Annotated in this window: 106 protein-coding genes and 3 pseudogenes (2 of these 109 running past the window's edge); 53 read left to right on the forward strand and 56 right to left on the reverse strand. The window is 63.2% G+C overall.

Annotated elements, in window-relative coordinates; translation table 11 throughout:
* Positions 1–489: the 3' portion of a phosphoribulokinase gene (locus J2887_RS02095; RefSeq protein WP_227173806.1), read on the forward strand. It extends 378 nt beyond the left edge of the window; the window shows 489 of its 867 coding nt (coding positions 379–867); the start codon falls outside the window, past its left edge; the stop codon is at positions 487–489.
* A gap of 2 nt (positions 490–491) precedes the next feature.
* A complete protein-coding gene (locus tag J2887_RS02100) occupies positions 492–1,499 on the forward strand; it encodes a GNAT family N-acetyltransferase (RefSeq protein WP_227173807.1) in 1,008 nt (335 codons plus the stop codon).
* 19 nt (positions 1,500–1,518) lie between these two features.
* Here the strand turns inward: J2887_RS02100 and glsB are convergent, their stop codons facing one another.
* Entirely contained in the window at positions 1,519–2,460 is a 942-nt protein-coding gene (gene glsB, locus J2887_RS02105; RefSeq protein ID WP_227173808.1) for a glutaminase B, read from the reverse strand.
* Between the two features lie 243 nt (positions 2,461–2,703).
* Here glsB and J2887_RS02110 point away from each other — a divergent pair, with 243 nt between their 5' ends.
* On the forward strand, positions 2,704–3,201 hold the full coding sequence (locus J2887_RS02110; RefSeq protein ID WP_227176030.1) for a sigma-70 family RNA polymerase sigma factor: 498 nt from the start codon (positions 2,704–2,706) through the stop codon (positions 3,199–3,201).
* Positions 3,202–3,314: 113 nt separating this feature from the next.
* Positions 3,315–5,720 carry a TonB-dependent siderophore receptor gene (locus J2887_RS02115; protein ID WP_227173809.1) on the forward strand — a complete coding sequence of 802 codons (2,406 nt, stop codon included), beginning with the start codon at positions 3,315–3,317 and terminating at the stop codon, positions 5,718–5,720.
* Between the two features lie 60 nt (positions 5,721–5,780).
* Here the strand turns inward: J2887_RS02115 and J2887_RS02120 are convergent, their stop codons facing one another.
* Positions 5,781–5,942, reverse strand: coding sequence for a hypothetical protein (locus J2887_RS02120; RefSeq protein ID WP_227173810.1), 162 nt, complete (start codon positions 5,940–5,942; stop codon positions 5,781–5,783).
* 304 nt (positions 5,943–6,246) lie between these two features.
* Positions 6,247–6,603, reverse strand: a pseudogene (locus tag J2887_RS02125) (IS4 family transposase); the annotation flags it as partial.
* A gap of 126 nt (positions 6,604–6,729) precedes the next feature.
* Here J2887_RS02125 and J2887_RS02130 point away from each other — a divergent pair.
* Together J2887_RS02130 and J2887_RS02135 are read left to right on the forward strand one after the other, a co-directional pair.
* A pseudogene (locus J2887_RS02130) lies at positions 6,730–6,885 on the forward strand (IS630 family transposase); the annotation flags it as partial.
* Between the two features lie 125 nt (positions 6,886–7,010).
* Complete coding sequence (locus J2887_RS02135) at positions 7,011–7,889, forward strand: hypothetical protein (protein WP_227173811.1); 879 nt, start codon at positions 7,011–7,013, stop codon at positions 7,887–7,889.
* A 227-nt stretch (positions 7,890–8,116) separates the two neighbouring features.
* Here J2887_RS02135 and J2887_RS02140 read toward each other — a convergent pair.
* The 5 genes and pseudogenes from J2887_RS02140 to J2887_RS02160 form a co-directional block, all read right to left on the reverse strand.
* Positions 8,117–8,311, reverse strand: a pseudogene (locus J2887_RS02140) (hypothetical protein); the annotation flags it as partial.
* Between the two features lie 138 nt (positions 8,312–8,449).
* On the reverse strand, positions 8,450–9,295 hold the full coding sequence (locus tag J2887_RS02145) for a pirin family protein (RefSeq protein ID WP_227173812.1): 846 nt from the start codon (positions 9,293–9,295) through the stop codon (positions 8,450–8,452).
* A gap of 33 nt (positions 9,296–9,328) precedes the next feature.
* Positions 9,329–9,931: an FMN-dependent NADH-azoreductase gene (locus J2887_RS02150; RefSeq protein WP_227173813.1), complete on the reverse strand. Its 603-nt coding sequence runs from the start codon at positions 9,929–9,931 to the stop codon at positions 9,329–9,331.
* A gap of 146 nt (positions 9,932–10,077) precedes the next feature.
* Complete coding sequence (speD, locus tag J2887_RS02155) at positions 10,078–10,869, reverse strand: adenosylmethionine decarboxylase (protein WP_228752834.1); 792 nt, start codon at positions 10,867–10,869, stop codon at positions 10,078–10,080.
* 244 nt (positions 10,870–11,113) lie between these two features.
* The gene (locus J2887_RS02160; RefSeq protein ID WP_227173815.1) at positions 11,114–11,536 is read right to left on the reverse strand and encodes an OsmC family protein; all 423 of its coding nucleotides are present in this window, start codon (positions 11,534–11,536) and stop codon (positions 11,114–11,116) included.
* Positions 11,537–12,003: 467 nt separating this feature from the next.
* Between J2887_RS02160 and crp the strand changes: the two genes are divergently transcribed.
* Together crp and J2887_RS02170 are read left to right on the forward strand one after the other, a co-directional pair.
* The gene (crp, locus tag J2887_RS02165) at positions 12,004–12,645 is read left to right on the forward strand and encodes a cAMP-activated global transcriptional regulator CRP (protein WP_091811031.1); all 642 of its coding nucleotides are present in this window, start codon (positions 12,004–12,006) and stop codon (positions 12,643–12,645) included.
* A 158-nt stretch (positions 12,646–12,803) separates the two neighbouring features.
* Positions 12,804–13,310: a DUF2780 domain-containing protein gene (locus tag J2887_RS02170; protein WP_227173816.1), complete on the forward strand. Its 507-nt coding sequence runs from the start codon at positions 12,804–12,806 to the stop codon at positions 13,308–13,310.
* A 29-nt stretch (positions 13,311–13,339) separates the two neighbouring features.
* Here J2887_RS02170 and J2887_RS02175 read toward each other — a convergent pair whose 3' ends face one another.
* The 13 genes from J2887_RS02175 to J2887_RS02235 all read right to left on the reverse strand — a co-directional run bounded on the left by J2887_RS02175 (position 13,340) and on the right by J2887_RS02235 (position 25,471).
* Positions 13,340–13,957: a DUF938 domain-containing protein gene (locus J2887_RS02175; protein WP_227173817.1), complete on the reverse strand. Its 618-nt coding sequence runs from the start codon at positions 13,955–13,957 to the stop codon at positions 13,340–13,342.
* 70 nt (positions 13,958–14,027) lie between these two features.
* Complete coding sequence (locus J2887_RS02180; protein WP_227173818.1) at positions 14,028–14,930, reverse strand: alpha/beta fold hydrolase; 903 nt, start codon at positions 14,928–14,930, stop codon at positions 14,028–14,030.
* Between the two features lie 102 nt (positions 14,931–15,032).
* Positions 15,033–16,106 (reverse strand): molybdenum ABC transporter ATP-binding protein, encoded by a 1,074-nt coding sequence (modC, locus tag J2887_RS02185; protein WP_227173819.1) that lies wholly within the window; start codon positions 16,104–16,106, stop codon positions 15,033–15,035.
* Positions 16,103–16,783: a molybdate ABC transporter permease subunit gene (gene modB, locus J2887_RS02190; RefSeq protein WP_227173820.1), complete on the reverse strand. Its 681-nt coding sequence runs from the start codon at positions 16,781–16,783 to the stop codon at positions 16,103–16,105. Before modB ends, modC begins: the two co-directional genes overlap by 4 nt.
* 6 nt (positions 16,784–16,789) lie before the next feature.
* Positions 16,790–17,566, reverse strand: coding sequence for a molybdate ABC transporter substrate-binding protein (gene modA, locus J2887_RS02195; protein WP_227173821.1), 777 nt, complete (start codon positions 17,564–17,566; stop codon positions 16,790–16,792).
* Between the two features lie 100 nt (positions 17,567–17,666).
* Complete coding sequence (locus tag J2887_RS02200) at positions 17,667–18,068, reverse strand: winged helix-turn-helix domain-containing protein (RefSeq protein WP_227173822.1); 402 nt, start codon at positions 18,066–18,068, stop codon at positions 17,667–17,669.
* 130 nt (positions 18,069–18,198) lie between these two features.
* A complete protein-coding gene (locus tag J2887_RS02205) occupies positions 18,199–19,149 on the reverse strand; it encodes an alpha/beta hydrolase (RefSeq protein ID WP_227173823.1) in 951 nt (316 codons plus the stop codon).
* Positions 19,150–19,289: 140 nt separating this feature from the next.
* The gene (locus J2887_RS02210; protein ID WP_324197242.1) at positions 19,290–20,216 is read right to left on the reverse strand and encodes an iron-siderophore ABC transporter substrate-binding protein; all 927 of its coding nucleotides are present in this window, start codon (positions 20,214–20,216) and stop codon (positions 19,290–19,292) included.
* Between the two features lie 2 nt (positions 20,217–20,218).
* On the reverse strand, positions 20,219–21,025 hold the full coding sequence (locus J2887_RS02215) for an ABC transporter ATP-binding protein (RefSeq protein WP_227173824.1): 807 nt from the start codon (positions 21,023–21,025) through the stop codon (positions 20,219–20,221).
* Positions 21,025–22,092, reverse strand: a complete 1,068-nt coding sequence (locus tag J2887_RS02220) for a FecCD family ABC transporter permease (protein WP_227173825.1) — start codon at positions 22,090–22,092, stop codon at positions 21,025–21,027. Before J2887_RS02220 ends, J2887_RS02215 begins: the two co-directional genes overlap by 1 nt.
* A gap of 8 nt (positions 22,093–22,100) precedes the next feature.
* Positions 22,101–23,117 carry a FecCD family ABC transporter permease gene (locus tag J2887_RS02225; RefSeq protein WP_227173826.1) on the reverse strand — a complete coding sequence of 339 codons (1,017 nt, stop codon included), beginning with the start codon at positions 23,115–23,117 and terminating at the stop codon, positions 22,101–22,103.
* A 3-nt stretch (positions 23,118–23,120) separates the two neighbouring features.
* Positions 23,121–24,353, reverse strand: coding sequence for an MFS transporter (locus tag J2887_RS02230; protein WP_227173827.1), 1,233 nt, complete (start codon positions 24,351–24,353; stop codon positions 23,121–23,123).
* 56 nt (positions 24,354–24,409) lie between these two features.
* Positions 24,410–25,471 carry a helix-turn-helix transcriptional regulator gene (locus tag J2887_RS02235; RefSeq protein WP_227173828.1) on the reverse strand — a complete coding sequence of 354 codons (1,062 nt, stop codon included), beginning with the start codon at positions 25,469–25,471 and terminating at the stop codon, positions 24,410–24,412.
* A 162-nt stretch (positions 25,472–25,633) separates the two neighbouring features.
* Here J2887_RS02235 and J2887_RS02240 point away from each other — a divergent pair, with 162 nt between their 5' ends.
* Entirely contained in the window at positions 25,634–27,667 is a 2,034-nt protein-coding gene (locus tag J2887_RS02240; protein ID WP_227173829.1) for a TonB-dependent siderophore receptor, read from the forward strand.
* A 58-nt stretch (positions 27,668–27,725) separates the two neighbouring features.
* On the opposite strand, the gene J2887_RS02245 is transcribed toward J2887_RS02240, so the two are convergent.
* Complete coding sequence (locus J2887_RS02245; protein ID WP_227173830.1) at positions 27,726–28,661, reverse strand: sterol desaturase family protein; 936 nt, start codon at positions 28,659–28,661, stop codon at positions 27,726–27,728.
* A gap of 152 nt (positions 28,662–28,813) precedes the next feature.
* On the opposite strand from J2887_RS02245, the gene J2887_RS02250 reads away from it, so the two are divergent.
* Together J2887_RS02250 and J2887_RS02255 are read left to right on the forward strand one after the other, a co-directional pair.
* Entirely contained in the window at positions 28,814–29,776 is a 963-nt protein-coding gene (locus J2887_RS02250; RefSeq protein ID WP_227173831.1) for a helix-turn-helix transcriptional regulator, read from the forward strand.
* 63 nt (positions 29,777–29,839) lie between these two features.
* Complete coding sequence (locus tag J2887_RS02255) at positions 29,840–30,346, forward strand: YbaY family lipoprotein (protein WP_227173832.1); 507 nt, start codon at positions 29,840–29,842, stop codon at positions 30,344–30,346.
* On the opposite strand, the gene J2887_RS02260 is transcribed toward J2887_RS02255, so the two are convergent.
* Positions 30,343–31,077 carry a glutathione S-transferase family protein gene (locus J2887_RS02260; RefSeq protein WP_227173833.1) on the reverse strand — a complete coding sequence of 245 codons (735 nt, stop codon included), beginning with the start codon at positions 31,075–31,077 and terminating at the stop codon, positions 30,343–30,345. The two genes, J2887_RS02255 and J2887_RS02260, sit on opposite strands and share 4 nt — an antisense overlap.
* A 376-nt stretch (positions 31,078–31,453) precedes the next feature.
* Here J2887_RS02260 and J2887_RS02265 point away from each other — a divergent pair, with 376 nt between their 5' ends.
* The 6 genes from J2887_RS02265 (at position 31,454) to J2887_RS02290 (ending at position 36,199) form a co-directional block, all read left to right on the forward strand.
* Positions 31,454–32,431, forward strand: a complete 978-nt coding sequence (locus J2887_RS02265) for an META domain-containing protein (RefSeq protein WP_227173834.1) — start codon at positions 31,454–31,456, stop codon at positions 32,429–32,431.
* Between the two features lie 110 nt (positions 32,432–32,541).
* On the forward strand, positions 32,542–33,642 hold the full coding sequence (locus J2887_RS02270) for a M14 family zinc carboxypeptidase (RefSeq protein ID WP_227173835.1): 1,101 nt from the start codon (positions 32,542–32,544) through the stop codon (positions 33,640–33,642).
* A gap of 1 nt (position 33,643) precedes the next feature.
* A complete protein-coding gene (locus tag J2887_RS02275; RefSeq protein ID WP_227173836.1) occupies positions 33,644–34,378 on the forward strand; it encodes an alpha/beta fold hydrolase in 735 nt (244 codons plus the stop codon).
* Between the two features lie 139 nt (positions 34,379–34,517).
* Positions 34,518–35,132, forward strand: a complete 615-nt coding sequence (locus J2887_RS02280; RefSeq protein ID WP_227173837.1) for a glutathione S-transferase family protein — start codon at positions 34,518–34,520, stop codon at positions 35,130–35,132.
* Between the two features lie 10 nt (positions 35,133–35,142).
* Positions 35,143–35,808, forward strand: coding sequence for a glutathione S-transferase family protein (locus tag J2887_RS02285; protein ID WP_227173838.1), 666 nt, complete (start codon positions 35,143–35,145; stop codon positions 35,806–35,808).
* Between the two features lie 106 nt (positions 35,809–35,914).
* Positions 35,915–36,199: a DUF2218 domain-containing protein gene (locus J2887_RS02290; protein WP_227173839.1), complete on the forward strand. Its 285-nt coding sequence runs from the start codon at positions 35,915–35,917 to the stop codon at positions 36,197–36,199.
* 11 nt (positions 36,200–36,210) lie between these two features.
* On the opposite strand, the gene J2887_RS02295 is transcribed toward J2887_RS02290, so the two are convergent.
* The 4 genes from J2887_RS02295 to J2887_RS02310 all read right to left on the reverse strand — a co-directional run bounded on the left by J2887_RS02295 (position 36,211) and on the right by J2887_RS02310 (position 40,480).
* The gene (locus tag J2887_RS02295) at positions 36,211–37,590 is read right to left on the reverse strand and encodes an MATE family efflux transporter (protein ID WP_227173840.1); all 1,380 of its coding nucleotides are present in this window, start codon (positions 37,588–37,590) and stop codon (positions 36,211–36,213) included.
* A gap of 390 nt (positions 37,591–37,980) precedes the next feature.
* On the reverse strand, positions 37,981–38,793 hold the full coding sequence (trpC, locus tag J2887_RS02300) for an indole-3-glycerol phosphate synthase TrpC (protein WP_227173841.1): 813 nt from the start codon (positions 38,791–38,793) through the stop codon (positions 37,981–37,983).
* Positions 38,790–39,833 carry an anthranilate phosphoribosyltransferase gene (gene trpD, locus J2887_RS02305; protein ID WP_227173842.1) on the reverse strand — a complete coding sequence of 348 codons (1,044 nt, stop codon included), beginning with the start codon at positions 39,831–39,833 and terminating at the stop codon, positions 38,790–38,792. Before trpD ends, trpC begins: the two co-directional genes overlap by 4 nt.
* 68 nt (positions 39,834–39,901) lie before the next feature.
* On the reverse strand, positions 39,902–40,480 hold the full coding sequence (locus J2887_RS02310) for an anthranilate synthase component II (RefSeq protein ID WP_227173843.1): 579 nt from the start codon (positions 40,478–40,480) through the stop codon (positions 39,902–39,904).
* A 229-nt stretch (positions 40,481–40,709) separates the two neighbouring features.
* On the opposite strand from J2887_RS02310, the gene J2887_RS02315 reads away from it, so the two are divergent.
* From J2887_RS02315 to J2887_RS02355, 9 genes are all read left to right on the forward strand, one after another.
* On the forward strand, positions 40,710–41,711 hold the full coding sequence (locus J2887_RS02315) for an ABC transporter substrate-binding protein (protein WP_227173844.1): 1,002 nt from the start codon (positions 40,710–40,712) through the stop codon (positions 41,709–41,711).
* A 4-nt stretch (positions 41,712–41,715) separates the two neighbouring features.
* Positions 41,716–42,726, forward strand: a complete 1,011-nt coding sequence (locus tag J2887_RS02320; protein WP_227173845.1) for a FecCD family ABC transporter permease — start codon at positions 41,716–41,718, stop codon at positions 42,724–42,726.
* Positions 42,726–43,775: a FecCD family ABC transporter permease gene (locus tag J2887_RS02325; RefSeq protein ID WP_227173846.1), complete on the forward strand. Its 1,050-nt coding sequence runs from the start codon at positions 42,726–42,728 to the stop codon at positions 43,773–43,775. Before J2887_RS02320 ends, J2887_RS02325 begins: the two co-directional genes overlap by 1 nt.
* Positions 43,775–44,614, forward strand: a complete 840-nt coding sequence (locus tag J2887_RS02330; RefSeq protein ID WP_227173847.1) for an ABC transporter ATP-binding protein — start codon at positions 43,775–43,777, stop codon at positions 44,612–44,614. The genes J2887_RS02325 and J2887_RS02330 overlap by 1 nt, the downstream gene beginning before the upstream one ends.
* Before the next feature lie 73 nt (positions 44,615–44,687).
* Positions 44,688–46,892 (forward strand): TonB-dependent receptor, encoded by a 2,205-nt coding sequence (locus J2887_RS02335; RefSeq protein WP_227173848.1) that lies wholly within the window; start codon positions 44,688–44,690, stop codon positions 46,890–46,892.
* 37 nt (positions 46,893–46,929) lie between these two features.
* On the forward strand, positions 46,930–47,877 hold the full coding sequence (locus tag J2887_RS02340) for a helix-turn-helix transcriptional regulator (RefSeq protein WP_227173849.1): 948 nt from the start codon (positions 46,930–46,932) through the stop codon (positions 47,875–47,877).
* Between the two features lie 52 nt (positions 47,878–47,929).
* On the forward strand, positions 47,930–48,802 hold the full coding sequence (locus tag J2887_RS02345) for a helix-turn-helix transcriptional regulator (protein WP_227173850.1): 873 nt from the start codon (positions 47,930–47,932) through the stop codon (positions 48,800–48,802).
* 98 nt (positions 48,803–48,900) lie between these two features.
* Positions 48,901–50,562 (forward strand): ABC transporter ATP-binding protein, encoded by a 1,662-nt coding sequence (locus J2887_RS02350; protein ID WP_227173851.1) that lies wholly within the window; start codon positions 48,901–48,903, stop codon positions 50,560–50,562.
* A complete protein-coding gene (locus J2887_RS02355; RefSeq protein WP_227173852.1) occupies positions 50,555–52,237 on the forward strand; it encodes an ABC transporter ATP-binding protein in 1,683 nt (560 codons plus the stop codon). The genes J2887_RS02350 and J2887_RS02355 overlap by 8 nt, the downstream gene beginning before the upstream one ends.
* 17 nt (positions 52,238–52,254) lie before the next feature.
* On the opposite strand, the gene trpE is transcribed toward J2887_RS02355, so the two are convergent.
* The 3 genes from trpE to rpe all read right to left on the reverse strand — a co-directional run bounded on the left by trpE (position 52,255) and on the right by rpe (position 55,404).
* Complete coding sequence (gene trpE, locus J2887_RS02360; protein ID WP_227173853.1) at positions 52,255–53,742, reverse strand: anthranilate synthase component I; 1,488 nt, start codon at positions 53,740–53,742, stop codon at positions 52,255–52,257.
* A 282-nt stretch (positions 53,743–54,024) separates the two neighbouring features.
* The gene (locus J2887_RS02365; RefSeq protein WP_227173854.1) at positions 54,025–54,714 is read right to left on the reverse strand and encodes a phosphoglycolate phosphatase; all 690 of its coding nucleotides are present in this window, start codon (positions 54,712–54,714) and stop codon (positions 54,025–54,027) included.
* Between the two features lie 18 nt (positions 54,715–54,732).
* Positions 54,733–55,404, reverse strand: a complete 672-nt coding sequence (rpe, locus tag J2887_RS02370) for a ribulose-phosphate 3-epimerase (protein WP_227173855.1) — start codon at positions 55,402–55,404, stop codon at positions 54,733–54,735.
* A 255-nt stretch (positions 55,405–55,659) separates the two neighbouring features.
* Here rpe and J2887_RS02375 point away from each other — a divergent pair, with 255 nt between their 5' ends.
* Positions 55,660–56,625, forward strand: coding sequence for a DUF3530 family protein (locus J2887_RS02375; RefSeq protein ID WP_227176031.1), 966 nt, complete (start codon positions 55,660–55,662; stop codon positions 56,623–56,625).
* Between the two features lie 12 nt (positions 56,626–56,637).
* On the opposite strand, the gene J2887_RS02380 is transcribed toward J2887_RS02375, so the two are convergent.
* Genes J2887_RS02380 through J2887_RS02390 form a run of 3 tightly spaced genes read right to left on the reverse strand, consistent with a single transcriptional unit; the run spans position 56,638 to position 59,122 of the window.
* On the reverse strand, positions 56,638–57,405 hold the full coding sequence (locus J2887_RS02380) for a molecular chaperone DjlA (protein WP_227173856.1): 768 nt from the start codon (positions 57,403–57,405) through the stop codon (positions 56,638–56,640).
* The gene (murU, locus tag J2887_RS02385; protein WP_227173857.1) at positions 57,402–58,097 is read right to left on the reverse strand and encodes an N-acetylmuramate alpha-1-phosphate uridylyltransferase MurU; all 696 of its coding nucleotides are present in this window, start codon (positions 58,095–58,097) and stop codon (positions 57,402–57,404) included. Before murU ends, J2887_RS02380 begins: the two co-directional genes overlap by 4 nt.
* Complete coding sequence (locus J2887_RS02390; protein WP_227173858.1) at positions 58,094–59,122, reverse strand: aminoglycoside phosphotransferase family protein; 1,029 nt, start codon at positions 59,120–59,122, stop codon at positions 58,094–58,096. Before J2887_RS02390 ends, murU begins: the two co-directional genes overlap by 4 nt.
* Before the next feature lie 267 nt (positions 59,123–59,389).
* Between J2887_RS02390 and J2887_RS02395 the strand changes: the two genes are divergently transcribed.
* From J2887_RS02395 to slmA, 9 genes are all read left to right on the forward strand, one after another.
* Complete coding sequence (locus tag J2887_RS02395) at positions 59,390–61,720, forward strand: LPS-assembly protein LptD (RefSeq protein ID WP_416381881.1); 2,331 nt, start codon at positions 59,390–59,392, stop codon at positions 61,718–61,720.
* 48 nt (positions 61,721–61,768) lie between these two features.
* A complete protein-coding gene (locus tag J2887_RS02400; protein ID WP_227173859.1) occupies positions 61,769–63,088 on the forward strand; it encodes a peptidylprolyl isomerase in 1,320 nt (439 codons plus the stop codon).
* Entirely contained in the window at positions 63,088–64,119 is a 1,032-nt protein-coding gene (gene pdxA / locus J2887_RS02405) for a 4-hydroxythreonine-4-phosphate dehydrogenase PdxA (RefSeq protein WP_227173860.1), read from the forward strand. The genes J2887_RS02400 and pdxA overlap by 1 nt, the downstream gene beginning before the upstream one ends.
* On the forward strand, positions 64,116–64,928 hold the full coding sequence (rsmA, locus tag J2887_RS02410; protein ID WP_227173861.1) for a 16S rRNA (adenine(1518)-N(6)/adenine(1519)-N(6))-dimethyltransferase RsmA: 813 nt from the start codon (positions 64,116–64,118) through the stop codon (positions 64,926–64,928). The genes pdxA and rsmA overlap by 4 nt, the downstream gene beginning before the upstream one ends.
* The gene (locus J2887_RS02415) at positions 64,921–65,721 is read left to right on the forward strand and encodes a symmetrical bis(5'-nucleosyl)-tetraphosphatase (RefSeq protein ID WP_227173862.1); all 801 of its coding nucleotides are present in this window, start codon (positions 64,921–64,923) and stop codon (positions 65,719–65,721) included. The genes rsmA and J2887_RS02415 overlap by 8 nt, the downstream gene beginning before the upstream one ends.
* Before the next feature lie 10 nt (positions 65,722–65,731).
* Positions 65,732–66,118 (forward strand): DUF423 domain-containing protein, encoded by a 387-nt coding sequence (locus tag J2887_RS02420; RefSeq protein ID WP_416381907.1) that lies wholly within the window; start codon positions 65,732–65,734, stop codon positions 66,116–66,118.
* A 7-nt stretch (positions 66,119–66,125) separates the two neighbouring features.
* Positions 66,126–66,326 (forward strand): sulfur carrier protein ThiS, encoded by a 201-nt coding sequence (gene thiS, locus J2887_RS02425; RefSeq protein WP_227173863.1) that lies wholly within the window; start codon positions 66,126–66,128, stop codon positions 66,324–66,326.
* Between the two features lie 75 nt (positions 66,327–66,401).
* A complete protein-coding gene (locus tag J2887_RS02430; RefSeq protein WP_227173864.1) occupies positions 66,402–67,211 on the forward strand; it encodes a thiazole synthase in 810 nt (269 codons plus the stop codon).
* Between the two features lie 51 nt (positions 67,212–67,262).
* Positions 67,263–67,853, forward strand: a complete 591-nt coding sequence (gene slmA / locus J2887_RS02435; RefSeq protein WP_227173865.1) for a nucleoid occlusion factor SlmA — start codon at positions 67,263–67,265, stop codon at positions 67,851–67,853.
* 48 nt (positions 67,854–67,901) lie between these two features.
* On the opposite strand, the gene J2887_RS02440 is transcribed toward slmA, so the two are convergent.
* From J2887_RS02440 to J2887_RS02450, 3 genes are all read right to left on the reverse strand, one after another.
* Positions 67,902–68,708: an inositol monophosphatase family protein gene (locus tag J2887_RS02440; RefSeq protein ID WP_227173866.1), complete on the reverse strand. Its 807-nt coding sequence runs from the start codon at positions 68,706–68,708 to the stop codon at positions 67,902–67,904.
* A gap of 104 nt (positions 68,709–68,812) precedes the next feature.
* Positions 68,813–69,181, reverse strand: a complete 369-nt coding sequence (locus J2887_RS02445; protein WP_227173867.1) for a hypothetical protein — start codon at positions 69,179–69,181, stop codon at positions 68,813–68,815.
* Between the two features lie 84 nt (positions 69,182–69,265).
* Complete coding sequence (locus tag J2887_RS02450) at positions 69,266–70,564, reverse strand: pyridoxal phosphate-dependent aminotransferase (protein ID WP_227173868.1); 1,299 nt, start codon at positions 70,562–70,564, stop codon at positions 69,266–69,268.
* Positions 70,565–70,824: 260 nt separating this feature from the next.
* On the opposite strand from J2887_RS02450, the gene J2887_RS02455 reads away from it, so the two are divergent.
* A complete protein-coding gene (locus J2887_RS02455; RefSeq protein WP_227173869.1) occupies positions 70,825–71,091 on the forward strand; it encodes a hypothetical protein in 267 nt (88 codons plus the stop codon).
* 24 nt (positions 71,092–71,115) lie between these two features.
* On the opposite strand, the gene J2887_RS02460 is transcribed toward J2887_RS02455, so the two are convergent.
* The 5 genes from J2887_RS02460 to J2887_RS02480 form a co-directional block, all read right to left on the reverse strand.
* Positions 71,116–71,871, reverse strand: a complete 756-nt coding sequence (locus J2887_RS02460; protein ID WP_227173870.1) for a substrate-binding periplasmic protein — start codon at positions 71,869–71,871, stop codon at positions 71,116–71,118.
* A 37-nt stretch (positions 71,872–71,908) separates the two neighbouring features.
* The gene (locus tag J2887_RS02465; RefSeq protein WP_227173871.1) at positions 71,909–73,684 is read right to left on the reverse strand and encodes a GGDEF domain-containing protein; all 1,776 of its coding nucleotides are present in this window, start codon (positions 73,682–73,684) and stop codon (positions 71,909–71,911) included.
* An 18-nt stretch (positions 73,685–73,702) separates the two neighbouring features.
* Positions 73,703–75,022 carry a substrate-binding domain-containing protein gene (locus tag J2887_RS02470; RefSeq protein WP_227173872.1) on the reverse strand — a complete coding sequence of 440 codons (1,320 nt, stop codon included), beginning with the start codon at positions 75,020–75,022 and terminating at the stop codon, positions 73,703–73,705.
* A gap of 163 nt (positions 75,023–75,185) precedes the next feature.
* Positions 75,186–75,509 (reverse strand): DUF3301 domain-containing protein, encoded by a 324-nt coding sequence (locus J2887_RS02475; protein WP_227173873.1) that lies wholly within the window; start codon positions 75,507–75,509, stop codon positions 75,186–75,188.
* A gap of 53 nt (positions 75,510–75,562) precedes the next feature.
* The gene (locus tag J2887_RS02480; RefSeq protein ID WP_227173874.1) at positions 75,563–77,206 is read right to left on the reverse strand and encodes a methyl-accepting chemotaxis protein; all 1,644 of its coding nucleotides are present in this window, start codon (positions 77,204–77,206) and stop codon (positions 75,563–75,565) included.
* Positions 77,207–77,488: 282 nt separating this feature from the next.
* Here J2887_RS02480 and J2887_RS02485 point away from each other — a divergent pair, with 282 nt between their 5' ends.
* On the forward strand, positions 77,489–79,159 hold the full coding sequence (locus tag J2887_RS02485) for a putative bifunctional diguanylate cyclase/phosphodiesterase (protein WP_227173875.1): 1,671 nt from the start codon (positions 77,489–77,491) through the stop codon (positions 79,157–79,159).
* A 117-nt stretch (positions 79,160–79,276) separates the two neighbouring features.
* Complete coding sequence (locus tag J2887_RS02490) at positions 79,277–80,236, forward strand: AraC family transcriptional regulator (RefSeq protein WP_227173876.1); 960 nt, start codon at positions 79,277–79,279, stop codon at positions 80,234–80,236.
* 81 nt (positions 80,237–80,317) lie between these two features.
* Here the strand turns inward: J2887_RS02490 and J2887_RS02495 are convergent, their stop codons facing one another.
* Positions 80,318–83,395, reverse strand: a complete 3,078-nt coding sequence (locus J2887_RS02495; protein ID WP_227173877.1) for an efflux RND transporter permease subunit — start codon at positions 83,393–83,395, stop codon at positions 80,318–80,320.
* Positions 83,395–84,516, reverse strand: coding sequence for an efflux RND transporter periplasmic adaptor subunit (locus J2887_RS02500; protein ID WP_227173878.1), 1,122 nt, complete (start codon positions 84,514–84,516; stop codon positions 83,395–83,397). The genes J2887_RS02495 and J2887_RS02500 overlap by 1 nt, the downstream gene beginning before the upstream one ends.
* A gap of 318 nt (positions 84,517–84,834) precedes the next feature.
* Between J2887_RS02500 and J2887_RS02505 the strand changes: the two genes are divergently transcribed.
* Positions 84,835–85,317: a molecular chaperone DnaJ gene (locus tag J2887_RS02505; protein ID WP_227173879.1), complete on the forward strand. Its 483-nt coding sequence runs from the start codon at positions 84,835–84,837 to the stop codon at positions 85,315–85,317.
* Between the two features lie 3 nt (positions 85,318–85,320).
* Here J2887_RS02505 and J2887_RS02510 read toward each other — a convergent pair whose 3' ends face one another.
* The gene (locus J2887_RS02510) at positions 85,321–86,088 is read right to left on the reverse strand and encodes a secretin (RefSeq protein WP_227173880.1); all 768 of its coding nucleotides are present in this window, start codon (positions 86,086–86,088) and stop codon (positions 85,321–85,323) included.
* Positions 86,089–86,433: 345 nt separating this feature from the next.
* On the opposite strand from J2887_RS02510, the gene J2887_RS02515 reads away from it, so the two are divergent.
* Positions 86,434–87,513: a 3-deoxy-7-phosphoheptulonate synthase gene (locus J2887_RS02515; protein WP_228752835.1), complete on the forward strand. Its 1,080-nt coding sequence runs from the start codon at positions 86,434–86,436 to the stop codon at positions 87,511–87,513.
* Between the two features lie 141 nt (positions 87,514–87,654).
* Here J2887_RS02515 and J2887_RS02520 read toward each other — a convergent pair whose 3' ends face one another.
* A complete protein-coding gene (locus J2887_RS02520; protein ID WP_227173881.1) occupies positions 87,655–88,314 on the reverse strand; it encodes a LysE family transporter in 660 nt (219 codons plus the stop codon).
* Positions 88,315–88,463: 149 nt separating this feature from the next.
* Here J2887_RS02520 and J2887_RS02525 point away from each other — a divergent pair, with 149 nt between their 5' ends.
* The 3 genes from J2887_RS02525 (at position 88,464) to ccoG (ending at position 92,845) form a co-directional block, all read left to right on the forward strand.
* A complete protein-coding gene (locus J2887_RS02525; RefSeq protein ID WP_227173882.1) occupies positions 88,464–89,906 on the forward strand; it encodes a dihydrolipoyl dehydrogenase in 1,443 nt (480 codons plus the stop codon).
* Positions 89,907–89,935: 29 nt separating this feature from the next.
* On the forward strand, positions 89,936–91,345 hold the full coding sequence (locus J2887_RS02530; protein WP_227173883.1) for a PLP-dependent aminotransferase family protein: 1,410 nt from the start codon (positions 89,936–89,938) through the stop codon (positions 91,343–91,345).
* Positions 91,346–91,450: 105 nt separating this feature from the next.
* Positions 91,451–92,845 carry a cytochrome c oxidase accessory protein CcoG gene (gene ccoG, locus J2887_RS02535; RefSeq protein ID WP_227173884.1) on the forward strand — a complete coding sequence of 465 codons (1,395 nt, stop codon included), beginning with the start codon at positions 91,451–91,453 and terminating at the stop codon, positions 92,843–92,845.
* A 99-nt stretch (positions 92,846–92,944) separates the two neighbouring features.
* On the opposite strand, the gene J2887_RS02540 is transcribed toward ccoG, so the two are convergent.
* Entirely contained in the window at positions 92,945–93,217 is a 273-nt protein-coding gene (locus J2887_RS02540) for a DUF2061 domain-containing protein (RefSeq protein WP_227173885.1), read from the reverse strand.
* 456 nt (positions 93,218–93,673) lie between these two features.
* Between J2887_RS02540 and J2887_RS02545 the strand changes: the two genes are divergently transcribed.
* From J2887_RS02545 to J2887_RS02555, 3 genes are all read left to right on the forward strand, one after another.
* Complete coding sequence (locus tag J2887_RS02545) at positions 93,674–94,147, forward strand: Dps family protein (protein ID WP_227173886.1); 474 nt, start codon at positions 93,674–93,676, stop codon at positions 94,145–94,147.
* A 190-nt stretch (positions 94,148–94,337) separates the two neighbouring features.
* Positions 94,338–96,038: a choice-of-anchor I family protein gene (locus tag J2887_RS02550; protein WP_227173887.1), complete on the forward strand. Its 1,701-nt coding sequence runs from the start codon at positions 94,338–94,340 to the stop codon at positions 96,036–96,038.
* Between the two features lie 266 nt (positions 96,039–96,304).
* A complete protein-coding gene (locus tag J2887_RS02555) occupies positions 96,305–97,297 on the forward strand; it encodes a porin (protein WP_227173888.1) in 993 nt (330 codons plus the stop codon).
* A gap of 79 nt (positions 97,298–97,376) precedes the next feature.
* Here J2887_RS02555 and J2887_RS02560 read toward each other — a convergent pair whose 3' ends face one another.
* From J2887_RS02560 to J2887_RS02585, 6 genes are all read right to left on the reverse strand, one after another.
* Complete coding sequence (locus J2887_RS02560; RefSeq protein ID WP_227173889.1) at positions 97,377–98,510, reverse strand: NAD(P)/FAD-dependent oxidoreductase; 1,134 nt, start codon at positions 98,508–98,510, stop codon at positions 97,377–97,379.
* Positions 98,492–99,829 (reverse strand): SAM-dependent methyltransferase, encoded by a 1,338-nt coding sequence (locus J2887_RS02565; RefSeq protein WP_227173890.1) that lies wholly within the window; start codon positions 99,827–99,829, stop codon positions 98,492–98,494. Before J2887_RS02565 ends, J2887_RS02560 begins: the two co-directional genes overlap by 19 nt.
* A 288-nt stretch (positions 99,830–100,117) precedes the next feature.
* The gene (locus tag J2887_RS02570) at positions 100,118–101,419 is read right to left on the reverse strand and encodes a TRAP transporter large permease (protein WP_227173891.1); all 1,302 of its coding nucleotides are present in this window, start codon (positions 101,417–101,419) and stop codon (positions 100,118–100,120) included.
* Positions 101,416–101,961 (reverse strand): TRAP transporter small permease subunit, encoded by a 546-nt coding sequence (locus J2887_RS02575; protein WP_227173892.1) that lies wholly within the window; start codon positions 101,959–101,961, stop codon positions 101,416–101,418. The genes J2887_RS02570 and J2887_RS02575 overlap by 4 nt, the downstream gene beginning before the upstream one ends.
* A gap of 103 nt (positions 101,962–102,064) precedes the next feature.
* A complete protein-coding gene (locus J2887_RS02580) occupies positions 102,065–103,141 on the reverse strand; it encodes a TRAP transporter substrate-binding protein (protein ID WP_227173893.1) in 1,077 nt (358 codons plus the stop codon).
* Between the two features lie 821 nt (positions 103,142–103,962).
* Entirely contained in the window at positions 103,963–104,445 is a 483-nt protein-coding gene (locus tag J2887_RS02585; RefSeq protein WP_227173894.1) for a hypothetical protein, read from the reverse strand.
* A gap of 81 nt (positions 104,446–104,526) precedes the next feature.
* On the opposite strand from J2887_RS02585, the gene J2887_RS02590 reads away from it, so the two are divergent.
* Positions 104,527–105,615 (forward strand): IS630 family transposase, encoded by a 1,089-nt coding sequence (locus J2887_RS02590; RefSeq protein WP_227172476.1) that lies wholly within the window; start codon positions 104,527–104,529, stop codon positions 105,613–105,615.
* A gap of 623 nt (positions 105,616–106,238) precedes the next feature.
* On the opposite strand, the gene J2887_RS02595 is transcribed toward J2887_RS02590, so the two are convergent.
* Positions 106,239–107,447 (reverse strand): PAS domain S-box protein, encoded by a 1,209-nt coding sequence (locus tag J2887_RS02595; RefSeq protein ID WP_227173895.1) that lies wholly within the window; start codon positions 107,445–107,447, stop codon positions 106,239–106,241.
* A 341-nt stretch (positions 107,448–107,788) separates the two neighbouring features.
* Positions 107,789–107,983, reverse strand: a complete 195-nt coding sequence (locus tag J2887_RS02600; RefSeq protein WP_227173896.1) for a hypothetical protein — start codon at positions 107,981–107,983, stop codon at positions 107,789–107,791.
* Positions 107,984–108,187: 204 nt separating this feature from the next.
* Here J2887_RS02600 and J2887_RS02605 point away from each other — a divergent pair, with 204 nt between their 5' ends.
* The gene (locus tag J2887_RS02605) at positions 108,188–109,135 is read left to right on the forward strand and encodes a LysR family transcriptional regulator (RefSeq protein WP_227173897.1); all 948 of its coding nucleotides are present in this window, start codon (positions 108,188–108,190) and stop codon (positions 109,133–109,135) included.
* A gap of 8 nt (positions 109,136–109,143) precedes the next feature.
* On the opposite strand, the gene J2887_RS02610 is transcribed toward J2887_RS02605, so the two are convergent.
* On the reverse strand, positions 109,144–109,791 hold the full coding sequence (locus tag J2887_RS02610; protein WP_227173898.1) for a TetR family transcriptional regulator: 648 nt from the start codon (positions 109,789–109,791) through the stop codon (positions 109,144–109,146).
* Between the two features lie 7 nt (positions 109,792–109,798).
* Positions 109,799–110,560, reverse strand: coding sequence for an SDR family NAD(P)-dependent oxidoreductase (locus tag J2887_RS02615; RefSeq protein WP_227173899.1), 762 nt, complete (start codon positions 110,558–110,560; stop codon positions 109,799–109,801).
* Positions 110,561–110,733: 173 nt separating this feature from the next.
* On the opposite strand from J2887_RS02615, the gene J2887_RS02620 reads away from it, so the two are divergent.
* The 4 genes from J2887_RS02620 to J2887_RS02635 all read left to right on the forward strand — a co-directional run.
* Positions 110,734–111,396 (forward strand): SDR family oxidoreductase, encoded by a 663-nt coding sequence (locus J2887_RS02620; RefSeq protein WP_227173900.1) that lies wholly within the window; start codon positions 110,734–110,736, stop codon positions 111,394–111,396.
* Positions 111,397–111,584: 188 nt separating this feature from the next.
* Positions 111,585–111,953 (forward strand): VOC family protein, encoded by a 369-nt coding sequence (locus J2887_RS02625; RefSeq protein ID WP_227173901.1) that lies wholly within the window; start codon positions 111,585–111,587, stop codon positions 111,951–111,953.
* Positions 111,954–111,998: 45 nt separating this feature from the next.
* Positions 111,999–113,246 (forward strand): RNA polymerase sigma factor, encoded by a 1,248-nt coding sequence (locus J2887_RS02630; protein WP_227173902.1) that lies wholly within the window; start codon positions 111,999–112,001, stop codon positions 113,244–113,246.
* Between the two features lie 28 nt (positions 113,247–113,274).
* Positions 113,275–113,423, forward strand: the 5' portion of a protein-coding gene (locus tag J2887_RS02635) for a YciI family protein (protein ID WP_227173903.1). It continues 262 nt past the right edge of the window; only the first 149 of its 411 coding nucleotides appear in the window; its start codon is at positions 113,275–113,277; its stop codon lies off the right edge, out of view.

The following is a 113,423-nucleotide window of genomic DNA, read 5'->3' on the forward strand; positions in this document are numbered from 1 at the left end:
TTCTACGAGGGACTGCACGGTGGTGTGGTCAGTGACAGCTTCAACACCGCCCAGTATGTTGATCTGCTGATTGGTGTCGTGCCCATCGTCAATCTGGAGTGGATACAGAAGATCCATCGCGATACCTTCAAGCGGGGCTACAGCCAGGACGCGGTGGTGACAACCATCATCAACCGCATGGATGACTACGTTCACGACATCGTGCCGCAGTTTTCTCATACCCATATCAACTTCCAGCGTATCCCGCTGGTGGACACCTCCAATCCCTTTGTGGCCCGGGAGGTGCCCACCGACGATGAGAGCATGATCGTCATCCACTTCCGCGACCCGCTGGATGTGGACTTTCCCTACCTCCTGCAGATGATCGCCGGCAGCAGCGTTTCCCGCCACGACACCCTGGTTATTCCCGGCACCAAGCTGTCCCTGGCCATGGACCTGATCATGCGGCCCATGGTCCAGAAGCTGATGCAGCAGAAGCCGTTTGCCTGAGCATGTTCACGCCGCTTTCACCAGCTGACCGTATTGTCTTTACCGGCGGCCCTGGCTCCGGCAAGACCACCACCCTTGAATACCTCAAACAGCAGGGCTTTGACGGTGCTCCGGAAGTGGGGCGGGCGGTGATTCGACAGCAGCTTGAACAACAGGGGCAGGCCCTGCCGTGGCTGGATCGTGCAGCCTTTCTTGAGGAAATGATCCGGGCGGAAGTGGCTCGCTATGGCGCTTATCTGGCGTGTGCTGATCCGGTGTTTTTTGACCGGGGACTGATCGACTGCCTGGGCTATGCCCGACTCGAAGGGCTGGCGCTTCCTCCCGGTCTTGAAGACCGCTGTCGGTCTCTGCGGTACCACTTGCAGGTGTTCCTGTTTCCACCCTGGCAGGAGATCTTCGTCAACGACGCAGAGCGAAAGCAGAGTTTCGCTGAAGCGGAGCGAACCTGTGAACACATGCTTGCCAACTACCAACAGTACGGCTATCAGGTGATTGAGGTTCCGACCGGCTCCGTTGCCGAGCGGGCATCGTTCATTCTTTCACGGCTTGGTCTTGCTGGATCTGCGGCTATCCCCCCGGGCGGTGCCATCGCGTTTCGCCCGGCCCGGGACAAGGCGTTTGCAGAGGGTCTTAGTCGCGACAATATGGCGAGCTATTACTCTCAAGCCGGGATGAGCTGGGACCCTGAGCAGTTTGAGCGGGACTGGCGGCAACTGGACAACCTTGAGATCACCGCGGCTGGACAGGTTATCGGTGTTATCCAGCTGGGCTGGGACGATCTGGCATGCTACGTCCGGAACCTGCAGGTATGTCCCGGTTGGCAGGGGAAGGGCATTGGAACCCAGACAATCGAACATGTCGTAACCCGGGCCCACAAGGCTGGAATAAAGCGCCTGCGGTTGCGAGTGTTTCCAGGTAATCCGGCTGTGGTGCTGTACCAGCGGCTGGGGTTTCAGACATTGAAAACGGCAGACGGCACCCATTACATGGAGAAGCGGCTGTCAGCCTAGGGAGTTAATCTAGGGTTCCCTAGAAAATCGACCAACCGATCCTCTCACTCAGCATCTCCAGCGCCGCCATACCGGCGAGGGAGTTGCCTGCCTCGTTCAGCTCCGGCGACCACACACAGACGGAAAACTGGCCAGGAACGATGGCCACGATGCCGCCGCCGACACCACTCTTGCCCGGCAGGCCGACCCGATAGGCGAAGTTGCCGGCTTCATCGTACAGCCCGCTGGTGGCCATCAGCGCGTTGATCTTCTTGGTGTCCCCTCGGGCCAGGATCCGGGTGTCGCTGTGGCGACAGAAACCACCGTTGGCGAGGAAGCTGAAAGCCCGGGCCAGGTCGATGCAGGACATTCTCAGTGAGCAGTTGTTGAAGTAATAGCGCAGCACGTCCTCCACGTTGTTGTGGAAGTTGCCAAACGACTGCATCAGGTAGGCCATGGCGGCGTTGCGGGCACGGGTCTCGTACTCCGAATCGGCCACGGCCTGGTCGTAATGCAGTTCGGAGTTGCCGGACAGGCGGCGGACGAACGAGCGCATGGCCTGCTGAGGGGCGGCGATGTGGGCGTAGTTGATGTCGCTGATGACCAGGGCGCCGGCGTTGATGAACGGATTGCGGGGAATGCCGGCCTCATACTCCAGCTGCACCAGGGAGTTGAAGGGTTGCCCGGATGGTTCCTGTCCCACCCGTTGCCAGATGTCTTCCCCGCAGTGCTGCATCGCCAGAATCAGATTGAAGACCTTGGAGATGCTCTGGATCGAGAACGCCTGGTCGGCATCGCCGGCGGTATAGAGATCCCCGTTGTTGCTGTAGATGGCGATACCAAACTGGTCCGGGTTCACACGGCCGAGGGCCGGGATGTAGTTGGCGACCCGGCCCTGCCCAATGAGTGGGCGGACGTGGTGGCAGATGTCGTCGAGCAGGTCTTTCACGGTGTAGTCCGGAGCACGAAAATGGGCGCGCATTATCGGATCTGGAGGATTGCACGTCCATTCGCCGAGAGTCGGGGGGCACGCCAATACCCGGTTTGATCTGCTGGGGAACGACCAGGAATCGCCGTGGAGGTTGTGAAACGCAGGGCGGCGTGTGTGGCTCTGAGCGGATTGCGATCAACGCCGGTTGTTCATAGTCGGGTTAAGTTCAGGTAATATTGCCGCGCATGATAATCATTTGCTTTTGAGTGACCGGAGGGAGCGCTGGTGACGACGATGCTGAACTGGGAGGCGGAGATCGCGGTGCTGTATCAGGAGCATCATGGCTGGTTGCGCAACTGGCTGACTCAGCGACTCTGCTGCCCGGAGACCGCGGCCGAGCTGGCCCAGGACACCTTTATCCGTGTGCTGAGGCAGCGTCCGTGCGAGGAGCTGCGACAGCCCCGGGCCTACCTGGGCCGCATCGCCCGTAACCTGATGGTGGATCTGATCCGTCGACGCCGTCACGAGCAGGCGTATGTGGATTCCCTGACGTTGCAGCCGCCAGTGTTTGAGCGCTCGCCGGAGACCCGGGAGAGTCTCATCGAAACCCTGGTGGCGATCGACAGTCGGTTGGGTGAACTTGGTGCCCGCACCCGGGAGATCTTCCGGTTATCCCGGCTCGAGGGCATGAATTACGTCGCCATCAGCGGTCAGCTCGGGGTGTCGGTCAATACCGTCCGCAAGCACGTCACCCACACGGTCGACGGCTTCCTGCCGTTGCTGGAGGCGTAGTCGCGAGATGGTCGAGAAATAACGCATCGGGCGTTGTTGTTTTTGATTCTCATTCGTCTTTGTTGGTAGCGGCGTTGCGTACACGCTGCCGAACCATCAAAAAGGAATGAGTAATGCTGATACGAAAAACCAAGTGTTCCATGATGTTGTGGGGTCTTGCCACGATCCTGCCTGCCGCCACCCTGTCACCGGTGGCGGTGGCCCAGGGGCCGTCGACATCGGCGTCCCAGCGCGTGGAGCAAACCGTCCGGTTCGCCATCGCCCCGGGGCCTCTGGATGCAGCGCTGAAGCAGTTCCGTGCCCAGGCCGGGGTGGCGGTGTCGTTGCCGGCGAACGCTGCGGAGGTGCATAGCCAGGGGCTGAACGGCGGTTATACCGCAGCGGCAGGGCTGGCCCGATTGCTGGCGGGGACCGGGTTGCAGGCGTTGGCCTCGGCAAACGGAGGCTACTCGGTAGTCCCGGCCGCAAACCATGCCCTGGCGCCGGTGGAGGTGTCGGCAACGGCTCTGGCGATGGCTACGGAACACACCCGCTCCTATACCCTGATCGGAGAGACCGACACCGCAACCGGGCTGGGGCTGACCCTGCGGGAAACGCCGCAGTCGGTGACGGTCATCACCCGCCAGCAGATGGACGATCAGAATGTCCGCACCATCAACGATGCGCTGGAGCAGACGGTGGGCATTTCACGGTCCCAGCATGGGGATGCGGAAACCGGTTACATCACCTACTACTCCCGTGGCTTTGGCATCAACAACTACCAGTTCGATGGCATCAATACCTCGGCCCTGGGCGGGTTCCGGGGGCGCGGTGGTGCGTCGGGTCGCGATATGGCGGTCTATGACCAGATGACGGTGGTGCGAGGAGCGACGGGGCTGCTCAGTGGTGCCGGAGATCCCAGTGCCACCATCAACCTGGTTCGCAAGCGGCCGACCCGGGAGTTCCAGGGACACGCGAGCGTGAAGGCCGGCCGTTGGGACCGCTATCGTGGCGAGGTGGACGTGTCCGGTCCCCTGGCCGGGGACGGCAGTGTGCGTGCGCGAGTGGTCGCCGCCCACACCGACAACCAATCCTGGATGGAGCGGGCCAGCAGTGAGAAAAGCACGCTCTACGGGGTGATAGAGGCGGACCTGTCAGCGGAGACGGTGGTGCGCGGTGGTATCGAACACTTCCGGATGCGCAATCGCCAGACCAGCATGCACGGCTTCCCCTATGCGGACACTGACGGCAACCGAACCCATCTGAGTGGGTTTGATAACCCGTACACCAGATCCTCCTATCTCGACATGGACCACAGCACGTTCTTCGCCAACCTGGATCACCGCTTTCACAATGGCTGGGAAGCCAGGTTGGCGGCGACCCATACCCGCATCGACGGCGATCAACTCTATGGCGTGGCCGCCCACGATATCCAGGCAGAGGACAATTCCTCTGGGGTGACGTTCGGCAAGAGCATCGACAAACCGACCCAGAACACGCTGGACGGCAGCCTGTCGGGCTACTACACCCTGTTTGGCCGGGAGCATGAGTTGGCTGCCGGCTTCAACTGGGCCCGGCTGGAGAAGGATGATCCGGGCTTCCGGCGCCACGTTGTGCCGGTGGACAACATTTACGAGTTCGATGGCAGTACGCCGCACCTGCCGTTTGAGTCCTCTGGCCGCAGCACCTCCAACATTCGCCAGTCCGGGGGCTACGTTACCACCCGGCTGCGCCCGGTGGATGAACTGGCAATCATCCTCGGCGGTCGGGTCAGCAAGTACCGCAATGTGGAAAGTGGTCTGGACGAAAGCGGTCAGTTCACGCCCTACCTGGGCCTGGTCTACGAGTTTGTCCCCAACTGGTCTGCCTACGCGAGCTACACCACCATCTTCAATCCCCAGAGCAATGAGGATGAGGACGGCACCACGCTGGACCCGGAGCAGGGCAAGAACTACGAAGTCGGAGTGAAAACCGAGCTGATGAACGGGCGTCTGAATGCGACGGCTGCGGTATTCCACACCCTCAAGGACAACCTGGCGGTTGCCGATGGCGACAAGCTGACGCCGGACGGTGGTCAGGCCTATGTTGCGGCCAGTGATACCAAGACCAATGGCTGGGAGCTGGAACTGAGCGGCGAGCTGACGCCAGGGTGGCAACTGGCCGGGGGCTTTACCCACGTCATCACCCGGGACGGGGATGACAACCGCCTCAACACCTCCGTGGTGCCGGAGAACCAGTTCAAGCTGTCCACCAGCTACGACTTCAGCCAAACCCTGCAGGGCCTGACTCTGGGTGGTGGTGTGATCTGGCAGAGCAAGGTCTGGGAGAACGGCTCCTACTACAGCGATGCACAAAAGGCCCTATACCGCGAGGACAGTCGTGCGGTGGTGGACCTGATGGCGCGTTATCAGATGCACCCGCAGCTGAGCCTGGCACTGAACCTGGAGAACGCGCTCGACAAGCGCTACCGCACCCAGGTGAGCCAGCACAACATCGGTGCGCCTCGCAACCTGACGGCCACGGTGCGCTACTCGTTCTGACTGGAGATCCCTGGCAGGCGGTCCGTTGACCGCCTGAATGCCGGAACGTGAAAGGGGACGTCATCCGTCCCCTTTGTTCTGCTGCCAACGACGGTATTTCTTCACATACCCATTGATCATCGCCGGATACAGCACAAGGCAGACGGTGGCGAGTACCATCGGCAGGAACCACATCTGATGAAAGCTGTTGATCGTCGCATTCCCAGAGAAATCGCACTTCATCAACCGTACCCCGCACCCGCCTCCCGGACTCCGTGACGGCCACCGGCACGCGCCGATAGCGAGGGCTCGAGCCCGACAACCGGATGGATTCACAATCGGTGATGACGGCCTCTGCTGTCCCTTCGTAGCTCAACGACGCCAGCGTGTCCCGTGACACGTAGTACTGACTAAAGAGTACAGACCAAGGGCCGGCCCCAGAAACAATGCCAGGACCAGTAAGCCCCCAATCAGACCACCAATGATTTTCATCGATTGGCTCCCAGGTGGTATCTATTGATCAGGCTCGAGCCGGATCAGGGTATTCGTCCGGGGTGATCAACAGGCTGTGCCGGCTTTGGCCGTCGCAAAGGTCGTAGAGCATCGACAGCCGGGCTACGGGTAGCCCGCTGTGAAGGCCGAAATGGTGCACCAGGTCCGGTTCCAGCGGTAGGTGAATGTTGGAGCCATCAACGCCAAGCAGGCGCAGTCCGCACCAGGTATGGCGCAGGCCCAGCTGGTCCAGTTCGGTCTGAAGTGCGCTGTTGGGTTGGTTAAGCAGGAAGAGGATCAGGTTGCGGAAGGTCAGACAGCGTTTTCGGGTGAAATCGGTGGCTTTGTGTCGATGGGCCGCGATGAAGTTGGGGCACTCAAGCGGGGTGGTTATTTTATGTGCACTTTTCAGTCAGGATCTGGCTGGAAGAGTCAACCGAGGGGATGGGCTTGGGGCTCAAAATACTGTCTCCCGTGTTTTTTGATTGCCATAAATATATGATATTTATCGTGAAATTTCTTTGATTGATGGCGTTGACCTAAAGGGGCCATGCACTGGAGCATCAGCCTCATGGTCAAGCATGCTGGCGTGACGAGCTGGCAAGTACGCCAGATCTGGAGGACGGCTGATTTGAAGCCGCGCCGGCTCAGAACGTTCAAAATTAGTAACGGTCCAATCTTTGCTGAGCTGAAATAGTGTGACGTTGTAGGCACTTATATGAATCCGCCGGATACCCTGTGGGAAGTTATGGACATTGAGGCATCGATCTCATATTATCGCAAATCTAAATGATCTTCGTTATCAATACGGATTGCGCTATGAAATGGATTAATTTTTTGTTTGCAATAGCTTTCACTTTTAGTTTTGTCTATAAAGCTCATGCGGCTGACCAAAAAGAGTTCGTCTCCTGTAATGGGTGCTCCTACAGTGATATGAAAAGACTCGCTCAATCGCGATCCCGTCCAGCTAATCAGATACCTCTTAATGAAGTTTACACGACGTCTATTACAGTTGCTGATTTTGACAATGGTTCGATTTTTAATTGGGAAGTTAGTTGGGAGTTGATCAGAAAGCCTCCGAGCTTTATGGAGGAAGAGTTGATTATTAGGGAGGTTAAAGAGGTCAGTACGGTGCGAGCGGTTGAGCATAATTTCTATCGGGTGTACGAAGCTAAAGAGGCTATGAAGTCCTCCCGTGTTGAGGTGCCACCATCTGTTGCAGGGAGTGCTTACGATTTGGTTGGGGCGAGCTATTTGCAATTCAATGTTTCCAAGTATATGTATGAAAACTTCTCTTTGATTCAAGAGGTTGGGGTGGGTGCTGGCGCGATAATTCGTATTTTCTTCAATGATAGAATCAATCTGGGAGAACTCTTTGCTACCGCAAGCTTCAGTGATGGTTCTACGGCAACTTTCAGGCTTGTTGGATTTGATGACATTGATCGACCTCAATTTGAGTTTCGCCGTGGTCGGGATGTAGATGGTAACTATATATCAGCGCACTCCTCTGGTTACGTAAGTGGTGCCTACAGCTTCAAAAGAGGGGGTGTTGATGCTCTAAATCGTTTTATCGATGCTGCAATGCGTGTCGGGATTCGGATTGGAGCTCCAAGTGGATCGGTTTCTCTTGGCCCTTTGATGCTATGTAGTGTTGACGATGATCATGGGGACTATTTGTTTAACTATAACTGCGAGTAATTAGAAGGTTTGAATATAAGATTGGTGATCTTGGAGAGCCTGTTTCTGGCCAGTATTTTACTACAAGGGTAATCGATTTGTAGTGCTCTACTAATCCTAGACAGTATTCAGGCAGTCTGAAGCGACGTTTCACCTTTCTAACGCTGCTCAGTGATGTCAAGAAATCAAAGTCGACCGTCCAGACAGTAGTCATCGCCGGCTGCCACTGCGGTCTACAGTGCGGGATCTTGCCGGGCATGAAGCGACAGTGTGGTGGCTACCTGCTCGCGCATCCGGTTCAGGTCCCAGCCTGACCGGGTTTGCCGATCCAAGAGACTGCGAAGGCCATGCAGGACTTGGTAAGCGTAATGGCTCAGCAGCAGGCTCACCTCGTTGCGGGCCATCACGTCCTGAGCGGCGGAGGCGCCGCTCGAACGCTGACTCGTCATTGTCCAGCATGCCATCAAACCATGTGCGGTATTATCCGTAAGTGCTGGACAACGGCCGACTCCGGGGGAGTACAGACACACCCCGTAACCTGTTGGACACGGGGCGCTGTTGGGGGAGCCTGCAGTGGCCAGTCAGGCAGTAAGCTGGCCATTGCGGTAATCCTGTAACGCCTGCTCGATCTCCTCACGGCTGTTCATCACGAACGGGCCGTACTGCACGATGGGCTCGCCGATGGGTTTGCCGGCGATCAGCAGCACTCTGGCTCCGTCGCTGCTGGCGCTGACCGTCAACTGGTCGCCCTCTGTCAGAAGGCTGGCGGCGCTGGTCTGCAGGGCCTCTCCGGCCACCGAAGCCTGGCCCTGGTAAAGGTACACCATGGCATTCAGTGCCAGTTCAACCGGCAGGGTGAGGTTGCCGTTGGGTTCCAGTGTCAGATCCAGGTACAGCGGGCAGGTGCTGCCGCCGACCACCGCGCCCTGATGGCGCTCGCCTGCCAGGGTCAGGCTGCCGGCAATCAGTTTGACGGTGCCGCCGGGCAGCTGCACTGACGGAATCTCGTTCGCCTGAATGTCGCGGTAGCCCGCTGGTTTCATTTTCTCGGCGGCGGGCAGATTGAGCCAGAGCTGGAACCCCCGCATCAGGCCTTCTTCCTGCTGCGGCATCTCCGAGTGGATGATGCCGCGACCGGCGGTCATCCACTGCACGCCACCGGTCTGAAGGTTGCCGCGGTTGCCCAGGTGGTCCTCATGCAGCATGTGGCCCTGGAGCATGTAGGTGACCGTCTCGAAGCCCCGGTGCGGATGCGCCGGAAAGCCAGCGATGTAGTCCGCTGCCTGCTCCGAGCCGAACTCGTCCAGCATCAGGAACGGGTCCATGCGCACCGCCTGACTCTGGCCCAGGGAACGCTTGATGCGTACCCCGGCGCCGTCGGAGGTCGCCAGAGCGGCAATCTGCTGTTTGATGGTGCGTGCGGTCATGATCGGCCTCCCAAGTGTCCCGTCTGATGACCCTCAGGCTGTGAGGGCGTCGATTTCGGTGCCTGCCTGGTCCAGGGCGCTGGTCTTCTGGTCGTCGCCCATGTTCAGGCCCTCGGCGTAGACGAACTCCACGCTGGTCAGGCCCAGAAAGCCCAGGAACGAGCGCAGGAACGGGGTCTGGCTGTCGTTGGCGGTACCGGCGTAGATGCCGCCGCGGGCCGCGAGTACATATACCGGGCGGTCTGCCAGTAGACCCACCGGACCATTCTCGGTGTAACGGAAGGTGATGCCGGCGCGGGCAATGTGGTCAAAGTAGGCCTTCAGCACCGACGGCACACCAAAGTTGTACATCGGCACCCCGAGAATCACCGCGTCGGCCTGCTTCAACTCCTCAATCAGCGCGTCAGAAAATGCCAGGACGTCCGCCTGATCGGCGGTTGGCTCATCTTGGGCAGCCAGGAAGGCGCCAAAACGCTCGGCATCCAGGTGCGGGACCGGATTCTTCGCCAGGTCGCGAATGGTGACGGTGGCGTCGGGATGCTGGCGGGTCAGTTTGTCCAGGGTCTGATTGACCAGTTGGGAGGACTGTCCGTTTTGACCAAAAATACTGGCGGTGATCACAAGGATGTTCTTCATGGCGTTCTGTTCCCCATATCAGTTGGTTCAGAGTATGGGAGTATTAAACGGAGAAACGGCCAGGGAAGAAAACGGAGAGATTTGGAAGGAACGATCAAAAAAACTGATGGACGGTGGCCGCGATGCGACACCACCGTCCTGCGCAGTTATTCCACGTTGCGGGAGTAGAAAATCTCGAGCATTTCCCGCTTCAGGCGCTCTTCGATAGAGCGGGCTTCTGCCGGGTCCAGGTCACTGGCGTTGACGCCGAACACGTAGTTATCCAGATCGAACTCCTTGAGCATCATCTTGGTGTGGAACAGGTTCTCCTGATACACGTTGACGTCAATCATCTGGTAGGCGTTCTGGGTGTCCTCGCTCAGGTAGTTCTGGATCGAGTTGATGTCGTGGTCGATGTAATGCTTGGTGCCATCAACATCGCGGGTAAAGCCCCGAACCCGGTAATCCACCGTTACCACATCCGAATCGAAGCTGTGGATCAGGTAGTTGAGCACTTTCAGTGGCGAGATCAGTCCGCAAGTGGAGACGTCGATGTCGGCGCGGAAGGTGCTGATGCCCTCGTGGGGGTGGCTTTCCGGATAGGTGTGCACGGTGACGTGGCTCTTGTCCAGGTGAGCAACAATGGCATCCGGCAGCGGTCCGGGGGACTCCTCGTTGTAGCTCTCGTCACCGGTGATTTCGTGCTCGGCGATCAGCATGGTGACGGACGCGCCGTGGGGCTCGTAATCCTGGCGGGCGACGTTGAGGATAGTGGCGCCGATGATCTTGACCACATCCGACAGGATCTGGGTCAGCCGCTCGGCGTTGTACATCTCGTCGATGTACTCGATGTAGGCCTGACGTTGCTCTTCGGTCTGCGCGTAACAGATGTCGTAGATGTTGAAACTTAAGGATTTGGTCAGGTTGTTGAAACCGTGCAGCTGGAGTTTGGTTTCCACGTTCAGCCTCCCCAACGTTTGGAGATGAATGATTAGGACGCGCATTTGCACGTCGCCTAGGCCGCCACCGATCACTGACCCGGTTGATCACCTTTTGCGCAGACCGGCGGTGAAGGGTGCGTATTATGCACACCGGGTCAGGCGTTGGATAGAGTCTGGGGCAACATTTTAGCAGCCCCATGACGGGCTGCCGGAGGCTGGCCGGAAAAGCCCTGGCAGCAGGGCCTTTCAGGCACCGGGAAGGTCAGTCGGCGGGCTGGATTTCGTAGCTGTGGCTGATCTCGACACCGGCCTGTTCCAGCATGATCGACGCCGAGCAGTATTTCTCGGCGGACAGGCTGACCGCCCGCTTCACCAGGTTCTCCTTGAGACCCCGCCCGGTGACCACAAAGTGCAGGTGAATGCGGGTGAATACCGACGGCACCGCGTCGGCCCGCTCCGCCTCCAGTTCGGCGCGGCAGTCGGTGACGTCCTGGCGGCTTTTCTGCAGGATGCTCATGACGTCAAAAGAGGAACAGCCGCCCAGGCCCATCAGCAGGATTTCCATCGGTCTTGGTCCGAGGTTCTCGCCGCCGTGGTCCGGTGGTCCGTCCATCTGCACGCTGTGGCCACTGCCACTGGTGGCCTTGAAGCTGGCGTTGCCGGTCCAGTCGATGGTTGCTTTCATCCGCGGATCTCCAGTTGCTGGGGGTAAGCCGGCCGCAGGCAGGACCGGGCTAAAGAGCTGGGATGCTAGCACATCCCCGTGAGGCCAGGCACGGGCAGGGTGGGTGTCAAAACCATGCCCTTTAATGACGCGGTGTCATGAAACTGACGATCGTCGGTTGCCGATCCATGACCATCTTGTTATAAGTTTCCCGCCAAGGCGCCAAAAAGAGTGCCGGGACAGCCGCGGCGCTGAGCGCCCCGTCAGGGGCGGGCGAATGCGGCTCGGGGGAGAACAGTCAACGGCGACAGATCGCCGTCCTACACGTGACGTGTGGCCCTTCCCGTGGCAGCAATGACACATAACCGTTCGGCAGGATCACCGGGTCGCCCAGGGCGTCAGGTGCTCTGCCTTTAAACCCGCACGGAAAGCAGGGTATTAACAACAACGCCGGGACCCGCCAGTATTAAGGAGGCATGACTCACGCTATGGCCACTATCGTCAAGCCGGTTGAGCAGAAGACCAAACACCTGGACTACTTCCTTTCACAGTGCCATCGCAGGCGCTATCCAGCAAAAAGCACCATCATCTATGCCGGTGACAAGAGCGATTCGCTGTTCTACATCGTCAAGGGATCGGTCACCGTCATCATCGAGGATGACGACGGTCGCGAGATGATCATGGCCTACCTCAACGCGGGAGATTTCTTCGGCGAAATGGGGTTGTTCGATAACATGGACTCCCGCAGCGCCTGGGTCAAAGCCAAGAGCGAGTGCGAAGTGGCGGAGATCAGCTACACCAAGTTCCGTGAAATCGCCCAGCAGGACCCGCGGGTGCTCTACTTCATTGGTGAGCAGATGGCGACCCGCCTGCGTCAGACCACCCGCAAGGTGGGTGACCTGGCGTTTCTGGATGTCACCGGCCGGGTGGCGCGGACCCTGCTCGACCTGTGCAAGGAGCCGGATGCCATGACCCACCCGGATGGCATGCAGATCAAGATCACCCGTCAGGAGATCGGCCGCATTGTCGGATGTTCCCGGGAGATGGTGGGCCGGGTTCTGAAAACTCTGGAAGACCAGGGGCTGGTGCAGGTGAAAGGCAAGACCATGGTGGTGTACGGCACCCGCTAGCGGGTTGGCCGTTCGCCGCAGCAGGCGCTGATTGCGGATTGTTAACCCGTCGGCGCTTGCGATTCTGGCGCTTTGTCCCCATATAGTGGGTATCCCAATTCTTGCGCAAAGGGCGCCGCTGCCAGGCTGTCCTCGCTGACCCACCACAGGGAGCCCCAATGAGTTCTATCCTCAAACGATTTCTGCTCGTATCGAGTTTCTATCTGCTGGCACCCACCGCCGGCGCTCTGGACCTGGAAGAAGCCATGTCCAGCGGCGCCCAGGCGCTGTCTACCGCTGCCGAAGTCAGCGGTGAGGCCCAAAGCCTGATTGGCCAGCTCCAGGACCAGCTGGGTGTGACCGAAACCCAGGCCGTCGGCGGCACCGGTGCGTTATTGCGAATGGCCCAGAACCAGCTTGGTGAAAGCACCATGAACGGCGTAACCAGCGAAGTGTCCGGGCTTTCCGGGTTGCTGGGCAAGGGCGGCGATGGCAGTCTGACCGGTGCGCTGCTGTCCAACATCTCCTCCCTCGATGGTGTTCAGCAGGCCTTTGGCGCCATGGGGCTGGACGCGGGCATGGTGCAGCAGTTTGTGCCCATCGTGCTGGGCTTTCTTGGCAACCAGGGCGTAGGCTCGGAGTTGCTGGGCCAGCTGGGCAGTTTGTGGACGCCCAGCGCCGGCTGAATGTTCCGTCTTCCTCGCGGGGCCGCCGGTCAGCGGTCCCCGGATACTCCATCCCGCCGCCAGAGTAGCAGCCGGTTGTTGGCAGGCATGGCGGCATCCTCTTCCAGAACCAACCCCACCCGATGCCCCAGGGCGACCAGGTCGTCCAGATCCCGAATCCCCATGCTGGCCTGGCGCGCTCTCAGGTGCTCATCGAACTGCCGGTTACTGTCGCTGGTATAGCGACCCTGGTAATTGAAGGGACCATAAAGGCAAAACACCCCGGCTTGCGGCAGCAGCTCCGCAACTCCCGCAAACATCGCTTCCACTTCCGGCCAGGCCATGATGTGGGCGGTGTTGGCGGAGTACACCGCGGCGATCGGTCGGGGAATCGCCCAGGGCCGGCGGCCTACGTCCAGCGCCACCGGCTCGGCAAGGTTGTCCAGCCCGGCCTCCTGCAGCCAGGGCCGGCACAAACCGGCGTTGTCCGGATGATCACTGGGTTGCCAGATCAGGTCGGGCAGGGCGGCGGCGAAGTGGACGGCGTGTTGACCGGTACCGGTGCCAATCTCCAGCACCCGGCCCCGCTCGGGCAGCCACTGTGTCAGTTGCGCGAGAATCGGCGACTTGTTGTTCTCACAGGCCTGGGAAAAGGGTTTGTCGGACATGTCCGGAGTCTCTCAGCGATGACGGATGGGGCCCCGAACGGCACCGGCCTGGCTGGCGGCGTCTGCTGCGTCAGCCGCGGAAGGCCCGGTCCAGTTCCAGAACAAAGCGCAGGGGCTGGTCCAGTATAGGGACATGACCACTGTTCTCAAACATCACCAGACGGGCGTTGGGCATCCGTTGCTGCATCTGCGCCTGGCCCTGCCAGGGGTACATGGCTGAGCGACGGCCGGTGATGATGGTGGTGGGCACCTGCAACGACGGCAGCAGTGGCAGGAAGTTGTAGTCCCGCTCGGTGTAGGCCCGCAGGTGCTGGTACAGGGTATACCAGTTATCCACCGGCACCAGACGGTGGGCGGCGGCGGGCCTTTGGGCCAGTTGCCGGGCTCCCCACTGCATCCAGGGCCGGCTCATGGCTTTGGCCAGGAAAGCGCCCAGATGGTTGTAGAAACGGGCCTTTTCGGCGTCGGGAAAGGTGTCGAAGCGCTGGTTCGGGTCCGCCCCGGCAAGAAATTCCAGCGTGGGTTGCCAGCTTGCCATCAGCTCCGGGCCGTCGGCGCCGAACAGTCCCCAGGGCCAATCGGGTCCGTGGGAGACCCGGGGCGCCTGGTCGATGTGCAGGTAGTGGCTGAGACGCTCATCGCCGTACAACTCCATGTATCGCAACACCGTGGTGGCGCCCAGGGAGATGCCGCCAACCCTCAGTGCCTTGCCCTGACCGAAATGCGCCAGCACCGCCTGCAGATCATGAGCGTGGCTGCTGGCCACGCAATCCTCGCTGCAGCTCAGCCGCGACGACCGGCCAAAGCCCCGCAGATCCGGCATCACGAAGCGGTAGCGGTGGGCCAGGGGCAACACCAGTGGCAGCCAGTGACGGCTGTCCATGCCGAATCCATGCAACAACACCACCGTTGGCCCCCGGCCCAGTTCGCGAACGTAGAGGGAGTGATGGTCACGGGTGAGGATGCGGGTCATGGTGGCTCCGTCGTTGATAGGGTAGGTCAGCGGGCGGGCATGGTAGCCCGTGGGCCAGTTCACCGGTTACGGAGAAAGAGGCCAATCGCCTCAGACAAGACACTAGTCGACGATGGCGACGGACTTGACCTGTGCCCAGAGCTGCTGGCCCGGAGTCAGGTTGAGCTGGTCGGCGGCGCGGCGGGTCAGGCGGGCCAGCAGCGGAGTGTCCCCCAGGGTCAGTTGTACCAGCGCCATGGCCGGATGGTGATCGCTGTCCACCGACACCACGGTGGCCGGCAGCAGGTTCTGGATACTCTGATCATGATGGGGTTGGCGCGCCAGGCTGACGTCCCGCGCCAGCACCCGCAGCCGCAGCGGGCTACCCAGGGGTCGGGTAGGCGTCGGCAGCCACAGCGCGCCACCGTTGAAATCGGCCCGGCTCAGATGCCAGTCGGCGTCCTCCGTGGTGAGTGTGGCGTCAATCACCACGCCCACCTCCTGGGCGGAGGTAACCGGCAGGTCCAGCCGGGGCAGCAGCTCGGTCAGGCTGCCCTGGGCACGTACCCGGCCGTCAGCCATGACCACCAGGTGGTCCGCCAGCCGCGCCATCTCCTCGGGGGAATGGGTCACGTACAGTACCGGAATGGCCAGCTCCCGGTGCAATCGTTCCAGGTAGGGCAGGATGTCCTGCTTGCTGGCCTGGTCGAGGGCCGACAGTGGTTCGTCCATCAGCAGCAGCTGCGGGCTGGTGAGCAGGGCGCGGGCAATGGCGACACGCTGGCGCTGGCCGCCGGAGAGCTGGTGGGGAAAGCGCTCGCGCAGTGTCTCCAGTCCCAGCCAGGCCTCCACCTGGGACGGGTGGATCTGTCGCAGACGACGGGGGGTGCGGCGGTAGCCGTACTGCAGGTTGCCGGTCACCGACAGGTGAGGAAACAGACTGGCTTCCTGGAACACGTAAGCCAGGGGGCGTTGGTGCACCGGCCGCTGGACTCGGTCATCAAGCCAGGTCTCGCCGGCCACGGTAATGTGACCGCTGGCGGACTCCAATCCGGCGAGGCAGCGCAACAGGGTGGTCTTGCCACACCCCGAGGGCCCGAACAGCACGGTCACTCCCTGGCCCGGCAGATCCAGATCCACCTCCAGGGTGAAGTCCGGCCGCTGATGGTGCAGTCGTGCCTGCAGACGCGGGCTCATGGCTTAAGGCCATGGCCGCCCAGACGGCCGTTGATCAGGTAAAGGCTGAGCAGCACCAGGAACGCGAACGCCACCATGCCGCCCGCCAGCCAGTGTGCCCGGGCGTATTCCAGGGTCTCGACATGGTCGTAGATGGCCACCGACAGCACCTTGGTTTCACCGGGAATGTTGCCGCCGATCATCAGCACCACGCCGAACTCGCCGATGGTGTGGGCGAACGTCAGCACCGTAGCGGTCAGCAGTCCGGGCCGTGCCAGCGGCAACACGACGGTAAAGAAACGGTCCAGAGGTGAGGCCCGCAGCGTGCTGGCGGCTTCCAGCATGCGCTCGCTGAGGCCGCTGAAGGCGGCCTGTAGCGGCTGGACGGCGAAAGGCAGGGAGTAGATCACCGACGCCACCACCAGACCTTCAAAGGTGAACGGCAGGGTGCCCAGGCCAAGGCTCTGGGTCAGTTGTCCCACCGGGCCGGAAGGGGCCATCAGGATCAGCAGATAGAATCCCAGCACCGTCGGTGGCAGTACCAGTGGCATCGCCACCACGGCGGCCAGGGGTTGGCACAGCCAGTGACGGCTGCGGGCCAGCCACCAGGCCAGCGGTGTGGCCACGATCAGCAGAATGGCGGTGGTGACGGTCGCCAGCTTCAGGGTCAACCAGATGGCCTGCCATTCTGCGCTCATGGGATGTTAGCCGTCAGCGTCATTGGGGGAGTCGGTGGCGTAGCCGTAGCGGCGGATCACCGCCTGGGCCGGCTCGCCGCGGAGGAACTGCATCCAGGCCCGGGCCACCGGGTTGTGCTGTGCCCGGGTGAGCAGCACTGCCTGCTGTTCAATAGGCTGGTAGAGCGTTTCCGGCACCGGCCATACCGAGCCCACCGGATCAGGCCAGGCAGAGACCTGGGACAGCGCCACAAAGCCGGCGCCGGCGTTACCGGTGGCGACAAACTGGAACGCCTGGGCGATGGAGTCGCCGCGCACCAGTCGCGGCTGCCAGGTGGTCCATAACGTCAGCGACTCCAGGGTCTGTCGGGCCGCCAGGCCATAGGGTGCCGTGCGGGGGTTGGCGATGGCCAGCGGCGTGGTTGGCGCCTGGTTGAGATAGATCTCGCCGTCTTCAAAGGCGTCCGGGTGAGGGCTCCACAGCACCAGCTTGCCGCGGGCGTAGGTAAACCGTGAGCCAGTGACGGCGAGGCCGTTCTGTTCCGCCAGTGCAGGACGTTGGCGATCGGCCGCCAGGAACACATCGAACGGAGCGCCGTGTTCGATCTGGGCGTACAGCTTGCCGGTGGAGCCGTAGCTCAGCCGGGCCCGGTGGCCGGTGGTGTCGGTGAACAGCGCCGCCAGTTCACGACCGGCATCGGTGAAGTTGGCGGCCACCGCCACCAGAATCTCATCTGCACGGACCAGCTGGCTGAGGCAAAGTGTACAAACGGCCAGGACAACACGGGAAATACCAAGACGCATAGCGATCATCCCTGGGTGGCTGGGTACCGGCATTATATACGCCGGTATATAACGATGGCTGGATCATAGCCGCTGGCGGAGGCGGGATCAATGAGGAATGTCAGTTGTCGGCGCCAGTTTCCGGCGGCGTGTGCTGGCGCTCTGGCCCGTCGCTGGCATCAGTGTCCCGGCACAGCTGCTGCAGCTGGTCCAGTTCGGGGCATTGTCGGAGCCGGGCCTCGTACTGGCGGTAGAGTGTCAGCACCTGGTGCCCGGTATCGGAAAGGCTGGCACCGCCACCTCGGCGTCCCCCGGTGGCGGTGACCACCAGCGGCTGGCGAAAGCTCTGGTTCATGGTGTCCACCAGCAGCCAGGCGCGGCGGTAGCTCATCCCCATCTGGCGGGCGGCTGCGGAGATCGAGTGGGTGTCGTCAATCAGGGCCAGTAGCTGGGCCTTGCCTGGCCCCATGGCCACGGTATCGGCAAGCTTGAGGCGAAGTCGGGGCGTCAGGGGCAATGGCATCGGCGGCGATGGCGTCCGGTTTCAGGCTGGATGATTTGCCATGATAACAAAGCAAATGCCTGGACGTCCCCCGCTTGGCCCGTGTCCCGTCTGGCGCAGTTGCAGGCCAGGCGGGACCATTCCGGCGGGATCAGCCGTTGACCACGGCCAGGGTCGGACGCGCGGCGCCGTCAATGATCGGCAGGCTGCTGATCAGGTGCTGCCAAACCTCGCTGGCGTTGGTTTCGTTGATCAGCTCGTGGCGGGCGCCGTGGTACAGCCGGAACGTCGCCGGAACGCCGGCGGCGTGGAGGTCGTCACAGTGCTGGCTGACGCCATGGCCCATTTCACCGACCGGGTCTTCGCTGCCGGCAATCAGGTGAACCGGCAGGTCTTTGCGCCACTGACGGGGGTCGATGGTGAGCATGCCGCCGATAAAGTCGCTCCACAGCTGATTGCTGCATTCGAATCCGCACAGCGGATCGGCCAGGTAGCGATCGACCTGCTCCGGGTCGCGGCTGAGCCAGTCGTGACTGGTGCGGTTGGGCTGAAACTCGCGGTTGAAGGCGCCGAAGGTGCGGTCGCTGATCAGCGAGCTGCGGTGACGCGGCCCCTTGAGACGACGGATGGCGGCGATCATCACCCGCGAGGCGCACAGCTCCTTGCGGTTGATGCGGTTGGTGGCGCACAGCACCAGGTTGTCGAGCTCCTCGCCATACTGCTGGGCGCAGGCCTGGGCAATGAACGAGCCCATGCTGTGACCGAACAGCGTCAGGGGCAGGTCCGGGGCCTGGTTGCGGGCGTAGCGGATCACCTGGTGCAGGTCTGACACCACCTTGTTCCAGCCATCTTCATCGCCAAAATGCCCCAGCTCCTCGGGAGCGCAGTGGGGGCCGTGGCCACGGTGATCGGCGGCCACCACCTGTACGCCCTGGGCGCACAGCCACTGGGCCAGCGGCGCGTAGCGCTCGGCGTATTCGGCCATGCCGTGGGCAATGACCAGGGTGGCGCGGGGGTGGTCGGGACGCCAGCTGGTGACCGGGATGCGGCGGCTGTCACTGGCGATCAGGAAGGTCTGTTGGCAATTCATGGCGTGCCCCATCGGCAAGTCCTACTGCGAATGTGCCTGGGACGCCGGCGGGCCGGTCCATCAGACACCGAATGTCTCAGTCTAGCCGGGAACGCCCGGCCAGTCTGAGACATCGGTTCGGTTTTGGCCGCCAGGAGGTGACGGGTTCTTGTTCAGTCGCTTTGGCCGGTGATCAGCGACTCGATGTCACGAATCACCTGCAGGGCTGCCAGCGGTCCGCCGGTGGATGTCCACAGGGAGCCGTCCACTGCGGTGTAATGGCCGCTCTTGACCGCCTCCAGCTGGGCAAACGCCGGGGTCGCCAGGGCTTCGTTCATGGCATCGACGGCATCGCCAGTGTTGCTGAGGGTGCCGATCACCAGCCAGTCGGCGTCCAGCAGGTTGAGGGATTCCAGGCTCAGGGTCAGGGAGTGGGTGTAGCCTTCGTCCTGCTGATGATCGGGACGTACCAGGCCCAGTTCACGGGCGATCTTGCTGGCGAAGGAATCGCGGAACATATAGGCCGGCCCCTTGGGATTCCAGCGCACCACGCTGATGGTGTCGCCCTGGTGGTCGGCGAGCCTGGTCCGCACCTGCTGGATGCGGTCGTCGTACTGCGCCAGGAACTCGGCGGCCTCATCTTCCCGCTGCAGCACCTCACCGACCTTGGTCAGGGTCTGCTTCCAGGGCGTGCCCCATTGGCTGGTGACCACCGTGGGGGCGATGGAGCGCAGCAGTTCCAGCATTTCCGGACGGTCCTGGCTGGTGAGAATCAGGTCCGGCTGCAGTTCCAGTACCTTTTCCAGATTGGGGTTGCCAAGGTCACCGACGATGTTGAGGTCGTCGGCCTTATCCAGCAGGTAGCGGGGCGGCGTTGACTGGCCGCGGCCATTGATGGCACCAACCGGCTGGACGCCCAGGGTCAGGGCGATGTCCAGGTCAATCTCGCTGAGGGTGAGGATACGCTGGGGCTGGGCGGGAATGGTCACGGTGTCGCCAAAGGCGTCGACCACCTCGCGGCTGTCGGCGTGGGCGCCGGAAACGGAAAACATCAGGGCCAGCAGGGCCAGGAGCGCAGGACGTAACAGGGATGGAACCATGGTCATGACTTCCTTGCAGTGGGTGAATCAAAGGCCTGACGCCGGGGCACGATGATTGGTGCACCGTCGCCGGGGGCCTGGAGTATGTCAACGTCGGTCTGGTACAGGCGGTCGATCAGCGGCTTGGTGATCACCTCCCGGGGTGGCCCGGCCGCGGCGATGGAGCCGTCCGCCAGGGCCAGCAGGCGGTCACAGTAGCGTGCCGCCATGGCGAGGTCGTGGAGAACGATCAGCACGGTCTTGCCGCTGGCGGTCATCCGGTGGATCGCCTCCATCACCTCGGTCTGATGGCCAATGTCGAGGGCGCTGGTGGGTTCGTCCAGCAGCACCAGATCGGTGTTCTGGGCCAGGATCATGGCCAGCCAGACCCGCTGGGCCTGACCGCCGGAGAGATCCGACACCGGCCGGTGCAGCAAGTCCTCAAGCTGCATGGCCTCGCAGGCGGCGGCCACCTGCTGGCGGTCCTCCTCGCTCCATTGGCTGAGCCAGCCCTGGTGGGGGTGACGGCCATACTGCACCAGTTGTTCCACGCGGATGCCGGCGGGTATCAGCGGCCGTTGCGGCAGGAACGCCAGCTCCCGCGCCAGCTCCCGGGTACCGTAATCGGTCAGTGGTCGCTGTTTGAGCTCGATGCGACCGTGACGCAGCGGTTCCTGGTGGGCCAGCAGCTTCAGCAGGGTGGACTTGCCGCTGCCATTGGGGCCGACAATGCCCACCAGCTCGCCTTCGGGCACCGTCAGGCTGATGTTCGTCAACACCGGCCGCTGGTGGTAGGAAAACTCAATATCGTGGCCGCTCAGCAGTGTCATCAGTCAACCCTCCGTCGGTCCTGGATCAGTAAGAACAAAAGCAGAATGCCCCCGAGGAAGCGGGTCATGATGCCGGTGGGCACCTCCGTCGGCGCGGCCAGTACCCGCACCAGGGTATCGCTGAGCACCAGCAGCAGGGCGCCAGCCAGGGCGGCAATCCACACCGGCACCGGGCCGTTGCGCACCAGCTTGGAGGCCAGGATCGGCGCTGCCATGGCGATGAAAATCACCGGCCCGCCGATGGCCGTGCCCAGCGCCGCCACCAGGATCGCCAGGGTCAGGATCAGCAGTTGCAGCCGGTTGACGTTGACCCCGAGACCCTGGGCGGTGGCGGTGCCGAAGGGCAGCACGGACAGCGGCCGCACCAGCCACGCCAGCAGTGGGCACAGCGCCAGCAGACACAGCGCCACCGGCGCCAGCACGCTGTAGCCCTGGCCGGCAAAGTGTCCCATGGTCCACAGGTACAGGCTGTTGAGATGCACCGGCGACTGGGTCGACATCAGAAAATCCCCCAGCGCCTGGAACAGCTCCGTCAGCGCGATTCCGATGACCACGAACAGGTAGCCCTGCTCGCCGGGGTTGCGGCACAGGGTGTACAGCGCCGCGACCGCCAGCGAGGCCCCCAGGGGCGAGGCCCACCAGGGCCAGCTGCCGGCGGTGAGGTAGAGGGAAAACAGTACGATGGCAAGGGTGGCGCCCTCGTTGACGCCGACCATGTCCGGGGTGGCCAGACGGTTGCGGACCAGGGTCTGGATCAGGCACCCGGACAGTCCCAGTGCGGCGCCAGCGACAATCACCGCCAGCAGTCGTGGCAGACGGATCTTGAACACCATCACCTCCTGCAGCCGGTTGCCCTGGCCCAGCAGGGTGTGCCAGGCGTCGGCGATGGTGAGTTGGGCCGAGCCGATCGACAGCGCCACCAGGGAGGCCAACACCAGCAGCACCGTCATCGCCAGGGTGACCAGCCAGGCGCGCCGGTGCAGCAGCACGGACCAGCGTCCGACACGGAGGTGCCAGCAGTCGGAGGGGCCCTGGTAGGGCAGGGCGTTGGGAGCAGAGTTGGACATAGCGGACCTCATTTCACCGACAGCAATGAGCGGAAGCCGCCCCGCAGCACCACCGCAATCAGCGCCGGGGCGCCCACCAGCGCCAGCAGGGTGCCCACCGGCAGTTCAAAGGGCTGGACCAGCCAGCGGGCGAGGATGTCGGCGGCCAGCAGGAACAGCGCCCCCATCAGCGCCGAGAACACCACCTGACGGATCAGCGCCACCGGTTCCACCATGCGACCGCAGTACGCAGCGAGAAACCCGACGAACCCCACCGGGCCGGCAATGGCGATGGCGCAGGCAGTGAACAGGGTGGAGCCGATCAGCACGCCGAACCGTACCCGGCTGGTGGAGACCCCGAGGGCGCGGGCCTGCTGGTCGCCCATCTGCATCAGCGTCAGCCGCTGACACAGCGCCAGGGCCAGCACCGTGGATACCAGCGCCAGCGGCAGCACGGTCTGCACCGCCACCAGGTCGGCGCCGGCCAGCGAGCCCAGGTTCCAGAACCGGAACTGATCCAGGGCCACCCGGTTGGAGATCAGCAGGAAGCTGTACATGCCCCCGAACACCGCGTTCATGGCCACCCCCACCAGCACCAGCTTGAGCGGACTGGAGGGACCGAGCATCAGCCCCAGCCCCAGCACCACCACGTTGCCCAGCAGGGCGCCGGCACCGGACCACACCAGATAACCGCTGGTGGACTCGATGCCGAAGTAGGTCAGCCCCAGTACCAGCCCGAACACCGCGCCGGAGTTGATTCCCAGCAACCCCGGTTCCGCCAGCGGGTTGCGGGTGGCGCTCTGCAACAGCGTGGCGGCAACGGCGAGGCAGGCCCCCACCACCAGCGCCGCCAGGGTGCGGGGCAGGCGCAGGGTTTCCAGAATCATCGCCAGTTTGGGGTCGGCGGTCAGGGTCGGGTCACCAAGGTAGAACCCGGCGACCTCGGGGGCGCCGTAGACTCCGGCACCGGTGGCCATGGACAGGGCAAACAGCAGCGCCACGGCGACAAGGCCAACAGTAAGGAACCAGCGTTGGGTCACAGGCATCGGTCAGTCTCCGGTCGGGGCGGTGGCGAGGGCCGCCGGTGTGCTGGTGGTGGCGCGCAGCTGGCGCAGGATATAAAGCAGCCCGACCATGGCGAACAGCATGCCGGCGGCCGCCAGCCAGGCCAGGGTATCGAAGCCCACCAGCGCGCCGCTGGCGGTGGAATCCAGGTAGCCGGCGCCGGCCATGCCGGCCAGACCGGACGCCACGCTGACCACCGTGCTCTGCAGCGCCATGTAGGCGGCGCGCTGATCGGCGGCGGGGATCAGCGACACGATGGCCTGGGTCGCGCTGAAGCGGGCCGAGCTCATGGCCATGAACAGGGTGAACACCAGCAACAGCGGCGCGGCGGCGTTGAGGGCGAAGCCGGCGATGGTGACCGTCATCAGCACCAGGTTGCTGCCCACCACGGCGACCACCGGCAGGCCGCGATCGATCAGCGAGCCGCTCAGGCGCATGGCGGCGATGCTGGCCAGGCCGCCGGCAAAGTAGAGTTCGGGAATGTCGGCGCGGGGAAAGCCCAGATTGAACTGGAAGTAACTGGCGAACTGCGGCACCAGGGCGGCATGCCCCGCCATCTGCACCGCCGCCACCAGCAGGGCCACCTGGCACAGGGGATTGCCCAGCAGCGTGGTCAGGGACTGGCGCGGCTTGTCGCTGGCCGGGCCCAGGGTCGGGAACAGCCAGGCGGTGCCCAGCGCCAGCATCAGCCCCAGGCCACCGGTGATCAGGAACGGGCTGCGCCAGCTCCAGTGCTGGGACACCGTCAGGGCAAACGGCACCACGATGATGGCGGCCAGGGAGAAGCCCATCGCCACATAGGCCAGTCGGCGCCCCCGTTCCGCCGGTGGGATCAGATCCAGCATGGCGGCCATCAGTACCGCGCTGAGGGGGCCGGACAGGGCGCCGGCCAGCACAAACAGCACCGTCAGGTCGGTACCGTCACGGGCCAGGCTGCAGGCCGACAGACACAGGAAGCGCAGGCTCACCAGCGCCACCAGGGCGTGCTTGCGGTTGCAGCGGTCAAGCCAGGGCGCGGCCAGCAGGCTGACGGCGGCGGCCGCCAGGGTGGCCGCACCGCTGAGATAGCCGATGTGTTCCGGGCGCATCCCCAGGGGGCCGACAAAGTCCGCGCCCAGGGGCATCGCCATCATCAGGCTGCCGATTGACAGCATGTTGATCAACAACGCCAGGTTGAGGGCAACCAGGGGTGTTTTGGTGGGCGTGGCGTTCGGCATGGGGACCCGAGGGCTGATGACTACAAGCGCGGCATCTTAGCCAAAGGGTCGGGGCTTTACAATGAACGAGAATTGTTGTCATTCATGTTGCCGGGGGTGACGCCGAAGCGCCGTTTGAACGCAGTAATGAAGTTGGAAGGGTGGTTGTAGCCCGCCATGTAGGCGGCTTCGCTGATGCTGAGGCGGTCCATGCGCAGGCCATCCCGGACCTTGTCCAGGCGTCGGTTGCGGATGTAGTCAAATACCGTAATACCGGTTTCCTGTTTGAATCGCCGCTGCAGGGTGCTGACGCTCATGGCGGAGGCCCGGGCGATCTCCTCCAGCCGCAGCTCCCGGTGCAGGTGGGCCTCGATAAAGGCGAGGGCGGCGGCCAGGGGTTCCCCGCGACGGCTCGGGGGCTGGGCGGTAGCGGTGTCGGTGCCGTCCGGCGCCCGCAGCACGTCCTCGATAAAGTGCCCCATCACCTGCAACGCCAGGCTTTCGGCCTGCAGGTTGCGGTGCAGGGCGTCGCCTTCCTCCCGCAGCGCAAGGATCTGCTCACACAGTGTCAGCACCCGCCGTGAGGGTTGCCAGTAGTGACGGGCCAGATGCTGGCCCAGCAGGCGGTTGGTCAGGCGCTGGCGCATGTCGCTGTCGCCCTTGCCGCGAAGGAACCAGTCCGGCCCGGCCTGGATGTGGACCTTGCCCAGGGGCTGCTCACTGCGGCGGATCTCCCGGCGGAAGGTGGTCAGCCGGCGCAGGTTGACCGCCAGCGCCTGCTGGCCGAGCTGGCGGCCGCCACGGGGTGCGCGCAGCACGAACTCCTCGCTGTCGTAGCCGAAATGGACTTCGCCGCAGAGCAGCACGGTGAGGGTCAGGCAGGGCTGGATGGTTGCCACCACGTGGGCATCGGCCTGCTCCTCGCTGTAGCCCGCCTGGATGCCCAGGCCCGAGGGCGTGGTCTCGGACAGGAAGCGGCCGGTGGCCAGTACCCGGCCATAGGGGAGGTTGCGGGCCACGATTTTCTGGCGCTGGTCCCGCTCCACCATTTCCGCCAGCACCACCCGTTTGGAGAGTATCTCGCTGGCCCGGTCGGTGGTGGTGTCAGGGGCCTGGGATGGTCGTTCGGTAAGGGGCATGGTGGGCTCGATCCAAGTTGATGTTTGCGCATAATGCGAAGGCGATTGAGCAGAATGATACCGTCTTCCTATCCGGCTTTGCAGTCCGTAATATTAATGAGAATTCATATCATTAACCTCATCATGATCAGCGGACGATCAGCTCTGGCAGGATTTTCTACTATGGCACTCAGTCCCATGCGCTCTTTCCGCGCGCTTCCTTTCCGTGGTTCCCCCCTCAGTCTGTCCATCGCCGCCGTCCTCGCGTCCAGCCCGGTCGTGGCCCAGATAGGGGGCGAAGCCACCGAGCTCCAGCCGTTGCAGGTCTGGGGTGCCAAGGTCACCAGTTCCTCCGAGTACCTGGGGGATCAGCACATTGCCCTGAAACAGGCCGATCACATGTCCGACCTGCTGCGGGACATTCCCGGCGTGGACGTCGGCGGCACCCACTCGGTGACCCAGCGCATCAACATCCGTGGTCTCAACGAAACCGACCTGGACATCCGCCTGGACGGCGCCTCCCAGTACGCCAGCATGTTCCACCACATCGGCAACCTGACCCTGAACCCGGACATCATCCAGGCGGTGGACGTGCAGGTGGGCAACAACTCGGTCACCAACAGTGGCCTGGGTGGCTCCGTGCACTTCGAGACCAAGAACGCCCAGGACATGCTGCGCCCGGGTGAACAGTACGGCGCCCGTCTGTACGCCGGCCATGGCACCAACGCCTACACCCAGGGTTCGGCCACCGTATACGGCCAGCTCACCGACACCGTGGACGCGCTGCTGTATGGCTACCTGATCGATCGTGACAATTTCGACGATGGTGACGGCAACGAGACCATCGGTTCTGACGGCGAAATCGGCAATATGCTGATGAAGCTGGGCTGGGAGCCCGCCGTGGGCCATCGCCTGCAACTGAGCTACGACCGTTACCAGGATGAAGGTGACTACAGCCCGCGTCCGGACATGGGCGGCTCCGCCAACGACGGCCTGTCCGGCGACCTGGTACTGCCCACCGAGTACAACCGCGACACCCTGGCGCTGAACTACGCCTACGACCTGGGGGCGGCGCTGAATCTGGAAGTTGGGGTTTACCGCAACCAGATCGAACTGAACCGGGACGAATCCCAGATCGATATCCGCTGGCCCAGCAACCGGCTGTCTGACAACACCGCCGAGAACACCAACACCGGTACCAACGTGCTGGCGGTGTCCCGGGTTGGCACCGGCCCGGTGGCCCACCAGATCACCTACGGCCTGGACTACAACCGCCAGGAGAGCCGTGCCCGCTACGGCAGCGACCCCTGGATTGAAGAAGACGGCACCACCACCGCGCTGTACCTGGAAGACCGGCTGCAACTGACCGACGCCTTCTCGGTGACGCCGGGTGTGCGCTACGACCACTTCGACCGCGACGCGGTGACCGGCGACAAGAGCTTCAGCGACGTCAGCTGGGCCCTGGCCACCGATTTTGCCGTCAACGACAACCTGACCCTGTTTGCCAGCGCCCGTGAGCTGTTCAAGGCGCCGCAGCTGTTCGAAACCTTCATCCGTTACCAGGAAGTGGCGTTCCTGGCGGACGACATCAAGGAAGAGTCCGGTCTCAACTCCCAGGTTGGTGCCCGCTATCAGTTCAACAGCGGCCTGCACAGCTTTGCCTCCAACCTCACCCTGTTCCAGACCGACATCGACGATTCTATCCGCTCGGTGTACAACGGTGATGCCGCCCGTTACGACATCATCAACGACGGTGACGAGCGTATCGAAGGGGTGGAACTCAGCGCCCTGTACGGCTACGACGCCTTCAGTGCCAAGCTGAGCTACGCCTACTCCGAGGCCAACAACCGCACCAACGACACTCCGGCACTGGATGTCAACGGCCGCAGTGCCGACCAGGGCGACACCATCACCCTGAACCTGGACTACACCCTGTACGACCTGGGCGTGGACATGGGCTGGCAGTCCCAGTGGGTGCTGGAAGAAGACAACGTGCTGGATGGCGCGCCGGTCAAGGAAGGCTACAACGTTCACTCGGTTTACGCCCAGTGGACCCCGGCCCAGGTCGATGGTCTGGTGCTGACCCTGGGGGTGGATAACCTGCTCGACGAGCAGTACACCTCCCACGCCTCCCGCTCCGGTATTGCCCGCGGCTTCACCCTCGACGACTTCGAGCCGGGCCGCAACGTCAAGGTCTCCGCGGCGTACCAGTTCTGAGCGGTTGTTAAACGTCTTCCGTTAGCGTCCCTGAGCCCCGCCAATCGGCGGGGCTTTTTTATCCCTGACGATCGCTCTCCCGCTGCCACTCCGGCGGCCGCCACAGGTGTTGCAGGCGTTGGCGCCAGCGGCCGGGGCGGGCCATGGCGCGGAACAGGTCGACGTACTCGTGGGTCCACAGGGTCAGCAGGCGCTGGTTCGGCACGGGGGTGGTGATGCCGTACTCCGGTGGCCGCTGCGGGTCCTCGACGGTGAAGGTGCCGAACAGCCGGTCCCAGAGAATCAGTACGCCGCCGTAGTTGCGGTCGATGTAGCCGGGATTGCGGCCATGGTGAACGCGGTGGTGGCTGGGGGTGTTGAACAGCCACTCGATGGCCGCCGGCAACTGCCGTACCAGGGTGGTGTGGATAAAGAACTGGTACACCAGCGACAGCGCATAGACCACACCGATCCATACCGGGTTGAACCCCAGCAGTGCCAGCGGCAGGTAGAAGGCCCAGTTGCCGTTGAAAATGTTGGTGGCGTTCTGGCGCATAGCGGTGGAAAAGTTCATCCGCTCGGAGGAGTGGTGCACCACATGGGCGGCCCAGAACCAGCGCATGCGGTGGCTGCAACGATGCATCCAGTAAAAGCAGAAATCCACGGCGATGAACGTCAGCAGCGCCACCGGCCAGGTCAGTGGCAGGTCCCATAAGCGGTAGTGGTAACACAGCGCGAAGACCGGAAACGCGATGATGCCGGCAAACAGCAGCTCGGTGAGCTGGTAGCCTGCCCCCAGGGCGAAGTTGCGGATGGCCTCGGGCAGGTTCATCAACTGCGGATCGTGGCGGATGCGGCGATACTCCCACAGCGTCAGCAGCAGGAACACCGGTGTGGCGACGACGAAGATCAGCTGGCGTTCATCCAGTGCCAGCCAGGGTGCGAGGGTCTGCCACAGCGGCAGCAGGCCGCTGTCGGCCAGCACGCCCTGGAACAGGTCGGTCAGCGATGTCACGGTTCGACTCCGGTCTTGTTGTTGATATTGGAGTTTCAGTCTGACCCGCTATCGGGTTTCTGGATTGACGATTGACGCCACCAAATTGATAATTTACGCCAATAACGGCAAGCGAGGTGGCAATGAGGGTAACCGGAGCCTGGACAGGACTGTTGACCGACTGGCTGGCCCGTCGCGGGTTGCACAGCGCCGCCCTGGCGGCGGAACTGGCGCGTTGGGCGATGGCGGAGACAGTGCCGATTCCGGTGTGGCGTGACCTGCTGGCCCAGGCGCTGGCGCTGGTGCCGCAGGAACCGGCGGCCGAGTTAGAGATTGGTGCCGGTGTGGAACCGGCCCATGTTGGGGTGCTGGGGTATCTGGTGCTGGCCTCGGAGACCCTGGGTGACGCCCTGCGGGCCTACCAGCGGTACGAAACCCTGTTCTACGGCGAGCGCCTGGCGGACGTGGCGATGCTGGACGGCGAGGTGGAGATCCGCTGGCCCCGGCCCGAGCAACCCCTGGGTCGCCAGGGCGACGGTGTCGGCATTGCCGCGCTGGTGACCTTCCTGCGTCGCCAGATCGATCAGCCGCCACCGCTGAGCCGGGTCAGTTTCCGGGGCTCGGTGGCGCAGGCCACCGATCAGGCCTACCAGGCGTTTTTTGGCTGTCCGGTGCAATGGCAGGACAGTCACGTACGGGTGCGTTTCCCGCTGTCGTACCTGACCATGGCCATGCCGGGGCGGGACCCGGCGCTGCGGCAGTTGCTGGATCGCCAGGCCCAGGCCCTGTTGCGGGCGCTGCCGGCGTCCACTGCGCTGGAGCGGCAGTTGCAGCAGGTGTTGCTGCGGCTGCTGGCCGAAGGTGATCCCACCCTGGCGCGGGCTGCCCGGGTACTGCACATGTCACCCCGAACCCTGCAGCGGCGTTTGCGGGGGCATGGCCTGAGCTGGCAGCAGTGGCTGGACCGTAGCCGCGAGCAGCTGGCCCGTCAGTACCTGGCGGACCCGGTGCTGAGCCTGGCGGAAGTGGCGTTGCTGCTGGGATTTTCTGAGCAGAGTGCGTTCACCCGGGCATTCCGGCGCTGGACCGGGACCCTGCCGGGGCAGTACCGTCGTCAACATGTGGCGTTGCCATGACTCGACAGAGCCCGGCCGTCCACCCTCCAAAGCCTTTCCCATGCGTCTTCCAAGGAGACTGAGATGACTTCGCATTCGCTTTATTCACGCACCGGTGGGTCCCGCAAGTTCGGGCCTTCCCTGCGCCGCCTGCCGGTCCTGATGCTGGCGCTGCTGGCCGTGGCCTGCACGCCGATGGCGACCACCGAGACAACCTCCGGGACAACGCCAGAGCCCCAGGCGGCCTCCGACAGCTACCGGGTGACCGGGGCGATCAGCTACCGTGAACGCATGGCGCTGCCGGCGGACAGTGTGGTGACGGTGTCTCTGGAGGATGTGTCGCTGGCGGATGCGCCGTCCACACGGTTGGCGGACTTCAGCTTCACCAGCGAGGGGCGGCAGGTACCGTTCGACTTCGAGCTGGTGGTGCCCCGCAGTGACCTCAAGGCCCGCCATCGTTACGCGGTGCAGGCCCGCATCACCGACCCGGCGGGGCGACTGCTGTGGATCACCGACACCATGAACAGCGTCGACCCAACCGCCGCCGGCGCCGATCTTGGCACTCTGGTGCTGGTACGGACCGCTCGTTAGCGGTGCCGCTCATACTGTGCGATCAGCGGGGCCAGCGCTGACTGCTGGCTCTCCAGCCACTGCTGCATGGCCTGGGGTAAGCGCTCCGGCTTGGGCCAGGGCACCGGATAACCGGCGGGCTGGAACAGTGGTGCGAACAGTGCGGCGGCGGTCAGATCGGCGCGGCTGAAGCGATCCCCCACCAGGTAGGGGCCCGACTGATAGGCCTCGGCCAGATCCTGTAGCACTGCGGTCATGGTCTCCATCGACTGGGCTGCGGTCTTTTCGTTGATCTTCATCCAGTTACGCATGACCTCGTCAATCCGGCTGAACGCCAGACGCACCAGGTAGCGGTTGTAGAACGGTGTCTGCGCGGTCAGCAGCGGGGTGACCACCTTGGGCCGCTGCAGCAGATGGTGATAGCAGTAGCAGCGCACCGCCGGCCCGGCCTCCTCGTCCAGACGCCGCTCCCAGGCCAGGGCCTGGGCCCGTTCATCCTCGTTTTCCGGCGTCAGCGGGTTGTCGGGGAAGGTGCGGTCGAGGTAATCGGTGATCTGCTCCGAGCCCTGCACCACCTCCTGGTCATGCTCTAGCACCGGCACCGATGAGGTCCCCGCCAGCGCCTTGATGGTCTTGATGTGGCTGCCCGGAAGCAGGTACACCGGCTGGTACTGGATGCCCTTGTACTCAAGCGCCCAGCGGGACTTCTCACAGAAATGGGAAATGGCAAACTGATACAGTCGAACGGCCATGGAGCATTCCTCGGTGGCAGTGGCAGGATGGCCTAAGCGTAATGTTTTCGCAGCGAATTTATAACCGGATCGTTCTAGAATCTTCAGGAATGTGAGTTGGTGTGCCGTTTGGCGAATTCGCTAATCTACTGAGCCACTGAGAGCCTTGAGAGCAAGGCACGGTGGTGAAGGTTTGGTGGTTCCAAATCGAGACAGCGTAACGCGGCTATCAAGGCTCTCAGTGGCTCCCGAAGGGCGCGACGCTGGGGCCTCTGGCCGGTGTTTCCAATCCTTGATGTGGCACCACCACACCTGCGGATTGGCGCCTAGGCCAGAGGCCCCAGCGTCACGCAGTAGATCAGCGAATTCGCCAAGCGGCACACTTAGGAGATAAAACATGAACCCAATGCGTCCTCTTGCGGCGGCGGCCCTGACCGGGCTGGCCGCATTGTCGGGTTGCGCCTCGATTGGCGGTGGAATGGCCGCCGGTGGCAGCAGTGTGGAACCGCTGGCCGGCTATGAGTGTGGCCAGCTTCAGGTGCTGGCCGGTTTCGACGGTGAGCGGGCGACGCTGCAGGCCGGCAACCGCACCCTGGTGCTGGAGCAGGTACCGGCGGCGTCCGGCGCCAAGTACCAGAGCCCCAACAACGCCGGTACCAGCTTCTGGACCAAGGGTAACCTCGCCCTGCTGGAAGTGGATGGCCGTGCCTGGCCCGAGTGTGTGGCCCTCGGCGCCGTACCTGACACCTTCAGCGCCGGTGGCAATGAGCCGTTCTGGCGGGTCAGCCTGGCGCAGGATCAGCTCACCTTCGACGAGCCCGGCAAGACCAGCCAGGTAGTGCCTTATCAGCTGCAGTCACGACAGCCGTTGGGTCTGACCCTGGCCGCTGAGCTGGCAAACGGTCCGGTGACCCTGGCGGTGGAGCGCCAGCTGTGTCGCGATTCCATGACCGGCATGCCCCATCCCTACCAGGTGGAGCTGAGCCGCGATGGCCGCACGCTGGCCGGTTGCGGTGGCGATCCCCGGCAATTGCTGCAGGGCGTGGAATGGGTGGTGGAGTCGATTGATGGCGAGGGCATGGTGGATGACACCCGCGCCACCATCAATTTCCTGGCCGATGACCGCATCGCCGGCCGGGCCTCCTGCAACCGTTTTATGGGGGGGTATGAGGTGACCGGGGAAGGCCTCGGTATCAGCCGCCTGGCCTCCACCATGATGGCCTGCCAGCCTGAGGTGCTGGCGCAGGAGCGTCGTTTCATGGGCAGTCTGGAGCAGGTCCGCTCCGCTGATTTCAACGCCGATGGCGCCCTGGTGCTCACCACCACCGAAGGCGGCACCATCCGTGCCTATCCGTCCCGCTCGTTGAGCCAGTAACTCCGTCGCGGCCGCCGTGCCGGTGGCCGCGATGCCGTTTCCCGTCCTGCTTCTACCGGCCGGTGGTGACTGTCACCAAACGGTAGCACTTCGGCTATAGCGTTGGCTCCATGACCGAACTCAGAGCCCTTACCCCCCACGCCGCCATTCCCGCCGAACAGGCCACCCGCGACAGCCGTCAACGTCGCCTGCTACGGACCTTCCTGCCAGAGATGGTCAAGCTGGAGCGTACCCTGGCGGAAGCACCGGGCTGGGTCAGTACCCAGGTGGTGGAACGGGTGGCGCTGAAGGACGTCACCGTGCCCATCTACCGCGCCGACCTGGGCAGCGACTCGCCCAACGTGCCGGCGTTCCTGCTGGTGGGCGGGGTGCACGGGCTCGAACGCATCGGCTCGCAGGTGGTGATCGCCTGGCTGCGGAACCTGTTGTCGCGGCTGAAGTGGGACCAGCACCTGCGGGAGCTGCTGGAAAAGGTTCACATCACCGTACTGCCAATCCTCAACCCCGGCGGCATGTACCTGAACCAGCGCAGCAATCCCAACGGCGTCGACCTGATGCGCAACGCCCCCATCACCGCTCAGGATCGCAGTGCCTTCCTGCTGGGTGGCCAGCGACTGTCGCCCCGTCTGCCCTGGTACATCGGCGATCCGGAGCAGGGCATGGAGCCGGAGAACCGGGCCCTAGAGGGGGTGATCAACAGCCTGCTGCCGGGACGTCCGTTCAGCCTGGCGCTGGACTGCCACTCCGGCTTCGGCTGGCAGGACCAGATCTGGTTTCCCTACGCCTACCGCCGTCGTCCGATGCGCCGTATCGCCTCGGTGATGGCGCTGAAGGTGATCTGGGAGCAGGCCTACCCCAATCACGACTACCGTTTTGAACCCCAGTCCCGCCACTACCTGACCCATGGCGATCTGTGGGATTACTTCTACAAGCAGGTCAACCGTCACAGCGAAGGCGCCTTTATCCCGCTGACCCTGGAAATGGGCTCCTGGCGCTGGATTCGCAAACGCCCACGACAGTTGCTGCGGCTCGATGGCCTGTTCAACCCGCTGGTGCCCCATCGCCATCAGCGGGTGCTGCGCAGTCATCTGCCGCTGCTGGATTTCCTGGCCAGCGCGGCTGCCAGCCACGACCACTGGTTGCCGGTGTCGGAGGAAGCGTCCATGCTGAGGGAAGCGGCCATTATGCACTGGTACCGGGATAACCGATGACATGAGATGGATTCTGTTGCGGGGACTGGCCCGCGAACAGGCCCATTGGGGGGCGTTCCGCCAGCAGTTGGCGATGGCCTTCCCTGGGCACCAGTTCCACACCGTGGACCTGCCGGGTACGGGCGTTCACTTCAAGGAGGCCAGTCCCACCACCATTGCGGACATCCGCGCCTGCGTGCAGCGCCAGGTTCAGCACATTCCCCGCCCCTATGGCCTGATCGCCCTGTCCCTGGGCGGTATGGTGGCGCTGGACTGGGCCCAGCAGGCGCAGGAAGGGGAGATCCAGCAACTGGTGCTGATCAACACCAGCTCCGGTTTCAGCCCGCCCTGGCAACGCATGAAACCCACCGCCTGGCCACAGTTGTTGAGGCTGCTGGCGCGGCGGGAACTGTTCCGCCGTGAGAGCGATATCCTTGCGCTGTCCTCCAACCGTCCAGTGGCGGTGCAGACCGCCAAACAGTGGTACAGCATCCAGCGCCAGCGCCCGGTCACTGCCACCAACGCCCTGCGCCAGATTGCTGCTGCTGCCCGCTTCCGGCCTGCATCTCAGCGGCCGTTGCCGGATGCCCTGCTGCTGGCGAGTCAGCGCGACCGGTTGGTGGACTGGCGCTGCAGTCGCGCCCTGGAACGGCGGTGGCAGTGGACGCTCAAGGTCCACCCGGACGCCGGCCATGACCTGCCGCTGGACGATGCCGACTGGGTGATCCGCCAGCTGCGGGCGTTCTGCCTCGAGTAACGGGTCACCCGGATTGCTGGATCGCATTGGGAAAGCGGTTGCTTGACGCAACTCTTTTTTGGCGTCAGTCTCGGTAAGGCCGAAGGTGGCATGTGCCCGCCGTTGGTCAATCCCCCTTATCGGAGCTGAGGTCAAAACAATGAAAATCTACGAGTCCAAGGTCGCCCCCAATCCCCGTCGCGTACGCATGTTCCTGGCCGAGAAAGGCCTGTTGGATCAGGTGGCGTTTGAAGAGCTGGATCTTCAGGGCGGTGACAACCTGACCCCGGAATTCGCCGCCAAGAACCCGATGAAGAAGGTTCCGGTACTGGAACTGGATGACGGCACCTGCATCGCCGAAACCATGGCCATCTGTCGCTATTTTGAGGAACTGCATCCGGAACCGCCGCTGATGGGCCGCGATCCGCTGGAGAAGGCCCACATTGAACAGTGGCTGCGGTGGATCGAGTTTGGTTTCTTCCTGCCCACCGGCATGTGCTTCCAGCACACCAGCGGCTATTTCAAGGACCGGATGAACCCGATCAAGGAATGGGGCGAGGAGTGCCGTACCGCGGTGGAGAAGTTCTTCCACTTCCTCAACAAACATCTGGAAGGTCGTGACTACATCTGTGGCGAGCACTTCAGTGCCGCCGACATCAACGCCTTCACCACCGTCGACTTCAACAAGGTCAACCGCCTGCGTATCCAGCCCGAGCAGACCCACCTGCAGGCCTGGTACGACCGTATCAACAGCCGCGATTCGGCCCGGGTTTAAGGAGAGGGCCATGCTGGATCTGTACACATCACCCACCCCCAATGGCTACAAGGTGACGGTGGCACTGGAGGAAATGGGGCTGGACTACAACCTGATCCCGGTGGACCTGGCCAAGGGCGAGCAGAAGCAGGAAAGCTTCCTGGCGCTGAACCCCAATGGTCGTATTCCGGTGCTGGTGGACCGGGACGCCGACGATTTCGTGGTGTTCGAATCCGGCGCCATTCTGGTCTACCTGGGGGAAAAGACCGGCCAGTTCTACCCCTCCGATCCCCGGGTCCGCTCCCGGGCCCTGCAGTGGCTGATGTTCCAGATGGGCGGCGTTGGTCCGATGATGGGGCAGGCCAATGTGTTCTACCGCTACTTCCCGGAGACCATCCAGCCCGCCATCGACCGCTACCAGCACGAGTGCCGGCGGTTGTTTGAAGTACTGGACCGGCGCCTGGGAGAAGCCCCCTACCTGGCGGGCGACGAACTCACCATTGCCGACTTTGCCAACTGGGCCTGGGTGCGTACCTACAGCTGGTCCGGCGTGTCGGTGGAGGGGCTCGGTCATCTGCAACGCTGGCTCGACGAACTGTCGGCCCGCCCCGGCTGCCAGGCGGGGGTGCGCAAGCCCGAGCGCCTGCAGGCATCCGACAAACTGGTGGCTGCGGCGCAAACCATGGTGACGCGCTGACGTGGTTGTGAGTCCTGGAGGGCATCCCCTGGGACAGCCGTGCTGACTTGCAGATGAGCTGACAAACGGTAATCATTCCGGGTTTTAACCGGACAAGGAGACCCCGATGCCAGCAAAGCACGCCCTGGTGGCAACCGCCGATGCCAGCCGTTACCTCAAGCGGCTGTGCCGCCACTTCAGTCACAAGGTGGACGTCACTTGGGACGACCACCAGGGCGATGTGGCGTTTGCCATGGGCCAGTGTCGCCTGGAAGCCCGCGACGAGGGACTGTCGATCCACTGTCAGGCCGGCGACGAAGCCGCGCTGGAGCAGGTGGGACAGATCGTGGCGGTACACCTGGAGGGCTTCGCCCGCAATGAAACCCTGACCGTGGTCTGGACCGCTGCCTGAAACGGTGGTGGTCAGGCCGAGCCGGCGGCCGTGGTGAGTGGGCGGTCGGCGGCAATCACCCGGCTGGGGCGAAAGCGCGCCAGGCACGCCAGCGCCAGTACGAAGGTCAGCCACTCCGCCAGCGGCAGGGCCAGCAACAGCGGCCATTGCGGCAGCCACCACCCCAGTACCAGCAGCAGTGCCGCTGGCAGGACCAGACTGCGGGACAGGGCAATGGCGGCGGAGGGTAACGGCTGGTGCATGGCGGTCAGATAGACCGACACCAGTACGTTAAAGCCGTTGACCACGAACAGCGGCCACAGTACCGCCAGGAAGTCGGTTGCCAGATTGCCGGCGTGGACGTCGCTGGGGGCCAGGAACAGTGTGATCAGGCCGTCGGCAAACAGCCACAGGGCCAGCAACAGTAGCACGCTGAGGCCGCCGATGGTGGTGGCGCCACTGATCATGAAGCGGCGGATACGGTCGGCCTGGCCCGCCCCGAGGTTATGGCTCACCAGCACGTTCATTGCATCGGCAATGCCATAAAACACCATCAGACTGAGAAAGATCAGGTAGTTCACCACGGTGAACGCCGCTACGCCGTCGACCCCGTGCTGCCGCATCAGCAGCCAGTTGATCAACAGCATCACCACCCCCACCGAGGCTTCGTTGATCCACTCCGAAACCCCATTGTAGGCCGCCCGACCCAGGCGTCCCCAGCCCTGGCGCGGCAGCGACAGGCGCAGGCGATGGTCTCCACGGAAGTAGTTCATCAGCACCAGCAGTTGCAGCACCGCCGCCACGGCGGTGGCAATGGCCGCGCCCGACAATCCCAGATCGAAGCCGGCGACCAGCACCATGTCCAGCACGATGTTGGTGCCGGCGCCCACCGCCAGGGCCAGGGTGGCGAGCCCCGGGTAGCCATCCACCCGCACGAAGTAGTACAGCACCACGCCACTGATCTGAATCACTAGCCCCCAGGTGATGATGCGAAAGTAGCTCTGCATCAGCGGAAACAGCTCGGGGTCGGCCCCGAGGGCCCGGAACAGGGGCTCTTCCAGGCTGAGCGATAGCACCGCCGCCACCAGCCCCAGGGCCACCGTCGCCAGCAGGCACTGGCTGAACAGGGTGGCAGCCTGGTCCGGCTGTTGTTGCCCGAGGAACTTGCCCGCCATCACCGTGCCGCCAATGGCGAGCATCAGGGCGAGTCCGAACAGCAGGGTAAAATAGGGAATCAGCAGGTTCAGAGCCGCCAGTGCCTCGGCGCCGGCGAAGTTGCCGATGAACAGGCCGTCCACGATGTTGGCGGTGGTCAACGCCAGTAACCCCGCCACCGACGGCAGGGCATAGCGGAAGAAGGTTGGCCACACCGGGCCGGACAGCACAGGGTTATCGGTTGGCGAAGTGTTCACGGCAGTCTCTAGTGTCCTGTCTGGTTAATTCGTTAATTTACTGCTTGTCTCTGAGGGTTCTGACCAAGGCGCCGCTGTGCCGATGTGGTGGTTCCGCATCAAACAGTGGCAACACAGGCTCAGAGCCCTCAGAGGCAAGCCCTTCGGGAGCCACTGACAACCCGAATAGCGTCGTTGTACTGTCTCGATTTGGAACCACCAAACCGTCACCAGCACGCCTAGCTCTTCGGGTTGTCAGTGGCTCAGTAAGTCAACGAATTAACCAGACCGGACACTAGGGATGGTGTTGGTGGCGCTTATGCTGGCAGCCGAGCGGGTTTGGGGAATAGGCGAATGCCGCAGCCCCGGGCCGGCAGCGGCGGCCAACCCGAGGTGGGGGGCGAAAAGGTCCTAGAAAAACAGCTCCCGCAGTTTGGTGCCGGGGTCTGCCGCGCGCATGAACGATTCCCCGACCAGGAAGCCGTGGATGCCCTGATCAGTCATCGCGGTGACGTCATCCCGGGTGAGGATGCCACTCTCGGTCACCGTCAGCCGCTCAGCGGGAATCCGGCTGTGGAGATCGAAGGTGGTGTCCAGCGACACCTCAAAGGTGTGCAGGTTGCGGTTGTTGATGCCCACCAGCGGCGTGGTCAGGGTGAGGGCATCATCCAGCTCTTCGCCATCGTGCACTTCCACCAGCACGTCCAGGCCAATCTCGTGGGCAATGCCCTCGAGTTCCTGCATCTGGTCCCGGGTCAGGCAGGCGGCGATCAGCAGGATGCAGTCCGCGCCAAGAGCGCGGCTTTCGTACACCTGGTAGGGCGCCACCATGAAGTCCTTGCGGATCACCGGCAGGTCGCAGGCGTTGCGGGCAGCCACCATATAATCCTCATGGCCCTGGAAGAAGTCCCGGTCGGTGAGCACCGACAGGCAGGCGGCGCCGGCGCCGGCGTAGCTCTCGGCAATGGCGGGGGGATCAAACGGGTCCCGCAGGATGCCCTTGCTGGGTGATGCTTTCTTGATTTCGGCGATCACCGCCGGCTGACGGGCCTCGATCCGCGATCGCATCGCGGCCACAAATCCCCGTGCGGGCGGTTGGTCACCTGCGCGGGCCTGCAGGTCAGCCAGCGGCGCGCGGGGTTGGCGTTCGTCGATTTCCTGCCATTTGCGCTCCACGATCTTGCGCAGAATGGTGGGGGTCCGGTCGTTGTGTCGATTGGTCATTGGCTGTTGCCGTCAAAGCAGTGTGAGAAGTCGGCCAGCTCGGACAGTTTGCCGGCCGCCAGGCCGCTGCCGATGGCATCCAGGGCCAGGTCGACGCCTTCCTTCATGGTACGGGCTAGGCCGGCCACGTAGATGGCGGCGCCGGCGTTGAGGGCGATCATGTCGCGGGCCTTCTCGGCCATGTCATCATGGCCGCGGCCGAAGGCGGCGCGGATCAGCTTCAGTGACTCGTCCGAGGTGGCGACATCCAGGCCCACCAGCGACTGGCTGGCGATGCCGAGTTCTTCCGGGGTGATGGTGAACTCCCGAATCTCGCCGTCCTTGAGTTCCGCCACGTAAGTCTGGCTGGCCAGGCTGATCTCATCCAGTCCGTCTTTGGAGTGCACCACCAGAATGTGCTCGCTGCCCAGTGTCTTGAGCACTTCCGCCATTGGCCGGCACAGTTCCTGAGTGAATACCCCGATCAGCTGGCGTTTGACCCCGGCCGGGTTGGTCATCGGGCCCAGGATGTTGAAGATGGTGCGCATACCCAGTTCCCGACGGGGACCGATGGCGTGCTTCATGGCACCGTGATGGGCTGGCGCGAACATGAAGCCGACGCCGATCTCTTCGACGCAGCGGGCCACCTGTTCCGGAGCCATGTTGAGGTTGATGCCGGCTTTTTCCAGCAGATCGGCGCTGCCACTCTTGGACGACACCGCCCGGTTGCCATGCTTGGCCACGTAACCGCCGGCGGCGGCCACCACGAAAGAGGCGGCGCTGGAGACGTTGAACAGGTTGGCGCCGTCGCCGCCGGTACCGACGATGTCGACCAGAGGATCAGCGTTGATGGTGACCCCAGTGGCCAGCTCCCGCATTACCTCTGTGGCACCGGTGATCTCTTCGATGGTCTCGCTCTTGATCCGCAGTCCCATCAGCAGGGCACCGATCTGGGCATCGGTAGCTTCTCCCTTCATCACGATGCGCATCACGTCTTTCATCTCTTCCCGGTTCAGATCCAGGTTGGCGACGATGCGGTTGAGGGCTTGCTTGATATCCATGAGTCGCTCTCTTGTGGTCGGTTCGTATCGGGTGGGCTGTTGAGGCGCGCGCTTGCAGCGCCTGACGATCAGCTGCGTAAAAAATTCCGCAGCAGTTCGTGGCCCTGCTCGGTCATGATCGATTCCGGGTGGAACTGTACACCTTCAATGGGCAGGGTCTTGTGGCGAACGCCCATGATCTCCTCCATCGAGCCGTCGTCGTTGCGGGTCCAGGCGGTTACTTCCAGGCACTCCGGCAGGCTGTCCGGCGCGATCACCAGGCTGTGATAACGGGTGGTCTGAAGCGGGTTGTTGAGGCCGCGGAACACGCCGCTGTCGTTGTGGTACACCTTTGATACCTTGCCATGCATGACCTGGCCGGCTCGCACCACCTTGCCTCCGAACACCTGGCCGATGGACTGGTGCCCCAGGCAGATTCCGAGGATCGGCAGCCTGCCGGCAAAGTGGCGAATGGCCTCCATCGAGATACCGGCCTCGTTGGGAGTACAGGGGCCGGGGGAAATCACTAGCCGCTCAGGCTCCAGGGCCTCGATCTGTTCGATGGTGATCTCATCGTTGCGATGCACCTGAACGTCCGCCCCCAGCTCCGCCAGGTACTGCACCACGTTGTAGGTGAAGCTGTCGTAGTTGTCGATCATCAGCAGCATGGCGGTCACATCCTTTGGCGTTGGTCTGGGGGCGCTGTCACGTCTCTTGCGTAGTCGGGCATTATTGCAGCCGAGGGGGGAGGGGACAATAACGACTCGCCGGGGTGAAAACTGATCAGCCTGGCCGGCCCCGGGTATTTTATCCCGATTCGGGTAGTGGGCCCGGAGGCGGACGGCGACAATCGGCGGCCGTGTCCAACCCCGTTTCTGTGCCTGGATGAACGTCGCCATGCTTTCCTGCTGTGACCTGTTTCGCTTTCGTGATTTCTCTGCCCTGCAGTCATTGGGCCTTGTCCTGGCGCTCTGGCTTCTGCTGGCTGGGGCCCTGCGGGCGGACGGGGCCTATCCGGTGGTGGTGACGGATGACCGTCCGGCGCCGGTGACCTTTACCCGGGCGCCGCAGACGGTGGCCGCAATCTCGGCGTTTGGAGCCGATGTGATGGCGGCGCTGGGGCAACCGGTGCAGGCGCTGTCGACGCTCAATCACCGGCGTCCGGCCTACCTGGGCGAGCGGGTGGCTGCGATGGTGGACCTTGGTGAGGTGCATGAGCCGAATCTGGAGCGGCTGACCGAACTCAGTCCGGACCTGGTGATTGGTCTGCGGCAGTACACCGAGCCCTTCGAGCGCAAGTTTGAGGAAATCGGCCAGTTCCTGGCGTTCGACCTGATGACCTACGAGGATTCCGACCGGGCGGTGGTGGCGGTGGCTCGGGCCCTGGGTGACGAAGCCCGGGGGCAGGCGCTGAACGCGGCCTTTGCCGACGACGTGGCCGAGCTGGCCGATGCCGCCCCGGGCGGTGTTTCGGCGCTGCTGATCTGGCACTGGGCGGATACTCTCTACGCCTTCTACGACCATCACCTGAGCACCACCCTGATGAATCGACTGCAGGTCACCAATGCCATGGGACCTACGCCAACACCCGAGTTCAAGAAACCGGATGCCGGTGTGCTGACCATGGAGCAGCTGCTGCGTCTGAACCCGGATGTGATCCTGTCGTTCACCGGCGACGACCGTCCGGTGAGCCGGCATCCGGTGTGGCAGCGGCTGGACGCGGTGCGCAACAATCGGGTGTTCCGGGTCAGCGACCAGTACGTGATGCCTCACGGGCCAATCGCCCGGGAGCTGGTACTGCGGGAAATGGCCCATCTGTTCTATCCGGAACGTTTTGCCGCTCCGGCCGACCTGCCAGCCGCCGCCCGTGCCCGGCCGCTGACCTTCGTTTCGCGCTGACACCGTGGAGTTGGATAACCGGGAACTGAGCTGCCGGGCCACCGTGCTGGCGCTGTTTTGTCTGTTGCTGGCGGCCGCGGCCACCCTGATCTCACTCGCCTGGGGCGAGCGTTGGCTGGCCCCGCAACAGGTGTTGCAGGCGTTACGGGACAGCGGCGACGGGGTTGATGGCTTTGTGGTCCAGCAACTGCGGCTGCCACGGGCGGTGACTGCCGTACTGGTGGGCGCTGCGCTGGGTATGGCTGGCACCCTGGTACAGTCGATTACCCGCAATCCTCTGGGGACCCCGGATCTGATGGGGGTCAGTGCTGGGGCCTCCTTTGCCATCGTTCTGGGCTATCTGGTGCTGGGCTTGCCGCCCGCCACGCTGTTGCCACTGGGAACCGCTGGTGGCTTTGCCGCCGGGCTGCTGACGTTTGCGGTGGCCTGGCAGACCCGACTGAACCCGACCTACCTGCTGCTTGCCGGCATGAGCATCGCCTTGTTCTTCTTTGCGGCCATCACCTTGTTGCTGGTGACGGCCGATACCGGCGCCAATGGCATCTACTACTGGCTGACCGGCAGCCTGATGAACCGCACCTGGGACCATGTCCACCAGCTCTACCCGCTGGTGGTGCCGGGGCTGGTGCTGGGTATGGCGTTTGCCCGGGTCCTGGATCTGCTGACCCTGGACGAGCTGACCACCGCGGCTGTGGGCCTGCCAGTGCAGCGCTGGCGGCTGGTTCTGGGGTTGCTGGCGGTGGTGCTGACGGCCGCCACCGTGGCGGTAGCCGGTCCCATCGGTTTTGTTGGCCTGGTGGCGCCCCATCTGGTGCGCCTGGCTCTCCGGCGGAGCGCTGGTGGGGCCTTGCCCCATCGCTGGCTGCTGCCGCTGTCGGCGTTGACTGGCGCCGCGCTGGTGGCGCTGGCGGATTGTGTCGCCCGGCTGGTTGGGGTGCCGGTGGGTATTCTGTGTGTGTTGCTGGGCGGGCCGTTGCTGGTGCTGCTGGTGCGTCGACAGGGCGGGGCGGGCTGATGGCGGCGGCGAATGCTGAAACGGTGGTGGCAGAACGCGGCGGCACCGTCCGCCGATGGCCCGCGCTGGCGATGCTGGTGGTGATGTTGTTGGCGTTGGTGCTGGCGTCTTTGCGCCTGGGAACGGTCGCGCTGGACTGGGGCACGTTGTATGGGGGCATGGTGTCGGCAAACCCGGCGGACTTCCCGGTACTGTGGAACCTCCGGCTGCCGCGGACCTTGCTGGCGGTGGTGGTGGGGGCGCAGTTTGCGCTGTCCGGGTTGATCCTGCAGCGGGTGATCCGCAACCCGCTGGCCGATCCCGGTGTGGTTGGGGTCTCCGGAGGTGCCGGGCTGGCGGTGGTGATCCTGTTGTTGCTCTCCGACCTGCTGCCGGGCGTGGCCGCCGGTGTCGGGCTTGCCGGTCTGCCCTGGGCGGCCCTGGTGGGTGGTCTGATGGTGGCGGCGCTGGTGCTGGCGCTGGCCTGGCGCAATGGCTTGGCACCGGCGCGACTGGCACTGACCGGGATTGCCGTAGGCGCGGTGTTGAACGCGGCGGTGATGTGGGTGGTGGTGGTCTGGGGTGGCAGCCGCACCGAAACCACGCTGATGTGGCTGGCCGGCAGTCTGTATGGCCGCGATTTCAGCCACCTGTGGTTGCTGTTGCCGTGGACCCTGGCCGGCCTGCTGGCACTGTTGCCGGCGCTCAAGCCGCTGTCGTTGCTGCGCTTTGGTGACCATCAGGCCCAGACCCTGGGGCTGGCCGTGCAACGCTGGCGGCTGCTGGCGCTGGCGGTGGCCGTCGTGCTGGCAGCCAGTGCCGTCGCCGTGGCCGGGCCCATGGGGTTTGTCGGGCTGATTGTGCCGCACTTGGCCAGGCTGCTGGCGCGAGGGTCCTTTGCTGCCCAGGTACCGGTGTGCCTGTTGCTGGGCGGTGTCCTGACCCTGGCGGCGGATATCGTCGGGCGTACCCTGGCCAGCCCGCTGGAGCTACCCGCCGGGGCGCTCACCACGCTGCTGGGTATTCCGGTGCTGTTGTACCTGTTGATCAAACAAGGCGGAAGATCGTGATGACCCTGAGTGCCGAAAGGCTGGTGCTGGGATACCGTGGGCCGGCATCGCCGCGGACCATTGTGCCGGAGCTGTCCCTCTCCCTGTCACGGGGAGCAATCCATTGTCTGGTGGGCCCCAATGGCTGCGGCAAATCAACCCTGCTCAAGGCCCTGGCAGGGGTGCTGACGCCGCTGTCTGGCCGGGTGTGCCTGGAGGGGCGTGAGGTGGCGCAGTGGGGCCATCGGCCCCTGGCCCGGCGGCTGGCATTGCTGCCCCAGAACCCGGAGGCTCCGGAGGACATAACCGTTCGCCAGTTGGTCGCCCACGGCCGCTTCGCCCATCAGGGCCTGTTTGGGCGCAGCAGTGCTGCTGACCGTGCCGCAGTGGCAGACGCGCTGGCGCTGACGGGCATGGCCGGGCTGCAGAACCGCGAGTTCCAGGCCCTGTCTGGGGGCGAGCGGCAGCGGGCCTGGGTGGCTCTGGCCCTGGCGCAGCAGGCCGACTACCTGTTGTTGGATGAACCCACCACTTTCCTCGATATCGGCCATCAGCTGGAGGTGCTTTCGTTGTTGCGGCAGCTCAATCGCGACCGGGGGCTGACGGTGGCGATGGTGCTGCACGATCTCAACCAGGCCAGCGAATACGCCGACCGCTTGCTGGTGATGGACCAGGGACGCCTGCAGGCCGATGGCAAACCGGCGGAAGTGCTGACGCCGGCGTTATTGCGGCGGGTATTTGGCATTGAGGCGGCGTGGGTGATGCAGCAGCACGGAGGTCGCCGGTATCCCCAGATGATGGCGCGGCTGCCAGCGCAGGAACGAGCGACGGAAACGGGGGACGCCGACGTTTTCGGGTAGTGGCCGATTGGTGACTGGCACAGAATGAAGGTAAATGAGACGCATTCACCAATCAAGTTGAAGGAGTCCTGTGATGTTGCGACTGTCCCACCGGTCAGCTCTGGCCGGAACTGCCAACCCCGCCTCCAGCACCCTGTGCAAACTCAAGTCCCGGGCGCCGTCGTCCGGTTTGACCCGGTCGCGTACCGCGCTGGCGGACAGCTGGCTGGGGTGGGGCGCGGCGGCAGGCCTTGGGCTGGCTCCCCTGACCTCGTTGGCGGCGCCGGCTGCGGCACCACTGGCGCTTGAACCGATTACCGTAACCGCGGAGAAGCGCCAGGCGGAGGTGATGGACGTCAGTGGCAGCGTGTCCGCCAGGAGCGGCGAAGAGCTGGCGGACGCCGAAGTGGAGAGCCTGGAGGAGCTGGGCCAGCAGGTGCCGAACCTGCATGTCTTCACCTGGGGAGGCAGCCGCGAAAGCAACATCTTTATTCGCGGAATCGGCCCCGGGCTGTTTACCGACCAGACCGTGGGCTTCTACGTCGATGGCGTCAATTACACCAGCAACGGCATGTTCGACCTGGAGTTGATGGACATCGAGCGGGTTGAGGTGCTGCGGGGCCCCCAGGGTACCCTGTACGGTGGCAATTCCCTCGGCGGCATCATCAACATCGTCACCCGGCCACCCGGGAACACCGCGACGGGGCGCCTGTCGCTGTCCGCGGATAATCTGGACCGGCGCAAGCTGGGTCTGCAGGGCAGTGTGCCGCTGATCCGTGACGAGCTGTTCGCCAGTGTCAGCCTGTCGGCCACCGATGACGATGGCCACCTCACCAACATCCATACCGGCGAGGACTATGGCGAAACCCGTGAGGCCAGTGCCCGGGTGAAGCTGCGCTGGCAGCCATCTCACGATCTTGAGGCCGATCTGATCCTGGACTATGACCGTCGCCGGGGCGATTCCTACGCTCTTGGAACCGCCGACTTTATCAAGCGGAATCCGGACAAGGTCGACCACAACATGCACGGCAAGGACGACCAGGACTCCAGGGGTGCCTCGTTGTCGATCAGCCGTCAGTTCGATGCCGGAACCCTGACCGCCATTACTGGCTGGCGGGACTGGGAGACTCTCAACTCCGCCGACCAGGACGCCGGCAGCAATCCTGACTATACCCACCATTCAACGTCGGATGAGAGCCAGAACCAGTTGTCCCAGGAAGTGCGCTGGGCGTCCGGTGGCGAGACCGAGCTGAGCTGGCTGGCGGGGCTTTATGCCTATCGCAGCGAGTACCACGTGGATGGTGTAAATGTACTGGACTATACCGCGTTCGGTATGGGTGGCCCCTACCGCGACCTCACCGATGCCAGCAAGAACAACAGCGGTCAGGCGGTGTTTGGTCAACTGGATTATCGGGTCGGTGAGCGCCTGAGCCTTACAGCCGGCCTGCGTCTGGACCGGGAGAAGCGTGAGGCGGATATCCGCACCCAGCTTGAGAGCGGCGCCAGTGTCCATATCCAGGGCGACAAGCATTTCAATCAATGGCTGCCGAAGCTTGGCGCCTCGTGGACGCTGAGTGACGGGTTGCTCTACGGCAGTGTCAGCCGTGGTTATCGCGCCGGCGGCTTCGACTACCTCTACCCCAGTGAGGACGACCCGACGTACGACTCCGAAACCAGCACTAACTACGAGCTGGGTTATAAGTCGAGCTTGCTCTCCGGTGCCCTGGAGTTGAGCACCGCCCTGTTCTACATCGAGATCGATGATCAGCAGGTGCAGCAGCTGGTGCCGCAGACCGGCAAGATTCTGACCGACAACGCCGGCAAGGGCCGCAGTCAGGGCGTGGAGTTTGAGACTCGCTATCGTCCGGCACCGGGCTGGCTGGTCAGTGCCAGTGGCAGTTACACCGACGCCGAATACGTCCGTTACCAGGGCTGCGATTTCTCCGGTGTCAGTGCCAACTGTAATGGCAACAAGATGGTCAATACTCCGGAGCTGACCGCGAATCTGGCGGTACAGCACCGTCGTCCGCTGACCGATGGTCTGGACCTGTTCGCCCGTGCCGACGTGCAGTACATTGGCGACTATTACTTCGACAGCCAGAATCACTTCGAACAGGACGCCTACAGCCTGCTGAACCTCAAGGCCGGAGTGGAATCGGAGCATTGGGAGGCCTACGCCTGGATCAAGAACGCCGGTGATGAATACTACTCGCGGGTGGAGTTCGACTTCGGTGCCGGCCACACCGTGGAAGCCGGTGACCCGCGCCGGTTTGGGATCAGTCTGGCCGCCCGCTTCTAGCGCCGGGTTAATTGAGAATGATAGGCGTTAACAACTGGTGTCGGGTCTGGTAGCCTATTGGCTGCCCGGTCTGCGGGCAGCCATGGACCCACCCACTGCCCGTTGCGATACCGTTGCCATGTCCGTCACCACTGAACAACCGAATCGAGAGTTGCCGTTCTTTTCGGAAACCCGCCAGGAGATCCAGCCCGGGCTGACAGTGGCGCTGACCGATTACGTTGCCCAGGCCGCCGTATCGGGCTCGATGGAGTCGCCCGGTGACAGTGAGTTCATCCACCTCAACTGCATTCTGGAGGGGCGCTTTCAGGCCTGCATCCGCGATGTCCGGATGCAGTATGGCGGTGGCGATCTCAGCATGGGCTACTCGGACGGCGAAGTGTTCAGCATGCCGGTGGGGCAGCGGTTCCGCAATCTGGCGGTGATGGCGACCCCTGACAAACTCTGGGAGCTGGCCGGTGACGAGCTGACGGTACTGCGACTGGCCGATCGTCCGCGGTTCTTCGTCCGCAACGCCGGTTACCACCTGGATGTGGCGCGCCAGGCTGAGCAACTGGCCATCCGGCTCAGCCAGGGAGGCGACAGCCGCCTGCGCCTGCACGCCGCGGTGCTGGACTATCTGCACTGGTTGCTGAGCGCTTTCCGGGAGCCGGCGGCGGCCGTTACCACCATCAGCGAGCGGGACCGGCGCCGGCTGTATCTGGCCCGCGACCGGCTGTTGAGTGATCTCAGCCAGCCGCCAACGCTGGCGGAACTGGCCAGTGAGACCGGACTCAACCAGTACAAACTCAAGAATGGCTTCCGGGCGTTGTTTGGCACCAGCGTCTACGCCCTGTTCCAGCAACAGCGGATGCAGGCGGCCAGAGCGCTGCTGCGACGTCACAACGTGACCGAAACCGCGGTGATGATGGGCTACAGCAACGTCAGCCACTTCAGCGCGGCCTTTCGCAAGCAGTTTGGGGTCCTGCCCCGGGACCTGCGCGGGTAACCGGAGACTCCCTTGCAGCGCGTCCCGTGCCGTGAACAACCAGGAGAACCCCGTGACCCCGGACGGTCCTTTCATCAACTGCGAGATGGCGGCCATCGCCGATCTCTACGAACAGTACCCCCTCGATCGCCAGTCCTGGCTGCGGGTGTTCGATTACACCACCCGGCAAGGCCTGCGACTGCAGGAGCGGGTGCCCGCCGGTTGTTACGTCAGCATCATGGGGCACAGCGATGCCCTGGGCGGTGACTACCCGGAGGTTCCCTCCAGTTTTTTCCGCAATCGCTGCCTGGTGGCGGTGCTGCCGGAGGATTACCGGGACCACGTGGTCTTGCCGGCGGGGGGGCGCCTGCAGGCGATCCAGCTGTACTTCCCGCTTTCTGACCACAACATGTCACGGTTGTGCCAGTCCGCCTCCAGCCCCGGCCTGGAGAGATTCCGCGAACTCTCCGCCGGCTGGCTGACGCCGCTGACCGGGGCGCTGGCCGGGGCCGCCGAGGCGATCTGGCAGTGCCCATTGCGGGGTGAAGCCAGGCACTTGTGGATGAAGGCCAAGGCGCTGGAAATCCTCGCTCTGCTGATGGCTGATCCAGGCGAGCCGGCGCTGGTGGACCGGGCCTGCGGGCTGATCCGACAGGATCTGTCGCAGACCTGGTCAATCACCGCGCTCGCCCGGGCCCTGGGTACCAATGACTGCTACCTCAAACAGGCCTTCCGCAGCGAGCTGGGTCTGGGCGTGGCTGCCTGGACTCAGCAGCAGCGGATGCAGCGGGCCCGGCGTGAGCTGGCCCATACCGATTGCACCATCACCGATCTGGCCCTGTCTCTGGGCTACCGCCACAGTGGTCACTTCGCCCGGGTATTCCGGCGTCACACCGGCCTCAGCCCCAGCCACTACCGCCAACACCGACAGTCCGGCCATCGCTGACCGGGAGAATTCCCGATCGTGATGATCTGGTTCCCGAAGGTGCAGGCGGCAAGGTGATCGATTGCGAATAATTCCCACTTTTGGCGGGAGAATTGGCAATGAACCTGACCCATGACATGTCCAGCAGCCAGGCTCTGGTGATGATCCTGCGGGGGGAGCCGCGGCGTCTGCCCGTGGCCCTGGCGCTGGCGTTACTGGCCTCACTGGTGGAGCTGGTGCCCTGGGTGGCACTGTGGCTGGCGGCCCGCGCGGTGATGATCGGTGAACCGGTGCTGGGCCATGGCCTGGTGGCGGGGAGCGCCATCGTGCTGCGCTACCTGTTGTTCACTGCGGGGGTATGGCAGGCGCATCTGGCGGCCTACGGCATCATCCAGCGGGTGCGGGCCTCTCTGGTGGCGAGCCTGGCCCGAATGCCGGTCAGTCGGCTGCGGGGCTTTCACCGTGGCGACCTGGAAAAACGCGTCATCACAGACACTCAGGCACTGGAACCGCTGATTGCCCACCACGGTGTGGACATTATCAACGGCGTCATCATGCCACTGCTGCTGACCGCTCTGCTGTTTGTCATTGACTGGCGCCTGGGACTGGTGGCCCTGGCACCGTTGCCGCTGGCGTTACTGATCCAGGTGGTGATGATGCGGGGCTTTACGGAGCGCCAGGCCCATTACAACGACATTGTGGCCCGCATGCATGAGGCCCAACTGGAGTTCCTGCGCAGCATAGGTGTGATGAAGCTGTACGGGGTGGATGCCGATTCGTTCCGTCAGCTGGATCGTGCGATGGCGAGCCATCACGGCATGACCGCGGACTACATCCGCCAGCTCATTGGTGCCTGGGTCGGTTTCGTGACGGTGGCTCAGGCGTCGCTGTTCTTTCTGGTGCCGCTGGCGATCGTGTTGATGGCTGCCGGTACCCTGTCACTGGCGGACGGGGTGGTGGCGGCGATGATCGCCGCAGGCATGCTCAAGCCCTGGCTGGCACTGACCCAACTGATCGGGCAGGTGTCCGAGACTTTTGTGGCGGTGGGCCGCTTGCTGTCGCTGTGCCCGCAGCAGGAAGTCACCACCGGGCATCTGGACGAACCCCTGCAGCGCCTGGCCTGCCGTGATCTGACCCTGTCCCGGGGTGGCCGATCGCTGTTCCGGGGGCTGTCGCTGTCGGTGGCGCCAGGACAACGGGTGGTGCTGCAGGGCGCCTCCGGTGGTGGCAAGAGTTCGCTGCTGGAGCTGCTGTCCGGTCAGTTGGTGGCGGATCAGGGCGACTGGCTGCTCAACGGCCACGCCATCCGCACCCTCACTGACGAGTGCCGGGCCCGTTACGTTGCCAGCGTCAGCCAGCAGGCGTTCTTCTTTGTCGGTTCGATTGCCGACAACCTGCGGCTTGCCTGTCCCCGTCAGCATGAGAGTGAACTCTGGCGGGTGCTTGAGGTGGTCCGGCTGGCGGGGCTGGTGCGGGCGTTGCCGGCGCAGCTGGATACCGACATGGGGGAGACCCGCCGCAGCTTCAGCGGTGGCGAGCTGCAACGGCTGGCAATCGCTCGGGCCCTGCTGGCCAAAACCCCGATTCTGATCCTCGACGAGGCGACCTCTCACCTCGACAACCGCACCGAGCGGGAGGTCCTGGCAGGTGTCAGGGACTACGACCCGTCACAGATCCAGCTGGTGATCAGTCACCGGCCCCAGGCGGTGCGCACGGCGGACCAGGTATGGACACTGACGGATGGCGAACTGACGGTGACGGAGGGCAAGAGCGATGACTAAGGTGCAGTTTCTGCTGGCGCACAGTGGGGCGTCACAGCGCCAGTTCTGGTTGGGCATCGTCGGACGCATGGGCGCCGATCTGGTGCCTATGGTGCCGTGGTTGATGCTGTTTGGTTACGTGTTGTCGGGACACACGCTGTCGGGGCCGGCGCTGGTGGCGGTGGCCGCGCTGGCACTGGCGGCCCAGTGGCTGCTGGGGCTGACGGCCCGGCAGAGTTTTACCGGTGCCTACCAGCTCAGCCACAGCCTGCGTCGCCAACTGCTGCTGGACATTCGTCGCCAGCCCCTGGCAGCGCTGACCGGCAAAGGGCTGGGGGAGCGTATTCGCCTGATGACCAGCGATCTGAAGCAGTTTGAGGACATTCTCAGCCACCTGGTGGCCGAAGCCGCGGGAGCGGTGGTGGTGCCGCTGGCAATGGCGATCGTGGTTTGGCTGGTGAGCCCGGCGCTGGGCGCCCTGCTGACCGCCAGCCTGATGGTCAACCTGATGCTGCTGCCGGTGCTTGAACGGCGTTTCATGGCGGCGGCCGCGACCAGCCATCGCCACGGCATCGAGGGTGCCAACGAGTTGCTGGAGTTCATCGAGGGGTTGCCGACGCTGAAGGCGTTTGGTCGCACCGAGCGACTGGCCGCGCCTCTGCAGCAGCGGCTGTGCCAGATTCGCGATGCCGGTCTGGATCTGGAGTGGGCTGCCGGCACTGGAGTGATGCTGGTGACCTGCCTGCTGGAGCTGACTCTGCCGCTGGTGATGGTGGTCGGCGGTGTGCTGCTGGCTGGGGACGCCCTGACGCCGGAGGCCTGGCTGGTGGTGGCAGCGGCCACGGTGGCCTGTATCCGGCCGCTGGCCAGCTTGACCATCTTCGCCGCGCTGATCCGCTTCTTCCTGAGCGCTACCGCCCGGCTCCATGGCCTGGCCACGGCACCGCGCCAGCCCCAGCAGGGCCAGGCACCGCAGGGGACGGATCTGGCCCTGGAGGGCGTGACTCTGAGTCTTGACGGCCAGCCGGTGTTGCGGGACATCAACCTGACGGTGGAGGCCGGCGAACACCTGGCCCTGGTTGGTCCCAGCGGTGCCGGCAAGAGCAGCCTGCTGCATGTGATTGCCGGTTTCCACGCCATCGATCACGGAGAGGTTCGTCTGGGAGGGCTGACATTGGCGCGATTGGGCACCGATCAGCTGTATCGCAACCTGTCTTACGTCACCCAGGATGTGCAGCTGTTCGCCGGCAGCCTGCGGGACAATCTGATGATTGCCAATCCGCAGGCCAGCGCCTCAGCCCTGGCGCAGGCGGTGGCCGATGCCGGCCTGGATGAGGTGGTGGCACGCCTGCCCGAAGGCCTCGACGGTATTCTGGGCGAGAACGGCCAGACCCTGTCCGGCGGCGAGCGCCAGCGGGTCAGTATTGCCCGGGCGCTGTTGCGGGACGCTCCGGTGGTGTTGCTGGACGAGGTCACCTCAGCGCTGGATCAGCGTCGCCAGGAGGCTGTGCTGAGGGCAATCCGGCGACTGTGTGAAGGCAAGACGGTGATCACCGTTGCCCATCGTCTGGACACCATTGTCGATGTTGACCGGATCTGTGTACTGGAGCAGGGCAGGTTGGTGCAGCAGGGCCGGCACACCGACCTGCTGGCCGACAGCGCCACCTACCAGGCACTGTGGCAGGCGGCGGATTAGCTGGGTTACCGGGTGGCTCAGTGATCGAAATCGTTCAGGGTCATCGCCACCGCCCGGAAGATGGCGCGGCCCTTGTTCATGGTTTCTTTCCACTCCAGTCGCGGTACCGAGTCGGCGACCACGCCAGCGCCGGCCTGGATGTGGAGCTGGTTGTTCTGGATCACCGCGGTGCGGATGGCGATGGCGGTGTCCATGTTGCCGTTCCAGGACAGGTAGCCCACCGCGCCGCCGTAGACGCCCCGCTTCACCGGTTCCAGTTCGTCGATGATTTCCATCGCGCGGATCTTGGGGGCGCCGGAAAGGGTGCCTGCCGGCAGGGTGGCCCGCAGCACGTCGAGGCAGGACATGCCGTCTTTCAGCCGGCCGGTGACGTTGGAGACGATGTGCATGACGTGGGAGTAGCGTTCCACGATCATCTTGTCGGTGAGCTTGACGGTGCCGGTCTCGGAGACCCGGCCGGCGTCGTTGCGGCCCAGGTCGATCAGCATCAGGTGCTCGGCGATTTCCTTGGGATCGGCCAGCAGCTCGGCTTCCAGCGCCCGGTCCTCGGCATCGGTGGCACCGCGTTTGCGGGTGCCGGCGATGGGCCGTACGGTGACCTCGTCGTCTTCCACCCGGGCGAGGATTTCCGGCGACGATCCGACGATCTGGAAATCCTCCAGATCGAGAAAGTACATGTACGGTGACGGGTTCAGCACCCGCAGCGAGCGGTACAGGTTCAGCGGCGGCGCCTCGAACGGGATGGTCATGCGTTGGGAAATCACCGTCTGCATGACGTCGCCATCGAGCACGTATTCCTTGATCCGGTCGACCGCGGCCTCGAACTTGTCCTGGGAGAAACCGGAGATGAAGTCCTCCTCTTGGACCTGCCGGCCGCTGAGGTGGGCCGGCGTCTGGGGGGCGTCGGCGGTCTGCCGGTGCAGTCGGCGCTCGAGCTCGTCCAGACGCGCCAGGGCCTGGTCGTGGGCGCCGCTGGTGGCGGGATCGACGTGGACAATCAGGTGCAGCTTGCCCCGCAGGTTGTCGAACACCACCACTTCGTCCGAGACCATCAGCAGGATGTCCGGGGTACCGATCTGGTCCGGCGGGCAGCTTGGCTGCAGCCGTTTCTCGATGTAGCGCACGGTGTCGTAACCGAAGTAACCCACCAGACCGCCGTTGAAACGGGGCAGGTCCGCCAGGTCCGGGGCCTGGAAGCGGCGCTGGTATTCTTCCACGAAGGCCAGCGGATCGTCGCTGTCGATCTGTTCCACCACCTGGCCCTGGCGGCTGATGGTGATGCGGTGATCGTGCACTTTCAGTACTTCCTGGCTGGGCAGGCCGATGATCGAGTAGCGGCCCCATTTCTCGCCGCCCTGAACCGATTCGAACAGGTAGGAGTAGGGCCCGCTGGCCAGCTTGAGGTAGGTGCTCAGGGGCGTGTCAAGGTCAGCGAGTACTTCGCGGAACACGGGAATACGGTTGTAGCCGGCGGCGGCCAGCTCGGCAAACTGTTCAGGGGTCATGGCGTTATCCTGGCTATGCAATAGGCGATGGGGTGTCGATGTGGCGGCGATCGCTGGCTTTACGATCAGCGCCACCACAGGGATCGGGGCCGGCTGTTGTCGTGACAGGCCCGGCCGGGGCTGGTGGATCAGCCGTTACGCCATCGCCACCATCGGGTTGCGCGGGAGGAGAGTACGCTCCCGGGGGTTGCCAGATTCAGTCCCTGCACCGCAGGTCTCTCCCTAACGCTGGGGATATGGAGGATGGGCCCGGGAATTCCGGGCCGGAAGTTGCTGTTGAGATTACAAAAGCTCTGCCAGCGAATCAACCACCCGCTCGGCACCGAGGGTGTCGATGGCCTCGCCGTGGTTGTAGCCGTAACGCACCGCCACCACCGGCAGCCCGGCGTTGCGGGCGGCACGGATATCGGTGATCGAGTCGCCAACCATCACCGCCCGGGCTGGGTCGGCCCCGAGCGCTTCCAGGGCGTGGTGCAGTGGTGCCGGGTCGGGCTTTTTCACCGTCAGGGTATCGCCGCTGACGGTGACCTCGAACCAGTGATCCAGGCCCATCTGTTCCAGCAGATCGCCGGTAAAGGCGGACGGCTTGTTGGTGACCACTGCCAGCTTGCAGCCCTGGTCCCAGGCCGCCGTCAGGAAGGCTTCGACGCCCTCGAAAACGGTGGCGTGGCGGCCATTGTGCTCGGCGTAGGCGGTGAAGAAATGGTCCAGCGCCTGGCGGTAGGTGGCCTCATCCAGCGGGCCGCCGGCCTCATGGTCGTGGCGACCGGCGAGGGCACGCTGCACCAGCACCGCGGCGCCATTGCCGACCCACTGCCGGACCCGTTCGGCACCGGCGGTGGGGCGACCCATCTCGGTCAGCATCTGGTCCACCGCTGCGGCAAGGTCGGCGGCGCTGTCCACCAGGGTGCCGTCCAAGTCAAACAGCAGGGTCTGCGGCCACTGGCCATCGAACAGTTCGGTCAGTTTCATGGGGCGTCTCCGGGACGGTTACTGGGCCTTGGCCAGTTCGGCACGCATCTGGTCGATGGTGGCCTTGTAGTCGTCGGTGTTGAAGATGGCGGAGCCGGCGACAAAGGTGTCGGCGCCTGCAGCGGCAATCTCTTGGATATTGTCGACCTTGACGCCGCCGTCGATCTCCAGGCGGATGTCGAGGCCGCTGGCATCGATGCGCTGGCGGGCCGCCCGCAGCTTGTCGAGGGTGCCGGGGATGAACTTCTGGCCGCCGAAGCCCGGGTTCACCGACATCAGCAGGATCATGTCGAGCCGGTCCATCACGTGGTCGAGGTGGTGCAGCGGCGTTGCCGGGTTGAACACCAGGCCGGCCTTGCAGCCACCATCGCGGATCAGTTGCAGCGAGCGGTCGACGTGCTGGGACGCTTCCGGATGGAAGGTGATGTAGGTGGCGCCGGCGTCAATGAACATGCGGATCAGGTCGTCCACCGGGCTGACCATCAGGTGGACGTCGATGGGGGCGGTCACACCGTGCTTGCGCAGGGCCTCGCAGACCATGGGGCCGATGGTGAGGTTGGGCACGTAGTGGTTGTCCATCACATCGAAGTGGACAATGTCGGCACCGGCCGCCAGCACGTTGTCGACTTCCTCACCGAGGCGGGCAAAGTCGGCGGACAGAATGGACGGGGCAATCTGGAACGGGGTCATGACAGCTCTCTCGATCGGGCTTATAGTCGTTGGCGGGCCTGCGCTCACCCGGAGTGGGTCAGGCGCGGGTCTCGGAGGGTCCTAAGTGTACCAGTTTCATTGAGCGTTTTTGGAGTTGGCCAGACGGGACACTGGATACGCATCTTCCGGCAGTCATTGAGCAGGAACAGGCAGGTGGTCGTGAGGTTACGAATAACAACAGGGCAGAGGCGCCCGCGGATTGGTCGTCCGTCTGGTGGTAAGCGTCTGTTGACCGTGCTGATGGCGGCGATGCTGGCGATGCCGGCGCTGGCCCAGGAGGAATCGGACGCGCCCGAGGCGGAAGTGGACGACACCGCAGAGGCGGCCTCGAGCACGCCCAGGCGGGCGCCGGTGGATGCCCGCCGGCTGATGATCTCCACCGGTCTGGGCTCGCGGGCGCTGGCCGCCCGTTATCCAGACGCGGCGGTGTGGCTGCAGAACAGCGAAGGCGGAGACGAGCTGGCACTGCTGGAACGGGAACAGCGGGCGCCGGCCAAGGGTGCGGTCTTGATTCTGGGGGCCGAGGGCCAGAGTGCGGCCAGCAGCCTGGCCGGCGCCATGCGTGAGGCGCTGGCGGCGCGAGGCTGGGCCGCCATGACCCTGGGCCTGCCGGTGGGGCCGGGGGACGGACCGCCGCCAGCGCCTGCCCAGACCAGCACCCAGACCGCGGCCGAGCCGGACCCTGCACCCACCGGTGGTGAGGCGGCGAATCCGGCGTTGGCTGCCAGTGGTGAGTCGTCGGTGATCGACGTGATGGCGAAAGAGCCGGTTGCGGATCTGACCGGCCAGTACCGGGAGCGAGTGGCCTCCACTCTGTCAGCCGCCCGCAGCCGGCTGCAACAGCAGGGCTATCAGCGCGTTGTGCTGGTGGGTGTTGGCCGTGCGGCGATGCCGGTGTGGCGAGAGGCCCAGGCCGCCAACGGCCGCAGTGCCGAACTGGTGTGGATCGCGCCGCGTTTCGCCGCCGACGAGCGTCAGGCCTGGCCGGCCAGTCTGGAAGGTCAGAGCGACTGGCAGGTGCTGGACCTGGCGCCGGCGCGGGCACAGCCGGAGGTGGCCAGTCAGCGGGCGGCAGTGTTCCGGCGCCAGGGGATACAGGGCTATCAGCAGCAGGCGGTGGCGATGGCGGCGCTGCCGACCGCGCGGGACGCCCGCCAGGTGGTCAGTCGCCTGGTGGCCTGGTTGCAGCGCAAGGACTGATCGGCCGGGCGGTTATTTCTGCTCCGCCTGGTGACGGTGATAGCGCTGCACCACCTCCCAGGCCTGCTGGTAACGCAGCAGGCGCTCCTTGGCGTAGGCCAGTTCCCGGGGCGGCAGGTCCCGAGCCAGCTTGTCCGGGTGGCAGCGGGAGACCTGTTTGCGATAGGTCTGCTTGATCAGGGTCAGTGAATCCCGGCGGCCAACGCCCAGGATGCGACAGGCGTCCTGGTAGGTCTGCGGTGGCGGAAAGCGTTCGGCATTCTGTTGCCCGCCCTGGTTGCTGTAGCTTTCCAGCACTTCCGCCACCAATCCCGCATCCAGCCCGAGGGCGTCGACGGCGTCTTCACAGCGGTGGCGCCGCTGCTTGCTGGGAAGGCCCTGCAACTGGGCGCCATGGCACAGGCATAGGGCGATCACCATCACCGCTTCCGGCCGCCAGCGCCAGTTCAGGCGTAGCCGCCAGGCCTGCCAGCGTGACAGTTGGGAGCACTGCTTGCCCTGCTGGAAACGTTTGATGGCGCGCTTGCGCTGACCGGGTGTCAGCGTCAGTGCGCGGATCAGACTCTCGGCATAACCGATGTCCTTTTCAGTGACCCGGCCGTCGGCCTTCGCCAGGTAACCCAGTAAAAAGAACAGCTGTCTTCGGGCGTGGGCCGGCAGGCCGGTTTCCGTCAGCACTGGGCCGGGCTGGTAACCGTGTTTGACCAGGCGGGTTACCAGGTCGTCGTAGCTGGCGTCCAGTGGCGATGGCAGGCTGACCGGTGTGGCGGTAAGGCTCATGGCTGTGAGGGCTCCTGCTGATTCAGCAAGCGATCCAGCTCTGCCAGCCGCTGAGGGGTGCCGATGTCGGCCCAGTGGCCGCGGTGGTGCCAGCCGTACACCTGGCCGGCGGCCATGGCCTGGCGCAGCAGGGGTGCCAGCGGCCGGTGGCCGGTCGGCAGGTCAGCCAACAGGTCCTGATGCAGCAGGCTGATGCCGGCGAACGTCAGTTGTGGTGTGCCGTCGGCGTGGACGTGACCGTCCGCCGCCAGGTGGAAATCGCCGTCCGGGTTGTGGGGTGGGTTGTCCACCAGTACCACCAGTGCCCGGGCCGAGGCGTCGTGCGGCGGTGTGAGCAGGCCCAGGTCAAGGTCGCACCAGATGTCGCCATTGATCACCAGAAACCAGGGGCTGTCGGCCGAGGCCAGTTGCGGCAGCGCCTGACGGATACCGCCGGCGGTTTCCAACGGCTCGTCCTCGGCGGAATAGTGCAGTTGCAGGCCGTAGTCCTGGCCTTGGCCAAGGGTTTCGACGATCTGTTCGCCGAGCCAGGCGTGGTTGATCACCACCTCGCGGAACCCGGCCTGCTGCAGTCGCACCAGATGATGGCCAATCAATGGTCGGCCGCCGGCGGTGAGCAGTGGTTTGGGGGTGGTCAGGGTTAGCGGCCGCATCCGTTCGCCTTTGCCAGCGGCCAGGATCATGGCCTTCACGGGGTCGGGTTCTCCGCGAGCAGGGGGAGCAGACGCTGGTCGATGGCTGGCATCACCACCTCCAGCAGCCAGTCGTGGAAGTGTCGCAGGGCGGCCTGGCGACCACTGGCCTCCACCAGATACTGCACCGTACGGGGTACATCGCCGAGGAAGCTGGTCTTGCCATCGCGGATGGCCAGACGGGCAAAGATGCCAGCGGCCTTGAGATGACGCTGCATACCCATCAGTTCAAACCACTGTCGGAAGGTATCGGCATCGGCGTGGTGCAGGCCAGCATCGGCGCTGAGTACCCGGTATTGCTCCGCCCACTGCCAGACCTGCTGTTCCGGCCAGCGCACGTAGCAGTCCTTGAGCAGCGACACCAGATCGTAGGTGATGGGGCCGCGCACGGCGTCCTGGAAGTCGATCACGCCGGGTACCGCCGTGTGTTCGCGCACCAGCAGGTTGCGGGAATGGTAGTCCCGGTGCACGGTCACTTGGGGCTGGGCCAGGGCGCTCTCACGCAGGAACGCGAACACGGTATCCAGCAGGGCGTGCTCGCTGTTGCCCAGGGTCAGGCCCAGTTGCTGCTCCAGCAACCAGTCGGGGAACAGGTGCATCTCCCGGTTCAGCAGCGCGGTATCGTAGGGCGGCAGCGGGTAGGCCGGATCGGCGGGCAGCGACTGGATCCGCAGCAACTCGTTCAGGGCTTGCCGGTAATGGCCGTCGGCGTTGTCGCTGTCGAGCCTGGCCAGCAACTGGGTATCGCCGAAGTCTTCCAGCAGCAGGAAGCCTTCCACCAGATCCTCCGCCTCAATGGCCGGCACCGCGACGCCCTGGTCCCGCCAGTGACGGGCGATGGCGACAAACGGCCGGCAGTCCTCGTGGGCGGGCGGGGCGTCCATCACGATCAGCCCGGTGCCGTCGCGGTGGACCCGGAAATAGCGGCGAAAACTGGCGTCACCGGACACCGGTTGCGGCTCGGCCTGGGCCAGACCGGGGAATTGTCGGACCCATTGGGTCAGCTGTTGTAGGCGGGTATCCATCGCGTGGCTCTGAAGCAGTTCAAAACCCGAAAGTTAGCAGAACTGGCGGGCAATCAGAAGCTGTGACGACGTTCTGGGCACAGGCTGGCCACGCCGCTGCGTGAGGATGCGGTAATCTCGTTAACAAGCGCTGGAGGGCCGTGTAAACTAGGCGGCTCCCCGATTTCCATGCAGCAGCACAGGACCGCCGTCAACGTGCCAGTTTTTCTCCGCGATTCGCGATCTCCAGGCCGGCAGGCTGACCGCCCCGGCGGCGCCCCGGGCCGTGTGCGCCTGTGGTTGACCGGATGCTCCCTGGCGTTGGCGGGGCACGCCGCCCTGGCCCAGACTGGGCCGACCGCCGCGGAACTGGACTGGCGCCCCCGTGAGGCCCTGCCTGCGGCGGTGCGGAATCAGCTGCCGCGGTTCTGTGAGGGCGGCTATCTGCCGCCGCCTGCGAGCGCTGTGGTGGCGTCCGGCAGTCTGGCTGAGGCGCCGATCCACGCCAGTGGCCTCAATGCCCGCTATGAGATTGATCGGTCGCTGTTTCTGGAGGGCGACGTCAGCATCCGCCAGGGCGGCTTTTCCATGCAGGGTGACCAGGCCCGTTACGATGCCGTCAGTGGTGAGGTGTCGCTGAATGGCGGGCTGGTGAGCCGCGGCGACGGTTTCCTATTGACCGGCGATGAAGCCCGCTACGACACCGCCTCAGGGCAGTTCCGTCTCAACACCGCTTCGTTCCTGTTGCACCAGGCTGACATGCGCGGCACAGCGGCGTCGCTGTCCCGGGTGGCGGACCAGCAGGTGGTGATTGATGAGGGCACGCTGACCACCTGCGCGCCTGGCCGGAACGACTGGTCCATTGTTGCCTCCCAGATCCATCTCGACCGGAACGAAGGTTTTGGTACCGCCCGTCACCTGCGCCTGGAGGTGATGGATGTGCCGGTGTTCTACTGGCCCTGGGCCAGCTTCCCGATTGATGACCGCCGCAAGAGCGGCTTCCTTTACCCCGAGTTCGGCACCTCCAACACCGGCACCGGTGGCTATCTGGCGCTGCCGTATTACTTCAATCTGGCGCCCCATTACGACGCCACCCTGACGCCTCAGTACATCCATGGCCGGGGCCTGTTCACCGAACTGGAAGGTCGTTACCTCGGACCCTACGGTGAATCGGTGTTGCAACTGGGTTACATCGGCCAGGACAGCGACTATGACCGCGAGTATCCCGGCAAGGACGGCGAACGCTGGGCGCTGGATTTCAGCACCGGCGCCAGCTTCGGTGGCGGCTGGACCGGCTACGGCGACTACTCGGTAGTGTCCGACAACGACTACCTGAGCGACCTCAACCGTTCCCTAGACATCAGCCAGGCCACCCATCTGCGCCGTCGTGGTGGTGTCAGTTATCGCGACAGCAACCAGCTGTTTGAGGCCTACCTCAACGGTTATCAGACCATCGCCGACTACATCGCCGAACCCGACAAGCCCTATGCCCAGTTGCCGGAGCTGCTGTACGGCGGTCGTGCGGACCTGGGGCTGGCGGCGGCGTCGGTGGAAGCCCAGTACACCCATTTCTATCGCGATAACGACCTGCTCAGTGGCCTCGATCGGGCCAATGGTCAACGTCTGCGGCTGCAGCCACGGCTGGCACTGCCGATGCGGGCCATCTGGGGGTACGCCGAGCCGTCGGCCACCCTCGACTACACCCACTATGAGCTGGTGGACTATGACTTCGGCGGCCGAATCGACGACAGTCGCCAGATCGACCGTACCGTGCCGGTGCTGGAGTGGGATTCCGGGCTCTACTTTGATCGCCGTACCGAACTGTTCGAGGTGCCGTACAACCAGACTCTGGAGCCGCGTCTTTATTATGCCTGGGCCGACGCCGATGATGACCAGGACGAGATCCCGGATTTTGACAGCTCCCTGCGTTCGTTCAGTTTCGAAGAACTGTTCCGGCGCAACCGCTTCAGTGGCGGTGACCGGGTCGGGGACGCCAACCGCCTGACGCTGGCGGTAACCAGCCGCTTCTACGACTTTAACGACGGTGCCGAGCGGGCCCGTTTCAGCCTGGGGCAGGTCTACCACTACCGGGACCGCCGGGTCACCCTGGACGGCGAGGGGGCGGAAAGCCGTGGCGAGTCGCCGCTGGCGGGCGAGGCCGTGCTGCGGCCCCTGGCCAATCTGGACCTGCGTACATCGCTGCTGTGGGACCCGCGGTTGCGGGAAACGGAAGAGAGCCGCAGCCAGCTGGTGTTCCACTCCGGCGACTACCGCTACCTGGCCAGCCTGGGCCACACCTACAGCCGCGACCGGTTTGAGCAGGCGGACATTGGCGGGGTGGTGCCGGTGACCGATCAGCTCAGCCTGATCGGCCGCTGGGTCTACGATTCCCAGCTTGATCGTACCGCCGGCTCGCTGGCGGGGATTGAGTACAGCAGCTGCTGCTGGAGCGTGCAGGTGGTCCACCAGAACTACCTCACCACCGATGAGAAGCTCGACAGCCGGATGCTGTTCCAGATCCAACTCAAGGGGTTGGGGGGCACCGGTGGTGCTTCGAGCCGTATTTCCGACGCCATCTACGGGTTTGACGAGCGCCAACGCCGTCGTTACGGACATTGATCGAACGCGCCGGCGGGACCGGTGCCAACCACAGAAACAGGGGAATCTATGAAGGCCAATCTGCGCGTAAGCGTCCAAGCCATGCTGCTGTTGCTGGCGATGGTCCTGGCCACGGTGGCCCGGGCGGACCGGGAGCCGCTGGACCGGGTGATTGCCATTGTCGATGACAGCGTGATTCTGCAGTCGGAGCTGGATGCCCGGGTGCAGACCGTGATCTCACGGCTGAGTGCCCAGGGCACCACCCTGCCGCCGCGGTCGCTGTTGGCGCAGCGGGTGCTGGACCAGCTGATCACCGATTCGATCCAGCTGCAGCGGGCCGACAGAATGGGCATGCGGATCAGCGACAACGAGCTCAATGAGACCATCCGCAACATCGCCCAGGGCAACAACCTGACCCTGGCGCAGTTCGAGCAGCAGCTCACCGCCGAGGGCCTGACCTACGCTCAGGCGCGGGAACAGATTCGCCAGGAAATGCTGGTCAGCCGGGTTCAGCAGCGCAGTGTGGGCAACCGCATCCGGGTCACGGACCGGGAGGTGGAAAACTACCTGGCGGCCGAGGAAGCCCGTGGCGGCAATGTCACCGAGTATGAGCTGGCCCACATCCTGGTGGCGGTGGATAACTTCAACGACCAGGCCGCCGCGCGCCAGGCCCGTGACAAGGCCGAGCGACTGGTGAAGGAAATCCGCAACGGCCGCGATTTCCGCTCCGCCGCGGTGGCCGAATCCGACGCCAGTAACGCGCTTGATGGCGGCCTGATGGGCTGGCGTCCGGAGAACCAGTTGCCCTCTCTGCTGGCCGACGTGGTGCCGGAACTGCCGCTGCAGGAACCCTCGGAGGTGTTGCAGAGCGGCAGCGGGTTCCACATCGTGATGGTGCTGGACAAGCGGGGCGGCGCCCAATTGGTGGAACAGGCCAAGGTGCGGCACATTCTGGTGCGGGCCTCTGAGACCCTGACCGAGGCCCAGGCGGAGCAGAAGATCCGCGAGCTCTATCGGGAGCTGCAGCAGGGCGCCGACTTTGCCGAACTGGCACGGGAGTATTCCGATGACCCGGTGTCCGGGTCCGATGGCGGTAACCTGGGGTGGGTCAGCCGCGGCCAGATGGTGCCGGCGTTCGAGCAGGCGATGCTGGCGGCGGACATTGGCGAACTCAAGGGGCCGATCCGTTCCCAGTTCGGCTGGCATATCCTGCAGGTGGAAGACCGCCGCCAGAAGGACGTCAGCGACGAACTCCAGGAGAACAGTGCCCGCCAGGCCATCTACCGTCGCAAGTTCGAGGTGGAGCTGCAGTCCTGGCTGCGGGAGATCCGCGACGAAGCCTTCGTGGAAAAGAAACTCGATTCTGACGACAACGGTGACAACGCCTGATGACCGACGCCATCACCCTGGCCGTCACCGCCGGTGAGCCGGCGGGTATCGGCCCTGAACTGTGCCTTCAACTGGCCGCCAGCGACCGCGACGTCGGTCTGGTGGTGGTGGCCAGCGAAGCCCTGTTACGGGCCCGGGCAACCCAGCTGGGGCTGACGGTGACGTTGCGGCCCTGGCAGTCGGGGCAACCGGCCGCCACCGGCGCCGGTGAGCTGTCGGTGCTGGATGTGGCGGGACTGGCCTCGAATCAGCCGGGACAGCTCGATACCGGCAACAGCCAGTACGTGCTCGACACCCTGACTCTGGCCGCCAACGGCTGCCTGGATGGCACCTTCGATGGCATGGTGACGGCGCCGGTGCACAAGGGCGTGATCAACGAGGCGGGCATCGCCTTTAGTGGCCATACCGAGTTCCTGCAGGCGCTGTGCGGTGTCGAGCGGGTGGTGATGATGCTGGCCACCGACGAGTTGCGGGTGGCGCTGGTCACCACCCACTTGCCGCTGAAAGACGTCTCCGCCGCCATCACCCCGGCGCGGCTAAGCCAGGTCAGTCGCATCCTCGACCAGGACCTGCGCAAGTTCTTCGGTCTGGCGCGGCCCCGCATCCTGGTGGCGGGCCTCAATCCCCACGCCGGAGAAGGCGGTCACCTGGGGCGTGAGGAGCTGGAGGTGATTGAGCCGACCCTGACGCAGCTGCGAAGTGAGGGTCTGGAGCTGATCGGGCCGCTGCCGGCAGACACCCTGTTTACGCCCCACTGGCTGGACCAGGCCGACGCCGCCCTGGCGATGTACCACGACCAGGGACTGCCGGTGCTGAAATTCCAGGGTTTTGGCCGCGCCGTCAACATTACCCTGGGGCTGCCGATTGTGCGCACCTCGGTGGACCATGGCACCGCCCTGGACTTGGCCGGCACCGGTCGGGCCGATGTCGGCAGTCTCAAGACCGCGGTGCGGGTGGGTGAGCGCATGGCCCGATCCCTGCGCGCCCATCGGGCCACCGCTTCATCCCCGTCGAGTGGAGAACCGACATGAGCCGAAAGGCCGGCCACCAGGCCCGAAAACGTTTTGGACAGAATTTCCTGCACGACCCCGGGGTGATCGAGCGTATTGTCCGTGCCATCCATCCCCAGCCCGACGACGCCATGGTGGAGATCGGCCCGGGGTTGGGGGCGCTGACCGAAGAGCTGTTGCAGGCCAACCCGCGCTTGCAGGTGGTGGAGCTGGACCGGGATCTGATTCCGGTGCTGCGCACCAAGTTTTTCAACTACCCGGAACTGACCATCCACGAAGCCGACGCGCTGTCGTTCGATTTCGGTCAGCTTGCCGGAGATGGTGAGCGACTGCGGATCATCGGCAACCTGCCGTACAACATCTCGACCCCGCTGATTTTTCACCTGCTGAGCTTCTCCGGGCTGGTGAAGGACATGCACTTCATGTTGCAGAAAGAGGTGGTGCAGCGTCTGGCGGCGGTGTCCGGCGACAATCACTATGGCCGCCTCGGCATCATGGCGCAGTATTTCTGCAAGGTGCAGCCGCTGTTTGAGGTGGGCCCGGGCGCGTTCCGGCCGGCGCCCAAGGTGGATTCCGCCATCGTCCGGCTGGTGCCTCACGATACCCTGCCGCACCCGGCGAAAGACCTGGCCACCCTGCAACGGGTGGTGCGAAGTGCCTTCAATGCCCGCCGCAAGACCCTGCGCAAGGCGCTGGCTGCGGAGGTGTCGGTGGCCCAGCTGCAGGCGCTGGGGATCGATGACGGCCTGCGACCGGAAAACCTGACACTGGCCCAGTACGTGGCGATTGCCGATGCCGTGTACGAGGCCGACGGAGAGAGGAATGACTGACTACGCCATTGGCGATATTCAGGGCTGTCACGACCGTCTGCAGGCGGTGCTGGCCAAGGTGGACTTCTCGCCGTCCCGGGATTGCCTGTGGGTGGCGGGGGACCTGATCAACCGTGGCCCGGCGTCGCTGGAAACGCTGCGTTTCCTGGAAGGTCTGGGGGACGCCACCCGCATCGTGCTGGGCAACCACGACCTGCACCTGCTGGCGGTGGTGCTTGGCGGGCATCGCACCCGCAAGAAGGATACCCTCGCGGAGATCCTCGATGCGCCGGACCTGGAGCGGCTGGTGGCCTGGCTGCGGCAGCAGAACCTGTGCCTCTACGATGGTGACCGGGACCTGTTCATGGCTCACGCCGGTCTGCCCCACATCTGGTCGGTGGATCAGGCCCTGGCCTGTGGCCGGGAAGTGGAGGCGGTGATCCGGGGGCCGGAGGCGCGGGCGTATTTCACCGGCATGTACGGCAACGAGCCGGCCCGCTGGCAGGACGATCTGCAGGGCATGGATCGCTGGCGCGCCATCACCAACTACTTCACTCGGATGCGTTTCATCGCCGCTGACGGCACTCTGGAACTGGCGACCAAGGAGTCTGCCGGTGCCGCGCCCAATGGCTACCAGCCCTGGTTCCAGTTTCCCCGGGACGATCAGGTGCGGGTGATCTTCGGGCACTGGGCGGCGCTGGAGGGGCGTACCGGCAGCGAGCGCTACATCGGCCTGGACACCGGCTGTGTCTGGGGTGGCGCCCTGACCATCATGAACCTGGACAGCGGGGAGCGCATTCACTGTGACTGTTAGCACCCTGCCGCTGCTGCGCTTTCCGTTGGTGGCCGGCGCCCTGTCGATGCTGGTGGCGGTGATGGCGGGCGCCTTTGGAGCCCATGGTCTGCGGGCGCTGGTGAGTGCCCGGGGGCTTGAAGTTTTCCAGACCGCCGTCACCTATCAGGTATACCATTCCCTGGCGTTACTGGTGTGCGCCCTGCTGCTGGGTTTCGGCTGTCGCCGGCGCTGGCTGCAGGTTGCCGCCGGCTTTTTCCTGGCCGGCATCCTGCTGTTCAGCGGCAGCCTGTATCTGCTGGTACTGACCGATCTGCCCGGCCTGGGGCCGGTGACGCCGCTGGGCGGTGTCTGCTTTATGGTGGGGTGGCTGGTGCTGGCCATCGCCGGCATCCGCCGTACCCCTGTTGAGACTTGAGGCTTGTATGAACATTGAACTGAACGGCGAAGCGTACGAGCTGGCCGACCAGGCCACCGTGGCCACCCTGCTGGACGCCCTGGCGCTCCACGGCAAGCGGCTGGCGGTGGAAGTGAACGAAGACATTGTGCCCCGCAGCCAGCATGCCGAGTTCCGGCTGCAGGCCGGTGACCGGGTGGAAGTGGTCCACGCCATTGGTGGTGGCTGACCCCGCCACCTCTCTGCAGGCCGTCCTGGCCGGCAGCCCACACCACCCATAATCCCAACCCCAATCAGGTGCTCCATGACCCATCCTGCCGATAACGCGCTTCCTGAAGACAAACCGCTGGTCCTTGACGGCCGAACCTATCAATCTCGCCTGCTGGTCGGCACCGGCAAGTACCGCGACTTGGCCGAAACCGGCCGTGCCATCGAGGCCAGCGGTGCCGAGATTGTCACCGTGGCGGTGCGCCGTACCAACCTGGGCCAGAACCCGGATGAGCCCAACCTGCTGGATGTGATCTCGCCGGAGCGGTACACCATCCTGCCCAACACCGCCGGCTGCTACAGCGCCAAGGACGCGGTACGGACCTGCAAACTGGCGCGGGAGCTGCTCGACGGCCACGACCTGGTGAAGCTGGAAGTGCTGGGTGAGGAAAAGACCCTCTACCCCAACATGACCGAGACCCTGGTGGCGGCCGAAGAGCTGATCAACGATGGCTTCAAGGTGATGGTCTACTGTTCTGACGACCCGCTGCTGGCCAAGCGCCTGGAAGAGATGGGCTGTATCGCCATCATGCCGCTGGGCGCGCCCATCGGCTCCGGTCTGGGTATCCAGAACCGCTATAACATCCGCCTGATCGTCGAGAACGCCCAGGTGCCGGTGCTGGTGGATGCCGGTGTAGGCACCGCCTCCGACGCCACCATCGCGATGGAGCTGGGGTGTGACGGTGTGCTGATGAACACCGCCATTGCCCAGGCCCGTGACCCGATCCGTATGGCCAATGCCATGCGGCTGGCAATCGAATCCGGCCGCGATGCCTGGCTGGCCGGGCGGATGCCCAAGAAGCTCTACGCCAGCGCTTCCTCCCCCCTGGACGGCACCTTCTTCTGAGGTGTGGTCCGGTAAACGTTAACCTTCTGGAAATGGACACGCAGTAACGCCATGACCGACAAACAACCCAGCCGCCGGGAGGTGATCCTTCAGGCCCTCGCCGGCCTGCTGGAGACCGACCCCGGTGCCCGGATCACCACCGCCAGCCTGGCGCGATCCGTTGGCGTCACCGAAGCCGCGCTGTACCGGCACTTTCCCAGCAAGCGCAAGATGTTCGAGGCGCTGATCGAGTTCGCCGAGGATGCGGTGTTCTCACGCTGCCAACTGATCCTGCAGGAGCAGGACGACGCCCAGGTGCGTCTGCAGCAGATTGTCCACCTGGTGGTGGTCTTTGCCGAGCGCAATCCCGGGCTGACCCGAGTGCTCACCGGCGATGCCCTGATGGGGGAGGACGAAGCCCTGCGCCGCCGAGCCTCCCAGTTCTTCGAGCGGCTGGAGACCCAGATCCGTCAGGTGCTCAAGGAGGGCGAGATCCGTCAGGGCCTGCGCCCCCGTACCAGTCCGGGCCGTGGCGCGGACTGGGTCATGGTCTTTATTGAGGGACGCCTGCAGCGCTTCGTGCGCTCTTCCTTCGAACGCCAGCCCACCGCCCACTTCGACGAATCCTGGCTGCTGGTGCTGGACACCGTCTGGCCCGGTTAACGCCCGGAACCACCTGCCACCGCTTCTAATTCTAGCCCTTTAGCAGACCTACCGGGACGCCTCCGCCAGCCACTGGCGGATGGTCTGGTAAAGGGCGGGCGCCGTGATCACGATGTCCTGCCCCCACAGCTCTTCCGGCTGCCCCTCCGGCACCGTACTGAAATGGCCCGCCTCGGCACCGGCTTCGGTGGCAATCAGCCGGGCGGCGGCGAAATCCCACGGGCTCACGGTCTCGTAATAGATGTCCAGCCGGCCACAGGCCACCCAGCAGATGTCCAGCGCGGCGGAGCCGATCCGGCGCAGATCGCGGCAGTGGTGGATCATGGTGTCGAGCCGGCGCAGCAGCGGCGCCAGCGCGTCCTTGGTGTAGGGGAAGCCGGTGGCAAACAGCGCCTGGCGTGGGGTGTCACAGCCGCTGTGGCGGATGCTCTCACCGTTCAGGGTGGCGCCCTGGCCGCGTTCGGCACGGAAGGTCTCCGCCGAGAACGGTGCGTGGACGATCCCCAGCTGCACCTGACCACGCTCGGCGTAAGCGATCGACACCGCCACCTGCGGGTGGCCATAGGCGTAATTCACCGTGCCGTCGATGGGATCGACTATCCACAGCGGGGTGTCCAGTTCTTTCGCCTGGCTCAGGTCCGGCATGGATTCCTCGGAGAGGATGCGGTGATCGGGAAAGCGCTCACGGATCGCCTGGGTGATGAACTCATCCGCCATCACGTCCGCGTGGGTCACCAGCTCGGTGTGGTTCTTGTAGTCGGTGCGGAGGGTGTTTTGCTCCCGCTCCCGGCGAATCAGCGCCCCGGCGTCCCGGGCCAGTTGCTCGGCGAAATCGGCAATCGCGGTAACAGACACGTGGTGGTCCCTCCTGGCAGGTATTGGTTTGGAGAGGCTATGGAACCACCGCCATCGAGTGTCCGCAAGTGTTGCGCAGGTGGGCGGCCGGGTGTGGCGGCCAGTTAACCGGAAAGCAGCCAGGTCACTCCCCGGATCACCACCGCCAGCGGCACCATCAGCAGGATCGCCAGCAGGTGCCAGATCAACACGATGTTGGCCTCGTTGCCGTGTCTGGTGGTGAGGTGGATGTACAGCCAGAAGCCGGCGCAAAAGCTCAGCAGTGGTAACCAGAAGTCCTCTCCCCACAGCGCCATCAACGGCAGCGACAGCGGTGCGACGAGGCTGGTGGCAAAGGCGATGGAGAAGATCACCCAGCCCGGGTCCCAGCGTTCTGAAATCTGTTGGGGCAGGGCGGTGAGGGCGCACAGGGCCAGGGTAAGCGACACCAGCCAGGGCCAGTCCCAGGCGAGAGGCGAGAGAGGCGTATCCATACGCGGGGTTCCTTTCGCGGGGTTCCGATGCTTGCGTGAGGGGAAAACTGCCCCGATGCTTGAACGCATCGGGGCTGGGGCCGTTTACAGCGCCTGGAGCCAGGCTTCCATCTTGTCCATGGCGGTCACCAGGCGTGGGCAGGCCTGTTCAACAAAGCTGTCGCCCAGGGCCTGGTCGGCGTAGTCGCCACCGGCCAGCTTGAGGGCTTCGCCGCCGTCAAAGTCGACGAACGCCAGACGCGCGCCGAGGTGGTCCGGCACGAAGCCGAAGTCGCTGGCGGGCAGAATGGCCACCCCGGTGTCTTCCAGCAGGCGCTGGCACAACGCCTGGCTGGTCTTGATGTCGCGACGGGCAAGGGCATCCTGGAAGTTGACGAAGTTCGGGAACAGGTAGAAGGCCCCCTCCGGCTTCTGCACCACGGCGCCCATGTCGCTGAGCCGGCGGTGGAGGTATTCACCCACCACTTTCAGCACCCGTCGGGACTGCTTCAGGTACTCGTCCATGTCGTCCCCCCCGTCGAAGGCGGCGATGGCGGCGTACTGGATCGGCGCACTGGTGGCGGTGTAGGTTTCGCTGGCAATGATCGCCATGGCGTCCTGCAGCGGTCGCAGCTCGGGCGGGAAGATGAAGGTGCCGAGACGCCAGCCGCCGGCGCCGGCCCATTTGCTCAGGCCGGTGCTGATGATGGTGCCTTCCGGGTAATAGCGGGCAATGGACTTGTGCTTGCCCTCGAAGTGCACTTCGCCGTAGATCTCATCCGACAGCAGGATCAGCTTGTATTTGCGGGCGACGTTGGCGATCGCCAGCAGCTGGTCTTCGGTGTAGGTGCAGCCGGTGGGGTTGGATGGGTAGTTGAGAATCAGGATACGCGGCCGCGACGGATCGTCACGGCAGATGATGTCCAGCTCCTCGGCGGTGAGCTGCCAGTTGTTCTCGGCGTGGGTCGGCAGCCAGTGAACCGAGCGACCGATGATGCGGGCCTGGGGAGCGTAGGACACCCAGCTCGGGCGGGGAATCAGCAGGTCGCCGTAATAGGCCAGCTGGAGAATGAACAGCAGCTCCTTGGAGCCTGGGCCGATGAGCACGTCGTCGGCGGAGCAGCGCATGTGCTCGGCACGGTTGATGTAGCCGGCAATGGAGTGGCGCAGAGCCTTGAGCCCCCTGACCGGGAGATAGTCCTTTTCATGGGCATGCTGTTGCAGCGCCTCCACTACGCGATCGGGTACCGGGAACGGGGATTGCCCCAGGCCCAGCTTGATGATGTCGCGGCCTTCCTGGCGCAGCTGGTTGCTCAGCTCATTGATGCGCAGGGTCGAGGAGGGCTGGATGCCGCGAACGTTGAGGTTGATGGCGTAGTGTCGGTCTGTGCTGTTTATGTCCATGGGTCCTGATCTGTTGTGAGTGTTGTCACACAGCAGTATAGGAAAGCCGACGGAAAACCATCAGGGTGGCGGAATAGGGGATTGCCGAAGTGTCGTGGTAAGCGTCTGTGAATCAATGCCTTGGCAGCGTTGGAGAAATTTTCGGAAGCCGTTTGGCAGGGTTGGCGGTCATGCAATGTTCTTTTGTGTTTCACGCCAAGGCTTGGTAATTTCGCCGGCGAGACAGGAGTTGAAGCAGTTCTCAGATGGAGATTGAGACCATGTCCCGCACCCCCCAAAAAAACTGGGTTGTCGATCTGCCCGCCCGTACAGCCCGCCACCATTCCGGGTTTCTGATCCAGTTTGAGGGTCGCCCCGGTTCCAGCCATTTCGGTGGTCACCCCACCTTTGTGCCGTCGCTGAGTCACCTGGAAACCGTAGAGCTGATCCGCGAGGGGTTTCAGGTTTTCAAGGAAGCCTACGCCGATTCCGTCAGCCAGACCCGCAACAGTGTGCCGGTACGCAAGAAACTGGTACTGCCGAATTAACCAGTCGGGACACTCGCCCGTCTGTCAGTGTGCTGTCTGCTCGGCCCGCAGTTCCGCCAGCGCCTGGTCGAAGCGATCGCGCAGCGCGGCGGCCTGAGGGTTACGACGGGAGAACGCCGCCCGCAGCTGCCGAGGTGGTGCCACCGGTGTTGGCAGCGCCTCCAGGTTGGCCAGCTCCGGCATCTCGTCGCGGTGATGGGCGATCAGATACTCGCATACCTTCAACTCGCAGATAAACAGGTCGATCCGCCCCCGCGCCAGCATCCTCAGGCTGGTTAAGTCTGGCTGTTCATGGCTGATGCGGGTGACCCGGGCCAGATCCCGGGCGATCCAGGCCATGAATTCGCTGGGGTAGTTGTAGGACTCCGACAGCCCAATTCTCTGCCCGCTCAGGTCGTCCAGCTGCTGCCAGGAAAACGGCCAGTCGCGGCGTTTGAACAGCACATCCCGGGCCTGGCTCAGGGGGGCGGTGAACAGCAGCTCCTCGGTGCGCTGATCGGAGTAGGTCAGCGAATAGACCATGTCCGCAAAGCCGTCCTCGACCTGCTTGATGGCTCGGCGCCAGGGCAGCATCTCAATGCTTGCATCCAGTCCCATGCGGTGGATGACCTGGCACACGGTGTCGGTATCGATGCCCACGACGGTGTCCCCCTGGCTGTACTCGTAGGGTGGGAACTCGGCGGTGACGATGGTCAGGTTGGCGGGCTCGGCCCTGGCCTCCAGAGTGACAAGGGAGGCCAGAAACGACAGCGCTGCAAAGAATACCGGTCGATTCAGCATGTCGGTGGTCCATGGATGAAAGGGGCCTGTCGGGACACTAGGGCCGCATTGTAGCGGCGTTGGCCAGCGGATGGCAGTCAACCGTATCCAGAAACAGGTGCCCCGGCGCCGCCTTGGCCCGTTTCTTGGCCGCGGACGCGATCTCCGCCAACTGGTCGGCGGTGCGACAGGCGTCGCAGTCGAAGCCGTTGACGGCAACCAGGCCGGCGGCAAGGGTGACCAGCGGAAAGCGGGCCATCTGGCCGAACCGATCGCTGCACTCGACAAAGCCCGCGTCTCGGGTGGCGGAGGGATAGAGCGTCGCCGTCTCGGAAACGAACAGCGCCTGGGCCCGGCGGATACGATCCAGGGTGTCGTTCGCCGGGCTGATCACCACAAAATCGTCGCCGCCAATGTGGCCTACGAAGTCGTGGTGGTCGGTGAACAGCTCCGCCAGGATGCCGCCGAGCTTGAGGATTACCTGGTCCCCGGCGCGGTAGCCGAGCACGTCGTTGAGGGGCTTGAAGTGGTTGATGTCGAAGTACACCAGGGTGAATGGCTGGCGTTCCCGCAATCGGCTTTCCAGGGCCTTCTGGATCGGTACGTTGCCGGGCAGCAGGGTCAGCGGGTTGGCGTAGCGGGCATCCTCGAGCTTGCGGGCGGTGATCTGCTTGAGCAGCGAGCGGGTGGCGCCGAGACCGGCATAGCCGCCGTCGCGCACCACGATGAAATGCTGCTTGAGGTAGTGCAGGTCCTCGTCGATCAGCCGTTGGCTGACGTCCTCCAATGACATGTGATGATCCACCACCAGGGCGTCGGCACTGAGCAGGTGGGTGACCGCGCGGCGCTCGTTGAGGGCGCGGCCATAGGGCGTGCTGAAGGTCTCCAGCACCCGCCATTTGTGCAGCAGGCCAAGGGGATGGCCGTTGTCCACCACCGGCAGGGCGAACAGGCTGGGCTCTCTCTGCAATCGTTCCCAGGCGGCCTTGAGGGTGGCATCCGGGGCCAGGGGTTCGACGTAGCGGCACAGGTTGGCGGCGGAATCGCGGCTGTTGCCGGCCCACTGGCGGCCGGTGTGGCGGGGCAGCAGCGGATCAAGGGTGGCGGTGGGCATGGGCCGGGGGCGACCGAACAGGAAGCCCTGCACCAGGTGAATGCCCAGCTCGGCAATCAGCCGGAACTCGGCCTCGCTTTCGACGCCTTCGGCGATCAGTTTGCAGTCCAGGCGTTTGGACAGATCCACCACCGAACGCACGAATTCCCGTTTGATCAGATCGTCCTGGATGTCGCGGACAAAGTGACGGTCGATCTTGACGAAGTCCGGCTTCAGCTCCGACCACAGTTTGAGTCCGGAATAGCCGCTGCCAAGGTCGTCGATGGCGATCCCGAAGCCCTGCTGACGCAGCCACACCAGCGATTCCTGCAGTGCCGCCAGGTCACTGGTGGGGTAGCGTTCGGACAGTTCGATGACGATGTCTTCGGCCCGCAGGCCGTTGTCATCAAGCAGCCGGGACAGGCCGGCGCGGTTGAGCGCCGGCAGCACAAGTTTGTCCGGACTGACGTTGACGAACAGCTTCTGGGGTACGCCATGCGCGGCCCAGCTGCGGGCGGTGGCCCGCAGGCACAGGGATTCCAGTTCGCCGGTCAGGTTGTGGCGTTCGGCGGTTTCAAACAGCATTGCCGCAGAATGCAGCGGGCTGTCGGAAGGCCCCCGGCTGAGGGCCTCGTAGCCGAAAACGGAGCCTCCGGCGGTGTCCACGATGGGTTGTAACAGGGTGGTGATACGTTCATCGGCAAGCAAGTGCTGTAATTCCTGAACCAGACTGTCTTGCATCCAGGGGCTCCGGGTCGGTTAGTGCTTCACCCACACCTCGACGCGTCCATTGCGTTGCTGACCGGCACGGCCGCCTGAGCGTCCAACAAGCATGAAATGGCCATAGCCGGTGTAGGCATCCACTTCCGTTCCTTTTTCCCGCAGTGCCCGCACCACGGACAGGGCGCGCAATTCGGAAATCATCTGCGCCCGCAGCTCGCTGGTCTGCTGGTCGGCAAAACCGATCAGCAACAGGTCGGAGCCCTGCCTGTTTTCCCGTTCCAGGTAGTCGATCACCCGTGTCAGGTCACGCTGGGCCTTGTTGTCGAGGCGGGTATGGCCTTCGGAGAAGCGGAAGTTCACCGTCAGCCTACGGTAGTTTTGTGTCAGGGATTTGAACGACGCCGGTGTGTTGTCATCAAATTCCGGGTCCATGGCCATCGGCGTCTGGGAGATGCCGCCATTGTCATCGACGATTTGCTGGCCCTGCTCGCTGAGCACAAACGCGATGAACTCGTTGACCAGGTTGCTGTTGTTGTCTTCCCGGGTGTAGAGGAACAGTCGCCGGGTCAGCGGGTAGTCCTCGCTGGCCACCGTCAGGCGGTCGGGCTTGAGGGCCGGGGCGTCGCCGTCGGCCACCGCCACCTCCTTGCTGTCGCGGATCGAGGCCAGGCCAGCGAAGCCGATGGCGGCGGGGTTCTGGCTGACGTCGTCGGAGAGTTGGTCGTTGGATTCATAGCGGCGGGTGCCGGCGGCCAGCTGGTAGCGATCGCCCAGCACCAGGTTGCGGAAGGTGTCCCAGGTGCCGGACTGGCTGTCGCGGGCGTAGCGCTGGATCGGCAGGTCGGCACCACCAAGCTGGGCCCAGTTGTTGATGTCGCCGGCAAAGATCTGGCCGAGCTGGTCCAGGGTCAGGGACGTAAGCGGGTTGTCTGGGTGGATCAGAATGGCGAGGCCGTCGATGGCGATGATGTGCTCACTCGCAAGCGCGGTGAGGTCGGCCTCGCCGGCGAGGGCGTCAATCTCGGTGGGCTTGGCCGGGCGTGACGCCGCCCAGATGTCCGCGGTGTCGTCCAGCAGGGCATGGAAGCCGGTACTGGAACCGTGGGCGGCAACCCGGGCGGTCAGGGCGTTGTCGTCCTGGCCAGCCTGGATCAGCAGGACATTGTCTTCCGCTCCGGGCTGGCGTTCGGTGCCTTGGCCTGTCCTTTTTTGCAGAAAGCCGGCCACCAGTGCCGGAGCCAGGTCGGCGCCGATGGTATTGGAGCCGTGAATTTCAATATGGGTTTCACTGGCCAGTAGCGGCCAGCTCAGGCACAACAGGCACAGGGCGCCCATCTTGCGAGCTGCAGACAGCATGGTTTTCCTCTCTAGTGCGGGATTGGTGCGGACGTACACCGGCCGATAACGGACAACGGCCCGGGCGTAGGTTGCGGGCCCAGTGTGGACAACGGATCGTAGGAAGAGGTCATCGGGGTACGGCGCGGCTTGGTGTGGCTAACGGGTCGGTGCTGGTCCTGGCTCAGTGCCCGGGGCCAAACCGGTGTGGGTCCAGTTCCATGTGTTCGATGCGCTGGCCCAGCATGATCACCCGTCCGAGGTAGCGTTCCTCGCCAGTGGAGGTGAACTCGAACAGGTAACGGCGCCAGACTCGGAGCCGTCCCTGGCGGTCGCGTTTGAACCAGAGCCCCCGCGAATAGACCGCGTCATCCAGCAGCATCACGTCCATTTGCTTGCAATAGGTCTTGGCGGCGGCAAGCACCGTGTCCTTGATCGCCTTGGCACGCCACCAGTACCAGGCTGCGAAGCCAAGGGTGAAGAGCCAGAAGAGGGTGCCTAGGGTCACGGAGAAATTGCCTGTCGCCGGATCGGAGGGGCCCGGTTGGACCGGCGCCAAGGTTACACCGAATCAGGGGTCAATTGCGAGTCTCTGCTCGGGATTTCAGCGGCTTGCCGCTGCTCCGTGCTGACGCCGCAGAGCATCTGCAGAAAGTGGTTACTCAGCAGGTGGGCCTGGTCGACGTTGCTGGCCAAGTGAAGGGACTCCTGCTGGGCGCTTTCGCTGCTCTGTACCGAGCGGGTGCCCAGTTCCAGCAGCCGCTGGGCCTGCCGCTCCACCTGCAGGCTGAGACTGGACTGCTGTTCGGTGGCGTCGGCGACCTGGTCGGAGCAGGCAGCAATCAGCTGGATGTCCGCCAGGGTCGAGGTGATGGCCGCCTGGGTGTGGGTGGCGTTGCGGCGGGTCTGGTCGCAGGCCGCCACTCCCTGTTGCAGGGTGGCGGAGGCCAGGCGGGCATCGCCCTGAAGGCCGTGGATGATCTGCTCTATCTCGCGGGTGGATTCCTGGGTACGGCGGGCCAGGTTCCGCACCTGCTCCGCCACCACCGCGAAACCACGTCCGGCCTCACCGGCCCGGGCTGCCTCGATGGCGGCGTTGAGCGCCAGCAGGTTGGTGCGTTCGGCAATGTCGCCAATGACGTCCAGCACCATGCCGATGGTGTCACTGCGGTCCGCCAGTGCCAGCACCTGGGTGTTGGCCCGGGTCAGGTCGGTGCTGAGTTGTTCCAGGGCGTTGTCCAGGGTCGCCATCTGTTGCTGGCAGTGCTGGGCGGAGCGGTCGGCATCGCCGGTGGCGTCGCGGGTCTGGCGGGTGAGATTGCTGACCCGCTGGACACTGTCGGCGAGGGCATCGAACGCCCGGTTGATGTCATGGAGGTCGTGCTGCTGGCTGCGGATGCTATTGGCGGACTGGCTGATCCAGTCCATGGTGCGGTCCTTGCGGTTGTGAATATCGTCCACATTGGCGTGCAGTCGTGCCGACACCGCTCGCAGGGTGGCGTCCTTCTTCAGCCGCTCAAACGTCAGCCAGGCGCTGTCGTCGCGCCGACCGGTGTAGATGTAGGGGTGGGCTGGGTGAACGCCTTCACGGCCGGCCCGGAGGCGGTGCTGCAATGGCCACAGTCCCGCCAGCAGGGCAGCAAAGGTGAGTAGCAGCAGTGCCTGGGTGACGGCGATCCAGGTCACGGCCAGCAAGGGAATGCTGGCCCACAGCAGCACCGATGCCAGTGCCAGGTAGCCAGCGACCAGACGGCTGAGCAAGGCCGGTGCCCGGGCCAGAAAACGCTCGGGCACCGAGCCGGTGGCCCAGGCCTGGTACACCGCCTCCGCCCGTTGCACCTGTTCCCGAGTGGGGCAGGTACGCACCGATTGGTACTCCACTACTTCACCATGCTGGCGGATTGGCGTGACGAACGCGCTTACCCAGTAGTGGTCGCCGTTGCGGCAGCGGTTCTTCACCAGCCCCATCCAGGAGTCGCCCCGCTGGATGGTCTGCCACAGGTCGGCAAAAGCGGCCTGGGGCATGTCCGGATGACGGATGATGTTGTGGGGCTGGCCCAACAGATCCTGCTCATCGAAGCCGGCGATCTCGCAGAAGGTGTCGTTGACGGCGGTGATGCGGCTGTTGAGGTCGGTGGTGGTGATCAGGTGACTGTGCTCGGCGAAGCGCTTTTCCTGCTGGGTTACGGGCTGGTTTCGACGCATGACAATCCTTTGCTGTTGTTTGAGTTCTGGGCTCAATTGCGGCGATGTTATTAGCTGATGTTCCTTGCCAACTATTGCCTGCGGTCGCTGGAATACCAGCCGCATATTGCAATTATCGATAAGTAAGCGCTTATTTATGAACAAATACACGCTTCTTTAGGGCGGGTTTGCAATATCAGGCTAGGGCCAAAAGTGTAATTGCTTATCCTCTGCTGCAGGTGAAACATACAAAGGAGCCTCAGACTCCAACGATAAGAATGTGAGGAAACAGCCAGGCAGGCCATGGACACACTCAAAGATCACAGCTTCAAACAACTGGTGGACCAGCATCCCCGCGCCATCATGCTGGCAACCACCGAGCCGACCATCACTTACGTCAACCAGCAGTTCTGTCGGGTGACCGGCTACTCGGTGAGCGAGATCGTCGGCCTGAAGCCGTCGGTACTGAGTTCCGGCTTCCACAGTGAGCAGTTCTACGCCGACATGTGGCATACCATCGCCGAGCAGGGACACTGGGAAGGGGTGATCTGGAACCGTCGAAAAAGCGGCGAGATCTACCCGCAATGGCTCAACATCTTCCCTATCGAGCAGGAAGGGGAGCGGCTCTATGCCGGGGCTTTTCTCGACGTCAGCGAGCTCAATCCGCGGGACCGCGGGCTGGAATCGATGGCCTACTTCGACACCCTCACCGAGCTGCCCAACCGCTCGCTGTTCCGGGAGTTCCTCAACGCCAAGGTCAGCCAGTGCGAGAGTGGCGGTAGCCAGTTTGCGGTGCTCTTCATTGACCTGGATTTCTTCAAGGGGGTGAATGACCTGCATGGCCATGACGTCGGTGATCAGGTGTTGCGTCAGGCGGCGGCATCGATCCGTCGGGTGATGCGTGAAAGCGATGTGCTGGCGCGGCTGTCCGGCGACGAGTTTGCCGCCATCATCGATCTGGACCATGGAGACGCCATCCTGGAAACCGTGGGCCAGCGCATCGTCGATGTGTTCCACCAGCCCATCCCCGCCGAGGACAAAGACCATTTCCTGTCGGCCTCGGTGGGGGCGGCGGTGTTCCCCAAGGACGGCACCAGCGGTGACGATCTGCTGCAGAACGCCGACCGCGCCATGTACGAGGCCAAGAACGCCGGCCGCTCCTGTTTCCACCGTTTCCGCCAGGACGAGTCCGAGCGCAGCCTGCAGGAGCAGCGGGTGGCGGAGGCGCTGGTGGAATCGCTGAAAACCACACCGGAGGAGTTCAGTGTGGTGTACCAGCCCCAGTTCGACCTCACCAGTGACCGGCTGATTGGCATGGAGGTGTTGGTGCGCTGGGATCACGCCGACATCGGTCCGATCTCCCCCGCCGAGTTCATTGAGGTGTGCGAACGGCGTGGGCTGATTCACGAGCTGATGGAGCGGGTGGTGGCCTGCGTGGTGGCGGACCTGTCGTCCCTCACCACGGCGGTGCCGCGCGGCCTGGGGCTGGCGCTGAACATCTCTGCCGGCCAGTTTGCCGATGCCCGCCTGTTGGCGTTGATTGAGCCGATCGTCCGCGAGACCCGGCGTCTGGGCTGGGTGCCGGAACTGGAAATCACCGAAACCCACCTGATGCACCTGTCGCCGCGCTACCGGCGGCAACTGGAAGCCTTTGGCCGGGATGGCGTACGTATCGCGGTGGACGATTTCGGGACCGGCTATTCCTCGCTGGCCTACCTGCACGAACTGCCGATCCACATCCTCAAGATCGACCGCCAGTTTGTGGCCCGGCTGGGGGAGGAGCGCCGTGACCTGCAGATTGTCTCAGCGGTGCTGGGGATGGCCCAGGCCCTTGAGCTGGAGGTGATCGCCGAGGGCATTGAGACCGACACCCAGCGGCAGCACCTGGTGCAACTGAACTGCCTCAAGGGGCAGGGCTTCCTGATGGCAAGGCCGATGCGCTGGGACCAGCTGAGCCAGCGCTGGTTGATGTAAATCAAGCTCAAGCCCAAAACAGCGGGAAAAGTGACCTGTTTGCAATATAAGTCATGGACGATATCGGCCCGACCTTGGAGAGTGCACTCATTTAGTGCTGACGGGTTGTAGCGTTTTATGGTCGAGAACACGAACTGTTGCGAGCTGGGAGCCTACCTGCGGTTACACCGGGCCAAGCCGGGTGAGTGGGCGGCGGCCCTGCATAGCCTGACCCGTGGTGGCGAGACCCGCCTGAGTGCGGAGCGGGCCCACCTCTCCGGACATTGCCTGGCGGAGTTGTCCACACGGCTGGGCAGTGTCATGTACTTCTGGGCCGAGGGTGGCCTGCGGCTGGCCGGGCGCAAGGGGCCCTGGTATACCCTGGCGCTGATCCAGAATGGTGATGTCGAGATGGCCACCGACGAGGGCAGTTTGGGGCCTTCGCCACAGCTGCTGATGCTGCCACCAGACAGTCCGGTCGACCTCAGTCTGCAAGCCGGATTTCGCGGCCTGGTGATCCAGCTCCCCCCTCATCTGCTGACCCAGATCCGGATGCCGACGCCGGTGATGCAGCACGGCCTGCGTCCGTGGCTCGAGCACTACCTGTTTGAGAGCCAGTTTTTCCTCGATCATGGCCATGCCATCGCCGAGACCGAGCGCCTGTTGCGGCGGTTGCTGGATGCGCTGAACGAGGGCGTGGTGGCGCCGGCGCCACCGCCGCGGCAACTGGACCGGCGCGTACTGCGGGCCATCGACAAGATGCGTCATGACCGCAACTGGGAGTTCCAGCTGGCGGATCTGGCCAGCTGTGCCGGCGTCAGCGAGCGTAACCTGTACTACCTGATGAAGGCCCACACCGGCATGACTCCCTATCGCTTCCATCAGCGTTGCCGGCTGATCCGCGTGCGTCAGCGGCTGGTGGACTGCCAGTGCGCCACGGTGCACATTTCCCGCTACGCCAGTGACGAAGGCTTTGCCCACCCCGGACGGTTTGCGGCGTTGTACCGGGAGCACTTTGGCGAGCTGCCGCGGCAGACGGTGCAGATTCGGCGGGCGCTGCTGGAGCGGGTGGCGCCGCTGGAGGCCTTGGCGGGGTAGCCGCTGGACCAGCGCGATTACCTATCGAGTGATCAGGCACAAAAAAACCGGCGCGAACGCCGGTTTTTTTGTGGTCGGGCGTCAGTGCTGCCCGTTGGCTGGCGCCGGTTCCTGAATCTCCGCCGGGGTGACATCGTGATGCTCCCGGGCCAGCAGAATGTAGAACGCTGGCAAAACGAAGATGGTGAACAGGGTACCGATACCCAGACCAGCGGTGATCGTCAGACCAATGGCGAAGCGGCTTTCCGCCCCGGCACCAATGGCAATCAGCAGTGGCACCATGGCGAAGATCAGGGCCAGCGAGGTCATGATGATCGGCCGCAGACGGATCGCCGCTGCTTCGATCACCGCCTGGCGCTTGTTGAGGCCACGCTCCTGCTGCAACTGGTTGGCGAACTCCACGATCAGGATGCCGTTCTTTGACACCACCCCGATCAGCGTGATCAGCCCCACCTGGGTGTAGATGTTCATGGTGGCGAATCCCAGCACGATGAACGCCATCGCACCGGCCACCGACATCGGCACCGACACCAGGATGATGAATGGATCACGCCAGCTTTCAAACTGCGCCGCCAGCACCAGGTAGATCACCAGCAGCGACAGGAAGAAGGTCACCATCAGCGCGCTGCCCTGATTGGCCAGCTGACGGCTCTGTCCGGTGTAGTCGTAGGTGAAGCCGGCCGGCATCACCTCATCCGCCGTCTTCTCGATGAACGCCATGGCATCGCCTGCCGCCACGCCCGGCATCACCACCCCTTCCAGGGTGACCGCGTTGAGCTGGTTGAACTGGGTCCGTCGTGACGGCTCGACATCGTGGTCGAAGCTGACGACGCTGCCCAGGGGCACCAGATCACCGCTGTCGGTACGGATGTAGTAGTCGTCCAGGGCCTGGGCACTGGCGCGGAAGTCCCGCTCCACCTGCGGCACCACTTTGTAGGAGCGCTCGTCCATGCTGAACCAGTTGATGTAACCACCACCGAGCATGCTGGACATGGCCTGGCCGACGTCCTGCATCGACAGCCCCAGATCCGCGACCCGGTCACGGTCGACGTGGATGCGGGTGACCGGCCGGTCGAAGTTGATCGACTTCTGCAGGAACATGAAGTTGCCACTCTGCATGGCCTTGCCGAGCATCTCGTTGGCGACGCTGTCGAGCTGTTCGTAATCCTCCCCGGTGGTGATCACGAACTGGAACGGCAGCCCACCGCCGGAACCTGGCAGGGACGGCATCGGGAACACCGCGGTCTGCAGCCCGGTGACCTTCTGCAGCTCCTGCTGCAGCATCGGCTGAACCTCGAACTGGCTGATGTCACGCTGGCTCCAGGGGGCCATCTTGAAACCGCCGAACACCGCGTTGGGGCTGGTGATGCCCAACAGCATGAAGTCCTCCGCGTAGCCCGGCACATTGCCCATGCGGGCCTGGACTTCGTCACCATGCTCGCGCAGGTAATCCAGATTGGCTTCCTGGGGGCCGAGGCCCTGATAGAACAGGATGCCCTGATCTTCGGTCGGTGCCAGTTCGCTCTGGCTCATCATCACCATGAAGTAGATGGAGGCCAGCACCACGACGGCGAAGAAGATCACCACCGAGATAGTTTCCATGGTGGATGACAGCGCCCGTTTGTAGCCGTTGGCGAGACCGTTGAAGGTTTTCTCCACCATCACCTCAAACCGGCCGGGGTTGCCGTGGGGTTTGAGGACCTTGCCGGACATCATCGGTGACAGGGTCAGTGCCACGATGCCGGAGATCACCACGGTTCCGGCGAGGGTAAAGGCAAACTCGGTGAACAGTGAACCTACCAGGCCGCCCATGAATCCGATGGGGGCGTAGACCGCCACCAGGGTGGTGGTCATGGCGATGATCGGAACCGCCATTTCCCGGGCGCCGTTGATGGCGGCGTTGAACCGGGTTTCGCCGGCCTCGATGTGCCGGTGGACGTTCTCCACCATGATGATGGCGTCATCCACCACCAACCCGATGGCGAGAACCATCGACAGCAGGGTCAGCAGGTTGAGGGAGAAGCCCATCAGCAGCATCACGAAGGCGCCACCGATCAGCGACAGCGGCACTGCCACCGACGGCACGATCGCTGCCCGCAGCGAGCCCAGGGTCAGGAACACCACCACCAGTACGATCACCAGCGCTTCCAGCAGGGTCTGGATAACCTCATTGATGGAATCGTCGATGAAGTCAGAGGCGTCGTAGGCCAGGCGCACGTCGAGGCCGGAAGGCAGCTGGCGCTCAATGTCCGGCAGCAGGTCCTTGACCAGTTCGGCGACCGTCAGCGGGTTGGCGCCCGGCGACAGTTCGATCGCCACGTAGGTGGCGGGCTGGCCCTTGTACAACGCCAGAGCGTCGTAGGATTCCGAGCCCAGCTCAACCCGGGCGATGTCCTGCAGGCGGATCAGGGTGCCATTGGACTCCTTGATCACCAGGTTGCGGAACTGGTCCGGGTCGGCGACATCGGTGTCGCTGGTCATGTTGATCTTGGTGTACTTGCCTTCGGTACTGCCCACACCCGCCTGGTAGTTGTTCTTCAGCAGCACGTTGACCACTTCCTGCGGGGTCATGTCCACCGCCGACAGGCGTTCCGGGTCCAGCCACACCCGCAGGGCAAACTTGCGGCCCAGAAGGTCCGCCTTACCGACACCGGCCAGGGCCTGCAGCTTGGGCTGGACGACCCGTGCCAGGTAATCGGTAATCTGGGGCACCTTCAGCTCGGAGCTGTAGAAGGCAATGTACATCAACGCGGTGGAATCACCGGTGGTGGAGGTGATGACCGGGTCCTGGGCGTCGGCGGGCAGCACGTTGCGCTGGCTGGCCACCTTGGCCTGGATTTCCGCCAAAGCGGCGTTGGCGTCGTAGTTCAGCACCATCTTGGCTTCGATGGTGGACAGCCCCTGGGAACTGGTGGAAGTCAGGTAATCAATGCCGTTGGCCTCGGCGATGGCCTGCTGCAACGGGTTGGTGATAAAGCCCTTGACCAGGTCGGAGCTGGCCCCCGGGTAAGCCGTGCTTACCGTGACCGTGGTGCTCTCCAGTTCGGGGTACTGGCGGATCTCCATCTCCAGGGCCGCCCGGGCCCCGAGTAACAGAATCAACAGGCTGACGACCGTCGCCAGTACCGGTCGATGGATGAATACGTCAGTGAATCGCATTATTCAGAGGCCTCCGCCTGGCTGGCGTCCTGCTGACCAGGCGCCGGATCTTCCTGAATGGTGACGTGCTGGCCGGCCCGCAGACGCAGCAGCCCTTTGGCCACAACCTGCTCACCGTCGTCCAGGCCATCGGTGATGGCGACCCGGCCGTCGCGGATCTCACCGGTGGTGACGCTGCGACGGTTCACGATCAACTGGTCGTTCTCGCCGGGCTCGACCACGAACACGAAGTCGCCGTAGGTGTTGTAGGAGATGGCGGTCTGCGGCACGGTCACCACGTTCACGTCCTCGGGCTGACGGGTGAAGATGGTGGCGAACATGCCCGGCTTGAGCTTGTTGTCCGGGTTGTCGATGGTGGCTCGGATACGCACGGTGCGGGTCTCCGGGTTGACCGAAGTGTTGATGGCGCTGACCTTGCCAGAGAAGGTTTCACCCGGGATGGCGGCTACCGAAGCCTCAACATCGTAACCGGTCGCGACCAGCGGCAGGTCCTTCTCGGACAGGGTGTAATCGACGTAGATCGGGTTTAGCATGTTGATCTCGACGATTGGTGTGCCGGTGGCCAGGTACTGGCCCTGGTCGACCATGCGAAGCCCCAGGGTTCCGTCGAACGGCGCGCGGATGACCTTCTTGCTCAGGGTTGCCTCGGCTTCATTCACCCGTGCCTGGGCAGCGTCGTAATTGGCCTTGGCCTTGTCGTAATCGGACTGGGAAACGGCGCGGCGTGGCAGCAGGTCACTGACCCGATTGAATTCCTGGGCGGCCAGTTGAGCCTCGGCGCGGCGGGTCCGCAGCGCGGCCTCGTCAATGGCGGCATCCATGCGCAGCAGGACTTCACCTTTCTTGACGTTGTCACCGGATTCGAAATGGATCGACTCGATCACCCCCGGCTCTTCGTTGGCGATCTCGATCCCGTTCACGGCGGTGGTGCTGCCGACCGCCTTCTTGGCCGGTGTCCAGGATTCGGTGGTTGCGGTGGTTGCCGATATAATGGCCGGAGGTTGTGGCTGGGAGAACATTTCCTGCATCTGGCCAAACTGGTAGAACTTGTAGCCGAAAATGCCGCCAAGCACGATGCCGAGAAAAATTAGGACGATTACGAATCGGGAGGCTGTGCGCATAGTTCTGATCCTGGGTGACAAATCCATGTACGGGAGGCGCTGAAGGGTAGTCACGCTACCATACTGTTTTTTTTGGGTTAAGAATCCGCAAGTTTATATCAAACGATAGCATCCTATACAGGGTCGAATGTCATTGTCACGACCCTGTCAGGGATATTACGTACCGTGCGCTCAGTTTGGCCAGAAGCGTTGGGCTGCTTTGTTTTCGGCCGCTGGCATGGCAGTCTCTGCGGCGGTCGGTGGTGGCCGATCGTGTTACCACCCACAGGTGGTGTTGGGATGTAAATCGAAGTTTCCCCATCGGGGTAGGGTGGTGGCATGCATTGGCTCCTCGGAATCGCGCTGACCGTCGCGGTATTTGTGATCCTCAAACGTTGGGGAGAGCTGTCGCCGGAAGCGCGTCGAAAAATGCTCTGGAAGTGGGGCGTGGTGGCGTTTATTGGTGTGCTGGCGGTGCTGGTGCTGACCGGGCGCATCCATGCTATCACCGCCGGTGTTGCCGCCCTGTTACCGTGGCTGCGCCGGTTGCCGACGCTGTTGCAGCACTGGTCGACGCTGCAGCGCTGGCTGGGCCGCAACGACACCGGCCCTGACCGGGGTGAATCGTCAGCTCCGCCACGGGCCGGGGCCCTGACCCGCCAGGAGGCCTGCCAGATACTGGGCGTGGCCAGCGATTGCAGTCGTGAAGAGGTCATTGCCGCCCACCGTCGGCTGATGCAAAAGCTGCACCCGGACCGGGGCGGTAGCGATTACCTGGCGGCGCAACTCAATGAGGCCAAGGCCTGCCTGTTGCGGGGCTGAGCGCTACAGCACATCCACCCGTACTTCAAAACGCTGCTGATCACGGCTGTCGCCGCCGACCTGATAGACGATGCCCTGCTGCTGGTGCTTGCGGGTGGTCTCGGTACTGCCGAGCTCCACCCAGGTGCCCGGCGCCACCCGCCGCGAGGTCATTACCGCCTCGGTCTCGAACCCCGGCTGGTCGTCCTGGGGCAGATCGTCAAACGCCATGACGCTCAGTTCCACCTGTTGCCGGGAAATCAGCCGTGGTGTCACCACAAAGCCTCTTCGCATCGGTACCTGCTGATAGAGGATGGCCGGATTGCGGCCACCCTGGATTGCCACGGGGAGGGCGCGTACCTGGCCGGAGTTGATGTGGGCGGACTGGCCGTCCTGGATCACCAGTGACTGTTCCCGTTGACGCTCGGTGCTGATGGTGCGGCTGCCGGCGCTGAGGGTGACCTGGCTGTCGTGGACGCTGGCACCGGCGCCGCTGCCATGACGATGATCGTTGCCACCACTGCGGATGGTGATGCGGAGCTGGGCGACGGCGACGTCCATGGTGTCGATGAGCTGGTCGATTTCATTGAGAATGCTGTCGTCAGCGCGGATGATCAGCTGCTGACCGTGGCTGGTGATGGCGGCTTGGTCGCGGGGGTACAGTTCTTTCAACTGCTGCGCCACGTCATCGGCGGGGCGGTTGCTGAGCTGGTGGGTGCGGGTGGCTGCATCGGCGGTAGTGACCAGGCTGAGCAGGCACAGTGAGAAGGCGACAATTCGTGACAGGGCCATGGGAACGTCCGGCTGCAATTCGATTATTTGGCGCAAACGGGTTGCAATGGGTGAAACCCGGGTTATATATTGATGAGCATGAAGACCACACACTCGACCTGTCAATTGAATGTTTCTACAGCTTTCGCCAAGGCGGCAGCTGCGGTCGCTGCTGTGTTTTTTTGGTGGTTTGGTTATGGCTTTTATTTTAGCCAGAGCCCGGGCCGCCCATAGATCTTCATCAACGAACAACACGAGGAAGGCAGCCCGGCAGACACCCAGGCTGCCACCGGACTCGAAAAAGCCCCGACTGGTAGCCCAGCCGGGGCTTTTTTGATTCTGACCTAGGGAAACGGAAACACTGACATGAACATGCCGCTGCACATCGACACCCTGGAATCCTCCGCCCAGCACCAGGCCGTGCCGACGACAGACTCCACCGACGACCAACGAGGATGCGCCATGATCCTGCCCACCCCCGCCCAGCTGCGCCATGACCTGCCGCTGCCGGCGGTGCTGGCCGAGCAGATCCACCAGCACCGTGAGGCAATCCGTCGGGTGCTGGCCGGTGACGATCCCCGCACCCTGGTGGTGATTGGGCCCTGCTCCATCCACGACGAAGTTGCCGCGCTGGAATACGGCGAGAAGCTGGCCGCTCTGGCCGACGATGTCAGTGACCGTTTCCTGATTGTGATGCGGGCCTACCTGGAGAAACCCCGTACCACCGTTGGCTGGAAAGGCCTGCTGTATGACCCCGAGCGCACCGGTGACGGCGACCTGCACCAGGGCCTGATCCGTTCCCGTCGACTGCTGCTGAACCTGGCCCAGCTGGGGCTGCCGGTGGCCACCGAGGCGCTGAGCCCGCTGGCGATGGATTACCTGGCGGACCTGGTGAGCTGGACTGCCATCGGCGCCCGCACCACCGAGTCACAGATTCACCGGGAAATGGTCAGTGGCCTGCCCATGCCAGTGGGCTTCAAGAACGGCACTGACGGTGGCATGGCGGTGGCGATCAATGCGATGAAGTCCGCCGCCCACAGTCACCACCGGCTCGGCATGACCGGTGAGGGTGTGCCGGCGATGATCACCACCGACGGCAACCCCGATACCCATCTGGTGCTGCGGGGCGGACGCGGCATCACCAATTACGATGCGGACAGCATTGCCGAGGCGGTTGATGCCCTGACCGCTGCCGGACTGTCACCGGCGGTGATGGTCGATTGCAGTCACGACAACGCCCGCAAGCAGGCGGAGCGCCAGCTGGACATTGCCCGTGAAGTGATGGCCCAGAAAGCCGCGGGTAACGGCTGTATTCGCGGGTTGATGCTGGAGAGCTTCCTCGAACCGGGGCGCCAGAACGACGGTGATGAGCTGATCTACGGATGTTCGCTCACCGATCCCTGCCTGGGCTGGACGCAGACCGAAGCCCTGCTGCGTTCGCTCTGACGTCTGCGCCGGCGTTCGCTTTGCAGGACTGGTCACGCTGGCCGGGCCCGCAAAGCGAACGGGCCGGTAGTCCTTTAATCAGAGGTCTTTTAATCCTAGGCCCTTTAATCCGAGGCCCTCTAATCATCGCCCCTTAACTCGCTACCTTCCCGCCGCCGGTGCTTCGCTGGCACCCGCCACGGTCGAGAACAGCAGTTGCCCTGCCAGCAGGAGCAGAATGCCTCCCATCATCCGGTCCAGCCAGATGCCGAAGCGGTTGAACCCCCGGCGCACCCGCGGCAGAGTGAAGAAGGTTGCCACCAGGGTGAACCAGATGCCGGTGGCCATGGCGATGTAAACGCCGTAGGCGGCCTGGATGGCGGTGGGGGTTTCCGGGCTGATCAGTACCGAAAACAGCGAGACAAAGAACAGTGTTGCCTTGGGGTTAAGCGCGTTGGTCAGAAAGCCGAGACGGAACGCCGCCGGGCCGCTCTGGCGCTGGGCGTTGCTGGTATCGACATGGACGCCACCGCCCTTGGAGCGCAGGCACTGGATGGCGATCCAGGTCAGGTACAGGGCCCCGACGACCTTGAGCACGCTGAACAGGATCAGCGACTGCTGGATCAGCAGGCCAATGCCCAGCAATGAATAGGTGACATGAACCAGAATGCCGGCGCCAATACCGACCGCGGTCAGCAGGGCGTTGCGGCGGCTCTGGCACAGCGCCTGGCGTACCATGATGGCAAAGTCCGGCCCCGGACTGGCCACCGCCAGCAGATGAACAATGGCGACGGTGAGAAATTCGGCCCAGTAACTTTCCATGATTTGTGGTGTCTCTTGATGCAATGACTTTGGGGGATCTCGGCTGCCGCGGGGCAGAACGCCAAGGATAGTCCTGTGGGGTAAAAATGTCCCGTGTCAGTGCCAAGGTCTCGTGCGATTGGTAACGGACTGATTAAGGAGGTGGCTTCGTGGAAACGCGTCGAGTGGATGTGGCGATTATTGGTACCGGAACCGCGGGTATGGGGGCCTACCGGCGTGCGCGTCGGCACACGGACAGCCTGGCCCTGATCGAAGGGGAGGCCTACGGCACGACCTGCGCACGGGTTGGCTGCATGCCCAGCAAGCTGTTGATTGCTGCCGCGGATGCCGCCCACAGCGTGCGCCAAGCTTCGGTGTTTGGTGTGGTCGGCGGTGAGCCGGTGATCGATGGCGCTGCGGTGATGGCGAGGGTGCGGGAAGAGCGCGACCGTTTTGTTGGCTTCGTGGAAGAGGCGGTGGCGGGCTTTGATCCGCACCATCGTATCTGGGGGCGAGCCCGGTTTCTGGATAGCCATCGCCTGCGGATTGATGACCGCCTGGTGCTTGAGGCGGAGCGTATCGTGATTGCCACCGGTTCCCGTCCCAATGTGCCCGGGTTTCTCAAGGCTGCCGGTGACCGCCTGCTGGTCAACGACGATCTGTTTGAGTTGACACACTTGCCGGCTTCGGTAGCGGTGTTCGGTCCCGGCGTTATCGGTCTGGAGCTGGGACAGGCGCTCAGCCGGCTGGGTGTGCGGGTACGGATGTTCGGTGTCGGGGGCGGCGTTGGCCCCATTCGCGATCCGCAGATCCGCGACTACGCGCTGAAGACGTTCAACCAGGCTTTTCCTCTGGACCCGGATGCGGATGTCCAGACCATCGCCCATACCGACGAGGGCGTGGCGATTACCTTCGAGGACGCCGAGAGTGGTGAGGTCACCGAGACCTTTGACTATCTGCTGGCGGCTACCGGGCGTCGTGCCAATGTCGACAATCTTGCCATCGAGAACGCCGGTATTGACCTGGATGAGCGGGGAACGCCCCGGTTTGATCGCTTCACCCTGCGCTGTGGCGACAGTCACATCTTCATCGCCGGCGATGCCAATAACGACCTGCCGTTGCTGCATGAGGCCGCCGATGAGGGCCGCATTGCCGGCGACAACGCCGGCCGGTATCCTGACGTCCGCGCCGGTTTGCGGCGACTGCCACTGGCGGTGGTGTTCACCGATCCCCAAATCGCCACCGTGGGGCTGACCATTGACCAGGTGGCGGCGCAGTGTCGGTCGTGTTACGCCGTTGGCGAAGCGTCCTTTGAAGACCAGGGCCGCAGCCGGGTAATGGGGCGTAATCGTGGCCTGTTGCGGGTATACGGCGAGCAGGGTTCGGGGCTGTTTCTGGGCGCCGAGATGTTCGGGCCGGCGGCGGAACACCTGGGGCACCTGCTGGCCTGGGCTGCGCAGCAGCGGATGACGGTGAGCGAGATGCTGGCGATGCCGTTCTACCACCCGGTGATCGAGGAAGGCGTCCGCACCGCGTTACGGGACCTCAACCACAAACTGCACATCGGGCCGGAGATGGTCGAGCGCTGCCTGGATTGCGGGCCCGGCGCCTGAGGTTCTCGGCCCACAGACGGAATTCGGCAGTGAAGCGATTCGAGCAACTGGCCCACGATCTGGCCGAACTGATCCGCGATGGCACCCTCCAGCCTGGCCAGCGCATCCCCTCGGTGCGTTTGGCCAGCCGCACTTACAAGGTCAGTCCGTCGACGGTGTTCCGGGCCTACTACCTGCTGGAAAACATGGGGCTGATCTATGCCCGTCCCAAATCCGGCTATTTTGTCACCAGCCTGACCTCCCACTCGCTGCCGGAACCGGCGGCGGGCTACGACGAAACCCAGCGCACCAGCGTCGATGTCAGCGAACTGGTGTTCTCGGTGCTGCGCTCCATGCGGGAGGCGTCCCAGGTACCCTTTGGCTCAGCCTTTCCCTGTCCCACGTTGTTTCCGATGCAGCGGCTGGCCCGCTCCATGGCCAAGGCCACCCGGCTGATGGATCTGCGCTCGGTGGTGGCCGACCTGCCGCCTGGCAACCACAGCCTGCGCCGCCAGATCGCGGTGCGCTATGCCATTTCCGGGGTGTCGGTGCCGGTGGAGGAAGTACTGGTGACCGACGGCGCGCTTGAAGCCCTCAACCTGTGCCTGCAGGCGGTCACCAAACCCGGTGACCTGGTTGCCATCGAGGCGCCGGCCTTCTACGCCTGCCTGCAGGTCCTGGAACGGTTACAGCTGCAGGCGGTGGAGATTCCGGTGCGTGCCGCCACCGGCGTTGACCTGGGTGTACTGGAGCAGGCGCTGGATCAGCACGACATCAAGGCCTGCTGGTTCATGACCAACTTCCAGAATCCTACCGGTGCGTCGATGCCGGCGGACCACAAACGCCAGTTGGTGGAGTTGCTGCACCGCCACCAGATTCCACTGATTGAGGACGATGTCTACGGCGAGCTCTACTTCAGCCGGGAAGCGCCGGTGCCTGCCAAGGCGTTTGATCGCGACGGCCTGGTGATGCACTGCAGCTCGTTTTCCAAGTGTCTGGCGCCGGGCTATCGGGTGGGGTGGGTATCCGCCGGCCGCTACCTGGAGACGGTTCAGCGGCTGAAGCTGATGACCACCCTGTCGGCGTCGGTGCCGGCCCAGGCGGCCCTGGCCGACTACCTGGAACATGGTGGTTTTGACCGCCACCTGCGGGGGCTTCGCAGCAGCCTGGAAACCCAGAAGAACCGGATGCTGGCGGCCATTGACCGTTACTTTCCCCCGCAGGTGCGGGTCAGCCGACCCACCGGCGGCTATTTCCTGTGGCTGGAACTGCCGCCGGGTAACGATGTGCTGGCGCTGTTCCGGGCGGCCTCCGAGCGGGGCATCGGGCTGGCGCCGGGGCCGATGTTTTCCGCCACCCGGGGGTTTGGCCATTGTGTCCGGCTGAACTTTGGTCACCCCTGGAACGACAGCCAGGAGGCGGCGATCGCCACGTTGGCGGATCTGGTACAATGCCGCTGAGCTGCATCTGATACGCTTTTTTTTAAAAGATCTGGATCTGTTTCCTGGTGTCGCCAAAGAGGACACTGGTAGGTGTGATCATGCACCAACCAAGAGTGTCTTCTGATGAGCGAGCGTATTCCCGCAACCAACATTCCCGTCAAAGACCGTGGGTCCGACGCGGCCCCCAGCGGGATCTTTCCCCGCAGCTTCAAGGGCTTCTACCGGAACCTGCGGATAGCCGGCGGCACCCTGCTGTTTGGCCTCTACTTCGCCACCGTCTGGCTGACCTGGGAAGGTCGCCAGGCGGTGCTGTGGGACATCAGCAACCGCCAGTTCCATATCTTCGGCGCCACCTTCTGGCCCCAGGACCTGACCTTGCTCACTGCCGGTCTGGTGATCTGTGCCTTTGGCCTGTTCTTTATCACTGTACTCGCCGGACGTATCTGGTGCGGCTACAGCTGCCCACAAAGCATGTGGACCTGGCTGTTCCTGTGGGTGGAGCGGGTGACCGAGGGGGACCGCAACCAGCGTATGCGTCTGGCCCAGGCCCCCTGGAGCCTGAACAAGGTGCTGAAGCGGTCCCAGAAGCACACCCTGTGGCTGCTGATCAGTCTGCTTACCGGGCTGACCTTTGTCGGTTACTTCACCCCGATCCGGCCCCTGGTAACGGATCTGCTGACTTTCTCCTCCGGCGCCTCGGCGGCGTTCTGGGTGTTCTTCTTCACCGCCGCAACCTACATCAACGCCGGCTGGCTGCGAGAGAAAGTGTGCCTGCACATGTGCCCGTACGGCCGCTTCCAGTCGGTGATGATTGATGACGATTCGCTGGTGATCAGCTACGACGCCAACCGGGGCGACCCCCGCGGCCACCGCAAGCGTACCGTCAGTCCGGCAAGCCAGGGTCTGGGCGACTGCATTGACTGTTACCAGTGCGTGCAGGTGTGTCCCACCGGTATTGATATCCGCGACGGCCTGCAGATCGATTGCATCGGCTGTGCCGCCTGTATCGATGCCTGCGATTCCATTATGGACCGGATAGGATACGACCGTGGCCTGATTCGCTACGCCAGCCAGCGGCAACTGTCCGGCGGTCCGATGCGGCTGTTCCGTCCACGCATGGTGGGGTATGCCGCGGTGCTGGTCACCATGATCGGTGCGCTGGTGTGGGGTGTGGCCAACCGGCCGATGGTGGCGCTGGAAGTGGCCAAAGACCGCTCGTTGTTCCGTTACAACGACGTTGGCCAGATTGAGAACAGTTACCGTCTCAAGCTGCTCAACAAGGCGCCGGAAGCCCGCCAGTTCGAACTCTCCGCCATCGGGCTGGATGGCCTGACCCTGGAAGCGCCCGAGACGCTGACCCTCGATGGTGGTGAGACCCGGGAGCTGGCGGTGGTGGTATCGGCACCGCCGGAATCCCTGGACGATGTCAGCAGCGACGTTCACTTTGTGGTGGCGGATCTGGACAACCCCGATCATCGCGACGAGCGCCGCAGCGCCTTTACCGGGCCGGCCTTCTAGCCACCGGCCACCAGAGCCCCGCACGGTTCCCGTCGCTTTGTCGGGGGATCGTGTGGGGCGGTTTGTCCTCCCGATTTCCCCCGCCAGCGTCCTTCGGCCTCAGGCTAGGGTCCCGCCGGCCGAGCTGGTGTGGTGACCCGCGTCGTCGGGCGCGGCGCCCAGTCTCAGCCACAGCTTCTCATGGAAGAAATAGGCCACGGTGTTGATGGCCGGTTCAACCATCGCAATCAGGCTACCGATCAGGATGTCCCCCGTCAGCACGTAGGCCACAGTGAACGCCACCGTGAAGTGGGTGATGGCAAAGGTGATGGTTTTAAGCAGTGAATGATCGCTGTGACTGTGGTTATGAAGCAGATGTTTCAGGGCGCTCATGGTCGTCTCCGCAGGTTCTGGGCCGGCGACGGCCGGCGATTGCTGTCAGTAAACAGGAATCATTCCTTTTCGTTAATTTGATTGTTCCTAGGGATTGGATAGTCCTGCTCAATCGACAGCCGCCGCGTTTGACTCGGTGATTGACCGTCGCCGCCACAGTTGCCAATTCACCAGTGACAGGCACTGGCGTTGGAAGGTAATGGTGAAAAGTTAAAATGTATTAATGGTTGCAATGCAATTGCCTTTCTCTATTGGTGGCATTGGTGAACTCAACTTCCCCACAGCCAGGGCAGTGGCTATAGTAGTCGTGCAGTCGGGAAACAGCCCATTGCTGATTCTGATCGTTGCTGACGGTTACCCACTCACATCGCCTGAGTGATACGTGGAATCGCCAATGGCTTGGTTCACGGCCAGCGTTACGATCTTACTGACATCCATTGGTCAAGGAGACACCCCATGAGTACCAACATCATTGGTTTGGATACCGCGAAAACGCAAAAACTGGCGGAGGCACTGAACGAGTTGCTCTCCAACTACCAGATTTTCTACATGAACGTCCGTGGCTATCACTGGAACATCAAGGGGGAGAACTTCTTCGAACTGCACGCCAAGTTCGAGGAACTCTACGATGACCTGCTGCTGAAGATCGATGAGATCGCCGAGCGGGTGCTGACTCTGGGCCATCGTCCGGCCCACGCCTACAGCACCTATATCGAGCACTCCGAAGTGGCGGAGAGCAAGGACGTGTCCGACGGCAAGACCGCAGTTGGCCAGATTGTCGAGAGCTTCGCCAAGCTGATCGGTAAGCAGCGTGATCTGCTGGCGCTGGCCGGCGATGCCGATGACGAAGGCACCGTGGCGCTGATGAGTGACTACATCTCCCAGCAGGAGAAGACCGTCTGGATGTATCGCAGCTACCTGGGTCAGTAAATCTGCCAGTAAGTCTGCCAAATGTTGCCATCGGGCCCGCAATCGCGGGCCTGATGTGTTTCTGTCACCTGCCAGTCACACTCTTGCCTTCCTTTCGTCGCGCCATCGTCATATCAGTGACACGGAACGGTCATTGTTCGTCGCCACCCTTGGCTACGCCAAACGTTCACTATAACGAAAGAGGCGTACCATGCACTTACGTAAAACCCTGCTCAGCGCTGCCATTGTGACCTCCCTGTTCGGGTTGGCGGGCTGCAGTGACGATGACGACAAGGACACCTCCCCGAGCACCCGGGCCACCATTGAACTGAGTGTTCTGGGTAGCTACCGGACCAACTTGTTCGATGAAGGCGCTGCCGAGATTGTGGCTCACGACCCGGTTCACCAGCGTCTGTTCGTGGTCAACGCCGCCGCATCCACGGTGGATGTGCTGGACATTCAGGACCCCGCCATGCCCGGTAAGCTGGCAACCATTGACGCCAGTGCCGAAGGCGCCAGCGCCAACAGTGTTGCGGTCCATGGTGATCTGGTGGCGGTGGCGATTGAGGCTGAAGACAAGCAGGCCGCCGGCCAGGTGGTGTTCTACAACGCCACCGACCTCAATAAGGTGGGCGCGGTGACAGTGGGCGCATTGCCGGACATGGTGACCTTTACGCCCGATGGCCAGCGGGTGCTGGTGGCTAACGAGGGCGAGCCCAGCGACGACTACAGCAACGATCCCCGGGGCTCGGTCAGCATTATCGATCTGACCAACGGCGTGGCCGCCGCCGCTGTGACCACCGCCGGATTCGAGGCCTTCGACGGCCAGGAAGCGGAGCTCCGGGCCCAGGGAATTCGCATCTTCGGTCCCGGTGCGTCAGCATCCCAGGATTTTGAGCCGGAATACATTGCCGTGGCACCGGATGGCGACAGCGCCTGGGTGACCCTGCAGGAAAACAACGCGGTGGCCGAGATTGATCTGACCGAGAACCGCATCAGCCGGGTACTGCCGCTGGGCTACAAGGATCACAGCGTGGCCGGCAACGAGCTCGACCCCAGCAACCGCGACCTCAATGCCGATCCGTCGAACGAGGACGGCGCGGTTCGCCTGGCCAGTTGGCCGGTCCTGGGGATGTATCAGCCGGACGCCATCGCTGCCTACGCGGTGGCGGGGCAAACCTACTACGTTACTGCCAACGAAGGCGATGCCCGGGATTACGACGGCTTCAGTGAAGAGTTGCGTATCAAGGATCTGACCCTGGCCGACGGGGCGTTTGCCGACCTTGCCGAGCTGCAGGAAGATCACCAGTTGGGCCGCCTCAAAACCACTTGGACCCAGGGCATCAGCAACGATTGTGATCCCTATGGCGCTGGGGCCGGCAACTATAAAGACGCTGCCGAAGCCAACTGTGAGTTCGATACCCTGTACGCTTACGGCACCCGCTCATTCTCGATCTGGTCCGCCAGCGGCGAGTTGGTGTTCGACAGCGGCAGTGCATTTGAAACCATCACCGCCGAGCAGTTGCCGGCGTTCTTCAACGCCACCAACGATGACAACAACTTCGACAACCGCTCCGACGACAAGGGGCCGGAGCCTGATGGGGTGACCGTTGGCCAGATCAATGGCCAGACCTTCGCTTTCATCGGTCTGGAGCGGGTTGGTGGCCTTATGGTGTATGACATCAGCACGCCCCAGGCGCCAACCTTTGTTCAGTACCTCAACAACCGTGACTTCAGCGTGTCCGAGGCTGACCTGCAGGCCGGCATGGCGGGTGACCTGGGCCCAGAAGGGCTGGCGTTTATCAGCGCGGCTGACAGCCCCACCGGGGCACCGCTGCTGGCAGTGGGCAACGAGGTGAGTGGCAGCACCACCCTGTACGCCATCGCCGTCAGCGAGGTGGCGGACGAGTAAAGCCCTGCCGACCTGGCCGGATGGTCCGGCCCTGTCTGAGTGTCACGGCCATCGTCTCGCGGCGATGGCCGTTTCTTATTCCGGCAACCGTCTAAGCCATGGCTCCCCAGATCGGTAAAGATGACTTTGAACCGATTAGCTTTTATATCGGTTAGTTTTGATTTGGTTAATTCATATTCCTGAAAGGAATTCTTCACCGCTCAGTCATCTGGCCGCTCCATATTGGGCTCACTCGTATACATGAGCCCAACATTGGAGACAGATTGATGAAAAAGCAGTTGCTCGCCCTGGCCATCGGTTCCCTGGTTGCGTTGCCTTCCGTTGCCCTGGCTGACAAGGGACCTACCGTCTACGGCAAGGTCAACGTGTCCTACGAAAACGCCGATAATGGCACCGATGATGCCTGGGAACTGAACAGCAACGCCTCCCGTCTCGGTGTCAAAGGCGCGCTGGATCTGGACGTCAACAACCTGGAGGCAATCTACAAGGCCGAGTTTGAGATCTCCGTGGACGACGGCGACAAGAAGGGCCAGACCTTCGCCCAGCGCAACATCTACGGCGGTTTCGCCCACGCCAGTGCCGGTACTTTGATTGCCGGTAAGTTCGACACGCCGCTGAAAGCTTCCCAGGGCAAGATTGACCAGTTCGGTGACCTCGGCGGCGATCTCAAGCATGTGATGGGTGGCGATGAGCGGGTCAGCGATATTGTCCAGTACTCCACCCCCACCTTTGCCGATGCCCTGCAACTGAACTTTGCGTTTGTTCCGGGTGAAGACGCCGGCGGTGAAGACGACGGCCCGGCGGATGCCTTCTCCGGTTCCCTGGTCTATGAGACCGATATGATCTACGCCGCCATCGCCTACGATTCAGAAATGGAAACCGAGATCTTCGACCTCGGCGACGATGCCAAGGCCGATACCCTGCGCCTGGGCGCCAAGGCCAAGCTGGACATCTTCGAGATTGGTGCGATGTACCAGATGTCCGAAACTTCCGATGAGGTTGAGGGCGTCAGTTACGAAGACAATGCCTTCCTGCTGAGTGCTGCCGTGAAGCTGGATCGCTGGAAGCTGAAGGCCCAGTACGGCCTCAATGACCTCGACCAGAGCGACGACGAAGTCACTCTGATGGCGGTGGGCGCAGACTACAAACTGGCGAAGAACAGCAAGGTGTTTGGCTACTTCTCCCAGGTTGAGGAAGACAAGGGCGACCTGGAAGATTCCACCTTCGGAATTGGTTTCGAGCACAAATTCTCAATGTAACTCCAGGCTGTTGAGTTAACTCGTTCGCCGGGCTCCAGTCAGGAGGCCCGGCTTTTTGCATTTGCACTGGCAGCGGCTGTTACCGGCCCTGGCTCGCCAGGGCCAGCGGCGGGACCTGCTGGTGGAGGAACCATTTCTCGGTCACCACCTTGCGGGTGAACCAGTGCGAGCGCATCAACCTGCCAGCGAGGGAGGTGCGAACCCAGTCGGGCAGCTGCCAGCCGTCGTGCCGTTGCAGGGAGCGGGTGCCAAAGCGTTCAGCAATGGCCTCGCCGTAGGGTTGCAGGGAGCGGGCGGAGGCGTCCGGTGCCAGTCGCAGCACCTCGGCGGCCAGCAGTGACGATTCCACCGCCGGGCGGATGCCCTCGCCACTCTGGGTGTAGGCCAGGCCGGCAGCGTCGCCCACCAGCAGCACGCCGTCGTCCAGCAGCGGCCGTTCGGCGTGGTCGTAGAGCAGGTAGGCGTGGCCCTTGAAGCGGCCGGGCAGGTCGGCGGGAATGCGTCCATCGGCCTGCATGTCGGCGACAAACCGGGCCAGATGTTCGCTGAGTTTGTGGTTGTCCTCCCGGCCCAGGCCGATGTTGAGATAACGACCTTTGCGGAAGATCCAGGCATAGCCCTTGAGGTCACGACAGAACCACAGTTCCGGGGTGTCGCCCCGGGCCGCGCAGTTTTCGGCCTGTTGCGGGCTGAGCTGAAACTCCACTTCCTTCGCTGCTACCACCGTTTCATGACGTCCCGGGCCATCTCCCAGCAACCGCGCCACCGGACAGAAGTGGCCGCCGGCACCCACCAGCAACGGGGTGCGCCAGCGCTCGTTGACCAGCCAGTGGCGGTCGTCCCGTTGCAGGCTGGTGACGGCAGTATTCAGCTTGCAGTCGGTGTCCACCCGGGACAGCAGGTAGTGATCGAACTCGCAGCGACGGATGCCATAACTCACCACGTCACCGTGATCGTTCTCCACGGCGGGCTGCCCCATCATGCCGATGCGGAAGCGGCGGATGGGTTGCAGGGTGTGCTGCGCACGATAGTCCTCCGGGTCAATCTCCAGGCTGTCGAGGACCACCGGGGTGACCCAGCCGGCGCAGGTTTTGTCCCGGGGGAAGGGCTGTTTGTCCAGCACCAGCACCCGTTTTCCGCTGTTCTTCAGTGCCCAGGCCAGGGTGGAACCGGCGGGACCGGCACCGACGATGATCAGGTCGTAGTAGTCCATGCTCCGGCCTCCGGCGCTGCTGATCGCTGGTACAGGTCTGCCCGGCTCTGCGGCAGTTGGTTGTTGTCGCCGTGGCTGAACACCACCTGAAACAGTTGCAGTGACCCAACCTCAAAGGCAGCGATGGACCCGGCGAGGTAGAGCCGCCAGGCGCGGCTGAAGTGATCGTCGTACAGGTCACGGATGGTGTCCTGGTGGGCCTCGAAGCGTTGCAGCCAGTGACGCAGGGTCTGGGCGTAATGCAGCCGCAGGTTTTCCACATCGAGCACCGAGAAGTGACCGTCTTCGCAGATCGAAACCAGCTCGCCGATGCTGGGGGGATAGGCCCCCGGGAAGATGCGTTTCTCGATCCAGGAATTCATCAGCATGGGCCGGTTGCGGCCGATGCTGTGCAGCAGCGCCAGCCCATCGGGTTTGAGTGTCCGTCGAATCAGCGCTGCCAGGGTGGGGTAATGGTCTTTACCAACGTGCTCCAGCATGCCCACGGAAACGAAGGCGTCGTATTGGCCGTGGATGGTGCGGTAGTCGTCCTCAATGTACTGGATGCGGTCACTGAGGCCCTGACGTTCCGCCTCGGCGCGGGCAAAGGCGACCTGCTCCCGGGAGATGTTGTAGGCGTGCACGGTGACGCCGTGATGGCGGGCCATGTAGCGGGCCAGTCCACCCCAGCCACAGCCGGCCTCAACCACCGTCTGGCCTGGCCGCAGTCGCAGCTTGCGGCAGACATGTTCCAGCTTGGCCAGTTGCGCCTGCTCCAGGGTGAGATCGGGGCGTTCGTAGTAGGCGCAGGTGTACTGCATCTCCGCCTGATCCAGCCACAACCGGTAGAACTCGTTGCCCAGATCGTAGTGATGGTGGATGTTGTCACGGGCTTCGTCCACGCCGGTGGCTCGGGGGCTGTGATTGCGCCACAACGCTTCCAGCCAGCGCGGCCAGCGCTCGCTGGCCTGGTGGATGGCGCGGTAAAGGGTCGCCATCAGGCCGGGCAGATCCTGGTCCACCTCCAGGCGTCCGGCGCTGTAGAGGTCGCCGAACGCCAGGTTGGGATTGGCGACCAGCTGCATCAGCGCCCGTGGATCCGCTACGGTGAGGGTGTAGCGGGCTTCTCCCTGCTCCGGTTCCACCACCTCGCCATTCCAGAGTTGGAAGCGGATCGGCGGCGAGCCGGCCATGCGCAACAGTTTGGCAATCAGCCAGCGTTCGTAGCTGTGGGGTTCCCGCTCAACAGCGTGGTCTTCCAGCGGCAGGGTCAGCGGGTGGCTGGATGAAGTCGCTGGCTTGTCGGATCGGTCGGTTTTCTTGGCGGTGCTCGGTGTCATGGAGGCAGGTCTCCCGCAGGCAAACGTCACACGGACGCCATTACGTCATTTCGGTCCGGCTTCGGGGTTGAGCCGGTTTATTACTGTCAGTATAGAAAATGATCGATGTTTGTCAGTGGTGGGCTTATAGCGCTGGGCTATCGTATTGATAGCGTTGATCGTCCTGACAGTCTGGTTTGTGGCGTTGTGTTGGCGGGAGGGCGGAGATCGGAACGGGTGCTCGTGTGACGAATGATCGGACAACGCCGGAGGCCTGGCCCGCCGGCGTTGTCAGAGCTAAGGGTGGAATCAGTAGCCTGAGGTGGAGCTCATGCCGAACCACTCCGGGAATATGAAGATCAGGATCAACACCAGTGCCTGCAACCCGATGAACGGGATGACGCCCTTGTAGATGTCCGTGGTCTTCACGCTCGGTGGCGAGACCCCCTTGAGGTAGAACAGACTGAACCCGAACGGTGGTGTCAGGAAGCTGGTCTGCAGGTTCATTGCGATGAGGATCGCGAACCACAGCATGTTGATGCCGAGCAGTTCCGCGATCGGCGCCAGTATTGGCACCACGATGAAGGAAATCTCCACGAAATCGATGAAGAAACCCAACACCAGGATCACCAGCATGGACAGAATCAGGAAGCCCCACTTTTCACCTGGCAGCGCCAGCATCCACTCTTCCAGCAGATAATCGCCGCCGGTGTAGCTGAACACCATGGAGAAGGCCGTAGCACCGATCAGGATGGCGAACACCATGGCGGTCACCTTGACGGTATCGCGAGCGCTTTCCCAGATCATCCGGAACGAGAACTGACGATAGGCAATGGCCAGCACCAGAGCACCGACACCGCCAAGGGCGGAGGATTCGGTGGGCGTGGCAATGCCGGTGAAGATCGAACCCAGCACGATCACGATCAGCGCCAGAGGTGGAATGATGGCGATCAGGGCGCTGACGATTTCCTGCTTGCGGCTGAGGCCGGAATTGTCCGGCATGGCCGGTGCGGTCTGGGGTTTCAGCCTCGTCAGCACCAGGATGTAGGCGATGTACAGGCCTACCAGCACCAGACCGGGAATCACCGCAGCCTTGAACAGGTCGCCCACCGGCAAACCGAGAACGTCACCGAGAATGATCAGGATGATTGATGGCGGCACGATCTGGCCCAGAGTACCTGAGGCACAAATGGTGCCGCAGCTCAGGCGTTTGTCGTAGTTGTGGGCCAGCATCACCGGCAGTGAGATCAGTCCCATCGCCACCACGCTGGCACCCACCACACCGGTGGAGGCGGCCAACAGCGCGCCAACCAGAATGGTGGAAATAGCCAGCCCGCCAGGGAGGCCGCCAAACAGCCGTCCCATCGAGGTCAGCAACTGTTCTGCCAGTCGGGTTCGTTGCAGCACCACCCCCATGAAGATGAACAGGGGAATGGCCATCATCACCGTATTCTGCATCACGCTCATGATCCGGAACGGCATGAACGCAAACAGTTCCGGCCCCTCGGCAATCAGCCCGAACACCAGTGCAACGCCACCAAAGGTAAAGGCGACAGGGAAGCCCCACAGCAACATGGCGAGGCACACCCCAAACATGATGATACCGATCATGCCAGGCCCTCCTTGCTGTTCTCATCGTGGTAGCTCTGTTCACCAGCCAGCACCCGCAGGGCGTAGGTAACCATGCCCAGGCCACTGGTGGCGATAAAAAAGGCGGACAGCGGAATCACCGACTTGATGATCCAGCGGTACGGCAGACCGCCGGGATCACCGCTGCTCTCGCCCAGGTTGTAGGATTCGACGGTAAAGCTGTAGCCGTAGGTGGCGATCAGTGCAGCGAAGGGCAGGACGAAGGCCAGCGCGCCCACCAGGTTGATGATGGCCTTGAAGCGTTCGCTGCGGCCCTGATAGAGCACGTCGACCCGGACATGGCCGTCGGTGCGCAGGGCGTAGGGAATACCGAGCAGGAACACCACCGAGTAGAGGTGCCACTCCATTTCCTGCATGCCAATGGAGACATCGTTGAAAACGTAGCGGGTAATAACGTCGTAGAAGACGTTGAACAGCATCAGGATCAGTGCCACACAGGCGATCCAGCCGCAGATGTTGGACAGCCGGGCAAGGCCGTTGTCCAGTTTAACAATCCAGCGCATTGTGTTTCCTCTGGCCGGCTTGCAGGGCCGGCTCTTTTCGTATCTGTATACGACAGCACCGGAGCGGTCCGGGGACGGCTCCGGTGCTTCCCGGGCTACGGGATTATTCCAGTTCGGCCATGGTGTTCAGGTAGGCGCGGTCGGAAATTTCCGTGTAGGCGCGGGCATTGTCCAGATACGTTTCCTGGGACTCAACGATGCGCTGTGCCAGGTCGTCACGCTCGGCCGCTTCCGCCAGCAGTTTGCGGTTGGCGTCGAACATCGCCTGGATCACGTCATCCGGGAAGGTGCGGACTTCGATGTTGGGATGTTCCTGCTTGATGGAGGCCCAGGCACGGGCGTTCTCGTGCATCGATTGCACCAGCATGTCGTAGGCGGCGGTGCGCATGGCGATGCGAAGGATTTCCCGCAGGTCGTCCGGCAGCTTCTCCCAGGTGTCCTGGTTGACCAGGAACTGCAACTCGGTGGCCGGTTCATGCCAGCCGGTGTAGTAGTAGTCGGCAATCTGCTGGAAGCCCAGACGCAGATCCAGGGCCGGACCTACCCACTCGGTGGCGTCGATGGTGCCACGCTCCAGAGCGGTGTAGAGCTCGCCCGGGGCAATGTTGGTGGGGTTAACGCCCACTTCCGCGAAGACTTCGCCGGCAAAACCGGGAATCCGCATCTTCAGCCCCTGCAGATCTTCCAGGGAGTTGATCTCGTCGCGGAACCAGCCGCCCATCTGGATGCCGGTGTTACCGCCGGGGAACGACAGCATGTTGTGGGGCTCATACACTTCCTGCATTAGCTCCATACCGTCGCCGTAGTAGAACCAGGCGTACTGCTCCAGCGCGGTCATGCCAAAGGGCATGCTGGTGAAGAACAGGGTGTTGGGAACCTTGCCTTTCCAGTAATAGGAGGCCGAGTGACCGAGGTCGTACTGGCCGGCCTTAACCATGTCGAAGACACCGAACGGCGCCTTGTGCTTGTTGGATGAGTCGATGCGGATGCGCAGGCGACCGTCCGACATTTCTTCCGCCATGCGCGCCATGTTCTTGGTGGTGTCACCGAAGATGGGGAAGTTCGGACCCCAGGTTTCCGCCAGGCGCAGCGTGAAGCGTTCCTGGGCGAGTGCCTGGGAGGCGGAGAGACAGCTGGCCAGCCCCAGGGCCAGGGCGGAGACTACGGAACGTAATTTCATTGTTTGATATTCCTCTGTTCCTGAATATTGTCGTTATAGTGAGTCGGGTTGTCCGACACCCGCCCCCGCGCAGCCAGCGGCAACGGCAGGAAACGGGTGTCATCCTGACACAACCTATTATCGTAGCTGAGGGCGGCAGGTATAGTTAGCGGTTCGTATAAAGAAACCCTTGAATCCGTAAGGTTTCTGTCCGTGGGTGTGGTGAGTAGGCCAGAGGCCAAGACGTGATTGAGTGCCCCGTTCTAAGCACTTCGTGATCGCAATAGTTGCTCGGAGGTGGGCCGCTTTGCACTGCTTGTCAAAACCGCACTAAGTCCCCAGTTGGGTTTTTCTGTGTATCTTTATAGTCCTTGAATATAGGGCATCAGGACTATCTACAAGTGGCTCTCACCAATGATGGAGTGATCCCGGGGCACTGAGGTGCAGGTATAGAGGAAATAGCCCCCGAGATTCAACCCTGCCTATGATTTGATAAAGTAGAATAGCGGCGTGGCGACGAAGAAGGTCAAGAATCCCAATAACATAGCGTAAGCGATAACTTTTTCAAACTGAGTGGCGAAGGCTTTAACGTCTAAGTTGTTATATATTCTCTGAAAATTTCGTGACTTTGAAACGAAAGGTAAAGTGCACGCATAGGCAAAAATATAAGTGTTCAGGAAACCGAAATCTAAGGTTCCACTTTTCCAGTAGTTGTTGTTTGTCTCCAGATGCCGCTTGAGACGGCGAGTAAGAGTGAATCGCAGCACTACCAAACATAAAATTGCCATCAGGATTCCACCGACAGCAATCAATGCAAAAAAAGTCTCTAAGGGCATACTTGTTTAGCCTGTAACCCAATCGTATATGTTTCCCAGCAACTCTTTAAGGGCGTAATCTGCGCCAACGGCAACTGCTCCAGCGGCAACAACGCCGACAACAAGGCCAACCGGGGTGAAGGCTATTACCAGCCCTATTGCGGCACCAGCGGCGATCCCACCAGCAAATGCTCCTCCCTCGACAACAGCCTTTCGTTCCCAGTTTTCGCCATTTTCCCAACTGTGATAGACGCTATTGGCTCTCAGGTAGCCATCTACAAGAATAAAGCCTGGTCCTGCGATTCTGCCCATTTTGGCAAACCTCGAAAGCGTCTGCACATCTGCGGTATCACGAACAGGAATGGACTCCCAGGCCGAGCGCCCTGTCATGTTTGTAGTCTCGCGAACTCGGAAGGTGTTGTTTTTCAAGTAATTTTTCGATCTGGTGAACAGGATCTCATTCATCTCCTTGAATGCAGCTTCTGCTCTCAGCTTTGCTGCATGCACCATTCTAGTGTCCCTTAACAAAAGTTTGTCGAATTTTTGCGGTTAAAGTTTATAATTGCAGAAAGCATTGAGGGAGCTACTGCAATGGGACGACCGGTCACCCCTTTGATTATTACAGACGAAGAACGCGATGAGCTCAATTCGTGGGTTCGTCGCCGGCAGATGCCTGCGGCTGAGCAACAACGAGCACGAATGATCCTGTTGAGCACCGAGGGTTTTCCTGGGCGAGTGATCGGAGAGCGAGTGGGCGTGACGGCCGAAACGGTCAGCAAGTGGCGCAAGCGGTTTGAGCAGTTCCGGGTGGCCGGGCTGACCGATGCCCCCAGGAGTGGTCGGCCCCGCAGTATTGATGACGATAAGGTCACGGAGGTCATCAACAAAACGCTACAGTCCAAGCCCAAGGAGGCGACCCATTGGTCGACAACCTTGATGGCCAAGGAAACGGGCCTCAATGCCATGGCGATCAGTCGAATCTGGCGGGCATTTGGTCTGAAGCCTCACCGCCTGGAGACGTTTAAGCTCTCAACCGACCCGCACTTCGTCGCCAAGGTCCACGACATTGTTGGGTTGTATATGAATCCGCCTGACCGGGCTCTGGTGCTGTGCGTGGATGAGAAAAGCCAGATACAGGCGCTGAACCGGACCCAACCGGCGCTCCCCCTGTCGTTTGGCTATTCAGAGACTCGGACGCACGATTACGTTCGTCACGGCACCACCACCCTGTTTGCCGCCTTGGATGTAGCCACCGGTGAGGTTATCGGACGTCTTCATAGGCGACACCGTGCCAAAGAGTTTCTGGCCTTTTTGAATGAGATCGACCGGGAGGTTCCAGAGAATCTGGATATTCACTTGGTCATGGACAACTACGGGACTCATAAGACCGAAAAGGTGCGAGCCTGGTTTGCTGCCAGACCCAGATACCACGTTCATTTCACGCCAACCTCGGCGTCGTGGGTCAACTTAGTGGAACGATTCTTTGCCCTGATCTCGGAGCGGTGGATCAAGCGCAACTCGCATCGCAGTACTCGCGAGTTGGAAGCATCAATTAAAGACTACCTTGCGACCTACAACGACGATCCCAAACCGTTTGTTTGGCGTAAAACAGCCGATCAAATCATTGCGTCAATCGCTCGGCTATCCGACAAAATCAATGATAAGACGAACTTTTGTTAAGGGACACTAGGACTTGCTCTATGGTTTCTTAGGTCCTCGTAGTTTTTATTTGCGTGGTCGTACCTGTCGATTGCGCCAAGCACTGTATTGGACTGGGCGAGGGCTGCCCCCATTCCGTTGCCGCCAAATGTATTTAGGTCCCCGATTATATTTGGGATATTAATTCCAAAGAGAAAATTAGCCATTCCCATGACGGTAGCACCACCTGCATGCCGGCTTAATTGAGAGAGCGTTCGATGCTCTTCACTTGAACAGGCCAGAACTGGGCTAATGCCAACACATGTTCTTTGATCAGAGGGCGGGATGACTAGAGGTCTATTTGGGGCGCATAGCATTTGGCTGTTCGGATTAGGGAAGTTGGCGGCTATCAATCGCCGTTCAAAATCGTCGGAGGCAATGTTCGCCGGGCAGGCAGTTCTGGAGACTTCTTGTGGAGAAAGGATTGATCTTGGGTAGTAAATTGCTGAGGCCATGTTTCATCCTTGATTACCATTATTTAGGCTGACAGTCCTGTCGGCTCGAACGCTAGCAAACCTCTTCCAAAATTGCCAGCAGCTTTTCTCAAGCCGAGAATGAGGCCGCTGCTTCATCGGTGGTCAGAGGATCGATAGGAAAATATTTTATTACTTAATCAGCACTCCAGTCCCCTGCAACTCCTGGCCGTAGTCGTCGCTGGCGGGCAGGCTGAGGAAGTGCCAGGCGACCTGGGTGCCTGGGTCTTGGTCACCCATGGTCAGCGTCAGTTCGGTTTCCTGGTGGGCGGGGTCGGTGAACAGGGGGGCGAGATGGGTCTGCAGTGTCTGAGCGTCCGTGCGGGTCAGTTGCGCCAGGCTGGTGCCGATCAGGTCTTTTTGTTGCCTGCCCGTGGCTTTTCCGAAGGCGGCGTTGGTGAAGGTCAGTCGTAACTGGGCATCGACGCGGCAGATCAGCTGGCGCTGGCTCTGGACGATGTCCTTGTAGCGACGTTCGGCCCGGGCCATGCGTAACAGCACCTCCTGATAGTTGCTGAGGTCGTGGCAGATACCAACAAACAGCCGGCGACCGTCCTGCTCGGATTCACCCACCGACAGATGCATGGGGAACTCGCTGCCATCCCGGCGACGGCCGGTGACATCGCGGCCGATACCGATGATGCCCGGCTGGCCGGAGTTGAGGTAACGGCGGATGTAGTCGTCGTGCTCCCGCGCGTAGTGGGCGGGCATCAGCATTTTGACGTTCTCACCGATCACGTCTTCCCGCCGGTACTGAAACAGCGTTTCGGCGGCAGGGTTGAAGCTGGTGATCAGGCCCCGCTCATTGATAGTGATGATGCCGTCAACAGCAGCGTCCAGCAGGGCGTGCTGAAGTTTTTCAATGGACACCCGCTCGGCAATGGTAGTGCGGTAGGTGGTGAGATCGTGGCAGATGCCGACGAACAGCCGTTGCCCCTGCACCCGGGCTTCTCCCACCGACAGATGCATGGGGAACTGGCGGCCGGATTTCTTCAGGCCATGGACATCCCGGCCAATGCCGATGATCTTGGCTTCGCCGCTGCGCTGGTAGCGTTTGAGGTAGCCGTCGTGCTGGCTCCGGTAAGGTTCCGGCATCAGCTTGCGGACGTTTTGCCCGAGGCATTCGTCGGCAGGGTACTCGAACAGATCCTGGGCGGAGTCCGAGAAATGGCGGATGATGCCATGCTCGTCGATCACCACGATGGCGTCGGCGGCGGCATTCATCAGGGCATCGTAAAGGCTGTCCGCTTCCAGTGACTGAATCTCGCGGCCCATGGTTGACTGGTCCTTCAGCGTGGTCGCAGGGGCGGGCAGTGACAGCTGTCGGCCCTGCGAAGACATTCTCACCCCAGTATAGATGCCCTGTCGGATGACGCGAGGGGAGCGGCGTGGGATTGTGGTGCCGTTAACGAATTCTGAACGCTCGCGTCAACGACAATTCGATGGCCGGCCAGGCGCCGGGGGCGGTGTAATGGAGCTCCATTCGATGATTGGAGTGCCCATCATGAAACGCCATCAGCCACTGTCTCTCGATACCCTGATTCACACCTCCGGGACCCGCGATGATCTGGGCCGAGGTGCTCGGGCTCGCGTGTTGAAATCGGTTTGGCAGGCCGTGCGTCGGTTTATCGGTAAAGCAGGGAACTGGCGCCGCCGCGGCGCACGCCAGTCATTGTTGCAGGTCAACGTGTCCAGAACGGCTTGTGCATCTCGCGGGCCAGACCGCCCGGGGGCAGACCGACGTCGCGCTCCATGCGTGCCAGCCATTGCGGACTGGCCTCGCCAAGCTCATTGCGAAGCTGGCGCCGGCGCCGGGCGCGACGGAACCAGGTGCTGACCAGGGGAAGGACATGTCTCGGGTGATGAGGGATGGCCATGGTGTCACCTCCTTTGCTGGCCCGGAACGGGCGATGGGTCAGGCTTCGATGTTAGGCCGGTGTCCGGGGCGGCGGAATCAAGCTTTTTTTGAGCCTGCGTTAACGATCCGTGAACGCAGGCCCGGTCTGAATCCGCTACCATTAGGGCTGTCTCCGACTTGCCTGGCAGGTCGTGACTCTCGTTCCCGCCCGGAGGAAACCGCCATGCACATCCAGCTGGAGAAGCTGAGATCCTTCGTCCTGATTGCCGAAGAGAAAAACCTGACCCGTGCCGCCTCCCGCCGTCATTCCACTCCCGCGGCGGTCAGCACCCAACTGAAGCAGCTGGAAGACAGTCTGGGGCTGCAGCTGTTTGAACGCAGCAGTCGGGGCATGTTGCTGACCGAAGCGGGACTGACGTTGCTGCCCCTGGCGTACCGCATTCTGGGTAACCTGGCGGAACTGGAGACCACCGCGCGGGCGATTTCTGGCCAGCGCAAACGTCAGCTGCTGCTGGGACTGAATGCGCTGCCCGAGCTGCTGCGGATTGAAACGGTACTGGAGACCACGGCGCGGGAACTGCCGGATGTGTCGCTGGTGATCAAGTCCAGCAACTCCGCTGAGATTCAGCAACTGGTTCAGGCGGGGGATCTGGACGTGGGGTTTGTCTACGGCGGCAGCGACCATCGTGATCTGACCCGGATCGTGCTTGGCCAGATTCAGGTAGTCACCATCGCCCCACTGAACGGTGGCCCGGACTACCTGCCGGACAGTGCCAGTGAACTGGCGACACTGCCCTGGATCTCACCATCGCCGGCGTGTCCGTATATCGATCTGATGAAAGAAGCCATGGGGGGGCATTACCCTGCCGCCAATCTGGTGGCGACGTCGGACGACGAGTACTCCACCATAGCCATGGTCAAGGCAGGGCTCGGCCTGGGGCTGGTGGAAAGTCATCTGGCGGAGATGGCGGCCGCGCGCCATGAGATCCGACTGGTTCCGGACACTGCCCAGCCTGTGGCGTTGTATCTGGTGGTACGGCAGGATCGGTTGCAGCAGATCCCGGAACTGCAGGGCTTTACCCGGCTGGTGGAAGCCCAGTGGCTTGGGGAGCAGCCGGCGCCTGCCGCAAGTGAATCACCGGCGGTGACCCCGTCCGGCGCGCCGGCGTGATGGGGCGATCATCCGTTGTGGCCGTTGACCAGGGCGTCGGTCAACAGCGCCAGATGCTGGCGCAGGGTCTCGGCGAAATCGAGTCGGAATGCCGACAGCGGTGGTTCCGCCATGGCACGCGCCATGGTGTCGGAAGGGTGGCTCAGGTGCCAGCACCCGATTAGCGCCTGCTGGCACTGCATCAGGTAACGGAAGCAAGCTTCCGGTGGCTGCCCGCTGATGCTTTCAATACGGGCCTGAAGTCGACGGGTCTGGTGCAGCAGGTGGTGCTTGAAATCCTTCGCCTCCTGCTCGCTCAGACCGGACTCCAGGGCAACGTGGAGGATGGCGGTCAGCCGGCAGTAGCTGTCATGGGCCAGCAGGGTGTCGGTGAAGCCGCCGGGAAACGCCTGCGCCGGCAACGCCTCGATGGCTGCCACCAACCGGTCAAGGGCTCGCCGATACACTGCCAGGAACAGCACTTCCTTGCTGCGGAAGTAGCGATACAGGGCGGCCTTGGTGAGACCGGTGTGGGCGGCGACTTCGGCCAGGGTCAGACGATCCAGCCCCCGTTCGCGGAACAGCGCGTCCGCCGCCGTCAGTATCTGCTGTTCTCGCTCTGCCTTGTCCGCCGCACTGCGGGCCCGGCGACGCCCACCACACAATCTGCCTGTCATGCTGTCCTCATGCCTGCAACCAACCCGCGATCCGACGGGTCATCCAACGCGGCGAGAGTTTACCAGACCACACCATCAGCCGGTTAAGAAGACCGGGAATGACAATGGCACTGCGGCGACGGGCCAGGGCCTGTCGTACCACGGCTTCGGCAGACATGGCGCTGCTGCTGAACAGTTTGGTGTCGGCGACATTGGCCTCCTGGGCAAATTCGGTGGCGGTGGGGCCCGGGCAGAGGGTGCTGACGCGAACGCCGCTGTGCTTGAGTTCCTCATGGAGAGCTTCACTGAAGGACAGCACAAACGCCTTGCTGGCGTAGTACACCGCCATTTTTGGCCCCCCCTGGAAGGCGGCGGTGGAGGCGACGTTGATCACAAAGCTGTCGCGCTGGCCGCGCAGTCGTGGCAGCAGCTGCCAGGTGAGGGAAACCAGCGAGCTGATGTTCACCTGGATCATTGCCAGTTGCCGTGGCAGTGGCAGTTCATCGAAGCGGCCACGATCACCAAAACCGGCGTTGTTGATCAGTCCCGCCAGCGGCCAGTCCGCGGACTCGATCCGCCGCACCAACTGATCGACCCCATCGGCAGTCGCCAGATCGGCGGCAATCACTTCCACTTTGATGCCATGCTGGCTGACCAGTGTGCTGGCAAGGGCCTGCAGCCGTTCTTCCCGGCGGGCTGTGAGGATCAGGTCCTGGCCGTCAGCGGCCAGCTGGTGAGCGAACACTTCGCCGATGCCTGAGCTGGCACCGGTCAACAGGATATAAGCCATGGGGGCTCCTTGATGTTTGTTTAAGTGACTCCTGGTAACTTAGTGCGAATCCGACCGCCTGTAAATAAGTAACCTCTGGTCATTTAGGGCCTTGATGAATACGCCAGGCAGTCACGGTGGTATGGTTTCTGCTGTTTTAGGAATTCGGCAAAGTGCTTTATAAGGAGGCAACCATGTCAACCGTATTGATCACCGGTGCCAACCGCGGTATCGGTCTGGAACTGGCCAAGCATTATGCCCGTGAGGGCTGGCAGGTGATTGGTGTTTGCCGTCAGCTGTCGGAGGAGCTGGCTGAGGTAGCGGCCCGGATTATCGACGATGTGGATGTCACCACTCAGGCCGGACTGGATCGCCTCAAGTCGGCCGTGGGGGATACCCCGCTGACGCTGCTGATCAACAACGCCGGTCTGCTGCAGGATGAGGTACTGGGGCAGATCGACTACGATTCCATTCGCCGGCAGATGGAAATCAATGCCTATGCGCCGTTGCGGGTCACCGAGACGCTGCTGGATAACCTGCATGATGGCAGCAAGATTGCCAACATCACCAGTCGCATGGGCTCGATTGCCGATAACACCTCTGGGGGGCGTTACGGATACCGGGCCTCCAAGGCGGCGCTGAACGCCTTTGGCAAGTCCCTGGCGGTGGATCTCAAGCCCCGGGGCATTGCCGTGGCCCAGCTGCATCCCGGTTTCGTCCAGACCCGGATGGTGAACTTCGGCGGCCTGATCAGCCCGGAAGAATCCGCCGCCGGCCTGGCCCAGCGCATTGATGCCCTGACCCTGGAGAACAGTGGCGGCTTCTGGCACAGCAACGGCGAAGCACTGCCCTGGTAAGGCGGGCAGGCGAGCCGAAGCGTGAGATAGCTTGCCGCAAGCTGGGCTGCCGCAAGAGCGATCGCGTCAGAATGGAATGGATCGAACAGGCCGAATATCGAACCGGGCGCGTATCGGGTATTGAATAGGTCGAGTATTGAATCGCAAGTGTTAAATAGAGAGTGTTAAACAGAGAGAAGCGAGCAAGGATGTCAGACAACACCACCGCAGTGGAGATCAAGGCGTTTGTGCCCGCGAGGGACTTTGCGCTGTCGAAGCAGTTCTATCAGGACCTGGGATTTGAGCTGCGCAGCGACGGCGGTGGTGTCGCCTACTTCGCCCATGGCAATACCAGCTTCCTGCTGCAGGATTTCTACCAGTCGGAGCACGCCAGCAATTTCATGATGCACCTGCTGGTGGAGGATGTGGCGGCCTGGCACCGCCGGGTGCTTGCGTCCGGTGTGGCTGAATGCTTTGGGGTAACCGTTGGCGAGCTGGAAGAGCAACCCTGGGGCATGCGTGACTTTGTGCTTTACGACCCTTCCGGGGTACTTTGGCGTATCGGCCAGAATCTTTGAGATCACACCACCGCCGGGTGATCCGGAAACGGTCAGGGAGGGACCATGAAGGCTTGGCTGAATCGTTACTATCAGGAGGAATCGCGTCGCATCCTGGCGACCCTGATCCGCTTGCTGGGGGACTTCGACCTCGCCGAGGAGGCGCTGCACGAGGCGTTTGCCGCCGCCCTGGCACAGTGGCCCCGAGACGGTATTCCAGACAATCCCCGGGCGTGGCTGGTGTCCGCCGGTCGCTTCCGGGCCATAGACCAGCTGCGTCGCCGGGGCCGTCATCACGCCGCTATGGAGCAGTTGGCGCACCAGCTGGAATCGGAAGCCGACACCCCGGAGCCACCTGAAGAAATCGCTGACGACCGTCTGCGCCTGATCTTTACCTGCTGTCATCCGGCGCTTTCCAGCGAGGCTCAGCTCGCCCTGACCCTGCGGGAAATCTGTGATCTCACCACCGAAGAGGTGGCCCGGGCCTTTCTCGCCAAGCCCACCACCATTGCCCAGCGTATCGTCCGGGCCAAAGCCAAGATCCGCGATGCCGGCATTCCCTACGAGGTACCGGAAGGCAAAGCGCTGGCCGAACGCCTGCCCGTGGTGTTGCACACCCTGTACCTGATCTTCAACGAAGGCTACACCGCGTTCAGCGGTGCAGCACTGGTGCGCGGCGCTCTGGCCGTTGAGGCCATCCGTCTGACCCGGCTGTTGTGGCAGTTGTTGCCGGAGCCGGAGGTGGCGGGCCTGCTGGCGTTGATGCTGCTGCATCATGCCCGACGCGATGCCCGTGTCGACGCCAGCGGGGAACTGGTGCCGCTGGAGCAGCAGGATCGCCAGCGCTGGCACCGCGACGACATTGCCCAGGGGCGGGCGCTGCTGGCGGAAGTGATGACTCGGCCAGGCTACGGCGCCTACACCCTGCAGGCGGCCATTGCCGCCGTTCACAGCGAGGCGCCCAGCTACGCGGCCACCGACTGGAAGCAGATTATCGGCCTCTATACCGTACTTCAGGGCATTGCTCCCTCGCCGGTTGTCGCCCTGAACCGGGCTGTCGCCGTGGCCATGCGGGATGGGCCGGCGGCCGGCCTGGCGGGCCTCGACCGGATTGCCGCGGAGCCTGCGCTGGCGGATTATCAGCCGCTTCATGCGGCCCGGGCCGATTTGCTGGCGCGGCTGGATCGCGTTGAGGAGGCTGCAGAGGCCTACCGCCGGGCCTTGGCGCTGTGCCAACTGGAACCGGAGCGGCGCTTCCTGGAAAAACGGTTGACCGAGCTGAGGTGTCGATCTGTGGCTCCGTCGGGCGACTAGGATTGAATGGCAACCAAGGAGAACCCCCATGAACTACCTGGCGCTGGTGTACTACAACGAAGACCTGATCCGCTCCATGAGTCAGCAGGAGTGGGATGCGCTCAATCGCGAGTGTATGGCCTGCGGCGAGGGGCTGCGCGAGAGTGGCCACATGCTCGACGGCCACGCCCTGCAGTT

It is taken from the genome of Marinobacter sp. CA1 (assembly GCF_020546665.1).
GTDB classification, from domain to species: domain Bacteria; phylum Pseudomonadota; class Gammaproteobacteria; order Pseudomonadales; family Oleiphilaceae; genus Marinobacter; species Marinobacter xestospongiae.

Coding starts and splice junctions, on each gene's coding strand:
- J2887_RS02315 (WP_227173844.1), top strand. CDS start 40,710: ATGCTTTCCTGCTGTGACCTGTTTCGCTTTCGTGATTTCTCTGCCCTG.
- J2887_RS02610 (WP_227173898.1), bottom strand. CDS start 109,791: ATGACAGGCAGATTGTGTGGTGGGCGTCGCCGGGCCCGCAGTGCGGCG.
- J2887_RS02325 (WP_227173846.1), top strand. CDS start 42,726: ATGGCGGCGGCGAATGCTGAAACGGTGGTGGCAGAACGCGGCGGCACC.
- J2887_RS02480 (WP_227173874.1), bottom strand. CDS start 77,206: ATGCGTCGAAACCAGCCCGTAACCCAGCAGGAAAAGCGCTTCGCCGAG.
- ccoG (WP_227173884.1), top strand. CDS start 91,451: ATGAGCGAGCGTATTCCCGCAACCAACATTCCCGTCAAAGACCGTGGG.
- modA (WP_227173821.1), bottom strand. CDS start 17,566: ATGCGTCTTGGTATTTCCCGTGTTGTCCTGGCCGTTTGTACACTTTGC.
- glsB (WP_227173808.1), bottom strand. CDS start 2,460: ATGCGCGCCCATTTTCGTGCTCCGGACTACACCGTGAAAGACCTGCTC.
- J2887_RS02485 (WP_227173875.1), top strand. CDS start 77,489: ATGGACACACTCAAAGATCACAGCTTCAAACAACTGGTGGACCAGCAT.
- J2887_RS02175 (WP_227173817.1), bottom strand. CDS start 13,957: ATGTCCGACAAACCCTTTTCCCAGGCCTGTGAGAACAACAAGTCGCCG.
- crp (WP_091811031.1), top strand. CDS start 12,004: ATGGCCACTATCGTCAAGCCGGTTGAGCAGAAGACCAAACACCTGGAC.
- J2887_RS02565 (WP_227173890.1), bottom strand. CDS start 99,829: ATGACACCGAGCACCGCCAAGAAAACCGACCGATCCGACAAGCCAGCG.
- J2887_RS02460 (WP_227173870.1), bottom strand. CDS start 71,871: ATGCTGAATCGACCGGTATTCTTTGCAGCGCTGTCGTTTCTGGCCTCC.
- J2887_RS02590 (WP_227172476.1), top strand. CDS start 104,527: ATGGGACGACCGGTCACCCCTTTGATTATTACAGACGAAGAACGCGAT.
- J2887_RS02120 (WP_227173810.1), bottom strand. CDS start 5,942: ATGAAGTGCGATTTCTCTGGGAATGCGACGATCAACAGCTTTCATCAG.
- J2887_RS02505 (WP_227173879.1), top strand. CDS start 84,835: ATGCATTGGCTCCTCGGAATCGCGCTGACCGTCGCGGTATTTGTGATC.
- trpE (WP_227173853.1), bottom strand. CDS start 53,742: ATGACCCCTGAACAGTTTGCCGAGCTGGCCGCCGCCGGCTACAACCGT.
- J2887_RS02465 (WP_227173871.1), bottom strand. CDS start 73,684: ATGCAAGACAGTCTGGTTCAGGAATTACAGCACTTGCTTGCCGATGAA.
- J2887_RS02335 (WP_227173848.1), top strand. CDS start 44,688: ATGTTGCGACTGTCCCACCGGTCAGCTCTGGCCGGAACTGCCAACCCC.
- J2887_RS02255 (WP_227173832.1), top strand. CDS start 29,840: ATGACTTCGCATTCGCTTTATTCACGCACCGGTGGGTCCCGCAAGTTC.
- J2887_RS02605 (WP_227173897.1), top strand. CDS start 108,188: ATGCACATCCAGCTGGAGAAGCTGAGATCCTTCGTCCTGATTGCCGAA.
- J2887_RS02540 (WP_227173885.1), bottom strand. CDS start 93,217: ATGAGCGCCCTGAAACATCTGCTTCATAACCACAGTCACAGCGATCAT.
- J2887_RS02270 (WP_227173835.1), top strand. CDS start 32,542: ATGACCGAACTCAGAGCCCTTACCCCCCACGCCGCCATTCCCGCCGAA.
- J2887_RS02310 (WP_227173843.1), bottom strand. CDS start 40,480: ATGCTGCTGATGATCGACAACTACGACAGCTTCACCTACAACGTGGTG.
- J2887_RS02355 (WP_227173852.1), top strand. CDS start 50,555: ATGACTAAGGTGCAGTTTCTGCTGGCGCACAGTGGGGCGTCACAGCGC.
- J2887_RS02615 (WP_227173899.1), bottom strand. CDS start 110,560: ATGGCTTATATCCTGTTGACCGGTGCCAGCTCAGGCATCGGCGAAGTG.
- J2887_RS02555 (WP_227173888.1), top strand. CDS start 96,305: ATGAAAAAGCAGTTGCTCGCCCTGGCCATCGGTTCCCTGGTTGCGTTG.
- J2887_RS02180 (WP_227173818.1), bottom strand. CDS start 14,930: ATGACCCGCATCCTCACCCGTGACCATCACTCCCTCTACGTTCGCGAA.
- trpC (WP_227173841.1), bottom strand. CDS start 38,793: ATGACCAATCGACACAACGACCGGACCCCCACCATTCTGCGCAAGATC.
- modB (WP_227173820.1), bottom strand. CDS start 16,783: ATGAGCGCAGAATGGCAGGCCATCTGGTTGACCCTGAAGCTGGCGACC.
- J2887_RS02515 (WP_228752835.1), top strand. CDS start 86,434: ATGAACATGCCGCTGCACATCGACACCCTGGAATCCTCCGCCCAGCAC.
- J2887_RS02100 (WP_227173807.1), top strand. CDS start 492: ATGTTCACGCCGCTTTCACCAGCTGACCGTATTGTCTTTACCGGCGGC.
- slmA (WP_227173865.1), top strand. CDS start 67,263: ATGACCGACAAACAACCCAGCCGCCGGGAGGTGATCCTTCAGGCCCTC.
- J2887_RS02495 (WP_227173877.1), bottom strand. CDS start 83,395: ATGCGATTCACTGACGTATTCATCCATCGACCGGTACTGGCGACGGTC.
- J2887_RS02280 (WP_227173837.1), top strand. CDS start 34,518: ATGAAAATCTACGAGTCCAAGGTCGCCCCCAATCCCCGTCGCGTACGC.
- J2887_RS02380 (WP_227173856.1), bottom strand. CDS start 57,405: ATGAGCCTTACCGCCACACCGGTCAGCCTGCCATCGCCACTGGACGCC.
- J2887_RS02580 (WP_227173893.1), bottom strand. CDS start 103,141: ATGAAATTACGTTCCGTAGTCTCCGCCCTGGCCCTGGGGCTGGCCAGC.
- modC (WP_227173819.1), bottom strand. CDS start 16,106: ATGAGCCCGCGTCTGCAGGCACGACTGCACCATCAGCGGCCGGACTTC.
- J2887_RS02230 (WP_227173827.1), bottom strand. CDS start 24,353: ATGCCGAACGCCACGCCCACCAAAACACCCCTGGTTGCCCTCAACCTG.
- J2887_RS02220 (WP_227173825.1), bottom strand. CDS start 22,092: ATGTCCAACTCTGCTCCCAACGCCCTGCCCTACCAGGGCCCCTCCGAC.
- J2887_RS02115 (WP_227173809.1), top strand. CDS start 3,315: ATGCTGATACGAAAAACCAAGTGTTCCATGATGTTGTGGGGTCTTGCC.
- J2887_RS02595 (WP_227173895.1), bottom strand. CDS start 107,447: ATGTCTTCGCAGGGCCGACAGCTGTCACTGCCCGCCCCTGCGACCACG.
- J2887_RS02240 (WP_227173829.1), top strand. CDS start 25,634: ATGGCACTCAGTCCCATGCGCTCTTTCCGCGCGCTTCCTTTCCGTGGT.
- J2887_RS02415 (WP_227173862.1), top strand. CDS start 64,921: ATGACTGACTACGCCATTGGCGATATTCAGGGCTGTCACGACCGTCTG.
- J2887_RS02135 (WP_227173811.1), top strand. CDS start 7,011: ATGAAATGGATTAATTTTTTGTTTGCAATAGCTTTCACTTTTAGTTTT.
- J2887_RS02265 (WP_227173834.1), top strand. CDS start 31,454: ATGAACCCAATGCGTCCTCTTGCGGCGGCGGCCCTGACCGGGCTGGCC.
- J2887_RS02260 (WP_227173833.1), bottom strand. CDS start 31,077: ATGGCCGTTCGACTGTATCAGTTTGCCATTTCCCATTTCTGTGAGAAG.
- J2887_RS02510 (WP_227173880.1), bottom strand. CDS start 86,088: ATGGCCCTGTCACGAATTGTCGCCTTCTCACTGTGCCTGCTCAGCCTG.
- J2887_RS02500 (WP_227173878.1), bottom strand. CDS start 84,516: ATGCGCACAGCCTCCCGATTCGTAATCGTCCTAATTTTTCTCGGCATC.
- rsmA (WP_227173861.1), top strand. CDS start 64,116: ATGAGCCGAAAGGCCGGCCACCAGGCCCGAAAACGTTTTGGACAGAAT.
- J2887_RS02215 (WP_227173824.1), bottom strand. CDS start 21,025: ATGACACTGCTGAGCGGCCACGATATTGAGTTTTCCTACCACCAGCGG.
- J2887_RS02560 (WP_227173889.1), bottom strand. CDS start 98,510: ATGGACTACTACGACCTGATCATCGTCGGTGCCGGTCCCGCCGGTTCC.
- J2887_RS02585 (WP_227173894.1), bottom strand. CDS start 104,445: ATGGTGCATGCAGCAAAGCTGAGAGCAGAAGCTGCATTCAAGGAGATG.
- J2887_RS02275 (WP_227173836.1), top strand. CDS start 33,644: ATGAGATGGATTCTGTTGCGGGGACTGGCCCGCGAACAGGCCCATTGG.
- J2887_RS02450 (WP_227173868.1), bottom strand. CDS start 70,564: ATGGACATAAACAGCACAGACCGACACTACGCCATCAACCTCAACGTT.
- J2887_RS02290 (WP_227173839.1), top strand. CDS start 35,915: ATGCCAGCAAAGCACGCCCTGGTGGCAACCGCCGATGCCAGCCGTTAC.
- J2887_RS02625 (WP_227173901.1), top strand. CDS start 111,585: ATGTCAGACAACACCACCGCAGTGGAGATCAAGGCGTTTGTGCCCGCG.
- pdxA (WP_227173860.1), top strand. CDS start 63,088: ATGACCGACGCCATCACCCTGGCCGTCACCGCCGGTGAGCCGGCGGGT.
- J2887_RS02550 (WP_227173887.1), top strand. CDS start 94,338: ATGCACTTACGTAAAACCCTGCTCAGCGCTGCCATTGTGACCTCCCTG.
- J2887_RS02400 (WP_227173859.1), top strand. CDS start 61,769: ATGAAGGCCAATCTGCGCGTAAGCGTCCAAGCCATGCTGCTGTTGCTG.
- thiS (WP_227173863.1), top strand. CDS start 66,126: ATGAACATTGAACTGAACGGCGAAGCGTACGAGCTGGCCGACCAGGCC.
- J2887_RS02205 (WP_227173823.1), bottom strand. CDS start 19,149: ATGGGGCACGCCATGAATTGCCAACAGACCTTCCTGATCGCCAGTGAC.
- J2887_RS02285 (WP_227173838.1), top strand. CDS start 35,143: ATGCTGGATCTGTACACATCACCCACCCCCAATGGCTACAAGGTGACG.
- J2887_RS02390 (WP_227173858.1), bottom strand. CDS start 59,122: ATGGATACCCGCCTACAACAGCTGACCCAATGGGTCCGACAATTCCCC.
- J2887_RS02455 (WP_227173869.1), top strand. CDS start 70,825: ATGTCCCGCACCCCCCAAAAAAACTGGGTTGTCGATCTGCCCGCCCGT.
- J2887_RS02470 (WP_227173872.1), bottom strand. CDS start 75,022: ATGCTGTCTGCAGCTCGCAAGATGGGCGCCCTGTGCCTGTTGTGCCTG.
- J2887_RS02630 (WP_227173902.1), top strand. CDS start 111,999: ATGAAGGCTTGGCTGAATCGTTACTATCAGGAGGAATCGCGTCGCATC.
- J2887_RS02620 (WP_227173900.1), top strand. CDS start 110,734: ATGTCAACCGTATTGATCACCGGTGCCAACCGCGGTATCGGTCTGGAA.
- J2887_RS02545 (WP_227173886.1), top strand. CDS start 93,674: ATGAGTACCAACATCATTGGTTTGGATACCGCGAAAACGCAAAAACTG.
- J2887_RS02490 (WP_227173876.1), top strand. CDS start 79,277: ATGGTCGAGAACACGAACTGTTGCGAGCTGGGAGCCTACCTGCGGTTA.
- J2887_RS02225 (WP_227173826.1), bottom strand. CDS start 23,117: ATGCCTGTGACCCAACGCTGGTTCCTTACTGTTGGCCTTGTCGCCGTG.
- J2887_RS02235 (WP_227173828.1), bottom strand. CDS start 25,471: ATGCCCCTTACCGAACGACCATCCCAGGCCCCTGACACCACCACCGAC.
- J2887_RS02570 (WP_227173891.1), bottom strand. CDS start 101,419: ATGATCGGTATCATCATGTTTGGGGTGTGCCTCGCCATGTTGCTGTGG.
- rpe (WP_227173855.1), bottom strand. CDS start 55,404: ATGACCCCGTTCCAGATTGCCCCGTCCATTCTGTCCGCCGACTTTGCC.
- J2887_RS02430 (WP_227173864.1), top strand. CDS start 66,402: ATGACCCATCCTGCCGATAACGCGCTTCCTGAAGACAAACCGCTGGTC.
- J2887_RS02520 (WP_227173881.1), bottom strand. CDS start 88,314: ATGGAAAGTTACTGGGCCGAATTTCTCACCGTCGCCATTGTTCATCTG.
- J2887_RS02150 (WP_227173813.1), bottom strand. CDS start 9,931: ATGAAGAACATCCTTGTGATCACCGCCAGTATTTTTGGTCAAAACGGA.
- trpD (WP_227173842.1), bottom strand. CDS start 39,833: ATGGATATCAAGCAAGCCCTCAACCGCATCGTCGCCAACCTGGATCTG.
- J2887_RS02160 (WP_227173815.1), bottom strand. CDS start 11,536: ATGAAAGCAACCATCGACTGGACCGGCAACGCCAGCTTCAAGGCCACC.
- J2887_RS02365 (WP_227173854.1), bottom strand. CDS start 54,714: ATGAAACTGACCGAACTGTTCGATGGCCAGTGGCCGCAGACCCTGCTG.
- J2887_RS02600 (WP_227173896.1), bottom strand. CDS start 107,983: ATGGCCATCCCTCATCACCCGAGACATGTCCTTCCCCTGGTCAGCACC.
- J2887_RS02350 (WP_227173851.1), top strand. CDS start 48,901: ATGAACCTGACCCATGACATGTCCAGCAGCCAGGCTCTGGTGATGATC.
- J2887_RS02145 (WP_227173812.1), bottom strand. CDS start 9,295: ATGACCGCACGCACCATCAAACAGCAGATTGCCGCTCTGGCGACCTCC.
- J2887_RS02210 (WP_324197242.1), bottom strand. CDS start 20,216: ATGGTTCCATCCCTGTTACGTCCTGCGCTCCTGGCCCTGCTGGCCCTG.
- J2887_RS02575 (WP_227173892.1), bottom strand. CDS start 101,961: ATGCGCTGGATTGTTAAACTGGACAACGGCCTTGCCCGGCTGTCCAAC.
- J2887_RS02200 (WP_227173822.1), bottom strand. CDS start 18,068: ATGCCATTGCCCCTGACGCCCCGACTTCGCCTCAAGCTTGCCGATACC.
- J2887_RS02330 (WP_227173847.1), top strand. CDS start 43,775: ATGACCCTGAGTGCCGAAAGGCTGGTGCTGGGATACCGTGGGCCGGCA.
- J2887_RS02170 (WP_227173816.1), top strand. CDS start 12,804: ATGAGTTCTATCCTCAAACGATTTCTGCTCGTATCGAGTTTCTATCTG.
- J2887_RS02445 (WP_227173867.1), bottom strand. CDS start 69,181: ATGGATACGCCTCTCTCGCCTCTCGCCTGGGACTGGCCCTGGCTGGTG.
- J2887_RS02110 (WP_227176030.1), top strand. CDS start 2,704: ATGCTGAACTGGGAGGCGGAGATCGCGGTGCTGTATCAGGAGCATCAT.